We start from the raw sequence: 112954 nt of genomic DNA, 5'->3' as shown, positions 1-112954 counted from the left end.
GGAGCGTTGCCAACAGCAACTACCGAGCCCTCGAGCCGGTCGAGCCACAGCTCGAGCGCGGCGGCGCTGCGGGTGGTCCGCAGCGTCGCGGCGAGCGCGGGGACGGACGGATCGCTCAGCGTGCAGACGATCTCGTTGTCCGCGGGCAGCCGGCGCCGAGTGATGCCTGCGGCCACCATCGCGGCGTCGCAGAGCACCGGTGCGCCGTTGCGCAAGGCCTCCCGCGCCGCCTTGACGACGTTCGGGGACCAGGCCAGGTCGGCGACGAGATCGGTCATGCCGCAGGCGTGGATCATCCGGACGGCGACCTGCGCGACGTCCGCGGGCAGACCGTCGAGCGCGGCCTCGGCCCGGATCGTCGCGAACGACCGCCGGTAGATCTCCGCTCCGTCGGTCACGTACTCGTACTTGCTGCTCACCGCATCCTCATCACACTCTGCTCGGCGGTCGCGGCGGGGGAGCCGTCGACCGAGTACCCGTCGGCCACCGCGAGCACGTCCACGAAGTCTCCCGTGGGCTGCCCGCACCGCCGCTCACAACCGGACCAGTGCACCGGCCGGTGCCGGGCCGGCATCATCGCCGTCACCCGGCGGGCGTCCGCCCGCACGTCCGCCAACGCCTTGCCGCAGCCCGGCCGCCCCGCACAAGCGGTCACCCGGTTCCACGGCGACTCGGGATCCACCACCAACCCGGCCTGCGTCAGCCGGGCCTCGACCAGCGCTGCCGGTGTCTTGGCGCCGACCATCACCACCGACCGCCACGGCGTCACCCGCAACTCCTCAGCCTCCATCAGGGCCGCCGCCTGCGCCGGCGAGAGGCTGCCCAACGGCACGCCGACGACCAGCCCGTTCCCAGAAAGCCGCGTCCCCACCTGCACCGCCTTCCCGGTGGGCAAGCTGGAGGAGGGAGAAGCCGGCGAGTGCTGCAGGGCCGCCCGCAGCTGGGCGAGCACTGCGTCGGCGCCGTTCTCCAGTTCGGCGAGGCGCCAGGCGGAGGAGTGCTGGGCTTCTCGTTCGTCCAGGAAGGCCTCGGCGGCTCGCAGCATCGTGCTCGGTGCATCCGCTGGAGCAACGCGTACTCCGGTGTCGGTACCGGCGAGGACGAGGGCTGCCTGATCGGCCGCAAGCATACGGACGGCGACGTCGGCACCGCTGGTGGCGAGGTCGCCGCGGCCGTCGTCCAGGGCGAACAGGAAGCGGCCGGGAAGCTCAGCCAGACGCGGAGTCCCGCACAGCTGCTGGTCCAGGGCGACGGCCAGCGGCAGTACGTCGTACAGGCTGCTGGTGTCGAGGCCGGACAGTGGCGAGGCCAGGATGTTGCGGACGCGCTCGTGCGTGATCGAAGGCAGCAGGCCGGCGGCGTACAGGCGGTCGGAGAGCTCCTTCGGCGCCCCTGGCCGCAGCGCGCGGATCTGCAGGTTGCCGCGGGAGGTCAGTTCGAGATTGCCGTCACCGAGCTCAGCCGACGCCACCGCCAGCACCCGGAGCTGCGCAGCCGTCAGCATCCCGCCGGGCAGCCGCACCCGCGCCAGACCGCCATCGGCCGCCTGGTGAACGGCGAGCACCCCCGGACAACGGTCCGGTTGGCTCCTCTCAGCACTGCGCACAGCCGTGATGCTACGTGCCGCCCACCCCCTGTGTTCTGTGTCACGGCTGTCGGCGCCGTCCAGCACGGCGCACGGACCAGCAGCCGTGCCGGTGAGTGGTCGGCACGGCTGCTGCTGCCGGGCTGCTAGCAATACAGGTTGTTGCCGGGGGTGACGCCGAGCAGTTGGGTGAAGCGCTGGTAGGCGGCGACGCGGCTCTGGACCTGGCCGGGGTTGCCTCCGTTGCACTCCAGCGAGCCGTTGATGCTGCGGATGGTCTCGCCGAAGCCGGCGCCGTTGACCATCGCGTTGTGCGGGGTCATCGTGCCGGGGCCGGTCTGGGTGTTCCAGTACCAGAGGCCGGTCTTCCAGGCGATGGCGGAGTTCTGCTCGACCTGCCAGGGATTGCCGAGCAGGTTGAGGCCGAGCGCGTCGCCGGCGGCCTTGTAGTTGAAGTTCCAGCTCAGCTGGATCGGGCCGCGGCCGTAGTATGCCGCCTGGCCGGCCGGGCAGCCGTAGGACTGGCTCCAGTCGCAGTAGTGCGGGTAGTTCGCCTCGTTGATCTCCTTGATGTGGACCAGCCCACCGGTCTCGTGGTTCACGTTCGCCAGGAACGCGGCGGCCTCGCGCTTCCTGGTGGTGTCGTCACCGGTGGCGGCGAAGCCCGGGTAGGCGCTCAGCGCGGCGACCAGACCGGAGTAGGTGTAGAAGGAGTTCCGGTTCGGGAACATCTGGTTGAACTGCGACTCGCTCACCGGGAAGGCGCCGGGCTGCGGAGTGCCGCCGTCGCAGGTCGTCGGCTCCCAGTACCAGGTGCTGATGGTCGGGTCGTAGCCCGGGTTGTCGTGCTCGGCGACGTAGTACAGGCCGTTGTACCGGACGACGGTGCCGGCCGGGTACCAGGTGCCGGCGACCCAGTTGGCCGCCGTACAGGCCTGGGCTGCGGAGGGAGCTTGTTCGCGGGCGTTGGCGGGGGCGCTGAGCAGCATCGACAGCGCGGCTCCGAGCGCGGCCAGCACCGGCAGCGTGCGGACGAAACGGGGCATTCTCATGCTCGAACTCCTCTGTCCTCGACCGTGCCGGTGGGGGGCGGGGCACGGCCATGGGGGCGGTGGGACAAATGGTCCGGCCAGGTTAGAACGACCGCTGGGACGAGGAAAGAGCAGAGCGGGAAGTTTTCGAAAGGATCTTACTTTTTATCGGTGGTTCCGGCGCAGCAGGTAGGTGTCCATGATCCAGCCCTTGCGCTCCCGGGCCTCGGCCCGGACCTGCTCGATCTCGGCGGCCACCTCGGAGAGCTTGCCGGCGACCAGCAGCTCGTCGGGTGTGCCGAGGTAGGCGCCCCAGAAGATGTCCGCGTCCTGGTCGGTGTGCCCGCTGAACGCGGTCTGCGCGTCCAGCATCACGACGACGTCGTCGACACCGTCGGGCCAGCTCTGCGCGAGCCGCCGGCCGGTGGTGACCTGGATCGGCTTGCCGACCTGGTTCAGCCCGATGCGGTGCTTGGCCGCCAGGGCCGACACGCTGCTGATGCCGGGAACGACCTCGACCGTGAAGCGCAGGTCGGTGCGGTCCTGGAGATCGTCGAGAATCGCCAGCGTGCTGTCGTACAGCGACGGGTCGCCCCAGACCAGGAAGGCGCCGACCTGGTCCTCGCCGAGCTCGCGGCCGATCAGGTCCGCGCAGACGTCGGCCCGCCGGCGGCGCCAGTCGTCCACCGACTCCACGTACGCCGTACTGGTCCGGTCCCGGTCGGGATCCCGGCCGACGACGACCTTCGGGTCGGTCGCGTGCCGGCGCAGGATCTCCGTCCGCAGCTCGACCAGGTCCTGCTTCACCTCGCCCTTGTCGAGCACGAAGAAGACGTCGGTCCGCTCGATCGCCCGGACCGCCTGCAGCGTGAGGTGGTCCGGGTCCCCGGCGCCGATCCCGATCACCAAGATCTCCATGGCCGGGAGCCTAGTGGCCGTCGCCGGGTGCGGACGTGTCGGGCGACGGAAAGTGTCGGTGGTCCCTCCTACGCTCGGGTTCCTGGGCTTTCGGTCGTCCTGTCGGGGGACCGCTCAGGTGGAAGCTGACGGTGACCCATCCGGCTCACCTCGGGAAGGAGCGTTGTGCCGACCGCCGAAGAGATGCTCAGCACGGACTCGGTCGTTGCCTTGGGCGCCGTGCTGCGCAAGGTCGAACCGGGGCTGCGGTTTGCTGCGCTGACCGCTGTGCCGGGCAAGCTGGCAGGGACGTCCTTCAGCGAGCGAGGGTTGCTGGTCAGGGATGCCCTGCTCGCGGACCTGCCGGCCGGCTACGCGCCGGTGGAGCAGGCGATCCGTGCGGCGCTGACGCAGCCGGAGTTCACCGGCTGGATGATCTGGCCGGTCACCGAGGCGGTCGCCGTCCGCGCGACCAGCGGCACCGAGGGGCCCCAGTTCGAGGCCGGGCTGGAGTTGCTGGCGGCGCTGACGCCGCGGTTGACGGCCGAGTTCGCCGTCCGGACGTTCCTGGCGGCCGACCTGGACCGGACCCTGGCGGTCGTGACCGGCTGGACGAAAGACCCGGACGAGCACGTCCGGCGCCTGGCCAGCGAAGGGACCCGCCCGCGCCTCCCGTGGGCCAAGCAGGTCCGCGCGATCCTCGCCCGGCCCGGCGTCACCCGACCGGTCCTGGAGGCGCTGCGTCGCGACGACTCGCCGTACGTCCGTCGCTCGGTCGCGAACCACCTGAACGACGTCAGCCGGTCGGACCCGGCGCTGGCCGTCGAGATCGCGGCCGGCTGGCTCGCCGATCCGGCACCGACGACGGCACAGCTCGTGCGGCACGCGCTGCGCAGCCTGATCAAGGCCGGCGACCCGGCGGCGCTCGCGCTGCTCGGCTTCGAGCCACCCGGGCAGCTTTCGGTCGACGGCCCGACGCTGTCGGTCGCCGACGTAGCGGTGGGGGAGTCGCTGGAGTTCAGCTTCAACGCCCGCAACGACGGGGCCGGCGAGGTCCGGCTGGCGATCGACTACGTCGTGCACCACGTGAAGGCCAACGGCTCGCTCGCGCCGAAGGTCTTCAAGCTGACCACCAGGACGCTGGCGCCCGGGGAGGCGGTGACGCTCGGCAAACGCCACTCGTTCAAGCCGATCTCCACCCGTCGCTACTACCCCGGCGAGCACGCCCTGGAACTGCAGATCAACGGCCGGCCGTTCGGCCGCGCCACCTTCACCCTCACCACGGAGCGGCCACGCAAGCCGAACCTGCGCGACCTGAACCGAGGGCGGAGCAGCGGCCGGGGACCAGGGTGATCCCCGGCCGACGGGTGCTCGCTCAGTCCCACTGACCGGGCACGTAGTCCCCGGCCGGCTGCTGGATGAGCACGTTCGCCCGGTTGTAGGCGTTGATGAGGGCGATCGTCATCACTAGGGCGGTGAGCTGCTCCTCGTCGTAGTGCTTGGCAGCGTTGGCCCAGGCCTCGTCGGTGACGCCGCCGGCCGCGTCCGCGATCCGGGTGCCCTGCTCGGCGAGCTCCAGAGCAGCGCGCTCGGCCTCGGTGAACACCGTCGCCTCCCGCCAGGCGGCGACCAGGTTGAGGCGTTGCTGCGTCTCGCCGGCGGCAGCGGCGTCCTTGCTGTGCATGTCGACGCAGTAGCCGCACCCGTTGATCTGGCTGGCGCGCAGTTTCACCAGCTCCTGGGTCGCGACCGGCAGAGACGAGTTGTGCACGACCTTGCCGGCCGAGTTGATGTACTTGATGACACCGGCGCCGACCTGGTTGCCGAAGAAGTTCAAACGGGCGTCCATCGTGCTCTCCTTGCTGTGCTGGGGGTTACACAGCACTGACAAAGCGCGGCGCCCGTTCGTGACAACCAGCCGCTGTGATCCACGTCTCGCCGGATCGATGCCGCACGTCAGGGTTTGCGCTCGCGCCACTCCCGCTCGAACGGCAGGCGCCAGGCGTGCGGGGCAATCAGCTGGTGGATCGCGTTCGGCCCCCAGGTGCCCTGCTGGTACGACTTCACCGGTGGCGGGTCCTCCAGCAGCGGCGCCGACCGCTCCCAGAGCGACTCGATGCCCTCCGCGGTGGTGAACAGCGTGTGGTCGCCGCGCATCGCGTCCAGGATCAGCCGTTCGTACGCCTCCAGCACGTCCGCGGCCGACTCGGTCTCCTGGGTGGAGAACTGCATCGACAGCTTCTCCAGCCGGAACCCCGGCCCCGGCCGCTTGCCGTAGAACGACAGCGACACCCGCGACGAGTCGGCCAGGTCGAAGGTCAGGTGGTCCGGCCCCTGCGCCCCGACCCCGGAGCCGGCCGGGAACATCGTCTTCGGCGCCTCCTTGAAGGCGATCGAGATGATCCGCATCCCCTCGGCCATCCGCTTGCCGGTGCGCAGGTAGAACGGCACCCCGGCCCAGCGCCAGTTGTCGATCCCGACCTTCATCGCGATGAACGTCTCGGTGTCGGAGTCCGGCGCGACGCCGTCCTCGCTGCGGTAGCCGCCGTACTGGCCACGGACCACGTGCCGGGGCTGGATCGGCAGCATCGACCGGAAGACCTTGTTCTTCTCCTCCGAGATGGACCGCGGCTCCAGCGCCGTCGGCGGCTCCATCGCGACGAACGCCAGCACCTGCAGCACGTGCGTGACGACCATGTCCTTGAACGCGCCGGTCGGCTCGTAGAAGGTGGCCCGCTGGTCCAGGCCGAGCGACTCGGGAATGTCGATCTGCACGTGGTCGATGAAGTTGCGGTTCCAGATCGGCTCGAACAGGCCGTTGGCGAACCGGAAGGCGAGAATGTTCTGCGCCGCCTCCTTGCCGAGGAAGTGGTCGATCCGGAAGATCTGCTGCTCGTCGAACGTCTCGTGCACGAAGTCGTTCAGCGCGACCGCGCTGGCCAGGTCGTCGCCGAACGGCTTCTCCATCACCACCCGGGCGCGGTCGACGAGGTCGGCGTCGCGCAGCATCTCGATCACCGACCGGGCCGCTTTCGGCGGCACCGACAGGTAGTGCAGCCGGCAGGTGCCGGGGCCGAGCAGCACCTCGGCCTTGTGCACCGCCTCGGCCAGCCCCGCCGGACCGGCGTCGCGCGGCACGTACTCGAGCCGCTCGGCGAACTGGCTCCACTCCTCCTCGGTGATCTTGTGCGTCCCGTAGGTGTCGACGGCGACCCGGGCCCGGGCCCGGAACTCCTCGGTGCTGAGATCCTCGGTCGCCGTCCCGATCACCCGGACGTCGGGCGCGAACCGGGACTGCTGCAGGTAGGCCAGTCCGGGCAGCAACTTGCGCTTGGCCAGGTCACCGGTCGCCCCGAACAGCACGATCACATGCGGCGCCAGCGGCTCCGGCCCTCGCCGCGCAGGTCGCGAACCAGGCGCCGGATAGGCGATGGTCTGGGTACGGTCGGGCATGCGGTCCTCCCACGGACGCCGGCGAAAGCCACCACTGGGAAGTCTAGGCCTGCAAGCCCTGCGGTCCGAGCACCCCCGGGAACCGTCACCAACTCGTACGGTGGTGGTGTCCGTCGGGGCGCTCGCCGTTCGTCGGGGGAGTGGAGAGAGGAGTCGGGCATGAAGTACCTGCTGATGATTTGTGGTGACGAGAGCGCCGAGGCGCACGCGCTGGACGGGTGTGGTGGCTGGTCGGAGGAGATGCAGGCGCGCGGCGTGGTCGAGGGTGGCGCCGGGTTGCGGCCGCCGCGGGAGGCGACGACGGTGCGGGTGCGGGACGACGAGCTGCTGCTGACCGACGGGCCGTTCGCGGAGACGAAGGAGCAGATCGGCGGCTTCGTGCTGATCGACTGCGCCGACCTGGACGAGGCGATCGAGATCGCGGCCAAGCACCCGGCGGCGGCGTACGGCACGATCGAGATTCGTCCACTGCTGGCCGGTCCGCCCGAGGCTGCCGGGCTGTGAGCGCACCGGCGGGGACGCCGTGAGCGACGCGGGGGTGAGCGGCCCGGCGGTGACCGAGCAGGTGGTCGCCGAGCGGCTGGAGCAGGCGTTCCGGGAGGAACGCAGCCAGGTGCTGGCGACGCTGATCCGGGTCACCGGCGACTGGGAGGTCGCCGAGGAGTGCGTGCAGGAGGCGTTCGCGGCGGCGCTGCGGCACTGGCCCGTGGACGGCATCCCGGACCGGCCGGGTGCGTGGTTGACCACGACCGCCCGCCGCCGGGCGATCGACTGGTTACGGCGCGAGGCGGTCGGCGCTGCGAAGCTGCGGGAGGTGGCGGTGATGACGGACCGGGACGGTGGTCTCGCAGGACCGGACGGTACGCCGGCGTCGGCCGGCGACGAGCCGAGCGCCGTACAGGACGACCTGCTGCGGCTCATGTTCACCTGCTGCCACCCGGCACTCGCGCTGGAGACCCGGGTCGCACTGACCTTGCGGACGCTGGCTGGGCTGAGCACTGCGGAGATCGCGCGGGCCTTCCTGGTCGGTGAGGACGCGATGTCGAAGCGGCTCACCCGGGCCAAGCAGAAGATCAAGCACGCGGGCATCCCGTACCGAGTTCCACCGGACCATCTCCTGCCCGAGCGGACTCCCGCAGTACTGGCTGTGCTCTACCTGCTCTTCAACGAGGGGTACTCCGCGACTGCGGGCGCTGACCTGGTCCGCAGCGGGCTGGCGAACGAGGCGATCAGGCTGTCACGCCTGCTGGTGCGGCTGATGCCGGACGAGCCAGAGGCAGCCGGCCTGCTGGCGCTCATGCTGCTCCACAACGCCCGGCGGGACACCCGGACCCAGCGCGGCGAGCTGGTCACCCTGGAGGACCAGGACCGCAGCCGCTGGCGGCTGGACGAAGTCACCGAGGGCACCGAAGTACTGGAGGCCGCGCTCCGCCGCAGACGTCCTGGGCCGTACCAGATTCAGGCGGCGATCGCAGCCTGCCATGCGACTGCCCCGACCGCGGCTGAGACCGACTGGCCGCAGATCGCCGCGCTGTACGGGCAGCTGAAGCAGACGCCGGTCGTGCAGCTCAACCGGACCGTGGCGATCGGCATGGCGGACGGACCTGCAGTCGGGCTGAAGTTGCTGGACCAGCTGCAGGGCCTCGACGGCTACTACCTCGTCCCGGCGACCCGTGCCGACTTCCTGCGCAGGCTAGGCCGTACGACGGAAGCCGCGGCCGCCTACCGAGCCGCGCTGGAACTGGTGAAGACCGCGCCCGAGCAGGCCTACTTGAAGCGGCGTCTCAAGCAACTGTCCGGCTAGGTCCGTCCCGTTCCTCGGTGGGGCAAAGACCTTCGGAAGAGGAGCCCCTTGATGACCGACGTCCTGGCAGCCGTCGCGGCCGAACGCACGGAGCTGGCCGCCGTACTGCGTGAGCTGTCCGCCGACGACTGGGACCGGATGACGCTGTGCGAGGGCTGGCGGGTCCGGGAGCTGGTGGCACATATCGTGATGCCTTACCGCTATTCGACCCTGCGCGTCGTGGCCGAGCTGCTCAGGAGTCGCGGCAACTTCCAGCGGATGGCCGACCGGACGGCTCGCGCCGACGCCGCCGAGCTCACGCCCGAGCAGCTCGTCCGGACCCTCGAGGACAACATCCACCACCTCTGGAAGCCCCCGGGCAGCGGCTACGACGCGGCCCTGTCGCACGACGTCATCCACGGCCTCGACCTCACCATTGCCCTCGGCATCGACCGGCAGGTCCCCCTGGACCGCCTCGGCCTCGTCCTGGCCGGAACCACCCCGAAGCACCTCAAGTACTTCGGGGTGAACCTGGACGGCGTCCAACTGCGAGCCACCGACCTCGACTGGACCTTCGGCACCGGCCGCCCGGTCACCGGTTCCGCCCAGGACCTGCTGATGGTGATCTGCGGCCGCACCCTGCCCGCCGGACACCTGGCCGGCCCGGACGCCGAGCGCTTCACCACGGCCTGACACCGGCTGAGACGTCCGGCGGGAACAACCACCCGGCTCGGTCGGTTGTCCCAGACGTGCATGGTGAGTACAAGGTCCCGGGTGGCAAGCTCGTGGTGGCCGATCTCGAGGTTCTGGACGACACGGTTCTGCGGGCGCAGATCAGCGGGGACTTCTTCCTGGAGCCCGACGACGCGCTGGCGCGGATCAACGAGGCGCTGGCCGGTACGCCGGTGAGCGCGCCGGCGGCCCAGGTCGCCGCGCGGGTCCGGGCCGTGCTGGGGGACGGCGTCGAGATGCTCGGGTTCTCGCCCGAGGCCGTCGCGGTCGCCGTACGCCGTGCGCTGACCGGGGCGACCGGCTGGCACGACCACGCGTGGGAGTTCGTGCACGACGTACCGCGGGAGCCGGCGCTGCAGATGGCGCTCGACGAGGTGCTGACCGAGCAGGTCGGGTCGGGCGAGCGGCCGCCGACGCTGCGGGTCTGGGAGTGGGCGTCGAACGCGGTGATCATCGGCAGCTTCCAGTCGCTGCGCAACGAGGTCGACCTGGCCGGCGCCGCCGAGCACGACGTGACCGTCGTCCGGCGGATCAGTGGTGGCGGGGCGATGTTCGTCGAACCGGGCAACACGATCACGTACTCGCTCTACGTCCCGGAGTCGCTGGTCTCCGGCCTGTCGTACGTCGAGTCGTACGCGTTCCTCGACGACTGGGTGGTCGGCGCGCTGAACGAGCTCGGCATCGCGGCGACGTACCAGCCGATCAACGACATCACCTCGCCGGCCGGCAAGATCGCCGGCGCCGCGCAGAAGCGGTTCGCCGGCGGCGCGGTGCTGCACCACGTCACGATGGCCTACGACATGGACGCGACGAAGATGCTGCAGGTGCTGCGGATCGGCCGGGAAAAGCTGTCCGACAAGGGCACCAAGAGCGCCGCCAAGCGCGTCGACCCGCTGCGCAGCCAGACCGGTCTGGACCGCGCCGAGGTGATCGACCGGATGGTCGGCACGTTCCGCGCTCGCTACGGTCTGGCGCCGGGTGCCATCTCGCCGGAGACGGTCGCCGAGGCCGAGCGACGAGTCGGCGCCAAGTTCGGCACCGAGGCCTGGCTCAACCAGGTCCCTTAGGTCCCGATCGGTACTGCGGTGCCGCTCACCCGGACTCGGGTATCGCCCTCGCGGAGCTCGACCTCGATCACGCTGGGACGACCGAGGTCGTCGCCCTGGTGCAGAACGACGGTGGCCGGTGGCCGAACCAGACCCAGCTCGCGCAGGTAGGCACCGAAGGCGGCGGCCGCGGCACCGGTCGCCGGGTCCTCGACCACACCACCGACGGGGAACGGGTTGCGGACGTGCCACACGGTGTCCGACTCCCGCCAGACGAGCTGCAGGGTGGTGAGATCGCGCTCTCGCATGTACGCGAGCAGGCGGTCGAAGTCGTAGGCCAGGTCGGCCAGTCGTTGCCGTGTCGCCGCACCTAGCACGAGGTGCCGCGCGCCGGCGTAGGCGACGTACGCCGGCAGCGCCGGATCGAGCTCGTCGGCCCGCCACCCGAGCATGTCCAGGACGTCGTCGAGGTGGTGCACCGGTTCGACGTACGGCTCGACGCTGGTCAGCGTCGCCCGGAACCCGTCGGCCGTCGTCTCGACGGAGACCGGCACGTTGCCCGCGGGCGTGGCGAAGACCAGGTCACCCGCGCCGGCTCGCTCGGCCACCGCCACGGCGGTCGCGACCGTGGCATGCCCGCAGAACGGAACCTCGGCCTCGGGGGAGAAGTAGCGGATCGGGATCACGCCGTCCGCACCGGCCACCGGCCCGCCGGTCAGGAACGCGGTCTCGGAGTACCCGACCTCCGCCGCGATCGCCTGCATCGAGTCCGCGTCCATCCCCCGCGCATCCAGCACCACCCCCGCCGGATTACCCCCCGCCGGATCCGTCGAGAACGCGCTGTACCGCAGGATCGTCATGCCCCCAATTCAACAGCACCCCGGTACGAGCGACCGCGACCGCGCCCCCAGCCACCACACCCGGGGGGTGACCGCGGCGGCCGACCCCAGCCAACCCGGGGGGTCCGGGGGGCGAAGCCCCTCCGGGCGGGGCGTGGGGGTCGCACCCCCACAAAACGAAGGGCGATCCAAGCTCGCGCTCTCCGCGAGCATAGATCGCCCAGATCGACCGCGCCCCCGGCAGGATTCGAACCTGCGCACCCGCCTCCGGAGGGCGGTGCTCTATCCCCTGAGCTACGGGGGCTCAGGAACGAGCAGAACAGTAGCAGGTGATCTGCCCCGGGCTCGAATCGGCATCGGTGCAGCGGGGGTCCGGCGGGTCACCGACGGGTCGACCGGGGGTGACCCTGAACCGACCCTGGAGCGTCCGCGCGGCGGGATCTGGGCACCGGGGGGACGCGTCATAGTGATCGTAAGTCCCAGAGCTGAAAGGAAGTCAGACCTGATGGCTACCACTTTGGTCCGTCCGCGCAATCGCTGGATCGGCGGCGTATGTGCCGGTCTCGCGCGCCGCTTCGGCACCACGCCGAACACCATGCGCCTCATCTTCGTGATCAGCTGCATCCTGCCCGGTCCGCAGTTCCTGATCTACCTGGTCCTGTGGGTGATGATGCCGTCGGAGAACTGACCTTCGGCCCTGGCCCCCGGCACCCCGCGCCGGTGGGTCGTGAAACCCTGCTCTGCATGAGAGCAGGGGTGTACGCCGCCGTCCTGGCGGCCGCGCTCTCCGTGGTGAGCGGCTGCCAGGTGGGCCCGGCACCGCCGGGTCCCGCCGAGATCCGGGCCGGCGGCCCGCCGTGGGACGCGCCGCGCGACGCGGTCTCGTACATCGACAAGGCCGGGATGGAACGGCTGCCGCTCGACTTCAGCGGCCCGATGCCGTACACGGTCAAGCTGGCGGTCACCGTCGACGGGGCCGCGGTGCAGGTGCCGGCCGGGATCGGGGTCGACCGGGTCCGGGCCGAACAGGCCGCGGTGCACACCCACACCGACGACGGGCTGGTCTACGTCGAAGCGAAGACCAGGGCCGAGCGGCCGACGCTGAAGCAGTTCTTCGAGCTGTGGGGTGTCCGGTACGACGGCAAGTGTCTCGGCGACGCCTGCGGCGCGGTCAAGGTCGAGGTCAACGGCCGCCCGGCCGCCTGGGACACCAAGCTGGTCCGCGAGAGTCAGATCCGGGTCACTGCCACCCGCTGATCGGTCCATCAGATGGAACGTGCGTCACATCAAGTGGCAGGAAGCTGCCCACAAGCTGTCCGTGACCCGCTTATTACGCTTTGCTGACCTCATGCGCACCAGTAGGCCCCTCACAGTCGCGGTGAGCGTCGTCGCCCTGACCGCTTGCGGCAGTGTGAGCGAGAGCGGCTCCGCCGCCGGCAGTACGCCGGTCGGCCAGTCGGTCGGGCGCAACTCCGCCGCCATGCCGACCCGTACGCCGTCACCGTCGCCCACCGGGCCGCGCGCCAAGGACGGTTTCAACTACCGGGCCTGCAAGGACGGGACCTGCGAGGTCTACGTCCGCACCGGCTCGAAGGTGCCGGTCAAGCGCAGCGCCGCCGGGTTCAGCACGCTGGTGGTGCACCGGGTGAGCGAGACCTGCGTCGACTTCAGCGGCGGCACCGCGAGTGCCCGGGTCGGCGCGGAGCGGCAGCAGCCCGGCTTCCGCTCCCGGCTCAACGGCCTGGCCATCGTCACCGTCGCCGTGAACCAGCCGCTGGCCATCCTGCGCCTCAGCCCGGCCTGACGGAGTACCGGCACTGCCCCGCGGGTCCCGAGCTGTGGATGCGGGGGACGGGACGGGGGCGGCTGAGCATTAGGCTGGGCCGGTGACTCCGGAACAGCTCGCTGAGAAGATCCTGCAGGCCCTGACCGCGCTCGTCGACGACGGCACCATCACTGTCGACGGCGGGCTGCCGCGGGAGCTGAAGGTCGAGCGACCCAAGAACCCCGAGCACGGGGACTACGCCACCAACGTCGCCATGCAGCTGGGCAAGCGCTCCGGTCTGAACCCGCGCCGGTTCGCCGAGCTGCTGGCGGCCAAGCTGGACAGCGACGACGCGATCACCGCGGTCGAGATCGCCGGCCCCGGCTTCATCAACCTCCGGGTCGCGGCCGATGCCCAGGGCAAGATCGCGCAGGCGATCGTGGACGCCGGCCCGGCGTACGGCAGCAGTGACAGCCTCCAGGGGCAGGCGATCAACCTCGAGTTCATCTCCGCCAACCCGACCGGCCCGCTGCACCTCGGGCACACCCGCTGGGCCGCCGTCGGCGACGCGCTGGCCCGGGTGCTGGCCAAGGCGGGCGCGGTGGTCACCCGCGAGTTCTACGTGAACGACCGCGGCGCCCAGATGGACAAGTTCGGCGCCTCGCTGAAGGCGGCCGCGCAGGGTCAGCCGATCCCCGAGGACGGGTACCACGGGGCGTACATCCTCGAGCTGGCCGAGCGGATCGTCGCCGAGGTGCCCGGCATCACCGAGCTGCCCGACGCCGAGCAGACCGTCGCGTTCCGCGAGGCCGGGTACGAGCGGCAGCTCAAGGAGCAGCAGGCGCAGCTGGAGCATTTCCGGACCAAGTTCGACGTCTGGTACTCCGAGCGCAGCCTGCACGAGCAGGACGGCGTCGGCCACGCGATCGAGAAGCTGCGCGGCCAGGGTCACCTGTACGACGACGACGGCGCGCTCTGGATGCGCACCACCGATTTCACCGACGACAAGGACCGGGTGCTGATCCGGTCCAACGGCGAACCCACCTACTTCGCCTCCGACGCCGCGTACTACGTGAACAAGCGCGAGCGCGGCTTCGAGGTGGCGATCTACCTGCTCGGCGCCGACCACCACGGCTACGTGAACCGGCTGAAGGCGATCGCGGCCTGCGCCGGCGACGACCCCGAGCACAACATCGAGATCCTGATCGGCCAGCTGGTGAAGATTCTCAAGGGCGGCGAGGAGATGAAGCTGTCCAAGCGGGCCGGCACGATCGTCACGCTCGCCGAGCTGGTCGAGGAGGGCGGCGTCGACCCGCTGCGGTACACGCTGTGCCGCTACCCGGTGGACTCGCCGCTCACGCTGGACATCGAGGAGATGACCCGCCAGGTCAGCGAGAACCCGGTGTACTACGTGCAGTACGCGCACGCCCGGCTCGCCTCGATCCTGCGCAACGCCGACGACCTCGGCATCAAGCTCGACGAGTTCGACCCGGGACTGCTCAGCCACGACCGCGAGGGCGACCTGCTCCGCGCGCTGGCCGAGTTCCCACGGATCGTGGCGACGGCGGCCGAGCTGCGCGAGCCGCACCGGATCGCGCGCTACCTCGAGGACACCGCGTCGGCCTTCCACAAGTTCTACGACAGCTGCCGCGTGCTGCCGCGCGGCGACGAGGAGGTGGAGCCGGTGCACAAGGCTCGCCTGACCCTGGTCGGTGCGACCAGGACCGTGCTCGCCAACGGGCTGGACCTGCTCGGCGTCTCCGCTCCGGAGCGGATGTGAGGGCGCACGAGGCGGGCACGCTGCACGCCGACATCGGGCACAAGGCGCCGCCGTGGCTGCGGGCGCCCCGCGACGTCAACGACCTGGTCCCCGCGCTGTGGTCGAACACCGCGAAGAAGAACGCCGACGGCGCGCTGGAGATCGGCGGCGTCGAGCTGCGTGACCTGGTCGCCGAGCACGGCAGCCCGGCGTACGTGCTGGACGAGGACGACTTCCGGACCCGGGCGCGGGCCTTCAGGCGCGCCTTCAAGGACATGGACGTGTACTACGCCGGCAAGGCGTTCCTGTGCACGACGGTGGTCCGCTGGGTGATGGAGGAGGGGCTCAATCTCGACATCTGCAGCGGCGGCGAGCTGGCGGTCGCGCTGCGCGCCGGCGCGGACCCGAGCCGCCTCGGGTTCCACGGCAACAACAAGTCCGAGCAGGAGCTGGCTCGCGCCCTGGACGCCGGCGTCGGCCGGATCATCGTCGACTCGCTGTTCGAGATCGACCGGCTGGTCGCGCTGGCCGCCGAGCGCGGTGTGGTGGCGCCGGTGATGGTCCGGGTCACCGCGGGCGTCGAGGCGCACACCCACGAGTACATCGCGACCGCGCACGAGGACCAGAAGTTCGGCTTCTCGATCACCTCCGGCGCGGCCTTCGAAGCCGTTGCCAAGGTCAACCAAGCGGCCGAGCTGCGGCTGCTCGGCCTGCACTCGCACATCGGCTCGCAGATCTTCGACACCTCCGGCTTCGAGCTGGCCGCGAAGCGGCTGATCGCCTTGCACGCAAGGGTTTCCGACGAGCTCGGCGTCGACATGCCGGAGCTCGACCTGGGTGGTGGCTTCGGCATCGCCTACACCACCCAGGACGACCCGGCCGACCCCGCGCAGCTGGCCACCGAGATGGGCAAGATCGTCGAGCACGAGTGCCGGGCGTACGGCGTCGAGGTGCCGCGGGTGTCGATCGAGCCCGGGCGCGCGATCGTCGGCCCGGCCGTCTGCACGGTCTACTCGGTCGGCACGGTCAAGGAGGTCGCGCTGGACGCCGGCGCGTCGCGTACCTACGTCTCGGTGGACGGCGGCATGAGCGACAACATCCGCACCGCCCTGTACGACGCCGACTACTCCTGCACGCTGGCCAACCGGTCCTCCGACGCGACCCCGACGCTGGCCCGGGTGGTCGGCAAGCACTGCGAGTCCGGCGACATCGTGGTCAAGGACGAGTTCCTGCCCTCCGACGTGACGCCGGGCGACCTGGTCGCCGTCCCGGGCACCGGCGCGTACTGCCGGTCGATGGCGAGCAACTACAACCACGTACCGCGGCCGCCGGTGATCGCGGTGAAGGACGGGCGGACGCGGGTCGTCGTACGCCGCGAGACCGAGGACGACCTGCTGCTGCTGGACATGGGGGCCGAATGACGCCGAACGGGACCGACAAGTTGCCTCTGAAGGTCGCCCTGCTGGGCTGCGGCGTGGTCGGCACCGAGGTGGTCCGGATCCTCACCACGCGCGCCGACGACCTGGCCGCCCGGGTGGGCGCGCCGCTGGAGATCGCCGGCATCGCCGTCCGCCGGGCCGGTCGCGAGCGGGACATCGCGGTCGACCCCGCCCTGATCACCACCGACGCCCAAGCCCTGGTCAGCCGCGGCGACCTGGACCTGGTGATCGAGGTGATCGGCGGCCTGGAGCCCGCCCGCGGGCTGATCCTGACCGCGCTCGAGCACGGCGCCTCCGTCGTCACGGCGAACAAGGCGCTGCTCGCCGAGGACGGCCCGACGCTGTTCGCCGCCGCCGAGAAGTACCAGCGCGACCTGTACTTCGAGGCCGCCGTGGCCGGCGCGATCCCGATCCTGCGGCCGCTGCGCGAGTCGCTGGCCGGCGACGACGTGACCCGGGTGATGGGCATCGTCAACGGCACCACGAACTACATCCTGGACAAGATGGACTCCACCGGCGCCGGCTTCGACGAGGCGCTGGAGGAGGCGCAGGCGCTCGGGTACGCCGAGGCCGACCCGACCGCCGACATCGAGGGCTTCGACGCCGCGGCGAAGGCGGCGCTGCTGGCCAGCCTGGCCTTCCACACCCGGGTCTCGATCGCCGACGTGCACCGCGAGGGCATCACCGACGTGTCGGCCACCGACATCGCCTCGGCGCGTGCGATGGGCTGCGTGGTGAAGTCGCTGGCGATCTGCGAGCTGGACGAGGCGACCGACTCGGTCAGTGCCCGGGTCTACCCGGCGATGATCCCGCAGAGCCATCCACTGGCCTCGGTCCGGGACGCCTACAACGCGGTTTTCGTGGAATCCAAAGCGGCCGGCCAGCTGATGTTCTATGGTCGTGGTGCCGGCGGTGCCCCGACGGCCAGTGCTGTCCTCGGGGATCTGGTGTCCGCCGCGCGCAACCGGCTCAAGGAAGTGCCGGGGGTCGGCGAGTCGTCGTACACCCAGCGAGCCGTGCGGCCGATGGGCGCCGCGATGACCCGCTACCACGTGTCGCTGGACGTGGCCGACAAGGCCGGTGTGCTGGCGGCGGTGGCCCAGGCCTTCGCCGAGCACGACGTGTCGATCCAGACCGTGCGCCAGGAAGGCCGCGGCGGTGACGCGCAGCTCGTCGTGGTCACCCACACCGCCACCGACGCCGCGCTGTCGACCACCGTGGAGACCCTGCGTGACATGGACATCGTTCGGGAAGTCAGCAGTGTGATGCGGGTCGAAGGAGATTGAGCTATGGCTCACCAGTGGCGAGGCGTGATCGAGGAATACCGCGACCGGCTGCCGGTTTCGGCGGACACTCCGGTGGTCACGCTCGGCGAGGGCGGTACGCCGCTGGTGGCCGCGCAGTGGTTGTCGGAGCAGACCAACTGCGAGGTCTGGCTCAAGGTCGAGGGCAGCAACCCGACCGGCTCGTTCAAGGACCGCGGCATGACGGTGGCGATCTCGCTCGCCGCGCAGGCCGGTGACAAGGCCGTCGTCTGCGCCTCGACCGGCAACACCTCCGCCTCCGCCGCGGCGTACGCCGTCCGGGCCGGGCTGCTGCCGCTGGTGCTCATCCCGGCCGGCCGGATCGCGCAGGGCAAGCTGGCCCAGGCGATCGTGCACGGCGCCCAGCTGGTGCAGGTCGACGGCGGCTTCGACGACTGCCTGCGGATCGTCCGTGAGCTCGGCAAGAACTACCCGGTCGCGCTGGTGAACTCGGTCAACCCGGTCCGGCTGGAAGGTCAGAAGACCGCCGCGTTCGAGGTCTGCGACGCGCTCGGCGACGCTCCGGACCTGCACGTGCTGCCGGTCGGGAACGCGGGCAACATCGCGGCGTACTGGAAGGGCTACTCGGAGTACGCGAACGACAAGGTGTCCTCGCGTTGCCCGCAGATGTGGGGTTTCCAGGCCGAGGGCGCGGCGCCGATCGTGCGCGGCGCGGTGGTCGAGAAGCCGGACACCCAGGCGACCGCGATCCGGGTCGGCAACCCGGCGTCCTGGACGCTGGCCGAAGCCGCCCGGGACGAGTCCGGCGGCCGGATCGAGGCCGTCAGCGACGCGCAGATCCTGGCCGCGCAGCGGGAACTGGCCGCTCGCGAAGGCGTTTTCGTCGAGCCGGCGTCGGCCGCGGGCGTTGCCGGACTGCTGGCCACCAAGGCGGCCGGTCGGCTCGACGGCGGCCTGACCGTCGTCATCACGGTGACCGGGCACGGGCTGAAGGACATCGACACCGCGCTGTCGGCCTCCCCGCCGGCCGAGGCCACCGTGACGCCGGCCGAGACCGATGCGGTGGCGCGCGTCGCCGGGCTGGTGTGAGTTGGCGCCCGCTGCGCCTGTCCGGGTTCGGGTTCCGGCGACCAGCGCCAACCTCGGCCCGGGCTTCGACGCCTTCGGCCTGGCGCTGACCCTGTACGACGAACTGACAGTGACCCCGGGCCGTTCCGGGGTCACCGTCGAGGTGACCGGTGCCGGAGCGGGCGAGGTGGCGCTCGACGAGTCGCACCTGGTGGTCCAGGCCATCCGGGCCGGGCTGGAATCGCTCGGCGCGACCGTGCCGGGCTTCGCGCTGCGGTGCGAGAACCGGGTCCCGCACGGGCGCGGTCTCGGATCCTCCTCGGCCGCGATCGTCGGCGGCATCGCCGCGGCGTACGGTCTCACCGGTACCCCGCTCGACCGCGCTCGGGTGGTCGAGCTCGCGCACGCACTGGAAGGGCATCCGGACAACGTCGCGGCCGCCGCGCTCGGCGGATTCACCATCGCCTGGACCGAGGGTGACGCCGGCCGCGCGGTCCGTGCCGAACCGGTCGACGGGTTGCGGGTCACGGCGTACGTGCCCCAGACGCGGGTGCTGACGAAGGCCGCGCGCGGGTTGCTGCCGGATGTCGTACCGCATGGCGATGCCGCGGCGAACGCCGGCCGCGCGGCCTTGCTGGTCACGGCGATCACCGCACGGCCGGAGCTGCTGATGACGGCGACCGAGGACCGGTTGCACCAGGAGTACCGCGAGCCGGTGATGCCGGAAAGCCTGGCGCTCGTGCACAAACTGCGGGGCAGTGGACTGGCCGCGGTCGTCAGTGGGGCCGGACCCACCGTTCTCGTGCTGGGCGGCCCGGAGCAGACCAGTGGAGCCGGGGGCACAGCCGGAGGGACCGATCCGCTTTCCGGTGGCGCCGGCGACGGTTCTCCCTTGTCTGGCAGCGACTTCGGCGCCGCACCGCCGGTGGCACCGGACGGCTGGTCGCGCCACGACCTCGGCATCGATCCACTGGGCGTGCAGGTCTGGTCCGGAGCTTTTGACGGCGCAAGTTCGCCCTGGGCGGAATGATCCGGGCCGGACACGCGTTGTACCCCTCGAGTCAGCAGATGGACCCGCAGTGGTGCTAGTCTCGACTCACCCGATCCCCTCCAGGTGATCGGTGAACTCTCGCCGCTTCCGGGCTGTGTTCCCGGCACCCAGGTGTCCGTGGCGATCTCCCAGTGAATGACTTGCGCCGCCTGCGCCGGAGAATTTCGGGGGACCCGGATCCAGCGAGAACCTCTTGTGCCCACGTCGCCGTTTCGTCGGTCGTGGGTGATGATTCCGGGCGATGAGCCACCAGGGACGTCGTCCATCCGTGTGGGAAGGACCTCACGTGACAGAAACTGTTGAAGCCTCCGACGGCGCCTCGGCGCCGGCCGCTGCGGCCGCGACCACGCGTCGCCGCAAGACCGGAGGCGGCCTCGAGGGCATGCTGCTCCCCGAGCTCAAGCAGCTCGCCGGGACGCTGGGCATCAAGGGCACCGGCGCACTGCGCAAGGGCCAGCTGATCGAGGCGATCAAGGCCGCCCAGGGCGGTGGCGGTACGACCGGCGGAGGATCCCGTGCCCGGTCGAGCCAGCCGACCCTGGACGAGGCGACCACGGAGCCGGCGCCGAGCGCGAAGAGCGCCGCGCCCGAGGCTCCGGTGCGCGAGGGCAGCCGCCGGGCCCGCGCCGCCGCGGCCGGCACGGCCGTCGAGCAGAACGGCGCCGCCGCTACCGGTGCGGCGCAGACCACCCCTGAGCTGCAGACGAGCGCTCCGCAGACCAGCGGCGGACAGACCAGCGCCGGGCAGACCGCGCCGGCCGCGCAGAACGGCGGCGCCGACACCGCGCCGGCCGCGCAGAACGGTACGGCGGACCGGGCCGACGAGCGCGAGGGCCGGTCCGAGGACCGTGGCCGCGGTCGCGGCCGGGAGAACCAGGCCCGGGACGGCCAGAGCCGCGACGGCCAGGCGCGCGAGGGCCAGGCGCGTGACGGACAGACCCGTGAGGCCGGTCGCGAGAGCCAGGGCCGTGACGGTGGACGTGAGCAGGCGCGGGACGGCCGTGACGGCCAGGCGCGCGACGGTGTCCGCGACCGCGACGGGCAGAACCGTGACGGCGGTCGCGAGCAGAGCCGCGACGGTGGTCGCGAGCAGCGTGAGCAGGGCCGCGACGCTGGCCGTGAGCAGGCCCGTGACGGCCGCGACGGTGGCAACCGGGACCGCGACGGCCGGGATCGTGACGGCCGGGACCGTGACGGGCAGGCCCGTGACGGCCAGCGTGACCAGCGGGGCAACCGCGCCGACGGTCGGGCCGATGGCCGGACCGACACCCGGATCGACAGCCGGGCCGACGACCGTGGCGAGGAGGGTGACGGCCGGCGTCGTCGCCGCCGGGGCCGCGACCGGGACCGCAACCGCGACGGCCGGGACGGCCGCGACACCGGCCGGGACGCCGGTCGCAGCCGGGGCCGCGGTGAGCGGTTCGACCCGGAGCCGACGATCAGCGAGGACGACGTGCTCGTCCCCGCGGCCGGCATCCTGGACGTGCTCGACAACTACGCGTTCGTCCGGACCAGCGGCTACCTGCCCGGCCCGAACGACGTGTACGTCGCGCTGTCGATGGTGAAGCGCTCCGGCCTGCGCAAGGGCGACGCGATCACCGGCGCGGTGAAGCAGCCGTCCGACGGCGAGCGCAAGGAGAAGTTCAACCCGCTGGTCCGGATCGACACCGTGAACGGGTCGGACCCGGAGATCGCCAAGCAGCGCCAGGACTTCAACAAGCTGACCCCGCTGTACGCGACCGAGCGGCTGCGGCTCGAGACCGAGCCGAACATCCTGACCACCCGGATCGTCGACATCGTCAGCCCGATCGGCAAGGGCCAGCGCGGCCTGATCGTGTCGCCGCCGAAGGCCGGCAAGACGATGGTGCTGCAGGCGCTGGCGAACGCGATCACCACGAACAACCCCGAAGTGCACCTGATGGTCGTGCTGGTGGACGAGCGGCCCGAAGAGGTCACCGACATGCAGCGCACGGTCAAGGGTGAGGTCATCGCCTCCACCTTCGACCGGCCGGCCGACGACCACACCACGGTCGCGGAGCTGGCGATCGAGCGGGCCAAGCGCCTGGTCGAGCTGGGCCACGACGTGGTGGTGCTGCTCGACTCGATCACCCGCCTGGGCCGGGCGTACAACATCGCGGCGCCCGCCAGCGGCCGGATCCTGTCCGGTGGTGTCGACTCCTCGGCGCTCTACCCGCCGAAGCGGTTCTTCGGCGCGGCCCGCAACATCGAGGACGGCGGCTCGCTGACGATCCTGGCCACGGCCCTGATCGAGACCGGCTCCAAGATGGACGAGGTCATCTTCGAGGAGTTCAAGGGCACCGGCAACATGGAGCTGCGGCTGCGCCGCGAGTTCGCCGACCGCCGGATCTTCCCCGCCATCGACGTCGTCGCCTCCGGCACCCGGCGCGAGGAACTGCTGATGAGCAAGGACGAGACCCAGGTCGTCTGGAAGCTCCGCCGCGTCCTGTCCGCCCTCGACGGCCAGGCGGCGCTCGAGCTCCTGATCGGCAAGCTCAAGGAGAGCAAGTCGAACATCGAGTTCCTGCTCCAGGTGAACAAGACCACCCCGTCCGCCGGCGGCCGCAACACCGACGACGGTAACTAGGACGACGCACCCACGAAAGGCTGGACGGCAACGTCCAGCCTTTCGTGCTGTCCACCCACCCGCGGCCGGCGTCGCGAGGCCCGATCCACGCCGGCCCGACCGCCCCGGCCGGCCACCGCCCCCACCACCCCCATTTGGCCGTCCTCACCCCAGATGGCAGACTTGTCTGTTGGTTCCGGTTCACGTCAGCACCGTGCGGGCGACCCGGGGCGCCTGAGACCTAGGAGATTCATGAAGAGCGACATCCACCCGACGTACGTCGACACCACGGTGACCTGCACCTGTGGCGCGACGTTCCAGACGCGCTCGACCGCGGAGTCCGGCAGCATCCACGCCGACGTCTGCTCGCAGTGCCACCCCTTCTACACCGGCAAGCAGAAGATTCTGGACACCGGTGGCCGGGTGGCCCGCTTCGAGAAGCGGTACGCCAAGAAGTAGTTGTCCCACCGCGCGCCGGTCCGCGACCCTTCCACGGGTCCGCGGACCGGCGCGCGGTCTGTGTACCGGCCCCTGGAAGGAGTGACCGATGTTCGAAGCTGTACAGACGCTCAAGGCGGAGTACGCCGACCTGGAGCGGCAGATGTCCGACCCCGAGCTGCACTCCGACCAGGCCAACGCCCGCCGCGTCGGCAAGCGGTACGCCGCGCTGGCCCCGGTGGTCCGCACGTACGACGAGTGGTTGCAGACCGCCGACGACATCGAGGCGGCCAAGGAGCTCGCGGCCGAGGACCCGGCGTTCGCCGACGAGGCGGTCAAGCTGGAGGCCCGGCGCGAGGAGCTGACCGAGAAGCTGCGGCTGCTGCTGGTCCCGCGTGACGCCGGTGACGACAAGGACGCGATTCTGGAGATCAAGGCCGGTGAGGGCGGCGACGAGTCGGCGCTGTTCGCCGGCGACCTGCTGAAGATGTACCTGAAGTTCGCCGAGACCCAGAACTGGAAGACCGAGGTGCTCGACTCGGCCGAGTCCGATCTCGGCGGCTACAAGTCGATCACCGTCGCGGTGAAGGCCAAGGGCACGCCCGAGCCCGGCGAGGCGCCGTACGCGAAGCTGAAGTTCGAAGGCGGCGTGCACCGGGTCCAGCGGGTCCCGGTGACCGAGTCGCAAGGGCGGATCCACACCAGCGCGGCCGGCGTGCTGGTGCTGCCGGAGGCCGAGGACGTCGACGTCGAGATCGACCCGAACGACCTGCGCATCGACGTGTTCCGCTCCTCCGGCCCGGGCGGCCAGAGCGTCAACACGACCGACTCGGCGGTCCGGATCACCCACCTGCCGACCGGCATCGTGGTCTCGATGCAGAACGAGAAGTCCCAGCTGCAGAACCGCGAGCAGGCGATGCGGGTCCTGCGGTCCCGGCTGCTCGCCGCGGCCCAGGAGGCGGCCGACCAGGAGGCCTCGGACGCCCGCCGGTCGCAGATCCGCACGGTCGACCGGTCGGAGCGCATCCGCACCTACAACTTCCCGGAGAACCGGTTCTCCGACCACCGGGTCGGCTACAAGGCGCACAACCTCGACCAGGTCCTCGGCGGTGACCTCGCCCCGGTGATCCAGGCGCTGACCGACGCGGACATGGCCGCGCGGCTGGCCGCGGTCGACTCGCAGGGGTGACCCGGTGAACGCCCGTCCGCTGATCGCCGCGGCCACCGAGCGGCTCGCGGCGGCCGGTGTCGCGTCCCCCGAGTACGACGCCGCCGAGCTGCTCGCGTTCGTCTGCGGCGTCTCCCGGCTCCAGCTCGGCCTGGTCGACGTCACCACCGCGCAGCAGACCCAGTACGACGTACTGGTGGATCGCCGCGCGCAGCGGGAGCCGCTGCAGCACCTGACCGGGACGGCGGCGTTCCGCTACCGCGAGCTGGTCGTCGGGCCCGGGGTGTTCGTGCCGCGGCCGGAGACCGAGGTGCTGGTCGGCTGGATGCTGGACCGGTTGAAGGACGTCGAGGCACCGCTGGTGGTCGACCTGTGCAGCGGATCCGGGGCGATCGCCGGCGCGGTCGCGACCGAGCGCCCGGACAGCACCGTGCACGCGGTCGAGCTGTCACCGGAGGCGTGCGGGTGGGCCCGCCGCAACCTCGAGGGCACCGGCGCGACGTTGCACGAGGGCGACATCGACGGCTGCCTGCCCGAGCTCGACGGCCAGGTCGACGCGGTGATCGCCAACCCGCCGTACATCCCGTTGACGGCCTGGGAGTCGGTCACCGCCGAGGTGCGCGACCACGACCCGGCGCTGGCGCTGTGGTCGGGCGACGACGGCCTCGACGAGATCAAGGTGGTCGCCGCGACGGCCGGCCGGTTGCTGAAACCCGGCGGCTGGTTCGGCTGCGAGCACGCCGACGTCCAGGGCGAGTCCGCCCCGGCCGTCTTCGCCGCCACCGGCCTGTTCACCGAGGTGCGCGACCAGCTCGACCTCGCCGGCCGCCACCGCTTCGCCACCGGCCGCCGGATCTGAGCTACTCGTAGATCACCAGCTCCGGGCGGGGCTTGAGGGCGAGGACCTGGGCCGGCGTCATCAGCGCGCCGTGGCGGGTGTCCTCCTCGTAGAAGAGCTTGAAGCCGGCGTGCACGCCCGGGGCCATCGTCGGGGTGAGCTTGCGCCAGGTGGATTCCTTGTCGGCGCGGTTGCCGATGCCGTCGACGGACTTGATCGTGACGACGCCGGGCTGCTGCTTGTACGCCTTCTCGTTGCTGAGGATGCGGGTCGAGAGCTGGTGGAAGACGAAGACCTTCTCGGGCAGGTCGTGCTTTCTGACCAGCCCGGACAGGTACGTCGCGATCGCGGTCAGCTCGCTGCCGGTGGTGCGGCCGAAGACCCGGCCCGGCACCTGACTGGGGCCGACCGCCCACTCCGGGTCGAAGGCCAGGCCGACGTCGGGCTCCTTCAGCCACTTCTCCAGCCGCTTGATCTCGGTCAGGCTGTCGGCGCGGCCGGGCTGGACGTCGAGCAGCAGCAGCATCTTGTGCTTGCGGGCGGTGTCCAGGTACGGCTTGATCTTCTCGTCGCTCAGCCGGCTGCGGTACTGGCCGTCCCGGCCGGGGTGGTCGTTGGCGATCACCACGATCAGCTCCATCACCGGCAGCGGCTTGCGGCCGGCGGCGTACGACGCTGCCAGCTTCTCCAGCCGGGCGGCCTTGGCGTCGAGGTCCTTGTCGAGCGGGCCGAGCGCGGGGGAACCGGGCAGACCGACGAAGCCGACCAGTTGGTGCTGCGGGAAGATCGTCCGGCCGCCGCGCGGCAGGTCGCCTTCGGCCGGTGGAGCGCCCTGTGAGGCGCTGGGCGTCGTCGGTGCCGAGGTGGTCGCCGGGGTCGTGGACGGGGGCGTGGACGGGGCCGCACCGGCGTCGGCGGGGCCGTCGCTGCAGCCGGCGCCGAGCAGCAGCGCCGCGGTCGTGAGGAGGACGGGAAGCTTTCGCACCGGTCAAGGGAACCATGCCCGGCCGGATGAGCAACCCCGAGGCGTGTCAGCGGGCCGACTTTCGCCGACTGAGCCGCCGGAAGGTGGAACCGTGAACAAGAAACCGGGACTGTGCACCAGGTAGGACCTGGTCAAGCTCCCCGCAAGGTGTTCACGGTCCGGTCGAGCCATGGCCGGGGCTGGGGGCCCGAGGGGGTGGGGCGGTGGGTGATTGTTTGCTTGCGCTGAGTTAGTGTTGTTTGCTGATGCTCAGGATCGGTGGCGTGCTGGCCGCGGCGGCACTGGCCTTGCCCGTGTACGGCGTGCCGTCCGGGAGCAGGCCGGAGCGGGAAGTAACCGCGCCGGCGTCGATCGCGCCGACGGCAGCGCTGTCCGAGGCGGCGCTGTGCGCCGGGCTGCGCCGGGTCGAGCTGGCCGGTACCGACCAGTGCACCCGAGGCCCGGAGACGCTTCCCGGGGTGAGGCTGGAGCTGCCCGCCGCGCCGCTGAAGGCCGGCATCGCGAAGGCGGCGGTGGCGGCCAACCCGATCGTCTGCGAGGGCGACGGGCGGTCCGGCAAGCGGGTCCAGGTGATGTACGTCAGGGAGAAGCAGCAGCGGTCCCGGTTGCCCTTGTTCCTGCCGTCGTTCCGGGCCTGGTCGCACGAGATCGATGCGGCGTACAACGACAGTGCGGCGCAGACCGGTGCCGGCCGCCACGTGCGCTTCGTGACCGAGGCGGTTCCCGGCGGTTGCCGCATCCAGGTGCAGGAGGTGGTCCTGCCGACTGATGGGCTGGCCGGCTGGGAGCCGATGGTCACCGCGCTCCAGAAGCTCGGCCACCAGGACCCGAACCGCAAGTACCTGGTCTTCGCCGACGCACAGAAGACCTGCGGAGTCGCCACCGTGTACGTCGACGACCGGCCCGGCTTGGAGAACGCCAACAACCGCAACACCGGGTACGCCCGGGTGGACGCGTCCGCGGGCTGCTGGGGGTTCAACGCGGCGGCTCACGAGCTCGGGCACACCTTCGGCGCGGTCCAGTCGTCGGCACCGAACTACAACGGCCACTGCGGCGACGAGTGGGACCTGATGTGCTACGGCTCGGGCACGACGGTCGTCTGCCCGGACAAGGACAGCGACCGGCTGCTGGACTGCAACAAGGACGACTACTTCCACCCGAAGCCACCAGCCGGCAGCTACCTGGCCACGCACTGGAACATCGCCAACAGCGACTGGCTGATCAAGAGCCCGGTCCCGGACGCTCGGGCCGCGCCACGGCACGGTCAGGTCTTCGAGCTCGTACACCCGGCGTCGGGTGGTGCGCTCGGCGTACTGGACGCGTCAGTGGCCGACCTGGCGTATCTGGGCCGTCAGCAACATACCGGCGCGACCAGTCAGCGCTGGCGGTTCCTGTACGAGACCGGCTGGCAGCTGCAGAACGTCAACAGCGGCAAGTGTGCGGACAGCGCCTACAGCGGTACCACACCCGGCACCCAGGTCCTCCAGTACCGGTGCAACGGCCAGGACGGCATGCGCTGGGTGCTGCACCCGGTCGGCGGCGGACGCTACGGCATCTTGAACACCCTGACCGGTCTCGCGGTGACCGATGCCGGGAGCAACCAGCGCGCCACCCAGCAGCCCTTCACCGCCGGTCCTGGCCAGCTGTGGCAGTTGCGTGCGAAGAACCCGAGGTGACAGCCCCGGGTTCTTCGCACGCTGCGGACTCAGCCGGCGACGTAGGCGTCGATCTCGGCGAGCAGTGCGGTCTTGGTGGTGTCGTCGGCGAAGGACTCGCGGACGGCGGTCCTGGCGAGGTCGGCGGTGCCGGCCTCGTCGAGGCCCAGGAGGCGGGCGGCGACGGCGTACTCGTTGGTGAGGTCGGTGCCGAACATCGGCGGGTCGTCGGAGTTGATCGTGACGACCAGGCCCGCGTCGACCATCGCCGGCAGCGGGTGCTCGTCGTACGAGCGGACGGCCTGGGTGGCGACGTTCGAGGTGGGGCTGACCTCGAGCGGGATCCGATGCTCGGCCAGGTAGGCGACCAGCTCGGGATCCTGCATGGCCGACGTGCCGTGGCCGATCCGCTCCGCCTTCAGCACCCGGACGGCGTCCCAGATGGTCTGCGGGCCGGTGGACTCGCCCGCGTGCGGAACGCAGTGCAGCCCGGCCGCCCGGGCCGCGTCGAAGTACGGCGCGAACTGCGGCCGCGGTACGCCGATCTCCGGTCCGCCGAGACCGAAGGCGACCAGACCGTCGGGCCGGAGCTCGGTGGCGATCCGCAGCGTCTCCTCGGCGGCCGGGATGCCTGCCTCGCCGGGGATGTCGAAGATCCACCGCAGCGTCACGCCGAGCTCCTTCTCGGCCGCGGTCCGTGCGTCCTCGATCGCCTCGCAGAACGCCTCCGGGGCGATCCCGCGCAGCGCCGACGTGTACGGCGTGACGGTGAGCTCGGTGTACCGGATGTTCTGGGCGGCCATCTCGCGGGCGATCTCGTAGGTGAGCAGCCGGACGTCGTCGGGCGTGGTGATCAGGTCCACCACGGTCAGGTAGATCTCGACGAACTTCGCGAAGTCGGTGAAGACGAAGTACTCCGCGAGCGCGGCCGGGTCGGTGGGCACGGGGGAGCCGGGGTGCCGGGCGGCCAGTTCCGCCACGATTCGCGGCGACGCGGCGCCGACGTGGTGGACGTGCAGTTCGGCCTTCGGCAGGCCGGCGAGGAAGTCACGCGACACAGTCATGGCCGGGATCCTAGGGCGGGAGAACGGCCATCCGGCGGGTTTCTGACAACCCAGTGTCAAAGGCACGCTCAAGGTCTTCGGTTTTGCTGACAGCGTGCTGTCAGCAACGGCTGCGGTGGACCCAACTGGAGTGGGCCACCCCCCGAGTGGCACGATTCACTGCGTGAGCGAGCGCTTTGACTTCAGCGGTGACGAACTGGCCCCGGCCTACCGTGCGGCCGTGGACGCGATCGAGGCCGGTGACTTGGTCGTCCTGCCGACCGACACCGTGTACGGCCTGGCCGCCGACGCCTTCAAGGCGGACGCGGTGCAACGCCTGCTGGACGCGAAGGGCCGCGGCCGCGACATGCCGCCGCCGGTGCTGATCTCGGTGGTCGAGTCGCTGGACGCACTGGCCACCGACGTGCCCGAGGCCGGCCGCAAGCTGTGCGAGGAGTTCTGGCCCGGGGCACTGACGGTGATCTGCCACGCGCAGGGCTCGTTGATGTGGGACCTCGGCGACACCCACGGCACGGTCGCGCTGCGGGTCCCCGACCACGAGAACACCCGGGAACTGCTGTCCCGCACCGGCCCGCTGGCGGTCAGCTCGGCCAACCGCAGCGGTCAGCCGGCGGCGCTCGACGTGTACGACGCGGAGGAGCAGCTGGCCGACTCGGTCGCGGTCTACCTCGACGGTGGCGCGGTGAGCGGGGGAGAGCCGTCGACCATCGTCGACCTGACCGGCGACGTGCCGCACGTGGTCCGGATCGGCGCGCTGTCGATGGCGCAGATCCGCAAGGTGGTGCCCGAGGCCACCACCGACCTCGAGCCGGCCGAGAAGCCGGCCGAGGAACCCGTCGTGGATACGGTCGCGGAGGGCAAGGCCGCGGACAAGCCCGAGGACGACGCCGCGCCCACGGCGGAGGACAAGGTCGAGGGTGAGCCAACCGGAGCGACCGCCGCGGCGTCCAACGAGCAGAAGCCGGTGGACAAGAAGCCGGCCGGCGACGAGGCGACCGATGTGAGGCCTGCGGACTAGTGCGCGAGTATCTGCTCGTCCTGTTCGTGGCGATGGCCACGACCTTCCTGCTGACCGGTCTGGCCCGCAAGGTGGCGCTGCGCTACGGAGCGGTCGCCAAGGTCCGCGCCCGGGACGTGCACAAGGTTCCGATCCCGTACTTCGGTGGCGTCTCGATCCTCGGCGGCCTGATCGCGGGCTACCTGGTCGCCTCCAGCCTGCCGTTCCTCGGCGACAGCCTGCAGGTCGCCCACGACGCCCGGGCGATCCTGATCGGCGGCGTGGTGATCTGCGCGGTCGGCGTGATCGACGACCTCTACGAGCTGGACCCGGTCACCAAGCTGGCCGGCATGGTGCTCGCGGTCGGCGTGATGATCGTCCAGGGCATCCAGCTGTTCTGGCTGCCGCTGCCCGGCGGCATCCTGTCGCCACCGCCGGCGCAACTGGCCGTGGTCACCGCGGGCATCCTGCTGGTGTCCTGCAACGCGGTGAACTTCGTCGACGGCCTGGACGGCCTCGCCGCCGGCGTCACCGCGATCGGCGCCAGCGCGTTCTTCACCTACTCGTACCTGCTGAACGTCGAGCAGAACCTGGACCGCGCCACCACCTCGACGCTGATCACGGTCGCGCTGGCCGGCGCCTGCCTGGGCTTCCTGCCGCACAACTTCTTCCCGGCCAGGGTGTTCATGGGCGACTCCGGCTCGCTGCTGATCGGCCTGATGCTGGCCGCCTCCACGATCAGCCTGACCGGCCAGATGGACCCGAACGCGGTCCCGTACGAGGTGGGCGGCTCGAGCCTGCTGCCGGCGCTGCTGCCGCTGATCCTGCCGATCGCGGTGCTCGCCATTCCCGCGCTCGACCTGACGCTGGCCTACATCCGGCGGACCAAGGCCGGCCGGTCGCCGTTCGCGGCGGACAAGCTGCACCTGCACCACCGGCTGATGCAGCGCGGCCACTCCCACCGGCGCGCGGTGCTGCTGATGTACCTGTGGACGGCCCTGATCGCCTTCGGGGTGGTCGTTCTGGGCCTGTTGCTGGCCTGGTGGACCGTGCTGATCGTGCTGGCCGTCACGATCACCGCGATGGTGCTGACCACCGGCCTCCCACGCCGTACCGGCCGTCCGCTCGCGAAGGTTTGAGGAGAGCCGGAACGCGCCCGCGGCAGTCGGCCGGAGACCAGACCAGTGGGCCTCGTGGCCTACCGATAGGGTGAGGCCGTACAGCGGCAGGGACCCCGTTTTGCTGAGCGCGCAGACTTTGTGCTAGTTTTCACAAGCACAGCGAACACAGCGTGACCCCTGACCCCGCCCACCCGACGACCGAGGGCAAGAATCCCGGTCGCCAGCAGGACGGAACCACCAGATGGCTCCCCAAGAACGTCGCCCCGACACCGCCGGCCAGGCCACTCGGCACCCGGCGCTGGCCATGTTGCGTGGCGCCCTCGCCGCTGCCGTGGTCGTCGGGGTGAACGCGGCCGCGATCGCCGCCGTCGCCGCCGGGCTGAAGGGGTTGTGGGGCGCACTGCTGGGTCTGCTGACGGTGGTTGTCTTCTCCGGCGCCGGCCTGCTGCTGCTGCACCTGTCCCGGCGCGCCAGCCCGACCGCCCAGCTGGGCATCGCGATGGCCTCCTACACCGGCCGGATCGCGATCTTCGGCGGCCTGCTGGCGCTGGCCCTGAACTCCGAGGGACTCGCCGCGAACGTCGACCTGACCGCGCTGGGAATCACCGCGCTGGTGGTCGTGATGGGCTGGATGGCCGGCGAGATCTGGGCCTGGTCGCGATTGCGTATCCCGATCTACGACCTCGACCACGAGGTGACGGCATGACCACGTCCGGTAGTGCCGTGGCAAGCCGTTTCCCAACTGTGACCAGCGATGTGGCGCACCGCACGGGAGCCGATGTGACCCGGCGTGTCGCCGACTGGTACCTTTCGGGTGCCAATGAGCCAGCAAGAGAATCCGAAGCCCACGCCGGACACTTCCGGCGATGGCTGGCGGGTGCTGTCCTACCTGATCGGCGGGATCGTCGTCTACGGCGGCCTGGGGTTCGGGTTGGACCGCTGGCTCGGCACCCAGTTCCTGCTGCCGGTGGGCATCGTCCTCGGCGCGGGACTCACGATTTTGATGTTGCACTTCCGGTACGGGCGGTCCTGAGCCCTGCCGGGTCTGACGTTGTAGACCGCCATGCCCCGAGCCGCCCTGCCCTGAGCCTCACGGCGAACGACTTGAGCACGACGCGAGAGGAGACCCGGTGATTGCCGGCGTTTCGACCGAGTTCAACCCGCCCGGTCCAGAGGACTTCAACCTGCCGCCGATCTTCAGCGGCGTGGAGTGGTTCACCAAGCCCGTCCTGGTGGCCGCGCTGTCGGTGGTCGTCATCGTCTGGTTCTTCTGGGGTGCGTCCCGCAAGGCCGCGGTGGTGCCGAGCAAGCTGCAGTTCGCCGGCGAGCTGGGCTACAACTTCGTTCGCAACTCGATCGCCCGGGACGCGATCGGCAGCCAGGAGCACATGAAGTACGTGCCGTACCTGTGCGGCCTGTTCTTCTTCATCCTGCTCAACAACGTGGCCGCCTCGGTCCCGCTGATCCAGTTCCCGACGTTCAGCCACGTCGGCTGGGCCTACGTCGCGGCCGCGATGAGCTGGGTGGTGTACAACGCCGTCGGCATCAAGAAGCACGGCGTGCTGGGCTACTTCAAGCACCAGACCATGCCGGCCGGCGTGCCGGGCTGGCTGATGCCGCTGATGATCCCGATCGAGTTCATCTCCAACATCCTGGTCCGGCCGATCTCGCTCAGCCTGCGGCTGTTCGCGAACATGTTCGCCGGTCACATCCTGCTGCTGGTCTTCGTGCTCGGCGGCGAGTACATGCTGCTGCACTCGGGCAGCATCGCGCTCGGTGGCGTCGGCATCCTGACGCTGCTGATGGGCCTGGCGATCGCCGGACTGGAACTGTTCGTCCAGTGCATCCAGGCCTACATCTTTGTCGTGCTGACCGCGCAGTACATCGGCAGCGCGATCGCGGACGACCACTGATCCGCAGCTCCACCCCAGATCCGCAGTAACGGAAACCCGGATAGCCCCTATCCGTACCGAAAGGAACACACTGCAATGAACGCTCTCGAGATCTCCGGCAACATCGCCGTCCTCGGTTACGGCCTTGCCGCGATCGGCCCGGGCGTCGGTGTCGGTCTGATCTTCGCCGCGGTGATCAACGGCACGGCGCGCCAGCCGGAGGCCCAGAGCCGGCTGCAGTCGATCGCGTGGATCGGCTTCGGTGTGACCGAGGTTCTGGCGATCATCGGTATCGCCCTCGCCTTCGTCTTCCGTAGCGCCTGATTCCATCCCCTGACTGACAGGACTCAGACATGTTGACGAAACTGCTTCCGCTCAGCGAGGCGGGCGAAGGCCCCAGCCCGCTGATGCCGCACACCGCCGAGATCATCTTCGGCTTCGTCTTCCTGGTCCTGCTGGCCATCGCCTTCGCCAAGATCGTCGTCCCGAAGTTCGAGAAGGCTTACGCCGAGCGGACGCAGGCGATCGAAGGCGGGATGAACGAGGCCAAGCAGGCCCAGGCCGAGGCGAAGGCGGCGCTCGACAAGTACAACGCGCAGCTGGCCGAAGCCCGGCAGGAAGCTGCGAAGATCCGTGAGGACGCGCGTGAGCAGGGTGCGCAGATCATCGCGGAGATGCGTGAGCAGGCCGGTGTCGAGGCCGAGCGCATCGTGAGCCACGCCCGGACCCAGATCGAGGCTGAGCGGTCGCAGGCCGTCGCGTCGCTGCGCAGCGAGGTCGGCTCGATGGCCACCTCGCTCGCGGGGCGGATCGTCGGTGAGTCGCTCGAGGACGAGGCGCGTCAGCGTCGCACCGTCGAGCGGTTCCTCGCCGAGCTGGAGTCCGGCGAGGCCGCTCGACAGGCTGTCGGAACGGACGGCTGATGCGCGGCGCCTCGAAGGAGTCACTCGTCCGGGCCGAGCAGGCCCTGGCGGGTGTCGCCGTCACCGAAGGCCTCGGCGCCGAGCTGTTCTCGGTCGCCAAGGTGCTCGACACCAACGGAGCACTGCGCCGGGCGCTGACCGACCCGGCCCGGTCGGCGGACAGCCGGACCGGCCTGGTCCGGCAGCTGTTCGACGGCAAGGTCTCCGCCCAGACGCTGGAGATCCTGACCGCCGCAGTGGCCGGCCGCTGGGTCAGCAGCCGCGACCTCGGTCACGCGCTGGACCAGCTGAGCGTCCAGGCCGAGGTTGCGTACGCCGACCAGGCGGGCAAACTGGACGAGTTGGAGGACCAGCTGTTCCGGCTGGACCGCGTGGTCGCGGTCGAGCGGGAGCTGGCCGGCAAGCTGAGCGATCGGAGCATTCCGCTCGCTCCGCGGCAGGAGCTGATCCGTGGTCTGCTGCAGGGCAAGGCCGACGCCGTCACCGTGCGGCTGGCCGAGCGTGCGGTGGACGGACGGGGACGCGGCTTCGCGGCCTCGCTGCGGGCGTACCAGGTCGAGGCGGCAGCCCGGCGGCACGCCAGCATCGCGACGGTCCGGGTGGCCACCGACCTGACCGAGGCGGAGCGCGGCCGGCTGGCCGAGCTGCTCGGCCGGCAGTACGGACGGCAGATCCAGCTGAACGTCATCGTGGACCCCAGCGTCGTCGGCGGCGTCCGGGTGGACATCGGTGACGAAGTGATCGACGGGACGATCGCGGCCCGGCTCGACGAGGCGCAGCGGCGCATCGCGGGCTGACCTTTAACGACAGAGCAGGCGCTAAGGGTCGGCAAAGCCTTTAGAGCCCACAACAGGCCAGCAAGGTCAAGGAAGCAGGGAAGCAAATGGCGGAGCTCACGATCAGGCCGGAGGAGATCCGGGACGCCCTGGATCGCTTCGTCTCCAGCTACGAGCCGGAGACGGCGACCCGCGAAGAGGTCGGCACCGTTGTCGACGCCGGTGACGGCATCGCGCACGTCGAGGGTCTGCCCTCGGCGATGACCAACGAGCTGCTGGTGTTCGAGGACGGCACCCAGGGCATCGCCCTGAACCTCGACGTCCGCGACATCGGCGTCGTCGTTCTCGGCGAGTTCAGCGGCATCGAAGAGGGCCAGCAGGTCCGCCGGACCGGCCAGGTGCTGTCCGTGCCGGTCGGTGAGGGCTACCTGGGCCGGGTCGTCGACCCGATGGGCAAGCCGATCGACGGTCTGGGCGAGATCACCAACCTCGAGGGCACCCGTGCCCTGGAGCTGCAGGCGGCCGGCGTGATGGACCGCCAGGAGGTCCGCGAGCCGCTGCAGACCGGCATCAAGGCGATCGACGGCATGATCCCGATCGGCCGGGGCCAGCGGCAGCTGATCATCGGCGACCGCAAGACCGGCAAGACCGCGATCGCGGTCGACACGATCATCAACCAGAAGGCCAACTGGGAGTCCGGCGACCCGCAGAAGCAGGTCCGTTGCATCTACGTCGCGATCGGCCAGAAGGGCTCGACGATCGCCTCGGTGCGCGGCGCGCTCGAAGAGGCCGGCGCGATGGAGTACACCACCATCGTGGCCTCCCCGGCGTCCGACCCGGCCGGCTTCAAGTACGTCGCGCCGTACACCGGTTCGGCGATCGGCCAGCACTGGATGTACCAGGGCAAGCACGTCCTGATCGTGTTCGACGACCTGACCAAGCAGGCCGAGGCCTACCGCTCGATGTCGCTGCTGCTGCGTCGCCCGCCGGGCCGCGAGGCGTACCCCGGTGACGTCTTCTACCTGCACAGCCGGCTGCTCGAGCGTTGCGCGAAGCTGTCGGCGGAGCTCGGCGGCGGCTCGATGACCGGTCTGCCGATGATCGAGACCAAGGCCAACGACGTCTCGGCCTTCATTCCGACCAACGTCATCTCGATCACCGACGGCCAGATCTTCCTGCAGTCGGACCTGTTCAACGCCAACATCCGGCCTGCCATCGACGTCGGTATCTCGGTGTCCCGGGTCGGCGGCGCCGCGCAGGTCAAGGCGATGAAGAAAGTTTCCGGCTCGCTGAAGCTGGACCTGGCGCAGTTCCGCGCGATGGAGGCGTTCGCGATGTTCGCCTCCGACCTCGACGCCACCTCGCGCCGTCAGCTGGACCGTGGTCAGCGTCTGGTCGAGCTGCTCCGCCAGCCGCAGTACTCGCCGTACCCGGTCGAGGAGCAGGTCGTCTCGATCTGGGCCGGCACCACCGGCAAGTTCGACGACGTACCGGTCTCGGACGTGCTGCGGTTCGAGCGCGAGTTCCTCGACTACCTGCGCCGGGAGACCAAGGTCCTCGACGGCATCCGCGAGACCAGCCAGTTCGACGACGACGCCCAGCAGGCCGTCGTGTCCGCGCTGAGCTCGTTCAAGCCGACCTTCCAGACCGCGAGCGGCGAGCTGCTGGCCGGTCGCGAGGAGGCCCAGGCGATGGACGAAGAGGACGTCGAGCAGGAGCAGATCGTCCGGCAGAAGCGGGGCTGATCGACCGTGCCAGCCAGTCTGCGGGAGCTTCGCGAGCGCCGGGCCTCGGTCTCGACGATCAAGAAGCTCACCCGCGCGATGGAGCTCATCGCGGCGTCCCGGATCGTCAAGGCGCAGCAACGCGCCCAGGCGGCCGGTCCGTACGCGCGTGAGCTCACCCGTGCCGTGTCGGCGGTGGCGACGTTCTCGAACGTCGACCACCCGCTGACCACCGAGAAGCCCAACCCGAAGCGGGCCGCGGTCCTGCTGATCACCTCCGACCGCGGCCAGGCCGGCGCGTACTCCTCCTCGGTCATCCGGGAAGGCGAGCGCCTGCACCAGCTGCTGCGCGAGGACGGCAAGGAGATCGTGCCGTTCCTCACCGGCCGCAAGGCGATCGCCTACTACACCTTCCGGCAGCGCGAGGTCGCGCAGTCGTGGAGCGGTGAATCCGACGCGCCGACGTTCGCCCGGGCCCGGGAGGTGGCCGACGCACTGATCGAGGCCTTCCTGACCCCGACCGAGGAGGGCGGCGTGGACGAGATCCACGTCGTGTTCACCCGGTTCGTGTCGATGCTGACCCAGCGGCCGGAAGTGATCCGGCTGCTGCCGCTGGAGGTCGTCGAGGGCGCCGAGGCGCCGGCCGCGGACGACGTGCTGCCGCTGTACGAGTTCGAGCCGTCCGCCGAGGACGTGCTGGACGGGCTGCTGCCCAAGTACGTCGCCAGCCGGATCCACTACTGCATGCTGCAGGCGGCCGCGTCCGAGCTGGCCAACCGGCAGCGGGCGATGAAGTCGGCCACCGACAACGCGCAGGACCTGATCGAGCGCCTGACGCGTGAGGCCAACCAGGCGCGCCAGGCTCAAATTACCCAAGAAATCAGCGAGATCGTCGGTGGCGCTGGCGCGCTGGCCGATGCATCAGCCGGGAGCGAGTGAGAGAGATGACTGCCACGGTTACCGAGAACAACAACGAGGCGGGCGCCCGCGGCGTCGGTCGCGTCGCCCGGGTGATCGGCCCGGTCGTCGACATCGAGTTCCCCGCGGACCAGATGCCGGAGATGTACAACGCGCTCGAGGTGGACATCACCCTGGGCGACGTCACCCAGACGATCACCCTCGAGGTCGCCCTGCACGTCGGCGACAACATCATCCGGGCGATCTCGATGAAGCCCACCGACGGCCTGGTCCGCGGTACCGAGGTGCGCGACACCGGTGCGGCGATCTCCGTGCCGGTCGGCGACGTCACCAAGGGCCGGGTCTGGTCCGTGACCGGCAAGTGCCTGAACCAGGACGAGTCCGAGTTCGAGATCACCGAGCGCTGGCCGATCCACCGCAAGGCGCCGGCCTTCGACCAGCTCGAGTCCAAGACCGAGATGCTGGAGACCGGCATCAAGGTGCTGGACCTGCTCACGCCGTACGTCCAGGGCGGCAAGATCGGCCTGTTCGGCGGTGCGGGCGTCGGCAAGACCGTGATGATCCAGGAGATGATCTACCGGATCGCGCACAACTTCGGTGGCACCTCGGTGTTCGCCGGCGTCGGTGAGCGGACCCGTGAGGGCAACGACCTGATCCACGAGATGGAGGACGCCGGCGTCTTCAAGGACACCGCGCTGGTCTTCGGTCAGATGGACGAGCCGCCGGGCACCCGGCTGCGGGTCGCGCTGTCCGCGCTCACGATGGCGGAGTACTTCCGCGACGTGAAGGAGCAGGACGTGCTGCTCTTCATCGACAACATCTTCCGGTTCACCCAGGCCGGTTCCGAGGTCTCCACGCTGCTCGGCCGGATGCCGTCCGCGGTGGGTTACCAGCCGAACCTGGCCGACGAGATGGGTGTGCTGCAGGAGCGGATCACCTCGACCCGGGGTCACTCGATCACCTCGATGCAGGCGATCTACGTGCCCGCCGACGACTACACCGACCCGGCGCCGGCCACCACCTTCGCGCACCTGGACGCGACCACCGAGCTGTCGCGTGACATCGCGTCGCGTGGTCTGTACCCGGCCGTGGACCCGCTGACCTCGACGTCGCGGATCCTCGACCCGCAGTACATCGGCCAGGAGCACTACGACGTGGCCGTGCGGGTGAAGCAGATCCTGCAGAAGAACAAGGAACTGCAGGACATCATCGCCATCCTGGGTGTCGACGAGCTGTCCGAAGAGGACAAGATCACCGTCGCCCGGGCGCGCCGGATCGAGCAGTTCCTCTCGCAGAACACCTACATGGCGGAGAAGTTCACCAACACCCCGGGTTCGACGGTGCCGCTGAAGGACACCATCGAGTCGTTCAAGAAGATCACCGAGGGTGAGTGCGACCACATCGCCGAGCAGGCGTTCTTCAACGTCGGCAGCCTGGACGACGTCGAGCGGCGTTGGGCTGAGCTCCAGAAGGAACTCTGATGGCCGACGACGGTGGCAAGCACCTCGAGGTCGCGCTGGTCGCGGCCGAGCGGGTGGTCTGGGAGGGGCAGGCGAAGATCGTCATCGCCCGTACCACCGACGGCGACGTCGGTATCCTCCCGGGCCACGCCCCGCTGCTGGGTCTGCTGCAGGGTGGCACCGTGCAGGTGCGCACGGTCAACGACGAGTACTTCGTCGCGGCCGCGCCGGACGGTTTCGTCTCGGTGGCGAACGACCGGGTCTCGATCCTGGCCGAGCAGGCCGAGATGGGACACGACATCGACCTCGAGGAGGCCAAGCGTGCCCTCGAGCAGGCGCAGGCCACCGGGACCGACAGCGAGGACGAGCAGGAGCGGGTCCGGCTCGCCGAAGCCAGGGTGAGGGCCGCCGAGCAGGCGGTCTGACCCCACCTGTCATAATTCAACATCGTCACAGTCAGTACGGTTCGGGGAAGGTGCCGCTCGGTCGTCGGCATCAGGAATGAGGTCGGCATATGAGGACAGTCCTCGATGTGGTCGGGGTCTGTTTCCTTGCTGCCGTACTGCTGGTAGTCGCTTTCGCGTGCCGCCGTCGCTGGTTGTCCAGGGACGGCGGCACGTTCGATTGCAGCCTCCAGCTGGCCCAGAAGGACCACGGCCGCGGCTGGGCCCTCGGCCTGGCCCGGTACGTCGGTGACGACCTCCAGTGGTTCCGCGTCTTCAGCCTGGCCTGGTGGCCGAAGCTGGTCGTCAACCGCCGCCAGCTCCAAGGCGTCACCACCCGCCGCCCGATGGGCAACGAACCCCTGGTCACCTACGCCGGCCACGTCATCGTCGACGCCGCCCTGCGCGACCGCACGGTGCACTTCGCGATGACCGAGGAAGCCCTCACCGGCGTACTCGCCTGGATGGAATCCGCCCCACCCAGCAGCCAGACGTACCACTAGGGCGTGTCTCCCGAATCCCCGCCTACGGCGCGGAATCGGGGAACACGCCCTGGATGCTTGTCCGGCCCGTCTAGGGTCGGGGTATGACGGGCATTGTGCTGGAGCTGGATCTCACCCGGGGTGTGTTGGAGACGCCGCCGGGGTCGCCGCTGGCTGCTGTGCGGGCTCGGCATCTGCCGACCGTGCGGGAGCTGGTGGTAGGGCTGCGCAAGGCGGCCGAGGACGAGCAGGTGGTGGGGCTGGTCGCGCACGTGGGCGGGCCGGCGCTCTCGCTGGCGCAGGTGCAGGAGCTGCGGACGGCCGTCGTGGGGTTTCGGGCGGCGGGGAAGCGGGCGGTGGCGTGGAGCGAGTCGTTCGGCGAGGCCGGCGGCGGCACCGTGCCGTACTACCTGGCGACGGCGTTCGACGAGATCTGGGTGCAGCCGTCGGGGGAGCTCGGGATCACCGGGGTCTCGGTGCAGGCGACGTTCGTCCGCGGGGCGCTGGACAAGGCCGGCGTCATCCCGCAGTTCGGCAAGCGGCGGGAGTACAAGACCGCCGTGGACACCTTCACCGAGAAGGAAATGACCGGCCCAGCGCGGGAGATGGCGGCGCGGCTGGCGGAGTCGGCGTACGAGCAACTCGTCGAGGGGATTGCCGGCGAGCGGGAGCTCTCGGTCGAGCGGGTGCGCGAGCTGGTCGACAACGCGCCGCTGGCGGCCGAGGCGGGGCGTGAGGCCGGGCTGGTGGATCGGCTGGGCTACCGCTCCGACGTGTACGACGAGCTGGAGAAGCGGTTCGGGCCGACGACGGCCCTGCTGGTCGAGCGCTACCACCGGCGCGGTCCGCGCACCCTGCACGACGCCCTCGACAACCTGCCGTGGCCGCCGAAGCCCACCGTCGCGGTCATCCGGGTGAACGGCGGGATCACCGTCGGCCGCAGCTCCGGTGGTGGGCCGCTGGGCAGTCCCCGGTCCGGCTCGGACACCATCACGGCCGCGCTGCGAGCCGTTGCCGCCGACGACAAGGTCAAGGCCGTCGTACTGCGGATCGACAGCCCAGGCGGCTCGTACGTCGCCTCCGACGCGATCCGGCACGAAGTTCTGCGGCTGCGGTCGACCGGGAAGCCGGTGATCGCGTCGATGGGCAGCGTCGCCGCCTCCGGCGGGTACTTCGTGGCGATGCCGGCCGACGTGGTCGTCGCGCAGCCGGGCACGATCACCGGCTCGATCGGTGTCCTGTCGGGCAAGGGTGTCGTTCGCGACGCGCTCGGCCGGATCGGCATCACCCAGCAGGCTGTCTCCGAAGGCACGAACGCGCGGATGTACTCGGCGCAGGAGGAGTTCTCACCGCAGCAGTGGGAGCGGCTGGAGGAGACCCTGGACCGCATCTACGCCGACTTCGTCGCCAAGGCGGCCGAGGACCGCGGGCTCGGGGTGGACGAGCTCGAGGCGCTCGCCCGCGGCCGGGTGTGGACCGGCGCCGACGCCCACCGCCACCAGCTCGTCGACGAGCTCGGCGGCTTCGAGCACGCCCTCCAGCTCGCGTGCGCCCGGGCCGGCCTGGACCGCGACCACATCGCCGTCACCGCCGCTCCGCACCGCACGTTCCTGGACCGCCTCCGCCCGCCGACCTCCACCGACGACCTCGCCGCCACCACTCAGCCACTGACGGTCGACGGCCTGACGACGAGCCTGTACGCCGCTCTCGGCCTGCCCCCGACCGGCGCCCTCACCATGCCGCTCAACTGGACCATCGGCTGAGCCCTACACCCGCGGGAACAGTTCGAGCTCGAAGGTCTCACCGGACGTGAGACCGAGCGAGTCGGTGACCGGGTGAGGTGCACCGGTGTAGGTGGTCGCTTCGTCCATGTAGATGTTCACGTGAGCGAAGCGAGCCTGGTCGGTGGTGTTCGGCAGCGCCATGTGGCCGGTGTAGCCGCTGTGGAAGGTGCAGTCGCCGGCTCTCAGGGGCACGGTCACCCGAGCAGACCAGCGGAGATCGGGTGCCTGGGTGAAGAGGTCCTGCTCGTCGCTGAGGTCGTGAGGCTCCAGGCCGGTGATGGTCTGGGTGCCGGGCAGGAAGGTCATGCAGCCGCGCTCGGGCGGTACGTCGACCAGCGCGATCCACGCTGACAAGGGGAGCCGGTCGTTGGCGTGCGGCCAGTACGGGCGGTCCTGGTGGAACTGCGTCGCCGCGTTGCTGTTCGGCTCCTTGACCAGCATCTGGTCGTGCCAGAGCCGCAGCGGGAACCCGGCCAGCTGCTCGGCGATCCGCCCGAGCTCGGGGTGGAGGCTGAGCTCCCGCAGGACGGGATCGCGCTGCCAGACGTTGACCAGCTGGCTGAAGATGTTGTCGTGCTGGAGCCGGTCGGCCCGGTGCTGCTCGAGAAACTCGGCGGCGCGGGCGGCGTACCGGTCGACTTCGGCCGGGGTGAGCACACCACGGACCCGGACGAAACCGTTCTCCCGGTACGCCGTGACCAGGTGCGGCGCGAGCCGGCCGGTGTCGTCGAGGTCGGTGGGGGAGGCGGCGTCGGCGGCCGAGACATCCTGCTGGGGAAGCGAATTCATGGTGATCGGGTCTCCCTCGGGCCGGGGTCAGGTGCTTCCAGCGTGGACCCCGGGCCGCACTCGGAGACAGGTGAATCCCGGCCTGTGGTCGTACGATTCGGACATGCCGACGACGCTGCACGAAGCGCGGTTGTTCCGGGGTGGGCCGGTGTGGGGCGGGGTGCACCGGCTGGACGCGGACGTCGAGGCCCATGCTCACGACTTCTTCGAGATCGCCGTGATCGGCACCGGCGACGGGTGGCACCGGACGAGCCAAGGGGAGCGACGCGTACGCCGGGGCGAGGTGCTCGTGCTGCGGCCCGGGGCGTGGCACGCGTTCTCCCGGTGCGATGACCTCGTCGTCGCCAATTGCTGCGTGTCAGCTCGTGCGCTTCAGACCGAACTGTCCGCGCTGCACCAGGTCCCGATCCTTCGCGGCCTGCTCTGGACCACACCCATCGCCGCCGGGCTGCACGGAGTAGCCGTCACCGAGGTCGACCCCGCCGCGGCAACCGACGCGATCGCCGAGATCGCCAACCTCGCCCGGGACCTCGCAGACCGGCCAGAGCCCGGTACACCGGTGCGTCCGGCGGCCGAGAGCTCCGCAGCGGCCGGACGGCAGGGAAAACTGCTGGGACGTCTGGTGACGGTGCTGGGCGTGCTCGCCGACGGGCGAGTGGATCGAGCCGAGCCTCCGCCGGTGGTGCACCCGGCCGTGAGGGCGACGGTGGCGCGGTTCGAGGCCGATGTCGCGCAGAACTGGCGCCTCGACGATCTGGCCGCGGCGGTCAACCTCGACCCGGCGTACCTGAGCCGGCTCTTCCGGCGGCACACCGGCTTGAGCCCACTGGGATTTCTGGCGCGCCTGAGAGCCGAGCAAGCCGCGGCGTTGCTGGCCGCGTCGGACCTCCCGGCAGCGCGCGTCGGCGCAGCCGTCGGCTGGGACGACCCGACGTACTTCGCCCGCCGCTTCCGCGGCCTCGTCGGCCTCACCCCCACGCAGTACCGCGAACGCAGCCGCCGCTGACCGGCCACAGGTCCGGCGTCAGGACTCCTTGCGTTCGCCGCCGGGGACCCAGAGGACGTCGCCACCGGCGGAGAGGTTGGCGACCCGGCCGAGAATGAAGAGCAGGTCGGAGAGGCGGTTGAGGTAGGTGATGGCGAGCAGGTTGATGCTCGGGCCGTGGGCCTCGACCGCTGCCCAGCCGGCGCGTTCGGCGCGGCGGACGACGGTGCGGGCGACGTTCAGGTACGCCGCGCCCGGGGTGCCGCCGGGCAGGATGAAGCTGCGGAGCTTGGTGAGGCGGTTGTTGTAGTCGTCGCACCAGGCCTCCAGCCGGTCGACGTACTCCTGCGTGATCCGCAGCGGCGGGTACTCCGGGTCGGGCTGGATCGGGTTGCACAGGTCCGCGCCGACGTCGAACAGGTCGTTCTGGATCCTGGTCAGCAGCACGACGATCGCGCTGTTCAGGTGCCCGGCCGCGATCGCGACGCCGATGGTGGAGTTCGCCTCGTCCACCTCGCCGTACGCCGCCAGCCGCGGGTCGGTCTTCGTGGTCTTGCTCATGTCGCCCAGGCGGGTCTCGCCGGCGTCACCGGTTCGGGTGTAGATCCGCGTCAAGTTCACAGCCATGAGAAGGCACTCTACGCAAGCCCCGCCGAGGGGAGCAGCGCAAGCTCCGCCACGGGAAGCAGATACAGTCGGCGGGTGGAACGGTTTCGGATCGCGGGTGAGGCACGGCTCGACGGGTCGGTCGAGGTGGCGGGCGCGAAGAACAGCGTCTTGAAGCTGATGGCGGCGGCGTTGCTCGCCGAGGGCACGACGACGCTGCGGCAGGTGCCGGGCATTCTCGACGTCACCTTCATGGCCCAGCTGCTGGACACCCTGGGCTGCTCGGTGAAGGTCGACGGCGAGGCCGGTACGGCGACGATCGCGGTGCCGGGCGAGATCGGGCACCAGTGCGACTACGAGCTGGTTCGCAAGCTGCGCGCCTCGATCTCGGTGCTCGGGCCGCTGCTCGGCCGCTGCGGCCAGGCGGAGGTGGCGCTGCCCGGCGGCGACAACATCGGCTCCCGCGGGCTGAACATGCACGTGGCCGGTCTGGAGGCGATGGGCGCGAAGGTGCACATCGAGCACGGCTTCGTGATGGCCGAGGCGCCGCAGGGCCTGCACGGCGCCGAGGTCTGGCTGGACTTCCCCAGCGTCGGCGCGACCGAGACGATCATGATGGCCGCGGTGCTGGCCAAGGGCACCACGGTGATCGAGAACGCCGCCCGCGAGCCGGAGATCCAGGACATCGCCGCGATGCTGGTCGCGATGGGCGCGCAGATCGAGGGCGCCGGGTCGCCGCGGATCGAGGTGACCGGCGTCGAGGGACTGCTGAAGCCGGTCGACCACACCGTCGTCCCGGACCGGATCGTCAGCGGCAGCTGGGCGTTCGCGGCGGCGATCACCAAGGGCGACGTGACGATCACCAACGGCCATGCCGAGCACCTCGAGCTGCCGCTGGACAAGCTGTCCAAGGCGGGCGCGGACATCACCGTGCTGGACCAGGGGTTCCGCGTGCGGATGGCGGAGCGGCCGAAGTCGGTCGACGTCGTCACGCTGCCGTACCCGGGGTTCCCGACCGACCTGCAGGCGTTCGTGATCGCGATGAACGCGGTCAGCGACGGCGCCGCGATGGTCACCGAGAACCTGTTCGAGGGCCGGTTCACGTTCGCCCAGGAGCTGACCCGGCTCGGCGCGCACGTTCAGACCGACGGGCACCACGCGGTCATTCGCGGCGTCCCGCGGCTGTCCGGGGCGCCGGTGGTCGCCAGCGACATCCGGGCCGGTGCGGCGCTGGTGATCGCAGGGCTCGCCGCGGAGGGCGAGACGCTGGTCTCCGCCGCGCACCACGTGCACCGCGGCTACACCGACTTCGCCGGCAACCTGCGCCGCCTCGGCGCCGACGTCACGGTCGAGCCGGACGACGCCGAGCTGTACTGGAACTGAGCCCGGCGGTCCCGAGCGGTCGGCTGACCGGTGACCGCCGGGTAACTGCCTGGTCAGGTTAGGGTCAGGCGCATGACTGAGCGCCTGATCAAGCCCGTCGGCCGTGGATTCCTCTTCCTGGACTCACACCCCGCGGGGTGCGAGCGGCTGGTCGGCGAGCTGACCGGGCAGGTCGAGGCTCGGACGCCGGACAAGAACCCGGTCGCCCTGGTGATCGGTTCCAGCTCCGGCTACGGCCTGGCCGCGACGATCGCCGGGCTGGCCCGGTACGGGATCGACGGCGTCGGCATCAGCTTCGAGAAGGCCCCGACCGTACGCCGTACCGCGACCGCCGGCTGGTACCGCACGGCCGCCACCGCCGCGTACGCCGAACGGGCCGGGCGCTCGTTCCACTGCGTCAACGCCGACGCGTTCGCCGACACCACCAAGGCCGACGTGCTGGATCTGGTCGAGCGCGAGTTCGGCGGCGTCGACTACCTCGTCTACAGCGTCGCCGCCCCGCGCCGCGTCGACCCGCGCACCGGTACGACGTACCAGTCGGCGCTCAAGGCGATCGGCGAGCCGGCCCGGACCAAGAGCCTCGGGTACGACGACGGCCGGCCGGTGCTGCAGGAGGTCGGCATCGAGGTGGCGACCGACGAGGAGATCGCCGAGACCGTGCAGGTGATGGGCGGCGAGGACTGGGAGCGCTGGATCGACGCGCTGACCGACCGCAAGCTGGTGAACGACGGCTTCGCCACGGTCGCGCTGACCTACATCGGCAGCGAGCTGACCGGCCCGATCTACCGGCAGGGCTCGATCGGTGCGGCGAAGGCCCACCTGGAGCAGACCGCCCGCGACCTGACCGCCCGCGGGGTGCGCGCCTACACCTCCGTGAACGGCGCAGCGGTCACGCAGGCCAGCTCGGCCATCCCCGGCATCGGGCTGTACGTCAGCCTGCTGCACAAGGTGCTGGGCGAGGCGATGCAGACCCCGATCCAGCAGTCGGTCGCACTGTGGGACCAGCTGACCGGCGAGCGGCCGCTCGACCTGGACGACGAGGGCCGCGTCCGGCTCGACCGCTGGGAGCTCAGCGACGACGTCCAGCAGGCCGTCCGTGAACAGTGGAACGCCGTGACCCAGGACAACCTCGCGGCGGTCGCCGACACCGAGTGGTTCCACTCCGAGGTCCGCCGCCTCTACGGCTTCGATGTTGCCGGCGTCGACTACGACCAGCCCACCGAGGTCGACGTGGCGTGGCCGAAGTCCTGAGCCGTCGAAGCAGCCCACCTCCCGGGAGTTCAGCCGGCTGACGGGTGCTGCCGGGCGGCGAGGGCGGTGATGCCGGCTGCCGCTGCGGCGGCGAGTTCGGTGATCGTCGAGTCGTCGATGGTCAGGTTGATGATGTAGAGGCCGGCCGCGAGGGAGCCGAGCAGGAGCAGGTGGGCGACGGCGGGGTCGATGGCACCGGCCAGCTCGCCGCGAGCCACGGCTCGCCCGATGATGTCGGCGAGGCCGGCGTGCTCGGCGGCCAGGAACGTGTCCTGGAACCGGGCTTCCAGGTCGGGGTTGCCGGCGAGTTCGCTGATCAGGGCCGGCGCGACCTGCCTGGCCGCTTCAGTGGCCATGCGGGTGTGGGCTGCGCGGGCCAGTGCCAGCAGGTCTCCGTGCAGGGAGCCGGTGTCGGGCAACGGCGGCGGCCACTGCCCGTGCATGGTGGCGGCAAAGGCCATCTCGGCCTTCGAGGCGTACCGGCGGTAGATCGCCGCCTTGCCGACCCCGGCGCGGGCCGCGACCTGGTCAACGGTCAGTGCTGGGTAGCCGGCTTCGGCGACCAGCTCCCGGGTGCTCTCCAGGATCTTGTGATCCACCTGACTGTCCCGGGGGCGACCGCCGGGTTGCCTTCGCGTTGCCATCCCTGCATGATACGGAACAGGAGTACCGAAACTGTAGTTCCATAAGTAACTCGAACGGAGAACTCGGATGAGCCCTCGTCTCCCGGTGCCAGGCGGTGTGCCGTCATGAGGCTGGCCGGCAACGCGCACACCGATCAGCCGTGGCGCATCCACGAGATCGCGGCCGACTTCCATCTCGAAGACGTGTGGGCCCTGCCGACACCCGGCGGCCCGGACGACTTCGAGCGATTCGTACGGATGGGCGAGCGGATCGCCGGCGACGACCATCAGCCGACGGACGGCTGGGCGTGGCCGGCCCGCGCGCTGTGGAACCTGCGCTGGCAGCTCGGGGCATTGCTGGGGTGGGACAAGACCGAGCACGGCCTGGGCCACCGGGCACCGTCCCTGCGGGACCGGTTGCCCGCCGATCTGCGTGACGGGCCGGCCCCGCCGGTACCTCACGGGTCACCGTTCCGGCCGGTCTACCTCACCCACAACGAGATGTGCTGGGAGCTGTCGAACAAAACCGTGCACTGCCTGTCCCACTACGGCTGGGTGCCCGACGGCTCGGGCGGCTACCACGCCCAGGCGGCTGCCCTGGTCAAACCCAATGGCGCGTTCGGGCGGGCCTACATGGCCGGGATCCAGCCGTTGCGCTACCTGATCGTCTATCCGCAGCTGATGAAGCAGATCGACCGCAGGTGGCAGGAGACCCCGGCTGAGCCGGCGACCGGCGCCGGACCGACAGCGGCTGGCAGGGAATGCTGAGAGCGCGCGGGACGGCTCCGCGCATTGCGATCATCGTCGGTAGCACCCGCCCGGGCCGCAAGGGATCCGCGGTCGGACGCTGGGTACTCGACCACGCCAAGCCCAGAGCCGGCGGATCGTACGACGTTCTCGAGCTGGAGCGGTTCGGCCTTGCGCTGCTCGCCGAGCCGATCGCCCCGGCGGCGGCCGGCCGTGCCTACGAGAACCCGCAGACCAGCCTCTGGAGCCGGACCATCGATGCCTACGACGGCTTCGTCTGGGTGACACCGGAGTACAACTTCGGGGTGCCGGCGGCCTTCAAGAACGCGCTCGATCTGCTGTACCCCGAGTGGAACCACAAAGCCGTCGGGTTCGTGGCCTACGGGGTCGACGGCGGTGTGCGGGCCGTCGAGCAGTGGCGGTCGATCATGACCAACGTGCGGATGGTCGCCGTCCGGGCCCAGGTGTCGCTGTCGATCTTCGACGACTGGCAGCACGAGCACTTCGCTCCGCTGGAGCGGCGGGTGGCCGAGCTCGATCGCGTGCTGGACGAGCTGGAAGAGATGGCCGCCACGCTGGAACCGCTGCGCGCCGTCGCCCGGGCGCCGCGGTGAACGCCCCTGACGTCTCCTGCGACGGCTGGCTGCCGACCTGTCAGTGGCGGACTGCGCACTCGCGGCTGGTCCGGGCGGACAAGGCCACCGTGGCCGAGGCCGTGCGGGCGGTCACCCCGGCGGACATGCTCGTACTGCGCCCGTTGATGTTCGTCCGCAGCATCCCGGCTCGCTTGTCCCGCACCGAAGAGGCCCACCTAGGGCACCACCAGCCGGTCCTCACCGGGCTCCAGGAAGGCGGCGAGGCATTTGTCCTCGCCGACGAGCCCGGCGGTGACGTGGTCGTCGGGTTCGCCGGGCAACCGTGGGGGCTGCGCCAGCACTGGGTGACGCTGACGCCGGAGCAGTACCGCGATTTCGACGAGCCGCTCAGCATCAAGGGCCTGATGGCGTTCACGGTCGTCGAGGAGGCCGGCGGAACCCGGCTGCACACCGAAACCCGCGTCCACGCGACCGATGCCGCCTCGGAGCGCAAGTTCAGGAGGTACTGGCTGCTGATCGGTCCGTTCAGCGGCCTGATCCGCCACGACTGGCTGGCCGCGGCCGCGCGCCGCGCGGAGAAGCCGCCCCGGCCCGATCGAGGGGATCGCTAGCTCCGGCCGGCTGCCCGGGCGTGCTCGCCGATGGTCACCCTAGAGTGGCTTGAACGAGACGATCTCGAGGACGAGCTCGCCGGCTTCGTCGGAGGCGCCGAGGTCGACGGTGGCGGTGATGCGCCAGTCGTGGTTGCCCTCGGGGTCGTCGATGATCTGCTGCACCTCCCAGTAGCCCGGGTGTTCCTCAACCACGAACAGCGCCGGACCGCGCGCGGCCGGACCGGTACCGACGGAGTCGTGCTCCGCGTAGTACGCCGTACCGGCTTCGGCCCAGCGGCCTGCGTCCCAGCCGGACGCGGTGTCGAGCTGGCCGAGCTCGGCCCAGCGGTGCAGGGCGACCAGCTCGACGCGGCGGAACATCGCGTTACGGACCAGGACCCGGAACGCCCTGGCGTTCAAGGTGATCCGGCGCGGGCCGACCGGGACCGGCGCGGCGACGACCTCGTCGGTCGACGGGTTGGTCAGCTCCTCCCACTCGTCGAGCAGGCTGGAGTCGGTCTGCCGGACCACTTCGCCGAGCCACTCGATCAGGTCGGCGAGATCCTCGTTCACCTTGTCCGGCGGCACGGTCTGGCGCAGCGCCTTGTAGGCGTCGCTGAGGTAGCGCAGCATGATGCCCTCGGAGCGCGCCAGTCCGTAGTACTGCACGAACTCGCCGAACGTCATCGCCCGCTCGAACATGTCCCGGACCACCGACTTCGGCGACAGCCCGGCCTCGGCGATCCAGGGATGCGTCTGGCGGTAGATCGCCAGCGTTGCCTCGAGCAACTCCTCCAGCGGCTTCGGCCAGCTGATCTCGTCGAGCAGCTCCATCCGCTCCTCGTACTCGACGCCGTCGGCCTTCATCGACTGCACGGCCTCGCCCTTGGCATGGTGCAGCTGAGCCATCAGCACCGCGCGGGGGTCCTCCAGCGTCGCCTCGACCACCGACACCACGTCCAGCGCGTACGACGGACTGTCGGGGTCGAGCAGGTCGAGCGCGGCCAGCGCGAAGGTCGACAGCGGCTGGTTGAGCGAGAAGTCCTTCTGCAGGTCGACCGTCAGCCGCAGCGAGCGGCCGAACTCGTCGGGCTCGTCCAGCCGCTCGACGACACCGGCGGTGAGCAGCGTGCGGTAGATCTGGATCGCCCGCCGGATCAGCCGGACCTGCGCCTTGCTGTCTTCATGGTTGTCCTGCAGCAGCCGCCGCATGCTCGCGAACGCGTCGCCGTCGCGGGCGATCACGTTCAGCAGCATCGCGTGGTTGACCCGCATCTTCGACTGCAGCGGCTCGGGCTCGGCCGCGACCAGCCGGTCGAAGGTGTCCTCTCCCCAGGTGACGAAGCCCTCCGGCGGCTTCTTCCGCTGCACCCGGCGCTGCTTCTTCGGGTCGTCGCCGGCCTTCGCGAGCGCCTTGACGTTCTCCACCACGTGGTCCGGCGCCTGGACGACGACCGTGCCCGACGTGTCGTACCCGGCGCGGCCCGCGCGGCCGGCGATCTGGTGGAACTCGCGGGCCTTGAGGATGCGCTGCCGGCGGCCGTCGTACTTGCTCAGCGCGGTCAGCACCACGGTGCGGATCGGCACGTTGATGCCGACCCCGAGCGTGTCGGTGCCGCAGATTACCTTCAGCAGCCCGGACTGGGCCAGTTGCTCGACCAGCCGCCGGTACTTCGGCAGCATGCCCGCGTGGTGCACGCCGATGCCGTGCATGACCAGTCGCTGCAGGGTGCGGCCGAAGCCGGAGCTGAACCGGAAGTGCCCGATCAGCTCCTTGATCTTGTCCTTCTCCTCCTTGGTGCAGACGTTGATGCTGGTCAGCGCCTGTGCGCGCTCCAGTGCCGAGGCCTGGGTGAAGTGCACGACGTACACGGGCGCCTGGTGCGTGACGAGCAGCTCCTGCAGCGTCTCGTGCAGGGGCGTGGTGACGTACTTGTAGACCAGTGGCACCGGGCGCTCGGCCGACGAGACGATGGCGGTCGGCCGGCCCGTCCGCCGGCTCAGGTCGACCTTGAACCGCTCGACGTCGCCGAGCGTGGCCGACATCAGGATGAACTGCGCGTTCGGCAGCTCCAGCAACGGAACCTGCCAGGCCCAGCCGCGGTCGGGCTCGGAGTAGAAGTGGAACTCGTCCATCACCACCTGGCCGACGTCGGCGGCGGCGCCCTCGCGCAGCGCGACGTTGGCGAGCACCTCGGCGGTGCAGCAGATGATCGGGGCGCCGGCGTTGACCGAGGCGTCGCCGGTGAGCATGCCGACCTTGTCGGCGCCGAAGATGTCGCAGAGCGCGAAGAACTTCTCCGAGACCAGGGCCTTGATCGGGGCGGTGTAGAAGGTGCGCCTGCCGTTGGCGAGGGCGGCGAAGTGCGAGCCGGTGGCGACCAGGCTCTTGCCGGAGCCGGTCGGGGTGGACAGGATCACGTTCGACCCGGTCATCACCTCGATCAGCGCTTCCTCCTGCGCCGGGTACAGCGTGATGCCCTGGGTGCCCACCCAGGTGGCGAAGGCGTCGTACAGCGCGTCGGCCTCGGTGGTGCCCGGCAAGTTCTCGGTCAGCGTCATCGTCACCCATTGTCCCGCATCGACGGGACGGCTCTCACCTCGCCGCCGGTGCGGGAAGGCGAGCGCCCCGTTCAGAACAGCGCGGTCACCAGGGTCGCGGGGTCGTGAGTGGAGGGCCAATCGCTGACCTGGCCATCGCCGAGCTCGACCACGCGCCAGGTGTGATCGGTGCGGCGGACCAGGTCGACGGTGACGAAGGGCAGAGCCAGCTCGGCGACCAGGGGTTCGATCTCGACCAGGTCGAAGCCGGTGGGCAGGTCGTCAGGGGTGTCGGGGTGTGGCGTGGTCAGCACGCAGCGCCCGCCGACCCACCAGGTGCGGGCCTCGGCCCCGGTGAACTGCTCGAACCGGCGGACCACGAAACCGCCCGCGAACGCGTCGTCGCGCAGCTCCCGGAAGCGGGCCCCGACCCGCTCCACGGCCGCCTCGTCGGTGACGTCCGGCAGGTACGCCGCCTCGGACCAGTAGTGCTTCATCGACTTCACGTAGTCCCGGAGCACCGCGGGCCCGTCGCCGAGCCGCCGCGCCGCCTTCACCAGCTCGGCCAGGTCGTCGCCGTCGGTCCACACCGACTCCGGTGTCACCGGCGCCAGCGCGTCGTACCAGCCGGGCAGCTCGTGCGCCGTCCGGTACTCCGCGGCGCTGGTCCGCAGCCGGACGCCACGCGCGTGCAACGCCTGCTCGAACGCCGCGTACTGCGCGGAGGACAGCATCCATCCCCGGTAGACCGCGTCCTCGGCGGCCGGCACCCGCGCGACCGCCTCGGCGACCATGTCGTCGTCGGTTGAACGGGTCAGGGCGTCGTGGTCCACCCTGGCGACGGTGATGCCTTCGGCGCGCGCGGCAGCTGCCTGCGCGGCGAAGTGCGGATCGTCCCGACGCGGATTCAGCGGGTCCCCCGGTACCAGCAGCATGCTCCGCATTCTCCCCAAGGAGACGCCGCTTCGCCTCCTGTTTCCGCGCGTTCGCCCTAGTTGGGTGACTGGTCGGTCCGGACCGTGTCGAAGTTGATCGTCCAGGTCTTGGCCCCGGTGTCACCGATCTGGACCCGGCCGACCGGCGTCGTCCCGGTGTTGCTCTGCCACGGCGTACCGCGCTGGGTGCCGTCGAGGGACAACGTCCACGAGCCGGTGGTGCCGACCGTGCCGCACAGCTCGACGGTGTGCCAGGTGTTCAGCGCCACCGCGACGCCGGACGATCGCTGGGTGCCGGCCACGTCGGAACGAATCCAGAGCACCCGGTTCGCGTCGACGTAGACCCGGACCACGCCCGTGTCCATTGCCGTGCGCAACCTGAACAGGTCGGTGCTGCCGCTCAGGGAGGTCACCTTGACCTGCTGGCTGTGGCACAGGCTCGGGTAGGTCCCGCCGAGCGTTCGAGCTGCGAACGCGCGGGCCGCGACGGGGTTGCCGCGGGCGCTCGGCGCCGACGGTGAGCCCTGGGTCGCGTCCACGGTCAGTCCGGTATTCGTCGTCCAGCCGGTGAAGCCGGCCGAGAAGTCGGACTCGAAGATCGCCGACGACGCCTGCTGCACGGTGATCGGCGCGGACGGGCCGGCCACCGGACCGATGTTGCCCGCGGCATCGATCGCACGAACGGAGTACGTATGGGTCGAGTCCGCGGCGAGCCCGGACCGGGGGTAGGTCACCGTCGGACTCGAACTCGTGAGCTCCGCGACCGGCGTGGTCGCCGAGTCCTCGAAGACCTGGTAGCGCAACGACGTACTGACGTCGTCGGTCGCAGCCGCCCAGCTCAGCGTGATCGTCGAGCTGGAGTTGCTCTGGCCCGTCGGGACTCCCGGCGCGCTCGGCGGGGTGGTGTCCGGTTCGCTCACCTCGGCCGGCACCAGCGCGAGCGTGTGGTCACGACCGGCCGAGACCTCGGCGGCTCCGGCGATCCCGGCCACCGTGACGGCGTTGGGCCGGTCGGTCGAAGTGCCGTCGCCCAGCTGGCCGGCCGCGTTCGATCCCCAGGCCCGCAGGGCTCCACCCGAGACGACAGCGACGCTGTGCTGCCGGCCCGTCGCGATGGCGGTCGCCCCGGACACGCCGGGCACCGCGACCGACTGGGTCCGGCGCGTCGTCGTACCGTCGCCGAGCTGGCCGTTGGAGTTCTGGCCCCAGGACCGCAGCGTTCCGCCGGTCAGCCGGGCGATCGAGTGGTAGGCGCCGGCGGCAACTTCCACCGCGCCGGTGACGCCGGGCACCTGGACCGGGGCGAGCCGGTTGGTCAGGCTGCCGTCGCCGACCTGGCCCTGGGTGTTGTCGCCCCAGGCCCAGACCGTGCCGTCGGAACGGACGGCGAGCCCGTGGTCGCGGCCACCGGAGATCGCGGTGATGCCGGCCAGGCTGCCGACCCGGACGGGCCGGGTCCGCATCGTCGTGGTGCCGTCGCCCAGCTGGCCGGTCGTGTTCAGGCCCCAGCCCCAGACGGTGCCGTCGGAGCGCACCGCGTAGCTCATGTCCCGGCCGCCCGCGATCGCCAACACGCCGGACAACGGGGTCACCGCCACCGGGGTCCGCTGCGCGCTGGTGGTCGCTCCGTTGCCGAGCTGGCCGAACGAGTTGTAGCCCCAGGCCCGGACCGTGCCGTCCGCCAGCAGCGCGAGGCTGTGGTAGTGCCCACCGGCGATGTCGACGACTCCGCTGAGTCCGCCGACCTGGACGGGCGCCGGCCGGTTCGTGGCCGTGCCGTCGCCCAGCTGGCCCATCTCGTTGAAACCCCAGGTCCACACCGTGCCGTCGGACCGCAGGGCGATTGAGTGCTCGCGCCCCGCTTCCACCTCGGTGACGTTGGTCAGCGACGTGACCGGCGCCGCGGTGCCGCGGCCGGTCGTCGTCCCGTTGCCCAGCTGTCCGGTGCCGTTCCCGCCCCAGGCCCAGGCCGAGCCCGGTTCCACCGCCGCGGCCTCGGACTGGTGCAGGCCGGTCGCGAGCAGGCAGCCCACAGCAACAAGTCCCCAGCGCATCATCTGCGCCCCCTCCCCCTTGTGGAGTCCGTTGTACTCGCGCCCCGGTGATCCGTCCAGCGCGCAGAGGCCGTGCGGGCAGGGCAGTTCTCGCGGGCTGCGAGGTGGTCAGCGGATGGTCGGGGACGGGGGAGTGGGACGTTCGTCGGTCCAGCCGGACTCGAGTACGACGCTGGCGCCGGCCTTGAGGCCGAAGGTCTCCGAGCTCAGCAGCCGGCCGGTGGTGGGATCGACGACGTACCGGGTGAGAGTGTCCTTCGACGCCGTACTGCGGGTGGTCGGACGGCCCAGGACGCTCCAGTCGAAGGAGATCTCGGTGCCGGGACGGCCGATCGGATCCTTGACGTGCTCCTTGAAGCGGGCACCTGGCAGCTTCGACAGCACCCGCAACGCCGCACCGCGCAGCTTCGGCGGCGACGGCATCTCGAAGAGCAACCGGCCGGCGGCGCAGAAGACCGTGTAGTCGATCTCCTCCCGCGTCGCCCCCGGCTGGACGCCCCGGGCGAGCACTGCGCGCAGGACTGCCGGATCCGTCGGCAACGCCTGGATCTGCCGTGCGGTCACCGGCTTCTCTCCGCTGAGGTAGTACCCGGGCGGCACCTCGTCGAAGGTCATCTTGCGCACGGTCGTCGCACCGGGCGCCATCGTCACCGGGTCCTCCTCGTGGGCCAGCTGCCACGACCGTGGCGAGCCCTGGGCCTTCCACCGCGCGGTGTCGGCCGCAGTGGCCGGCCGAGCGCCGAGATCGAGCCACCCGAGCCAGGACTCGACCCCCGGCTTCATCGGCATCCAGCTCTCGGTGAGGCTGCGCCGCTCGATCCGGTACTTCTGACCTGGCCGACCGACCTCGGCGGTGGCGCGCAGTTGCAGGCTGCGGACCCGGAAGTACGCGCCGGAGACCTTCTCGTCCTGTTCCTGCTTGACCGCGAGGTCCAGCAGCACCTGGCTGGCCGTCACCAGCCGCGGGGTGGGCGTCACTGTGCTCGGCACGGGCGCGGCGTCGGGACCGCTGCCCGGGGTCATCAGCAGCGGTACGCCGAGCGCGGCCACCGCGACGGTCGCGGCCGTCGCCGTCAGCGCGATCCCGATCCGGCCCGACCGCGCCGCGGCGTACCAGCGGTGCCGCCGGTCCGCGGCGACAGTCGCGCTCCAGCTGCGCGCGGCCAGAGGTCGCTGCCGGTCCGGCGCCGGCTGGGCCTGGCTGATCAGTTGCTGGAGCTCCCGGCGGGCTTTGGCGGCCGCTTCCGGGCTCGGCGCGGGCGGCTCGGGGAAGGCCGAGCGGATGCGGTCGAGGTCGTCCATCTCAGTCCTCCTCCAGGCGGGTCGGGTCGGTGTCGCCGAGGTGTTCCCGGACGACTCTGCGGGCGCGGGACAGCCGCGAGCAGACCGTGCCGTACGCGATCCCGAGCGCGGCCGCGACCTCGTCGTAGCTGAGCCCGCCGAGCGCGACCAGCATCAGCACCTCGCGGTCCCGGCCGGCCACCTTCGCGAGCGCGGCGGCGAGCTGCGGACTCGCGCCCTCGGCGGTGACCTGCGCGGCGACCCGGTCCTCGTGCCCGCCCGCCGGCAGCGGCACGGGCAGCTTCGCGGTCGCGCGCCAGGCCCGCAGCTCGTCGCGCCGATGGCGCCGGATCAGGTTGGTCGCGATGCCGTACAGCCAGGCCCGGACCACGCCGCTGCGGCGGTCGAACCGGTCCCGCTGCCGGAAGGCGATCAGGAACGTCTCCGCCGCCAGGTCGTCGGCCAGGTCGGTGCCGAGCCGGCGGGCGACGTACGCGTGCACCTGCGGGAAGTACCGGTCGAAGATCAGCGCGAACCGGTCCGGCTGCCGCACCGACGACTCCAGGACCAGACCGTCCTCGTCGGCGCCGGTCACCTCGTGGCCTGCCGAGGTGGAGCGCCCGACCGGGCTGGAGCGCCCGGCCCGGGCGGAGCCGCCGGGCAGGGCGACGGTCGCCAGGGCGAGGTCGGGCGTCATCGGGCTCCTCACAGGACCGGCCGAGGCAGGTCCGGCGGCGGGACCCGGGGCAGCGGCGCTGCCGGTCGGCTCACCCTGTACTTGTCCGATGTCCCCAGACCCCTTCTCGTACCCCGTCGGTTGCCGAGACGGAGACGCCCGAGCAAGGCCCGGGGAGGACAGCGGAGTTGAACTCGGCGAAAACTGACCGGCTCAGGAGGCGTCGAGGAACCCGCGGGCCGCCGCTTCGTCGGCCGGCCAGACGTAGACCGACCAGCCCTCCTTGGTCCGGGCCGCGGTCGCCTTGATGCCCAGGTCCTTCAGCATCGACACGCTGACCCGGGCCTCGTTGTACGTCGAGGTGGTCCGGACGTCGACCAGCAGCCCGAACGTGGTCTTGTCGGCCGGCGAGTAGTCGGTCCGCCGGACCAGCGAGCCGCCCTTGGGCCGGGAGAAGGCCCAGCGGCACAGCAGCACCATCCCGGCGGTCAGCGCGATGGCCACCACCGGGAACAGGAAGTACTGGTCGGCGAACACGCACACCATTGTCGCGCGAAAAGGAAGATCGTGAGGTCTTGGCAACCTTCCGGGTCGCCGTGGAGTCTTTACCAACACACGCTGCAGTGCGGCCAACTCGGGGGCTGCCGGAAGAGCGGAGGGCACGGACATGCTCGCACCGACCCCACACGCAGGGACCAACGCCGACCCAGTCACCGACAACGTGGTCCGCCTGGCCGGACTGCTCGACGTCCGCTCGGTGGGCGCGGCCCGCCAGCTGCTGTACGACGTGATCGACCGCACCGACGGCGACGTCGTGGTCGATCTGGAGGCGGTCGACGCGATCGACGCCGCCGGTCTCGGCCTGCTCGTCGCCACCCACCGCCGGACCCAGCTGCTCGGGCGCCGGCTCGTGCTGCGGCACCCGGTCCCCTCGGTGGTGCGGATCCTCGCGGTCACCCGGCTGCACCGGATCCTGAGCGTCGAGCGGACCCCACTACCGATCTCTGCCTAGTCCCGGAGCCTGTGATCTAGGCCGCTGGTGACTCCGGTCACGAGCTGCGGACTCACAAGCACACACAGTCCTACTCTCGGGTACATGACCGAGACGGACCGACCCTGGGTGATGCGGACGTACGCCGGCCACTCCTCGGCCGCGGAGTCGAACGCGCTGTTCCGGCGCAATCTGGCCAAGGGCCAGACCGGACTGTCGGTCGCGTTCGACCTGCCGACCCAGACCGGGTACGACGCCGACCACCGGCTGGCCAAGGGCGAGGTCGGCAAGGTCGGCGTACCGGTGGCGCACCTGGGCGACGTCCGGGCGCTGTTCGACCGGATCCCGCTGGCGCAGATGAACACGTCGATGACGATCAACGCCACCGCGATGTGGCTGCTCGCGCTGTACCAGGTCGCCGCGCAGGAGCAGGGCGCGACGCCGGACGAGCTGACCGGCACGACGCAGAACGACATCGTCAAGGAGTACCTGTCCCGCGGCACCTACGCGTTCCCGCCGGACGCCTCGCTGCGGCTGACCACCGACCTGATCGCCTACACGGTCACCAACGTGCCGAGGTGGAACCCGATCAACATCTGCAGCTACCACCTGCAGGAGGCCGGGGCGACGCCGGTGCAGGAGCTGGCCTTCGCGCTGTCGACCGCGATCGCCGTGCTCGACCGGGTCCGTGCCGGCGGCCAGGTCCCGCCGGACCGGTTCGGCGACGTCGTGCAGCGGATCTCGTTCTTCGTGAACGCCGGCGTGCGGTTCATCGAGGAGACGTGCAAGATGCGCGCGTTCGTGCGGCTGTGGGACGACATCTGCGTCAACCGGTACGGCGTGACCGACCCGAAGGCCCGGCGCCTGCGGTACGGCGTCCAGGTGAACTCGCTCGGTCTGACCGAGGCGCAGCCCGAGAACAACGTGCAGCGGATCGTGCTGGAGATGCTCGGCGTCACGCTGTCGAAGAACGCCCGCGCCCGGGCGGTCCAGCTGCCGGCCTGGAACGAGGCGCTCGGGCTGCCCCGCCCGTGGGACCAGCAGTGGTCGCTGCGCATGCAGCAGGTGCTCGCCTACGAGTCGGACCTGCTGGAGTACGACGACATCTTCGACGGGTCGCACGTGATCGAGGCGAAGGTCGCCGAGCTGGTCGAGGGCGCGCGCGAGGAGATCGACCGGGTCCAGGCGATGGGCGGTGCGGTCGCCGCGGTGGAGAGCGGCTACCTGAAGCAGGCGCTGGTCGCGTCGCACGCCGAGCGGCGGCAGCGGATCGAGTCCGGCGAGCAGATCGTCGTCGGCGTCAACAAGTTCGAGAACACCGAGCCGTCGCCGCTCACCGCGGACCTGGACACGGCGATCCAGACCGTCGACCCGGCGGCCGAAGCCGCTGCGCTGACGTCGCTCGAGCAGTGGCGTGCCCAGCGCGACCCGAAGGCGGTCGAGGAGGCGCTGGCGTCGCTGCGCGAGGCGGCCAAGGGCACCGGCAACCTGATGCCGGCGACGCTGACCTGTGCCCGGGCCGGGGTGACGACGGGCGAGTGGGCCGGCGTACTGCGGGAGATGTTCGGGGAGTACCGTGCGCCGACCGGGGTGTCCGGCTCGGTCGGGACCTCCGGAGGCGGAGCCGAGATCGCCGCCGTGCGGGCGAAGGTGGCCGCCACGGCCGAGCAGCTCGGTGGGCGGTTGCGGCTGCTGGTCGGCAAGCCCGGCTTGGACGGTCACTCCAACGGCGCCGAGCAGGTCGCCGTCCGGGCCCGCGACGTCGGCTTCGAGGTGATCTACCAGGGCATCCGGCTGACGCCCGAGCAGATCGTCGCCGCCGCGGTCGCCGAGGACGTGCACTGCGTCGGCCTGTCGATCCTGTCCGGCTCCCACATGGAGCTCGTGCCGCAAGTGGTCGACGGCCTGCGCGCGGCCGGCCTGACCGACGTCCCGGTCGTCGTCGGCGGCATCGTGCCCGACGCGGACGCCCGCGCCCTGAAGGCCGCCGGCGTCGCCGCCGTCTACACCCCGAAGGACTACGACCTGACCGGCATGATGGCCGACGTCGTCGACGTCATCCGCCACGCGAGCCCCTAGCCACCCTGCTTCTCGGCGATCAGGTCGGCGACCGACTTCGGCAGCGTGGTCTCGAAGTCGAGCAGCTTGACCCAGTCGGGGGTGACAGTGATCCGGACCATCTGGTCGTACAGGGCCTCGACGCCGGCCTTCCAGGCGTCGAACTCGTCGGCGGGCACCAGCTTGCCGGAGGCGAGGTAGTCGGCCGGAACGCCGTCCTCCAGCCGCAGCTCGGTGGTGCCGCGGATCAGCAGGACCTTCGGCGGGAAGCCCTCGGTGTCGATGGTGATCGCGACCCGCGGGTTCTTGCGCAGCGCGTTCACCTTGGCGGCCTTCGGCACGGTGAACAGCTGCAGGCGCTCGCCGTCGAAGTGGAAGCCGAGCGGCACGACCCGCGGGTCGCCGTCGAGACCGACGTAGGCGAAGCGGGCCGGAATCCTGCCGTTGAGCAGCTGCTGGGAGTACGGCTTGGCCAGGATTTCGGCGATCTCGTGCTGGTTCATCGTGCTGTTCCTCTCGATCGGGTGGGTGCCTTTCACCAGGGGGACGAAGCTGCTGCGTGGTGCTCGACATCGCTAGGTTGGGACAATGCCGGAAACTTTCGCGGTCGGGGCCGGGCGGGCCGAGGTGACGGACGACGGGGCGGTCGCGGCGGTGCTGCACCCGTCGCGCGGGCACTCGATGCTGCTCGCGGACGGCGCCTGGCACGACCCGGCGCACTACTGGGGCAAGGGGTTCGTGGTCACCTCCCGCGGCAGCCACCGGTTCGACGCACCGGCCTTCACTCGCTGGCGGCAGACCGGCATCGACCTGCTGTACCGCTTCGGTGAGTTGGAGCTGCGTGTCGGCCGGCGCTTCGGCGACCGCTGGACCGAGACGTACGAGCTGCGCAACACCGGCGACGCCCCGGTGGAGATCGGCTCGCTGGGCATCAGTACGCCGTGGCGCGACCTCTACAGCTCGAGCCGGGAGAGTCTGCGCAGTGCGGTGCACGCCCACGTGTGGACCGGCGGCGCCGACTCCTGGGTCTGGGCAGTGCCGATGGATGGCAGCGGTCCCGGACTAGGCCTCCGGATGGTGGAGGGCGAGCTCTGGGCGTACTCCGTGGAGTCGCGCGACAGTGTGACCAGCAGCAACAGCCGTGGCCACCTCTACCTGCACGTCACCGACCATGCGCGAGCGCCGCACGCCATGGGCGGCCAAGCTCCCCTGATGCTCGCACCTGGTGAGTCGCACCGGTGGACCTGGCAGCTCGAGTGGTTCGACACCTTGGCCGACTTCCGGGCGAGCTGGCAGCCGCTCATCGACGCACCTGGGCTGGCCGCCGAGGTGGGGGAGTCGCTGACGCTGGAGCTGGCCGAGGGCGCCAGCGGCCCGTCCGCGGTGAGTTCGGCGACGGCCGGCATCCAGTACATCGAGGCGACCGACGGCAAGGCGCGCGCCCGGATCAGCGTGCTGTTCCACGAGCCGCTGCGGGACATCGTCGAGCGGCGGATCCGGTTCGTGCTGGATCGCCAGCGACCGGTGGAGCTGAGCGACAGCCGCCGATTCTCGTTCGTCCCGTACGACGCCCAGACCGGCCTGCGGGTGCTCTCGGGCGGCTGGCGCGACTGGTCCGACGCGCGCGAGCGGATCGGTACAGCTCTGCTCCTCCAGGCAGCCCGGGACCGCGGCTGGGGAGACCGGGTCGAGCTGGACGAAGCACTGGCCGGCTATCAGGAGTTCGTCCTCGAGCATCTGGTCGCCGTGGACGGCACAGTCGCAGACGACAGCCTGCACGAGAGCCGGGTGCGGCTCTACAACTTCCCCTGGTTCGCTCGCTTCCTGCTCGGCCAGGGCGACACCGCCGGCGCGGTCCGCATCCTCGACCAGTACTACGCCCTGGGCGGCGACCACTTCCTCGCCTTCGACCTCGGCCCACTCCTTCGCGAACTGGCGACGCTGACCGACCCGGACACTGCCGCCCGCCTGCGCGAGCACCTCGCCCGGCACGCCCGAGCCTTCCTGGACTACGGCGACGACCTGCCGCCGCACGAGGTCAACTACGAGCAGTCGATGGTCGCGCCGCTGCTGGAACTGCTGATCGCGGCGTACCAGGAGGCGCCCGGCACGATCGCCCCGGACGAGCTCACCCGTCGCCTGCCCTGGCTGACCGCGTTCGCCGCGGACCAGCCCGACGTACGGCTGCGGCACGTACCGATCCGGCACTGGGACGGCTACTGGTTCGGTCTGCTCCGGCTGTGGGGCGACGTGTTCCCGCACTACTGGTCCGTCCTGAGCGCGGCCGTCTACCTGACCTGGCCGGAGGAGCTGCTGCCTTCCGACCAGCTCCGTGCCGCGGGCGAAGCGATCCTGCGCGCCAACCTGGTCAACTTCCACGCCGACGGCTCAGCCACCTGCGCTTTCGTCTACCCCAGCGCCGTCAACAACCTCCCGGCCCATGTCGCCGACCCCCTCGCCAACGACCAGGACTGGGCGCTGGTCTACCTGCTCCGCCTCAACCCATCCTTCGCGGGCGCAGGACCGAACCCCTCGCCATGATCACGCGTCGCTCGCTCGTCCGGCTCGTCCTGGGCACCGCCGCCTTGGGCGGGTGCGATGACGAGCCGCTCGAACGGCCTGCGGTGGAGGTGAGGTACGGCGACGACCCGTCTCAGGTGGCGGAGCTCCACCTTCCGTCCGGCGACCGCCAGGTACCCGCCGTCGTGGTGATCCACGGCGGCTTCTGGATGAGCGCCTACGGCAAGGGCCTGGCGACGCCGTTGGCCGCGGACCTGGCGAAGCACGGTGTCGCCGGGTACGCGATCGAGTACCGGCGCGTCGGCAACGGCGGCGGCTGGCCGGCCACCTGCGAGGACGTGGCCGCGGCGATCGACGCGCTCGGGGACCAGCCGCGGATCGATCCGGCGCAGGTGGTCGCCCTCGGCCACTCGGCCGGTGGGCAGCTGGCGGTCTGGGCCGCAGGGCGGCCGGCCTTCGCCGCTGGTACGCCGGGAGCCCGGCCCCGGGTCGTCCTGAAGGGCGCGGTGGCGCAGGCCGGCGTCCTTGATCTGGTGAAGGCGTACGACGAGCGGGTCGGTGGTGATGCGGTGCAGCGGTTGATGGGATCCGGACCGGCCGACAGCAGAGTCTCGTACGCCGCCGCGTCGCCGTACGAGCAGGTGCCGTTGCCGGTGCCGGTCGCGCTGGTGCACGGGACGGACGACCGCCAGGTGCCGATCGAGCAGAGCCGCCGGTACAGCGACGCCGTGCGGCGGGCCGGCGGGCAGGTGCGGCTGACCGAGCTGCCGCGGGTCGGGCACTTCGAGCTCATCGACCCGGAGCACGACGCCTGGGTAGCCTGCCGGGACGAGACCCTGCGACTACTCGGCTGAGCCCACTGGAGGCCCGAATGACCGACCACGCTGCCCTGGCCCGACAGCTGATCGACGACAACCTTTACCTCGCTCTCGGCACGGCGGACGCCGACGGGAAGCCCTGGGTCAGCCCGGTGTACTTCGTGCCGCAGGACTACCGCCACTTCTACTGGGTCTCCTCCCCGGACACCCGGCACTCCGGGAACATCGCCGCCCGGCCGGAGGTGAGTCTGGCGATCTTCGACTCGCGGGTCGCGGTCGGCAAGGCGCAGGCGCTGTACGTCGAGGCGACCGCCGCCCGGATCTCCGACGACGAGCTGGAGCAGGCGATGGCGATCTACAACAGCCGGCTCGACCCCGAACGCCACTTCACGCTGCCGGAGCTGCAGGGCGAGGGGTTGTTCCGGCTCTACCGGGCCACGGCGGTCGAGCACTCGGTCCTGATCCGCGGCGGCGACCCGGAGTACGGCACGGGCGCCGATTCCCGGCGGGTGGTCGCGCTCGACTGACCTGCCCGCCGGTTTATCCGCCGTGCTGAGGGGTACGGCGGAAGTCCGCCGCCGCAGCGGTGGCGGACAGCGGCAGGAGGTGGCTGAGTGCGAGCGATGGTGTACCGCGGCCCGTACCGCGTCCGGGTCGAGCAGAAGGACCGGCCGGCGATCGAGCATCCGAACGACGCGATCGTCCGGGTCACCCGGGCCGCGATCTGCGGCTCGGACCTGCACCTGTACCACGGCATGATGCCGGACACCCGGGTCGGCATGACGTTCGGCCACGAGTTCGTCGGCATCGTCGACGAGGTCGGCCCGTCGGTGGCCACGCTGCAGCCCGGCGACCGGGTGATGGTGCCGTTCAACATCTTCTGCGGAACCTGCTTCTTCTGCGCCCGCGGCCTGTACTCGAACTGCCACAACGTCAATCCGAACGCCACCGCGGTCGGCGGCATCTACGGCTACTCGCACACCTGCGGCGGTTACGACGGCGGCCAGGCGGAGTACGTCCGGGTCCCGTTCGCCGACGTCGGCCCGAGCCCGATCCCGGCCTGGATGGACGACGACGACGCGGTGCTGCTCACCGACGCGCTGGCCACCGGGTACTTCGGCGCCCAGCTCGGCGACATCGTCGAGGGCGACGTCGTGGTGGTCTTCGGGGCGGGCCCGGTCGGCCTGTTCGCGGCGAAGTCGGCCTGGCTGATGGGCGCCGGCCGGGTGATCGTGATCGACCACCTGGAGTACCGGCTGGAGAAGGCCCGCACGTTCGCCCACGCCGAGACGCACAACTTCACCGAGTACGCCGACATCGTGGTGCAGCTGAAGAAGCTCACCGACGGCCTGGGCGCCGACGTGGCGATCGACGCGGTCGGCGCCGAGGCCGACGGCAACCTGCTGCAGCACGTCACCGCGGCGAAGCTGAAGCTGCAGGGCGGGTCGCCGATCGCGCTGAACTGGGCGATCGACGGGGTCCGCAAGGGCGGCACCGTCTCGGTGATGGGGGCCTACGGCCCCTTGTTCAGCGCGGTGAAATTCGGGGACGCGCTGAACAAGGGGTTGACGCTGCGGATGAACCAGGCGCCGGTCAAACGGCAGTGGCCGCGGCTGTTCGAGCACATCCGCAACGGCTACCTGAAGCCGAGCGACATCGTCACGCACCGCATCCCGCTCGAGCACATCGCCGAGGGCTACCACCTGTTCTCGGCCAAGCTCGACGGCTGCATCAAGCCCCTCATCGTGCCCGACGCCGCCTGAACCGGGAGATCGCATGCCCTACACCGCCGACAAGCCGAAGCCGTCCGAGACCAGCGAGCAACTGCGCGCCCGTATCCCCGGCTGGGGCGCGGACCTCGATCCCGCCGACCGTCCGTCGGTGCCGCGCGAGGTGTTCGACCCACACCCGTTCGGCGCGACCTGGGACTTCCCGGAGCGCCAGCAGGAGAAGTGGCCGCGGGAGCGGTCGATCGAGCACGAGATGCTCACCCCGGTCTTCGGCACCTCGTGCCCGCCGCGGGGCGTGTCCGGAGCGATCCGCAAGCTGGCCTACCGGCGCTACAGCGAGGGCCGGGCCGCGCACTGGTTGCTGCTGATCGCCGCCGACCGGGTGGACGCGGTCGGCAGCACCGCCCGGTCCTTCGTCTCCCGGCACCCGGACAACCTGATCGCGGAGACCGGCGTACTGAGCGAGTTCAAGTACCACGGCATCGCCTCGCGGCGCGGCCAGAAGCGCGCGGACCTGGTGCACCAGCCGCTCGACCCAATCATCGTCGCGGGCCCGTGGATCCTCACCGCCGTGGTCGGCTATCGCGTCGTCCGCCGGCTCACCCGACGAAGCCACGACTGATCGGCCGACACCATGACCTGGATCAAGCTGTTCGGCCCGGACCATCGCAAGCCGCGAGCGGTCGACGGTCTGCCGGTGCTGTCCGTCGGCAGCCACCGCACCGCCGACCACGGCGCCTGCTTCATGGAGTACGCGTCGTACCTGGCGGGTGCGCCGTGGTCCGACCACCCGGACTGCACGCATCCACTGCTCGCCCTGGTGGCGCGGGAGGTGAACGACGAGACGTCGGCGGCGGGCCGACCTCTGCTCGCGCCGCTGATCCCGTCGGTGATCGGGACCGCCGCCACGGACCTGCGGATCGCGCCGGCCCTGGTCGCCCGGTGCCTGCCGCTCGTGGCGCCGCACGTCTCGGCGCAGTACGCGCGCATCCTCGTCGCCGCGGTCGAGCAGGCCGATCGGACGCTGGCCGCTCTGCGCGACGACGAGGCGGCCGGTGTCACGGGGGACGGGACGGGAGTTGCGGCGTACGAGACGACTGCGGCACTCGCGCTGGCTGGTTCGGTGCGTGCGGTGACCGACTTCCGTCACCCGCACCCCGACCCGCTGCTGCGTCGCCTGCTCGTCGAGGCCATCGCGGTGTGCCGCAGTTTCCCATCCGTCCCGGCCGGCGACCGACCGACGGCCGCCGAGGTCAGCCGGGCGGCTTCAGCGTGCTGAGGTAGTCACGAAAACCTGCCATCACCACCTTGTGCAGGCTGGTGCCGTACGAGATGCGGGTGGCGCCTTCTGCCGCGAGCTCGTCCGGGGTCGGGCCGTCCGGAGCGGCGTGCGCGTTGAGCGGGCCGCCGATGCCCGACTTCAGTTCGGCGATCACGTCCAGCGGCGCCAAGATCGGGTAGACGCAGTCCGCGCCGGCCCGGCGGTAGGCCCGGCCGCGCTCGATCGCGTCGGCCACCGTGCCGCCGGACAAGAAGGTGTCGATGCGGGCGTTGACGACCAGATCGGCACCGGCGGCGGCGCGGACATCGGCGAGGTAGTCGGCCTGGCGGGTGAGATCGGTCAGGCCGGAGCCGGTCGAGTCCTCCAGGTTGCAGCCGACCGCGCCGGTGTCGAGCAGCCGGTCCACCAGTTCCTGCGGGGCCAGGCCGTAGCCCGCCTCCAGGTCGGCGGTGACCGGGACGTCGACCGCCCGGACGATCCGCGCGATCGCGGCGAACATCTCGGCCGGCGGGGTCAGCTCGCCGTCGTCGTACCCGAGTACCCGGGCGGTCGCGCCACTGCTGGTCGCGACCGCCGCGAAGCCGGCCTCGGCGACGATCCGCGCGCTGACCGGGTCCCAGGCGTTGGGCAGCACCAGCGGGGTGCCGCCGTGGTGCAGGGCACGGAAGGTTTCGGCTCGACTCACCGGGACTCAGCTCGGCGAGTAGTGGCCGGGCTCGAGCCGGCCGGTGACGCCGATCCGGGTCCAGGCGTTGATGGTGACGATCAGGCCGATCAGCTGGGCCAGTTCCTTGTCGTCGAACTGCTCGGCCGCGGCGTCGTACACCTCGTCCGGCACGTGGTCGACGCTGACCAGCGTGATCGACTCGGTGAGGGCGAGCGCGGCCCGCTCCTTCGGGGTGAAGAACTTGCCCGCCTCGCGCCAGGTGGCGAGCAGGTGCAGGCGCTGCTCGGACTCGCCCAGGTGCCGGGCGTCGAGGGTGTGCATGTCGAGGCAGTACGCGCAGCCGTTCAGCTGCGAGGCGCGGATCCGGACCAGGTGGGCGAGCAGGGGATCCAGGCCGAGCGCGGACTGGGCGTCCAGCGCGATCATCGCCTGGTAGAACTCCGGGGCCAGCGAGGCCACCTTGACCCTGCGTCGTGTCGTTGTGCTCATGTCCACCACGGTAGGTGGGAACAGGCCCAGGTGTATGGTCCACTTTCATGACGGATCGACGGGCCAATTCGCAGCCTCCGGACGGGTCACGCGCGGGCGCGGACCTGCACCTGGATCTGAGCGGGAGTCGCGGGCGGGCCGACCTGGTGGCGGCGCTGCACGCCTCGATCCGGAGCGGACGGCTGGTGCCCGGGACGCGGCTGCCGTCGTCCAGGACGCTCGCCCAAGACCTCGGCATCGCCCGGAACACCGTGGCCGACGCGTACGGGCAGCTGGTGGCCGAGGGATGGCTGACCGCTCGGCAGGGATCTGGCACGGTGGTGGCGGGGCGTCCCGGCGTTGTCTTGGCGGCGTCCCCACCGGCGCCGATCCACCAGCGGCGGTTCCGCTACGACCTCACACCGGGCTCACCCGACCTCGCTACCTTCCCGCGTGCGGAGTGGCTCGCCGCCGCCCGCAAGGCGCTGACTTCGGCACCCAACGACGCCTTCGGGTACGGCGATCCACGCGGACGGCCGGAGCTGCGGCGGATGCTGGCGGACTACCTGGCCCGGGCCCGCGGCGTCCACGCGGACCCGGAACGCATCCTGATCTGCTCGGGCTACGTCCAGGCCCTCAGCCTGCTCAGCGAGGTACTGCAGCGGCAGGGCGCGACCACGCTGTCGGTCGAGGAGTTCGGCTACAGGCTGCACTGGGACGTGATCAGGTCCCGCGGGTTGACCCCGGTACCGGTCACTGTGGACGAGCACGGCGTCCGCACCGGCCAGCTCACCGGTGAGGCCGCGCTGCTGACTCCGGCGCACCAGATGCCGACCGGTGTCCCGCTCGCGCCGGAGCGGCGGACGGCGGCGATCGAGTGGGCGCGGGAGACCGGTGCGGTGCTGATCGAGGACGACTACGACGGCGAGTTCCGCTACGACCGGCAGACGGTCGGCGCGCTGCAGACCCTCGACCCCGAACGCGTCGTCTACACCGGTACGGCGAGCAAGAGCCTCGCGCCCGGCCTGCGTCTGGCCTGGATGGTGGTGCCCCAGCACCTGATGGAGCCCCTGCTCGCCGCGAAGCGCACAGCGGATCTGCAGACTGCGACGCTCGACCAGTTGGTACTGGCCGAGTACATCGCCTCCGGGCACTACGACCGCCACGTCCGGCGGTCCCGGCTGCACTACCGGCGCCGCCGCGACCGGCTGGTGGAACTGCTCGCCACCCGGGCTCCCGGCGTACGGGTGGCAGGCATCTCCGCCGGTCTGCACGTGCTGCTCGACGTACCGGGTGATGCGCAGGACATGGTGGACCGAGGTGTGCGCCAGGGCCTGCGGCTCATCGCGCTGCACCGCTACCACTTCACTGAGGACTCCGGCCGCCAGGCCCTCGTCGTCGGCTACGGCACTCCACCGGACCACGCCTACTCCGGAGCGCTGGACCTGCTCTGCCAGATCCTCGACGTGTGATCAGGCCGCGTTCTTGACCAGGGCCAGAACCTCGTCGGCACAGCCCCAGCTGAGTGTGACACCGGAACCGCCGTGGCCATAGCAGTGAACGACGGTCTGGTCGCCGACATGCACGCTTTGACACCGCACCGCCGGCCGCGCCGGGCGCAGGCCGACGCGGTGCTTGAGTACCTTGGCGTTGCGCAGGCCGGGAACGAGCGCCGCGGCCCGGTCGAGCATCGCCTGGGCGGTGTCGGCGTCGACGGCCAGGTCCCAGCTGTCCGGCCGGCTCGTGCCGCCGATGACGACGTCGTGCGACCGCGGTACGACGTACGTCAGGTCGTGCGGGTTCTGGTCCGCGAGCAGCCACTCGGTCAGGCCGAACTGCTCGACGGTCAGCACCTGGCCGCGGACCGGCGTCACGGTGGGATCGCCGGCGGTCAGCCGGGCGCCGAGGCCGGCGCAGTTCACCACCACTTCGGCCGAGTTCGGCAGGGCGGACAGCGCGGCTCGGGTCAGCGAGCCACCCGCTGCCTCCAGCCGCTGCACGAGGTACTGCAGGTAGAGCGGCATCTCGACCACCGGCGTGCTGAACGACCAGCCGTCCTGGAAGCCCGCGGGCGGCGCCGCGATTCGCTCGAAGTCAGCAGGTACGTCCGCCCAGAACGGATCCGGCCGCGGGGTGGTCAGGAACTCCCGCCCGCGCCGCATCCGCACCGCCGGCTGGCTCTGCGCCAGCTCGGCGAACTCGGCGTACGACGTGCGCGCCCAGTCGGCGACCCGGTCCTCGGGCGCGGCCAGGTACGGGTACCAGATCGCGGCCGACACCGCCGACGTGGTCTCCAGCGGCAGATCCCGCGCGAACAGCCCGACGTCGTACCCCGCCTCGGCCAGCCGGACGGCACACGTCAGCCCGATCACGCCGGCACCCACCACGATCACGCGCATCCACAGATTGTCACCTGCCCACCACGTTCCCGCCACCTCGCCGCCGGCGTCCGAAGAACCCGGCGCCACCACGCAGGGTGCTTCGGACGTCCAGGTCAGACGCGGACGGCGAGCGAGTACAGCCGAGTGGTCTGGGCGGCGCCGGCGTTGTCGTCGGAGAGCAGGTAGAGCTGGCGGCGGCCGCCGGGCAGCGGGTTGCCGAGGGCAAGTGCCTCCACGTTGTCCAGCAGCGGGTTCGGCTGCGGCTGCTTGGCGACGGCGCCGGACGGCGGGCAGTTCACCAGGTCGAAGAGCAGCTTCTTCTGCAGGAAGACGTGGGCGGGTGCGTCGGCGAGCGACTCGCGGGCGGTGACGTCGGTGGCGTGCCGCAGCGAGACAGTGAACACGCGGATCGTGTTGCCGACGCCCGCGACGAACGTGCGCTCCATCGCAAGCAGCTGGTCGCGGTCGACGACGGCCAGCTCGACCAGCGACAGGCCGGGATCGGTCTTGTAGGCGAGCTGCTCGACCGGACGGTACGCGTGGCCCGACAGACCGGCGTACCGGATGATGCGGTTGCGGCCGCTGCCGGCGGAGTCGGTGCCGTCCGGGGCCAGCGGGCCCTCCATGCCGGCGAACAGCGAGCGCCCGTCCCGGCTGACGGCCAGCGACTCGAAGGTCGCGTTGGCCGACGCCTGCCCGGCCGGTGCCACCTGGAAGCGGGCGGGCACCGGCAGCGACGCGGTCTGCCGGCCGTCGGACAACCGGAACCGGCGGATCGACGGCTCGCGCTCCGACGCGGCCAGGATGGTCCGGTCGCCCTTCTCGACGACCAGGCCCTCACCGTCGAAGTCGGCGCCCGTGTACGGCGTACCGTCGGTGCGGCGCAGGACCGTCATGCCGGCGACGGAAACCGTCGGCTTGCTGGTGATGCGCAGGTCGAAGACCCGGGCCGGACTCGTCTCGACGTTGTCGACGAGCGCGACGGCGTGGCCAGGGCGGGTCACGTCGAGCGCGGACAGGCCGGCCACCTTCTGACCGGCGTACGTGGTCTTGTCCAGGCTGTCGCTGAAGCCGAGGAACTGGGCGTTCGGCGAGCAGTTCCCGCCTGGTCCGCCGCCGTGGCCGGCAGGTACGGCCGCGGCAGCGGACGGGACGGCGGTCAGCGAAGTGGTCAGCGCGGCGACGGTGAGGGTCGCCGCGAGTGGTCCCTGCCAGCGCATGGGTGTCCTTCCGGTTCGAGGTCGACCCATCGAAACCTACGCCACCCAACAGCAGGTGAACCGCCGACGGCCGGCCCTACTCGACGGTGACCGACTTCGCCAGGTTGCGCGGCTTGTCGACGTCGTGGCCGAGGGCGACCGAGGCGTGGTACGCGAGCAGCTGCAGCGGGATCGTGAGCAGGATCGGGTCCAGCTCCGGCTCGTTCTTCGGGACCTCGATCACCGCGGCCACGCCGTCAGGGATCTCGACGCCCGGGTGCGTGACGACGTACAGCGGGCCGGACCGGGCGGCGATCTCGTGCAGCGCGCCGATGTTGCGGTCCAGCAACTCGTCGTCGGGCACGATCGCCACCGTCGGCACGTCCGGCGAGATCAGCGCCAGCGGGCCGTGCTTGAGCTCGGAGGTCTGGTACGCCTCGGCGTGCCGGTAGGAGATCTCCTTGAGCTTCTGCGCGCCTTCCCGGGCCACCGGGTAGCCGCGGGTCCGGCCGACGAAGAACAGGCTCTCGTGCCGGGACAGCCGGCCGGCGATCTCGGCCAGCTCCTGCTCGGTGTCGACGATCGCCTGGATCTGTGCCGGGATCTTCTTCAGGCCCTCGATCAGCCGGCGGCCGTCGGCGGGCGAGACGTCGCGGATCCGGCCCAGGTGGATGCCGAGCATCGCGAACCCGACGGCCATGTTGGTCAGCGCCTTGGTCGAGGCGACCGAGACCTCCGGGCCGGCGTGCAGGTAGACGCCGCCGTCCACCTCCCGGGCGATGCTGGAGCCGACGGCGTTCACCAGGCCGATCACCCGGCCGCCCTTGCGCTTCAGCTCCTGGACGGCCACCAGCGTGTCCAGGGTCTCGCCGGACTGGCTGACCGCGACGTACAGGGTGTCGCGCTCGACCACCGGGTTGCGGTACCGGAACTCCGACGCGGGCTCGGCGTCGGCGGGGATCCGGGCCACCTCCTCGATGAACTGGGCGCCGAGCTGGCCGGCGTAGTACGCCGAACCGCAGCCGAGGATCTTCACCCGCTTGATCTCGCGGGCCTCCCGGGCGTCCATGTTCAGGCCGCCCAGGTGAACGGCGTGGAAGCGCTCGTCGAGCCGGCCGCGAATCACCCGCTGGACGGCCTCCGGCTGCTCGTGGATCTCCTTGACCATGAAGTGCTCGTGGGCGCCGCGCTCGAACTCCTCGGCGTCCCACTCGACCGTCTTCTCGGTCTTGGTGGTGGTTCGGGAGTCCTGGGTGAAGGTGCGGTAGCCGTCGGCGCGCACGGTGGCCAGCTCGCCGTCGTCGAGGTAGACGACCTGACGGGTGTAGCGGATCAGCGCGGCCGCGTCGGAGGCGACGTGCATCTCGCCGTCGCCGACGCCGAGGATCAGCGGGCTGCCGTTGCGGGCGACCACGATCCGGTCGGGGAAGTCCAGGTCGATCACGGCGATGCCGTAGGTGCCCTCGATCCGGCGCAGCGCGGCCAGCACCTTGTCCTCGAGCGTGTCGCCCTCGGCCTGCTCGATCAGGTGCGCGAGCACCTCGGTGTCGGTGTCGGAGCGCAGCTTGACGCCGGCGTCCTCCAGCTGGGCGCGCAGCACGCCGGCGTTGTCGAAGATGCCGTTGTGCACGACCGCGATCCGCTGGTCGGCGCTCACGTGCGGGTGTGCGTTGTCCTTGCTCGGGCCGCCGTGGGTGGCCCACCGGGTGTGCCCGATGCCGAGCTTGCCGCCGAACCGCTTCGGCAGCGAGGCCTCCAGCTCACGGACCCGGCCGGCGTCCTTGTGCACCTTCAGCTCGCTGGAGCCGACCACCGCGACGCCGGCGGAGTCGTAGCCGCGGTACTCCAGCCGGGCCAGGCCGTCCACCAGGATGGGGGCGGCCGGCTTGGTGCCGACGTACCCGACGATTCCGCACATGGGGTTGGTTCCTCTCGCTTGGTCAGCCGTAGACGATGCGCCGCAGCTGACGGGCAGACAGTTCGGGGGAGCGGACCGGCCAGTGCCGCAGCTCGGCGCTCAGCCGGGCGAAGATCTCCTCGTTGCGCGCGCCGTAGGTCTGCAGCTCGCGGTGGCGGCGCCGGACGTACTGCTCGGTGGTCTCGGTGAAGTACGCGAGCACGTCGGCGACCACCCGCCGGGCGTCCTCGGTGGTCAGGCCGGTGGTCCGGCTGACCTGGTCGACCAGCTCGTCGCTGGGCCCCGTCACCTCACTCATCACCCGACAACTCTGCCGGGTGAGGCGGCGCAACACCAAGAATCTGCCTGAAATCGGGCAGATTCAGCTGTTAGTTCAGATTTTCACTGCCGAAGCAGGTCAGAAGAGTCGGAGAACGTCCGACTCCATGCCGCGCAGGGCGTCGTAGTCGACGGTGACGCACTCCAGGCCGCGGTCGGCGGCCAGGAACTGGGCCTGCGGCTTGATCAGCTGCGCAGCGAAAACCCCGCGGACCGGGGCGAGCAGCGGGTCGCGGTTCAGCAGTTCGACGTAGCGGGTCAGCTGCTCGACGCCGTCGATCTCGCCGCGGCGCTTGATCTCGACCGCGACGTGCTTGCCGTCGGCGTCGCGGCAGAGCAGGTCGACCGGCCCGATCGCGGTCGGGTACTCCCGGCGGACCAGGGTCCAGCCCTCGCCGAAGGTGGTGACGTGCTCGGCCAGCAGTTCCTGCAGGTGCGCCTCGACGCCGTCCTTGATCAGCCCGGGGTCCAGGCCCAGCTCGTACGACGTGTCGCTGACGACTTCCTCGAAGGTGATCCGCAGTTCCTCACCGGCCTTGTTGGTGACGCTCCAGACGCCCTCTTCCTCGGTCAGCTTGCACGGCGGCGACATCCAGTTCAGCGGCTTGTACGACCCGCCGTCGGCGTGGATCAGCACCGACCCGTCCGCCTTCACCATCAGCAGCCGCGGCGCCATCGGGAGATGGGCGGTCAGCCGGCCGGAGTAGTCCACTGAGCAACGAGCAATCACCAGGCGCACGAGGAGACACCGTAGTCCAGATTCCTGGTGGGTGCATGGAGGGTGCGCTCGGGATTCCGGTTGGGTTCATGGTGGCGGCGGGTGCGTGATGGGAGCCTGAAGGCACGACGACTGAGGGGGAGTGCCCGATGAATCTGATGTGTCCCGCGCGGCTGGTGCTGTTGCCGCTGGGTGGAGCGACCTGGGCTGACCAACTGACCGGTGAGCGGGTCTCCGTCGTGTACGCCGGGGCCGAGGTCGGCGGAGCGGCGGAGCTGGCGGAGCGGCTCGGGGCGATGCTGAGCGTGCTGCCGGACGCCGTCCGGGACCTGCAGGCGATCGCCGATCTGCACCGCGGGGAGACCGTGGTCGTCGTCGGGCCGGAGGTGGGTGTCGACTTGCCTGCGGTCGTCGAGCACACCGGCGACGACTGGAGCGTCGTCTCCTCGCTCGACGCGAACACGGTGACCCTGGCTGCCTACGAGCAACGCGCCGAGTCTTTCGCGTCCACGATCCCGCGTGCTCCGAACGAGAACCTGATCCGCCTGGTCGACGAGGCGCTGCCCGCGGGCGGTGACGTGCTGGAGCTGGGGAGCGGGACCGGCCGCGACGCCGCCGAGCTGGAACGCCGCGGCCACCGGGTACGGCGTACCGACGCCACGCTCGCTTTCCTGGAGATGATGCGCGCCGACGGGTTCTCGGCCGACCGGCTCAACGCGCTCACCGACGACTACGGCGGCCCGTACGACGTGGTTTTCGCCGACGCGGTCTTCCTGCACTTCACCCCCGACCAGCTGTCGACGGTGCTCACCAAGTGCGCCAAGGCCGCTCCATTGCTCGCCTTCAGCACCCGCGAGGGGGACGGCGTCGAGTGGTCCGACCGCTCCCTCGAGCTGCCACGCCACTTCAGGTGCTGGCAGGAGGAACCCCTGCGCGTCTTGCTGGCGCAGACCGGCTGGCAGGTGCTGCAGGTGCGCCGAGGTCAGACCCGCTCCGGTGGCTGGCTCCATGTCCTCGCCGAGGTGGTCGACGCGTGACCGGCGCAGTCGCTCGGCCGCCAGTTGCCGGTGTGCGGCGGATCTCGGGGGGCGCGGGTGTGAGGTTGCCCTCGGTGGTGACTCACCTCATGGGCAGACCACCTGGTGACTGGCACACTTCGAGCCATGGCGCGTGAACTGACAACGGTGGGTGTGGTCGGGCTCGGCACGATGGGGGCCGGCATCGCGGAGGTGTTCGCCCGGCACGGGCTGACCGTGGTCGGGGTGGAGCGGGACGAGCAGGCGGTCGAGCGCGGCCGCGGGCACATCCAGCACTCGACCGACCGGGCGGTGAAGCGAGGCAAGCTGTCCGTGGAGGACCAGCAGGCCCTGTTCGACCGGGTCACGTTCGCCACCGAGCTGGAAGCGCTGGCCGGCTGCGACCTGGTCATCGAGGCGGTGATCGAGCGGCTCGAGCTGAAGCGCGAGATCTTCTCCGCGCTGGACAAGGTGGTCCGCGAGGACGCGATCCTGGCGACCAACACCTCGTCGCTGTCGGTCACCGAGATCTCGGTCGCCACCGAGCGCCCGCGCCGCGTCGTCGGTATGCACTTCTTCAACCCGGCGCCGGTGCAGGAGTTCGTCGAGGTGATCAAGACCGTCGTCACCGAGCCGGACGTGGTCGAGGACGTGCTCGCGCTGGCGCGCCGGCTCGACAAGGTCCCGGTGGTGGCCGCCGACCGGGCCGGGTTCATCGCCAACGCGCTGCTGTTCGGCTACCTGAACCACGCCGTCTCGATGGTCGAGTCGCGGTACGCCACCCGCGAGGACGTGGACGCGGCGATGCGGCTGGGCTGCGGCTACCCGATGGGCCCGCTGGCGCTGCTCGACCTGATCGGCCTCGACACGGCGTACGAGATTCTCGACACGATGTACAAGCAGGGCCGCAACCGGCTGCACGCGCCGGCGCCGATCCTCAAGCAGATGGTCACCGCCGGGCTGCTCGGCCGGAAGACCGGGCGCGGCTTCTACACCTACGAGGCGCCCGACTCCCCGGTCGTGGTCGACGACGACCTGACCCCGAAGCCCGCCGACGACCAGGCCCCGGTGCGGCCGGTCAAGCAGGTCGGCGTGGTCGGCTCCGGCACGATGGCCGTCGGCATCATCGAGGTCTGCGCCAAGGCCGGCTACGACGTGCTGTACGTCGCCCGCGGCACCGAGAAGGTCGACCGGGTCCGGGCGGCGCTCGAGCGGTCGCTGGAGAAGGGGGTCCAGCGCGGCAAGCTGTCGTCGGAGGAGCGCGACGCGGCGCTCGCCCGGATCATCGGCACCGCCAAGCTCGACGACCTGGCGACCGCCGACCTGGTGGTCGAGGCCGTGGTCGAGGAGCTGAGCGTCAAGCAGGCGCTGTTCGAGACCTTCGACGAGATCTGCAAGCCGGGCGCGATCCTGGCCACCACGACCTCCAGCCTGCCGGTGATCGACCTGGCGATGGCGACCAAGCGGCCGGCCGACGTGGTCGGGCTGCACTTCTTCAACCCGGCCCCGGTGATGAAGCTGGTCGAGGTGGTCAGCACGGTCAGCACCGCGCCGGAGGTCGCCGACGCCGTCGCCGCCCTGGCCGTTGCCGCCGGCAAGCACCCGGTGCGCTGCGGCGACCGGGCCGGCTTCATCGTCAACGCGCTGCTCTTCCCGTACCTGAACGACGCGGTCCGGATGCTCGAGGCGCACTACGCCGGCGTCGACGACATCGACGCCGCGATGAAGCTCGGCTGCCGACTGCCGATGGGACCGTTCGAGCTGCTCGACGTGGTCGGCCTGGACGTCTCGCTCGCCATCCAGCGCACCCTCTACCTGGAGTTCCGCGAGCCCGGCTTCGCCCCGGCACCGCTGCTGGAGCATCTCGTCACCGCGGGCTACCTCGGCCGCAAGACCGGCCGCGGCTTCCGCGACTACACCTCCTGACCCCCTCGGGCGACAACCACCCGTTCGACCGAGGCGGCCGCTCCGACTGACAGCCTCGTCGCCGGCCTACCAACGACAGCCGCCACAGCAAGGGCCCCAGGGACCGCCGTGGGCGGAGCCGCCATACCAGGGGCGCCGCAGGGGGAGCCGCCGTACCAGGGGCGGCCGAGGGGTAGCTGCCGTACCAGGGGCGGCCGAGGGGTAGCTGCCGTACCAGGGGCGGCCGAGGGGTAGCTGCCGTACCAGGGGCGGCCGAGGGGTAGCTGCCGTACCAGGGACCGCCTAGGGGGAGCCGCCGTATCAGGGGCCGTAGCCCGACTAGCCGGAACTGCCGCCGTCACCGGCCTCGGTGACGGCGGGGCATCGTGCCGGTGGACGGTGCGTCGCTGTCACCCGAGCAACGCCTGGAGCTGCGGAAGTCGGGCGAAGAGGTCGGGCAGGCCGCGCAGGCCGCCGCGGACGGACGCGTGCGACAGCGCGAGGTCGGGGCCGGTGGTCGCCTCGACCTCGGCGAGGCAGCGGAGAATGTTCCACCGCGTGAATCCCAGCCAGCCGCCGATCATGAACACGAACCAGCTCGGCCCCGGCGGTGGCAGCACTCCGCCTCCTGCGACATAGCCGTCAAGGACCGCGCGGAAGACGGCAGGCTCGATGGCGTCGAAGCCAGGTCCTTTCGCGAGGCTCAGGGCGGTCGAGCCGAGCTCACCCGCCAGGTCGAGCATGCCCGAGAGCTCCCAGTCGAGCACCACCGGGCGGCCGCCTCGAGCGAGCAGATTCCACGGTTGGATGTCCCGATGGGTCAGCACGACCGGCCCCGGCCGTTCGCAGGTGTCGACGAAGTGGGTGATCGCGAGCAACGTCTCGACGTGGGCGCCCAGTTCGCCGGCCCACGGCTGTCCGGTCGCCGCCGCCCGCTCGGCGAGTTCGGGCCAGTCCCTTGGCGCCGGGTCCTCGATCAACCCGTGCTTCCACTCGACATCGAGCGCGTGGAGGCGCGCGAGGATCTCCCCGACCTCGAACGCGTACGCCGCCGGCACCGGCTCTTCGGGCACCTTCTCGCCCTCGACCCACCGGTGAACGAGCAACTGCCGGCTGGCCCAGATCGGCTCCGGCATCGGTAGGCCCGCAGCAAAGGCCGCCCGCTCGAACCGGAACACGTCCTCGACAGGGTAGGTCCCGCGACGGTCGACGAGGTTCAACTCCTTCACCGCGAACGACCCCTGGTCCGTGTCGAGCCGGTACAACCGGTTGGCGAACCCGCCGTGCACCCGAACCATCGGCCCGGCCGGCACACCAAGCTGCGCCAGTTCGGAGAGAACGTCCTCGTTCGCGATCACCCCACGAATCTAGAGCCGGCAGTTCGCCCGACGCACCGGCATTTCTTGCACCACCAAGGCCGTCGAGCTCACCACCGCCGAGATCCCGAACGGCGGGTACGGTTGTCAGCCGGGACGCCTGCCCTGCCGGCGCACACGAACTCAAAGCCGGTGCCTGCGCCTCGTGCTGATAGCAGGCCCGGCCGCTGCTGCGGGTAATGGAGGTGCGGAGCTTCCGGGCGGCGCCTACTCTCCGCGGTGTGGAAGGACGAATGCCGCCGACGCCCCGGTCGCTGGAGAAGGACGCTGAGGGTCAGTGGGTTCGCCGCTGGTCCGGCGCGGACTGGTTCGCGGCCGTCGACGTCTGGGTGCGGACGGAGCTGGCCGGGGCGGCAATCGCCGTCACCGGTGGTCCGGTGCCGTACAAGGTCCGCTTCTGGGCGACGGTGTGGTGCTACCCCACCGATCACGGGTTGTTCTGGTTCAAGGAGAACAACCCGGGTCAGGCGTTCGAGGCCGCGCTGGTGGGGGTGATGGCGCGGGAACTCCCGCAGCACGTGATCGCCCCGCTCGCTGTCGAGCCGGTCCGCGGCTGGATGCTGACTGCCGACCAAGGGCTGACGCTCGACGAGCAGCTCGCCGGCGCCGACGTGGACCCGTTGCCGTTGTGGCGCAGGCTCGTCACCGAGTACGCCGAACTGCAGCGCGACACGATCCCGGCCGGGCCGGCGTTGCTGGCGAGCGGGCTGACCGCGGCTGAGCCGGAAGGGCTGGGGGAGACGGTGCACGGCATCGCCGACTGGTTCGATGCGCTCGCCGCCGACCACCCGCTGGCGGTCGGATCGCTCGACGACGTACGGCGGGCGGCGGACAACCTGTCGAGCTGGACCGCCAAGCTGTCCGGGGCGATTCCGCTGGCGCTCGATCAGAACGACCTGCACGCCCGCAACGTCTTCAGTGCGAGCCCGTCCGCGCCGTTCCGCTTCTTCGACTTCGGTGACGCGCTGTGGGGCCATCCGTTCGTCACGTTGTCCTGTGTGCAGTCCGCACTGGTCGACCCGGACGACCCGGGCTCGTGGACCGAGGACGATGCACGCCTGCAGGAGGTCAAGGACGCCTACCTCACGCAGTGGACAGACCTGGCGCCACTCGACCTACTCCGTGCCGAGCTCGATGTCGCCCAGCCGCTGCACGTCGTCCACCGACTGATCTCCTGGCACCGACTCCTCGTCCACGCCGACGAGACCGAGGCCGCCGCCTGGTCCCTCTCACCACACCACTGGCTCGCCGAAGTCGCCCGCCTCTTCGCCCCCACCTGACCCCAGGTGTCCGGACGGCAACGGGCTGACCTGATCTGCGTGTCAGACTCCGGGGCGTGTCCAGTCAGTCGCTGCGGTCGGAAGTCGGGCGGGGCCTGGCGGCGGTCTTCTTCCCGCTCATCCTCGTGGTGACCGGGCTCGGGTTGATCCTGATGCCGGAGGTTGTCGGCGCGGACTGGCCGGGGTGGTCCTCGGCCATGGTGCTGGTTGTCCTGCTGGCGTTGCCGGCGGCCTTCGTCCTGGCCGGAGTCTCGGCGGGATCCAGCAAACTCGCCCGGTGGGCAGCCGTCATCGCGATCTGCGCCTGTGCGGCCCGGACGGTGTGGAGTCTGTACGACGCGGGGGAGCGGGCCGTGTTCGCGGCCATCGCGCTGACGCCGTTGCTGGTCCTGCTGGTGCTCGCTGTGCTGTGGGTGGGGTATTCGTGGCCGAGAGCAATCACCGTTGAGCTGGCTGAAGTCGCTCGGATCAACGGCTGGCAGATCTCCCGCGAGCTGCCGCGGGACTTGCTGCGGCTGCCCCCGGCCGGCTCCGCCCGTGCCGAGCTGCCGAGTGGGTTCCGGTCGGATGGCCGGCCACTGCCACAGTCTTCGGCGGGATGGCTGCCGGGACACCCCCTGCCATTGCCGGTGGGGCGGAACTGGGTCGTGCGGAACGTCGTACGGGCCGATGCGGGGCTTGCGTTCGAGGTGCGGTGGTTGGAGTGGCATGGGGTGGTCTGCCGGCGTCGGCGGCTCGCGGTGTTCGTCGGGCGGCAGCTGGAGCGGGAGTTGCCGGCGTTGGAGGTACGACCGGGCAGTGGGCTGACGCGGTCGGATCTGCTGCTGGAGAGTGCTGAGTTCAACCGGTCGTTCGACGTGTTCGCCGAGGACGCGCGGTACGTGACGGCGATGCTGCAGCCGCGCGTCATGCAGGCGTTGCTGGACGGGCGCCCGATCGGGCTCGCGGTCGATCGTGACGCGCTCGTCGCTTATCAGTACGGACCCCTGGACGCAGAGACGCTGGCCCGCGGGCTGGCGACGATCGGCCGCCTCAACGAGCTGGTCCCGAGGCACGTCTACGACCAGTGGGGAACGAGACCCGCGCCTGCGCCCGCCACGCAACTCCGGTTCGCCGGCCCGGGCTGGAGCTACTCGATGGGCAGCTGGATGCTGCGACTGGTCGCTTTGTCGACCGGCCTGCTCGGCTTGACGCTCGCCACCTGCCTGGCCGGCGCGGCCGCCGAGGCCCACGCGAACGGCACAGCCTTCACCCCATCCAGATCACTCGGCTCGCTGCTGATCGCCGTCGCCGTGCTGGCCGCCACCGCCACCCTCTGCGCCCTCACCTCCAAACCCAACCCCACCCACCCCTGACGCCGAAAACCACCGCTGGCTTGATCGGTCACCACTGAGCCCGCACACCGCGTCAGCCGTGACCTCAAGCGCTATCGGCGCCGGCCGCCGCCCAGCCCCAGTCCGCTCAGGGCTCCGCCGTGGCGTAGTCGCCGCAGGGGCCGCCGCCGACAGCCGCCGGAATGGACGTCGTTCGCCGGTCCGGCCGGACCAGCGGGTCGTAGAAGGCGGCGATCTCGGTGCTTGCTTCCGGCACGTAGTGGAAGATCAGCGAACGCCGGAAGCGGTTCACGGAGGTGTTCGGGCGCGAGCCGTGCACCACGCTGCCGTGGAAGAACAGGACGTCACCGGCCGACATTCGGGTCTGCACCTTCTGCATCCCGGCCGGAACCGGCACCTCGACCGCGGTGAACGACTCGCTCAGATCGGCCGGCTCGGGGCAGACCAGCTCGGTCCGATGGGAACCCGGCACGACCGCCAGCCCGCCGTTCTCCGCGTCCACGTCGTCGACCGCGATCCAGGCAGCCAAGCAGGTCTCCGGATCAGCCCGCAGGAACGTGTTGTCCTGGTGCAGCGCCTGCCCGCGGGCACCCGGCGGCTTGAAGTAGAACATCGACTGGGCGCCCAGCGCCGGTCCGATCAACGCGGAGACGACATCGAGGATCCGGCTGTCGAACATCAGCTCCAGCGACAGTCGTCCGGCCTCTACGTCGGTCCGGCGATGCGGGTGCACGAACCGCGGATAGCGGGCCAGCGGGTCGTCGGACGGCACGCCGTCGTCGATCGCCAGCGAGTGGTCCACCGCCACCTGCGCCATGAAAGCGGACGTGATCTGCTCGATCTCCGCGGGGCTGATCAGTCCCGGCACCTGCACGATGCCGTCCCGCTGGTAGATCTCGGCCAATGTGCTCGTCATGCTTCGAGTGTGACCGCCGACGCCGCCGGAGTGGATAGCCTATTGAGCTGTGAACCTTCGAGATTCTGCTAGAGAAGAAGCGATCACCCCGGAGGTACGCCGGTTGCAGGCCGGCGAGCTCGACGAGGGACCCGGCTACACGACGTACCGAGCGCGTGGCACCACGGATTGGTTGCTGTTCCTCACCCTCGGCGGCCGCGGCCGCTTCGGCACTTTCGCCGGAGACGTGTACGCCGGGCCCAGCACGGCCACTCTGGTCCGACCGGGGACGCTGCAGGACTACGGCGTCGAGGCTGAACTGCTGCGCTGGCACTTCCGCTACGCCCACTTCCACCCCAAGCCCGACTGGCTGCCGCTGCTCGACTGGCCCGAGGCTGCGCCGGGCATCCTGCAGCTTCACCTCAGCGAGGACGCCGCCCAGCGCATCGCCGACAACTTGGCCGCGGCAGTCCGCCACCAGTCCAGCGTGCTGTCCCAGGGCGAGCTGCTCAGTCTGAACGCCCTGGAAGCCGCCCTGCTCTGGGCCGATACCCAGAACCCCAAGGCCACTCCGATCGACGACCGCCTGCTGCGCGTGATCGAGCTGATCGACCGCGACCTGAAGGCCGACCTCGACGTCGCCCGGCTGGCTCGCGCGGCCAACCTGTCGCCGTCGCGGTTCGCGCACCTGTTCCGCGAGCAGCTCGGCGTCACGCCTCAGCAGTTCGTCGAGCGTCGCCGGATCGAGGCCGCCCGCCGGCTGCTCGAGCTGACCACCCGCCCGATCAGCTCCGTCGCCGCCGAGGCCGGTTTCCCCGACCCGCTCTACTTCTCCACCCGCTTCCGCCGCCACACCGGCATCAGCCCCACGGCGTACCGGCGGGACGAAAAGGCGAGACCTGGCGACTGATGTCCGTGCCGGGCTCTACGCTGCTGCCATGAATCCTCGTACTGCCGTGGCGGTGCTGGCCACGATCGTCGCTGTCGGTCTGAGCGCGTGCGCGCCGGAGGACGAGCCCACCGGGTCCTCCACCCCGTCCGGACCCGATGCCTGCAGCAAGGAGAAGCTGGCGCTCAAGGTGCCGGGCACGTTCACGGTCGGCACCGACAAGCCGGCGTACGCGCCCTGGTTCGTCGACGACGACCCGAGCAACGGCAAGGGTTACGAGTCGGCGGTCACCTACGCGGTCGCCGAGCACCTCGGCTTCGCCGCGAGCGAGGTGAAGTGGCAGACGGTGCAGTTCAACGCCGCGTTCGCGCCGGGGCCGAAGAAGTTCGACCTCGACGTGAACCAGATCTCGATCTCGGAGGACCGGCGCAAGGCGGTCGACTTCTCCTCCGGGTACTACGACGTGCGGCAGACGGTGATCACCACGGCCGGCAGCAAGATCGCGAACGCCAAGAAGGTCGCCGAGCTGGCCGACGCCAAGCTCGGCGCCCAGGTCGGCACGACCAGCTACACGATGCTGCGCGACCAGATCAAGCCGAAGCAGACCCCGGCCGTGTTCGACACCAACGACCTCGCGGTGCAGGCGCTGAAGAACAAGCAGATCGACGGCATCGTGGTCGACCTGCCGACCGGGTTCTACATGACCGCGGCGCAGCTCGACAACGGCAAGATCGTCGGGCAGCTGCCGGCCGGCGGGCAGGCCGAGCAGTTCGGGTTCGTGCTGGAGAAGGGGTCGCCGCTGACCCCGTGCGTCTCGCAGGCCGTCGACGCGCTGAAGGCCGACGGCACGCTGGCGAAGCTGCAGCAGCAGTACCTGACCGCGGAAGGCGCCCCGGAGCTGTCGTGAGCACCTGTTCTGTGCCGCCCGACGCCACGGCGTGTCCCGGGTCCGGCGTGACGGGCGCCTCGTGAGCGACTGGCAGCCGTCGGCCCTGCAGCAGGAACGGCTGGCGTACCGGCGCCGGCGGACGGTGCGCTCCGGCGTGATCGCCGGCGTCAGCACGCTCGTCCTGGTCGCGCTGCTCGTGGTCGGGATCGGCTCGACGCCGGGCTGGCCGCGGGTCCGGGAGACGTTCTTCAACGTCGATCGCGGCTGGGAGGCGCTGCCGGTCGTCGCCCAAGGGCTCTGGCTCAACATCCGGGTGATGCTGGTGTGCGCGGTGCTGATCGTGGTGCTCGGGCTGACGCTGGCGATCCTGCGCACGCTGCGTGGCCCGATCTTCTTCCCGCTGCGGATCTTCGCCGCGGCGTACACGGACGTCTTTCGCGGACTGCCGCTGCTGCTGGTGATCTTCCTGCTCGGCTTCGGCGTCCCGGCGCTGCAGCTGCGCGGCCTGCCGAACCAGGCGGTGATCTGGGGTGGCGTGGCGCTCGTGCTCACCTACTCGTCGTACGTCGCCGAGGTGTTCCGCGCCGGGATCGAGTCCATCCACCCGTCGCAGCGCGCGGCGGCGCGATCGCTCGGGCTGTCGCACCGGCAGACGCTGCGCTTCGTCGTCCTGCCGCAGGCGGTCCGGCGCGTGCTGCCCCCGCTGCTGAACGACTTCGTCTCGCTGCAGAAGGACTCCGGCCTGATCGCCGTGCTCGGCGTGATCGACGCGATCCGCGCCGCGCAGCTGGAGACGGCCGAGGACTTCAACTTCACCCCGTACGTCGTGGCGGGAATGCTGTTCGTCGCGCTGACCATCCCGCTGACGCGGTTGACCGACTGGGTCGCCCGCCGGCAGGGCTGGTACGGCGGAGGAGGTGGTCCGGTGTGAGCCTGTTGTCGATCCGCGGCGTGCGCAAGGCGTACGGCGCGAACGTGGTGCTCGACGGCTTCGACCTGGACGTCGAGGCCGGCGAGTGTGTCGTGCTGATCGGCGCGTCCGGCTCGGGCAAGTCGACGCTGCTGCGTTGCGTGAACCTGCTGGAGACCGTGGACGACGGCGTGATCGAGCTCGACGGCGCCGACATCACCGACCCCCGGGTGAACGCCGACCGGATCCGGTCCGGCATCGGCATCGTGTTCCAGTCGTACAACCTGTTCCCGCACCTGTCCGTGCTCGACAACGTGACGCTGGCGCCGATCCGGGTGCACGGCGTCCGCCGGGACGTCGCGCGGGCGCGGGGACTGGAGATGCTCGACCGCGTCGGCCTGGCCGACAAGGCGAAGGCGCGGCCGGACGAGCTGTCGGGCGGTCAGCAGCAGCGGGCGGCGATCGCCCGCGCGTTGGTGAACTCGCCGAAGCTGATGCTGCTCGACGAGGTCACCTCGGCGCTCGACCCCGAGCTCGTCGGCGAGGTGCTGGACCTGCTGCGCGCGCTGAAGTCCGAGGGCATCACGATGCTGATCTGCACCCACGAGATGAGCTTCGCCCGCGACGTCGCCGACCAGGTCTGCTTCCTGGACGCCGGCCGCCCGCTCGAGATCGGCCCACCGTCCCAGGTCCTCGGCGAACCCCGCGAACCCCGCACCCAGGAGTTCCTCCGCCGGATCATCAGCGCCGGCCGCCTCTGAGCTCAGCCGCTGTGCCACCAGCCGGACGCGAACTTCTGCCCCGGGGCGGCTTCCAGGAAGCTGACGTCCTCGTGCCGTAGCGGAGGCGCAGTGGGGTGGCGCAGTGCGTGCAGGCGTTGAAGGGCCATCACCTTGCCGTCCCCGCGGCGGTAGGGGCCACTGTGCTGGGTCATTTGCGCGGCGTGCTGGCGGTAGAGCCAGAGCACCGAAGGGTCGTTGTAGCCGGCGCAGTACTCGGAGAGTGCGACGAACAAGGTGTTGTCCTCGTGGCCGGGGCCGGTGCCCCAGCCGCCGACTGCGCGCAGTGCTTGGGTACGGACCATCAGGCCGGCGAACTGGATCGGCCACACCCCGCCGTGCTCGACCGCCCAGTCGTTGACGACACCTGGTTCGAGGACCCCGGCGGGCAACGCCGACTCGTACGCTCGCCGGCTGCCGTCGGGCAGCAGGTCGTCGGCCTGTCCCGCGGCCCAAACGATCCGCGGGACGTCGAAATGGCCGATCAGCTGGGCCAGGGCCCCCGGCAGCAGGACGTCGTCCTGATCGAGCACGCCGGTCAGCTCACCGGTGGCCCGCGTCAGTGCGATGTTCCTGGTCAGCGCGGGACCGTACTGCCCGTTGTTCGCCTCGAAGCTGACCGCCGGTACGCCGTCGAAGTGACGCCGCAGTCTCGGATCGGTGCCGTCCTCCTGCACGAGCCACTCCACCGACCAGTCGGCCGGCAACTTCTGCTCGGTGACCTGCGCGATGGTTTCGGCCAGGAAATCGGCGCCCAGCGGATGGACTGCGGTGATCAAGCTCAGGGTCGGCACGGCCGCCCAGTCTCTCCATCGAAAGGTTCACCCGCGAGCTGCAGCGGCGACGACGGACGTAGTACGTCGCGCTGTGCTCAGCCCAGGGGGTTGAGCTCCTGGAAGTCGGCCTCGTCCATCACGCGCCGGACGCCGATCGGCTGCTGCGAAGGGACACCACCGGGGCCGGGGACCGCGGAGACGAGGGCGGCGATCTCGATGGCGCGTTCCTCCGACTCCACGTCGATCACCTGGAAGCCGGCCAGCAGCTCCTTCGACTCCAGGAACGGCCCGTCCGTGACGACCGGCGCGGAGATCCCGTCCGACGTCACCGACTTCGCCAGCTCAGGCCCGGTCAGCGACTCGCCGCCGACCAGCTCCCCGGACTGCCGCAGCTCGTCGTTGAGCCGGATGTAGTAGTCCATGTGCGCCTTCACGTCCTCCGGCGACCACTCGTCCATCGGGGTCTCGATCACGCCACTGTTGTAATCCACGATCAGCAGGAACTTCGTCATCACAGTCTCCATCCGTTCGAAACACCCGAAGTGTTGCTCTCACCCGGGAGACGAGGCCGGCGGGACGTCCTCGACATCCACCGCCGAACTTTTTTCAGCGGGACGACAGGTAGGTGAGCACGGCCATCACTCGGCGGTTGTCGTCCTCGGAGGGTGGCAGGTCGAGCTTGGCGAAGATGTTGTTGGTGTGCTTGCTGACCGCCTTCTCGGTGACGAAGAGGGCGGCGGCGATGGCGGCGTTGGATCGGCCTTCGGCCATCAGACCGAGCACCTCGGCCTCGCGGGGAGTCAGGCGGCTGATGGGGGAGTCGCGGGTGCTGCGGGCGAGCAGTTGGGTGATCACGTCGGGGTCCATCGCGGTGCCGCCGGCGGCGACGCGGCGGACCGAGTCGAGGAAGTCGGCGACGTTCGAGACCCGGTCCTTGAGCAGGTAGCCGAGCGCGCCCCCACCACCGGTGAGCAGTTCCCGGGCGTACAGCTGCTCGACGTACTGGGAGAGCACCAGGATCGGCAGGCCGGGGACCTGGCGGCGGGCCTCGATCGCGGCCTTCAGGCCCTCGTCGGTGAAGGTCGGGGGCAGCCGGACGTCGACGACGGCCACGTCCGGCCGGTGCTCGACGAGCGCCGGGACCAGCCGGGGACCGTTGTCGACGGCTTCCACCACCTGGAAGTCGTGGGCTTCCAGCAGCCGGATCAGGCCGTCCCGGAGGAGGGCGTGATCTTCAGCGATGACGACTCGCAAGGCAACTCCATGATCACGGTGGTCGGCCCGCCGGTCGGGCTGACCACGGTCAACGTACCGTCGAAGGCGGCCAGTCGCCGCTGGATCCCGTACAGACCGCCGCCGGGTGTCACGGTCGCGCCGCCGACCCCGTCGTCGCCGACCAGGAGGTGCAGCCGCTCCTGCTCGTGGGTGACCTGGATCCAGGCGGTCGTCGCGGCCGAGTACTTGACCGCGTTGGCCAGCGCCTCGGCGACCGCGAAGTACGCGGCCGACTCGACCGGCGCCGGCGGCCGCCCCGGTACGTCGTACGTGACGTCGACCTTGAACGGCAGGGTCAGTGCGAGCGCGTTGATCGCTCCGTCCAGTCCCCGGTCGGCCAGCACCGGCGGGTGGATGCCGCGGACCAGGTCACGCAGTTCCGACAGCGCCGTACTGGCGGACAGCCGGGCCTCGGTGAGCAGCGCGGCGGCCTGCTCGGGGTCACGGGCCACCATCTCCTCGGCCATCCCGAGGCTCATGCTGAGCGCGGCCAGCCGGGCCTGCGCCCCGTCGTGCAGGTCCCGCTCGATCCGGCGCAGCTCGGCCGCCTGGGTGTCGACGGTCTCGGCGCGGGACTCGGCAAGCTCCCGCACCCGGATGGCCAGTTTCGCGCTCTCGGTCGGGCCGAGCAGCGACTTCGCCAGCGTCGCGTTCGCCCGCAGCAGCCGCTCACCGGACGCCGACCAGATCAGGAACGCGACCAGCCCCAGCGGCACCATCGCGAACGCGGTGAGCGGGTTCAGCTGGAACAGCCCGCCGAACGGCCGGTCGAACACGCCGTCCGGGGTCACCCACACCAGGAACGGGTAGATCAGGTAGAAGACCGACGCGAGGAACAGGACCGCCGACACCAGGTTCAGCGTGAAGCCGAGCACGGCGTTCACCAGCAGCCAGGCGATGTCGCGCCAGGTGGCAGGGTCGGCCAGCGTGGTCCGCAGCCACATCAGCACGCCGGGCATCGGCGGCTTGCGGTACGGCCGCTGGATCGGCGTTCCGAGGAACGCCGACAGCATCGTGCGGTGGCAGTTCGCGAACCAGCGCACGCAGGGCACGAAGACCAGCAGCAGCGGGATGCCGACCCAGACCGCGATCAGCGGGACGGCGACCACGTTCAGCACGAAGAACGCGATCCCGATCTCGGCGAGAACGGCCAGCCCGAGCGCGACGAAGGGCTGCGCGAGCCGCGGGAACCGCAGCGGCGGCGCCTGGCCGGTGGTCTGGACGGTCGTCATCGTGTGTCTCCCGGGTGGTGCGGCCGGTCCGTGGCGGTCCGGTCCGTGCGCGGCCGACGGCCTCGCAATCACCATGATGACCGAGCGCCGGGTCCGACTCAGTGGTGCTAGGCCCACCTCCGGCCGGGTGCTGGGTCCCACTCGATCCAGGGGTTATCACTCATGCGTCCGGGCACCGGAGCCAACAGAGTTGATGACATACGCTGGCCGTGGCTGTTCGCCTAGGCCTCCCCCCACACGAGATGAGGTCCAAATGGCTCAGCCCGTTGCGCTTGCCCCCACTCCGCGGACGAAACGCGGCAGCGACTTCGCCCCGCTGCTCCGGCAGGTCAAGCAGGCCGGCCTGCTGGAACGCCGGACCGCGTCGTACGTGATCGCGATCGGCGTGAACATCGCCCTGATCGCCGCGACCTGGGCGGGCATCGTGCTGCTGGGCAACTCGTGGCTGCAACTGCTGCTCGCGGTGCCGCTGGCCGTGCTGACCACTCGCGCGGCGTTTTTCGGGCACGACGCGGGTCACCAGCAGATCGGCAGCTCGCGCAAGGTGCACGACCTGATCGGGCTGCTGCACGGCAACCTGCTCTGCGGCATGAGCTACGGCTGGTGGAACGACAAGCACAACCGGCACCACGCGAACCCGAACCACACCGACAAGGACCCGGACGTCGGCGAGGGCGTCCTGGTCTGGACGCTGGAGCAGGCCGAGGGCCGGACCGGCCTGTACGGCTGGCTGAGCCGGCACCAGGCGAAGATCTTCTTCCCGCTGCTCACCCTCGAGGGCATCAACCTGAAGGTGTCGAGCGCACTGTTCCTGGTCGGCCGTCGCCGCCGGCACGACGCCCGCGTCGAGCTGCTGCTGATGGCCGCGCACCTGGCGCTGTACTTCACCGCGCTGTTCCTGATCATGTCGCCGGGCAAGGCGATCGCCTTCGCCGCGCTGCATCACGCGCTGTTCGGGCTGCACCTGGGCAGCGTGTTCGCGCCCAACCACAAGGGCATGGAGATGCCCGACGACGACAGCGACTGGGGTCACCTGGAGAAGCAGGTGCTGACCTCGCGCAACGTCAACGGCAGCCTGGTCACCGACTGGATGATGGGCGGCCTGAACTACCAGATCGAGCACCACCTGTTCCCGAGCATGCCGCGGGCCAACCTGCGCTTCGCCCAGCCGATGGTGCAGGCCTACTGCGCCCAGATCGGGATGCCGTACCTGAGCACCGGGCTGGTCGAGTCGTACCGGATGGGACTGGGGCACCTGCACGAGGTCGGCAGCGAGCTGCGCGCCGACCAGGCGAAGGAGAAAAATTCCGCGAGCTGAGGCGGTTCAGGGCGAATTCGGTTACGGTCCTGCTCTCGGGGCTGATCTGTGAGGAGAACCTGCATGACCGAATCGTCCGGTTTGAGCCGTCGCGGCCTACTCGGAGCCGTCGCCGGCGTGACCGCCGCCACCGCCCTGCCCGCTCTACCCGCCTGGGCGGCGGACGACCAGCGTCCGGGCGCGATCCGCCCGCCGGCGCTGGACAAGTACGACCGTCAGATCGTGAAGGGCATCTCCTCGGAGCGGGCCCTGGAGCACCTCCGGGTGCTGTCGGAGAAGATCGGCCCGCGGATCGGCGGCACGGTCAGCGAGAAGCGCGCGGCCGACTACCTCGCCGGGCAGCTGGACCGGTTCGGCTACCGGACCCGGCTCGAGCCGTTCCCGGTCGCCGACAAGTTCACCGCCGAGATCGGCGACGTGCGCAACCTGCTGCCGAACGACATCTGCTGGCAGGCCGGCGCCGCTCCGGGCGGCAAGCTCAACGTGACCGTGCAGGGCCCGGTCCGCGACGTCGGCCCGGCGACCGCGCCGGTCTGGCCGGCCGACGTGGCCGGCGCTGTCGTGCTGGCCGACGACACCGCGGCCGCCCGGCCCGCGTTCGTCGCCGAGGCGGCGGCGCGCGGTGCGGTCGCGGTCATCCTGCTGCCGGCCGACCTGGTCTTCCCGCGGCGGGCGTCCGCGTTCTCGCCGAGCGGGCTCACCGACGCGCCGATCCCGGTGATCGGGGTCGCGCAGGTGCAGAAGCGGCTGCTGCGCGAGGCGCTGGCGGTGACCACCTCGCTGCCGCTGTCGATCACCACGACCGCGCACCGCGGCCTGATCTCGAACAACGTGATCGGCGAACGCCGCGGCCGGGGCAGCAACTCGCCGATCGTGATGGTGAGCGGCCACTACGACACCGTGATCGGCGCGCCCGGGGCGAACGACGACGGCTCCGGCACGGTGCTGACGCTGGAGCTGGCCCGGGTGCTGGCGAAGCTGCCGACCGAGGCGACGCTGCGGTTCGCGTTGTGGGGTTCGGAGGAGCAGGGCCTGATCGGGTCGCGCTACCACGTGGCGCAGCTCGCGCAGGACCAGCGCGACCGGTACCGGGCCGTGTTCCAGAACGACATGGTCGCGACCAGCTGGGACCCGGCGATCGTCTACTGGCTGCTGTCGTTCACCGGACTGGCGAACACCGCGACGGACGCCGTGCGGGCGTCCGGGCAGCGACTGGGCTACGAGCCGCAGATGGTCGGGCCGGTGACCCGCGGGGCCAGCGACCACCAGTCGTTCCAGGAGGTCGGCATCGCCGCCGCGAACTTCTCCTGGCGCGGCGAGGCGTCGCCGGCGCTGCTCGAGCCGCCGTACCACTCGCCGGAGGACACGATCGACAAGAACATCAGCCTGGAGCGTCTCCAGGTGTCGATGGAACTGATCGGCACCGCCGCGTACTCCGTGGCCCGGCGCGCCTGATCCCCGCGCTCACGACGCCCTGGCGGGCCGGCTCGGACCGGCCGCCAGGGCGTCGGCGTTGCGGCGTGCCCCGCCGGATAGGCTCGGGGGGACATGTCACCTCGGCGGCGCAAGCCCTCCAAGCACCAACGGCCGGTCAGCGACCGGCCGTTGCTCGGTGGTACCCAGGAGCGGCAGAGCCGGCTGGACGGCGACTGGATCGTCCGGCGGATCAGCGGCAGCGCGTCGGCCAAGGCCTACCGGTGCCCCGGCTGCGACCAGCAGATCCTGCCGAGCACCCCGCACGTGGTGGTCTGGCCGGAGAGCCCGAGCCTGCTGGCGGCGATCGGCGGCGCCCAGTCGCTGGACGAGCGCCGGCACTGGCACACCGCCTGCTGGCAGCGCCGACGCTGACATGGCCCGATCTGCCGAGGTGGTCGCGAAGACCGCACCCATCGCGAAGACCCCACCCATTTGCGAAGGAAGGTGTCGCATGAAGCTGCCCGTCACGTCGTACGGCGAGAGCGGTACGCCGGTCGTGGTGATGCACGGCCTGTTCGGTTCCGGCCGGAACTGGATGACAGCCGCTCGCCGGCTGGCCTCGGCGCACCGCGTGTTCGCGTTCGACCTGCGCAACCACGGCACCTCGCCGCACGTGCCGACGATGAGCTACCCGGAGCTGGCCGACGACGTCCGGGAGACGGTCGAGGGCCTCGGCGTCGGTCCGGTCGCGCTGGTCGGGCACTCGATGGGCGGCAAGGCCGCGATGCTGACCGCGCTCACCCATCCCGAGGTGGTCGAGCGGCTGGTCGTCGTGGACGCGGCGCCGGTTTCGTACCCGCCGCAGTTCGAGAAGTACGCCCGGGCGATGCGCACCGCCGACCTGTCGGCCGTCCAGCGCCGGGCGCAGGTGGACGAGCAGTTGGTCGACGCCGTGCCGTCGCCGGGAACGCGGGCGTTCCTGCTCCAGAACCTGGTCCTGGACGAGGCCGGCGCTCGCTGGCGGCCCAACCTCGACGTCATCGAGGCGGCGATCCCGCAGCTGTCGGCCTGGCCGGAGGACGTCACCGGCTCGTACGCCGGACCGACGCTGTTCGTGTACGGCGGCAAGTCGGACTACGTGCAGCAGGACCACCAGGCCCTGATCCAGGGCTACTTCCCGCAGGTCCGGTACGAGGTGGTCGCCGAGGCCGGGCACTGGGTGCACGCCGAGCGGCTGGACGACTTCCTCGCCGTGGTCACGCCGTTCCTGGCCTGACCGCTGGACTGTGACTGATTGACCTGCTGTGTACTGGTTAGGTAAATTTCTACCCAGACGCACGGGAGGTGCCGGTGAACAGATCCGTCCTGGCCGTCGGCGGCCACATCGGGGACATGGACCTGGCGGCCGGTCCGACGCTGGCCAAGCTCGTCGGAGAAGGCGCGAACGCCACGATCGTCGCGCTGACGCCGGGGGAGCGCGGGCACCCGCGGCTGTCGCCGGCGGAGTACGAGCGGCAGAAGGTCGCCGAGGGTGAGGCGTTCGCGAGCGCGATCGGTGCCGACTTCATGGTGCTCGGGCACAGCGAGGGCTTCCTGCCGGACACCGACGAGGTGGCGCTCGAACTGGCCACGATCATCCGCGAGAAGCAGCCGGACCTGGTGATCACGCACTGGCGGCACAGCAGCCAGCGCGACCACGAGCACGCCGCGCGGCTCACCGAGCGGGCGCGCTACCTGGCCGACCTGCCGATGGAGCACGAACTGCCGCGGCACGCCGTCCGGACCCTGCTGCACGCCGAGCACGCCGAGGACCTGCGCGACTTCGTGCCCACGGCGTACGTGCCGATCCCGGACGAGGCGTTCTACCGCTGGGTGGGCGCGATCCGGCACCAGGCCTTCGCCCGCGGCGAGACCGACGGGTTCCGGCACATCGACTACTACACCGCGCTGATGACGATGCGCGGCTGCCAGGCCGGCTACCCCCGGGCCTGCGCGGTCACCGATCTCAGCGGTCCGGAGATCACCAAACTCTCCGGGCCGTGACGGCGTCGCCGCCGGCCGGCCGCCGTCAGGAGGCGTCGGCCTTGCGGACCCAGACCTCGCGCACGATCAGCAGGATCGCGGCCGCGGTCGGGATCGCCAGCAGCGCGCCGACGACGCCGAGCAGCGCACCGCCGAGCAGCGCCGCGATCACCGTGACCGCACCGGGGATGTCGACCGCCCGGCGCATGATTCGCGGTGCGACCACGTAGTTCTCGACCTGCTGGTAGATCACGCCGTACGCCAGGCAGGCGATACCGACCCAGAGCCCGTCGGTGAAGCCGATCGCGGCGACCAGCACGACGCCGATCAGGCCACCGACCATCGGGATGAACGCGGTGAACATGACCACGATCGCCAGCGCCACGGCGTAGTCGCGCAGGCCGACGATCTGCAGGAACACGAACATGACGACCCCGGCGCACAGGGCCACCAGGAACTGGCCGCTGACGTAGCCGCCGACCCGGCCGAGCACCTCGTCGCCGAGGATCGAGACCCGGGTCCGCCGACTGGCCGGCACCAGGCTGTACGCCGCGCGCTTCACCGACGGCAGCGAGGCCAGGAAGTACAGGGTCAGGATCAGGATGGTGAAGCCGGAGAACAGCGCGTTCGCGACCACCTTGCCGACACCGAGAATGCCGCCGAACGCCCGCTGCGCCAGGGCCGGGTCCTGGACGTAGTCCTGGGCCTTCTGGATGAACTGGTAGCGCTCGTTCAGCTCGTTCAGCGTCCTGGACTTGGTCAGCAGGTCGAGCCATTCCGGGGCGTTCCTGATCAGGCCGTTGATCTGGTCGGTCACCACCGGCACGATCGCGAAGCCGACGCCGGCGACCGCGAGGATCATCAGCAGGAACACCACGCCGACCGACAGGCCGCGGTTGAGCCCGCGGCGCATGAACCACTCGACCAGCGGGTTCAGGCCGACCGCGATGAACAACGAGACGACCAGCAGGATGAGCACCGACCGGGCCTGGCCGAGCGCGTTCCACAGCCCCCAGGCGACCAGTACGCCGAGCGCGGCGAAGAAGCCGAACACGAACGGGTTCGACCGGCGGATCGGCGGACCGGGCCGGCCCATGCCGTCGTCGGGGTGGCGCTCGTCCATCAGGAGCTGGCCGGCGACGTTGTCGTCGCGGTCCGACCGGTCGGCGGCCACTTCTGCCTGCACCGCCGACGACCTGGCGCGACTCGCCGAGGCGACCGCCCGACTGGCGGAGACCAGTGCCTGGTCGGCCGCGGTCTCCGCGTTGCCGGCCGAGCTGTTCGCCTCGTGGGCGGCGACTTCGGCCTCGTCCGCCGACTCGTCAGCCTTCACCGAGGACCCTTCCGCCTCCGCGGCCGCGGCCTCGGCCTCCTCAGCCGCCCCCTTCGCCTCCCGAGCCGCAGCCTCCACCGCCGCCAGCCGCGCCCGGTCGTCCCCGGCCACCTCGCCGCCCGCACCTGGTACGGACGCTTCGCCCGCAGCACGTGCGTCTCCGGCGTGCGCCGTCCCGGCGTCCGCCGTTGCGCCGGTGTCCGGCCGCGCGTCAGTGCTGTCGGGCCGTGAGTCAGCCTGCGGCTCGGGGTCGGGTCGGTCTGTGGAGTTGTTGTCGCCGGCTGGCGTCACTTCTGGTCCTTCGGGGATCGGTCGCTCTCGCCGTCCTTCGCCGAGGAGGCGAACGGGCGCTCGTTGACCTCGGTCCGCTGGTTCGCCAGGTCCTCGAGCCGGAACTCGTCGACCTGGGTCACGTCCTTCGGGTGGTCTGCGTCGGCGTGCTGTTCACCGGTGGCGTGGTCGAGCTGGTTCCGGTCCGCCGGCAGAGCCGTGTCGATCCGGGTGTCGTCGGCTCGGGGCGCACCCGCGTCGTCGCCCGCGAACGGGCTGCGGCCGGTGAACACTCCGGACGCCCCGTCGCCCGCCGACCCGGTCGCCGCCGTAGCGCCGGTCTGCGCCGGGGTGCCGGTCTGCGCCGGGGCCGCACCGGTCGGCGCGGTAGCTCCAGTGTGCGCCGGTGCCGCCGTCGCTCCGGCCGGCGCGTCGTACGCCGGGAAGGCCTGCGTCTGCTCCGCCGTGCCGCCGGCGGCCATCGCCGGAGCGGCGTACGCGCCAGGCGGCTGGTAGCCGCGCGGCGCGTCGGTCCCGGCCGCGAACGGGTTCGCCTCGGCCGGCCGCGCGAACGGGCTGTACGCCGGCGCCGCGGTCTCCGAGTCGAGCTCGGCGGCCTGCCGGGCGATGTTGCTGGCGATGTCGTTCAGCCCGGCGATCTGGGCCAGGATGCCGTCGCGGCGCTTGGCCAGCCGCTCGGTCTCCCGGGCGATCAGCGTGCGCGACCGCTCGGCCTCGTCGGCGGAGCTGGCCAGCTCGGCCTCGGCGCGGGTCCGTGCGGCCGACAGCACCTGCTCGGCCTCGCGCCGGGCCCGGGTCAGGGTCCGCTCGGCCGACTCCTCGGCCTCGGCCCGGATCTTGCGCGCCTGCTCGGTCGCCTCGGCGACCCGCCGCTCGGACGCCTCCGCGGCCTCCTGCATCTGGGTGGTCAGGTTCTCGGTGTCGGCGGCGATCTGGGCGTGCTTGTCGGCCAGCTCCTTCGCCTGCTGCTCCCGCTCGTCGGCCAGCCGGGCGCGCAGCGCGGCCGACTCGCGCTGGATCGCGGTGCGGATCTTCTCCGCCTCGTGCAGCGCGCCGTTCTTCAGGGTGCTCGACTGGGACTCCGCGGTCAGCTGCAGCTGCTCGGCCTTGCGCCGCGCGGCCGCCAGCACCTCGGCGGCCTCGGTCTCCGCCGTCCGGCGGATCTCGGCCGCGTCGCCCTCGGCGGTGCGCCGCAGGCTGTCCGACTCGTTCAGCGCGACGGTGCGGATGTCCTCCGCCTCCCGCTCGCCGGCCGCCCGGGCCGCGGCGGCTTCCTTCGCCGCGGTCACCCGCAGCTCCTCGGCCTCCCGGCGGGCCTCCTCGAGCGCCTCCTGCGCCTGGTCCTGGGCGAGCCGCAGGATTTGCGCGGCCCGGTCACCCAGCCCGGCGTACGAGGGGTTCGCGCTGGCCTCGAGCTGCCGCTTGGCCTCGTCCAGCTGCCGCTGCAACGGTGCCGCGCCGGTCTGCAGCTCCTCCACCTTGCTCCGCGACTCGGCGAGCTGCGCCTCCAGCGCGCGGACGTAGTCGTCCACGGCGTGTTTGTCGTACCCCCGGCGCGCGACGGGGAAGCCCCCGGCAGCGGTCGCCGTACGGTCGAAGAACGGCAGGCTCGACTCGTCAGCCATCCCTGAGTGTCCCTTCTGGCGGCTCGGATGAATCTCCCAGCGTAAGCCTGTCAGAGAGGGGGCCTGGGCACCTAATGGGGTGCTGGAGACGACGACCCCCGGGCCGATCCGTGCCGAAGGCACCGACCAGCCCGAGGCAGGCCGGCCTACCGGTCGCGGAACCGGTTGATCCGGTCCAGGTGCTTCGCGCGCAGCTCCTCGTCCCGCACGCCCAGTCCTTCGGCCGGCGCCAGCGTCAGCACCCCGACCTTGCCCTGGTGCAGGTTGCGGTGCACGTCGTACGCCGCCTGGCCGGTCTCCTCCAGCGGGTACACCCGGCTCACCGTCGGGTGCACCATGCCCTTCGCGATCAGCCGGTTGGCCTCCCACGCCTCGCGGTAGTTGGCGAAGTGCGACCCGACGATCCGCTTGAGGTTCATCCACAGGTACCGGTTGTCGTACTCGTGCAGGAAGCCCGACGTCGACGCGCAGGTGACGATCGTGCCGCCGCGGCGGGCGACGTAGACCGACGCCCCGAAGGTCTCCCGGCCGGGGTGCTCGAACACGATGTCGGGGTCGTCGCCGCCGGTCAGTTCGCGGATCTTCGCGCCGAGCCGCTTCCACTCCGTGGGGTCCTGGGTCTGCTCGTCGCGCCAGAACCGGTAGTCCTCCGCCGAGCGGTCGATGATCAGCTCGGCGCCCATCGCGCGGCAGATCTCGGCCTTCTCCGGCGACGAGACCACGCAGACCGGCACCGCGCCGCCGTTGAGCGCGAACTGGGTCGCGTACGAGCCGAGGCCCCCCGACGCGCCCCAGATCAGCACCACGTCACCCTGCTTCAGGTTGGCGCCGTTGGCCGAGACGAGCTGCCGGTACGCCGTACTGTTCACCAGCCCGGGACTCGCGGCCTCTTCCCAGGTCAGGTGGGCCGGCTTCGGCATCAGCTGGTTGGACTTGACCAGAGCGAGCTCGGCCAGGCCGCCGAAGTTGGTCTCGAAGCCCCAGATGCGCTGCTCGGAGTCGAGCATCGTGTCGTTGTGGCCGTCGGGAGACTCCAGCTCGACCGACAGACAGTGCGCGACGACCTCGTCGCCGGGCTTCCACGCGTTCACACCGGGGCCGGTGCGCAGCACGACACCGGCCAGGTCGGAGCCGACCACGTGGTACGGCAGGTCGTGCCGGGCGGTCAGCGGGGAAAGCTTGCCGTACCGCTTGAGGAAGGAGAACGTCGAGACCGGCTCGAAGATCGAGGTCCAGACGGTGTTGTAGTTGATCGCACTGGCCATCACCGCCACCAGCGCCTCGCCCGGGCCGAGCTCCGGCGTCGGGACGTCGTCCAGGTGCAGGCTCTTGCGCGGGTCCTTCTCCTTGGTCTCGAGCCCCTCGAACATCGCGGTCTCGTCGGCGTGCACGGTGATGCCGCGGTAGTGGTCGGGAACGTCGAGCCCCCCGAGGGTGGCGTTGTCACCGGCGAGGATCGCGTCGAGGATCTGCTTCACGTCATACCTCCAGAGCGGCGGTCGGGTGAGCGGAACTTACCGCCGAGTATGCCCGGGTCGCTGTGCGGTGAGACACAGTTCGCGGCCGGTGAGACCACCGTCACTTTTTCAGTCCAGCGCTGGCAGTGGTCTTATCGGCGGCTGGCCGCCGACGTCACCGCAGCCGGGTGTGCAGGCGGACCTGGGTGCCGGTGTCACCGGACCGGATCTGCACCAGGTCGCAGAGCTGGTGGGCCAGCCAGACACCCCGGCCGCCGAGGCCGTCCGCCGGCGGCAGTACCCGGCCGACCAGCAGGTCGTCGATCCGGCCACCGTCGGCGACGTCGCAGACCAGGTTGCCGTCAGCGGTCCACCACGACAGCCTGCCTTGGCCTCCGCCGAAGCGGACGCTGTTCGTGCAGATCTCGTGCAGCGCCAGCTCGATGTCCTCGATCCGCCCGGCCGGCATGCCCAGCTCCTTGGCCGCCGTGTTGACCTCGTACCGGACCTCGGTGAGGTCGTCTCGCCCGAACTCCCGCTGCCGCGCCTGCGCCGGTACTGCGGCCAGCGGCGTGCGGAAGACGCGCTCGGCGGCCGTGCGAGCCGGGCCGGCGGCGGAGACATGCACCTCGGCGGGACGGATCGGCAGCGAAGCGGAGTACGGGCAGCGGAGGTGGAAGGGGCTCGTGTGCTCGAACGCCACGTCCAGCAGCAGTTCGTGCAGCGCCGCCTCGGCGAGCTCGGACGGCGTACGGCCTGGGTAGGCGGGTTCGCCGAGACCGCGCAGCGGGATGTCGGGAGCCTGGTCGAGCAGGGTTCGCCACAGCGGGATGATGCGCGCCGGGTTGCGACCGAGCTGGGTCATGTCCAGGAAGACCACCTGGTCGGCGACGCCGTCCAGCTCCTTGCGCAGCAGGCTGTTGCGGACCTCGGGCAGCACCGCGACCACGGTCTCGCCGGCCGCCAGGCCGTCGTGCACGTACGTGACCGCCTGCCGGACGAAGTCGTCGTCATCGGTGTAGACGAAGGCGTCGTGCCGGAACCCCGCGGGTGCGAGGTGCGGAGACTCGGAAGCGCTGCCGGTCGGCACGCGCCCAGACTAGCTCTGTACTCACCGGTTGTAACCGTCCGACGGTCAAGTGGTGGACAACTTCACGGCGCGTGAGCGGACGTGCACCACCCATCAACCATCGGCGTCGGCGGGTGGGCAGGCGTGGACCGCGCGGGCGGTCGGCGCGGAGCCGGGCTCGCAGAGTGGTGCAGGTTCAGCGTGCGGGTTCGACGAGTTCCACCAGCACACCGCCGGCCGACTTCGGGTGGATGAAGTTGATCCGGGACCCGGCGGTGCCGCGGCGGGGCTCGTCGTACAGCAGTTGGGCGCCGCGCTCGCGCAGCGTCGCGGACACCGCGTCGAGATCGCGGACCCGGTAGGCGAGCTGCTGGATGCCGGGACCGTTGCGATCCAGGAACTTGGCGATCGGCGAGCTGTCCGACAGGGGAGCGAGCAGCTGGATCGACGACCCGGAGTCGCCGATCGACAGCATCGCCTCGCGAACGCCCTGCTCCTCGTTGACTTCCTCGTGGGCCACGGTCATGCCGAACGTCTCGGCGTAGAACCGGACGGCCTCGTCGAAGTCCGCGACCGCGACACCGACGTGGTCGATCGCCTCGAACAGGGTCTGGGTGGCGGTGAGGTGCTCCATCTGGCCAGAGTGGCCCAGCGAGCGGCCGGAAAGCCAACGAGTGTGGCCGAAACGACACCGGCGGCCGACTCGGTGTGACCGGATCGACAGCGGCGTACCAGTGCCGCCGCAGGTATCGTGAACGCATGTCTGACTCCACCCGCAGCTCGCAGCTCGAAACCGTCATCGTCGCCGGCGCGCGGACCCCGATCGGGCGGCTGCTCGGTGGCCTCAAGGGCTTCACCGGCGCCGACCTCGGCGGCTTCGCGATCAAGGGCGCGCTGGACAAGGCCGGCGTCGCGCCGGAGCAGGTCGAGTACGTGATCATGGGCCAGGTGCTGCAGGCCGGGGCCGGCCAGATCGCCGCCCGGCAGGCCGCGGTGAAGGCCGGCATCCCGATGGACGTGCCCGCGATCACCATCAACAAGGTCTGCCTGTCCGGCCTGAACGCGATCGCGCTCGCCTCCCAGCTGATCCGGGCCGGCGAGTACGACGTGGTGGTGGCCGGCGGCATGGAGTCGATGACGAACGCGCCGCACCTGCTGCCGAAGTCGCGCGAGGGCTTCAAGTACGGCGACACCACGCTGGTCGACTCGATGGCCTACGACGGCCTCTGGGACGCCTTCACCGACCAGGCGATGGGCTCGCTCACCGAGCAGCACAACACCGAGAACCTCGAGCTCACCCGCGAGGAGCAGGACCAGTTCAGCGCGCGGTCGCACCAGCTCGCCGCGGAGAGCTGGAAGAACGGTGTGTTCACCGACGAGGTGGTTCCGGTCGAGGTGCCGCAGCGCAAGGGCGACCCGCTGGTCGTGGACACCGACGAAGGCGTGCGTGGCGACACCACGGTGGAGTCGCTGGCCAAGCTGCGGCCGGCGTTCGGCAAGGACGGCACGATCACCGCGGGCTCGGCGTCGCAGATCTCCGACGGCGGCTGCGCGGTCGTCGTGATGAGCAAGGCGAAGGCCGAGGAGCTCGGGCTCAGCTGGATCGCCGAGATCGGCGCGCACGGCTCGGTGGCCGGGCCGGACTCGTCCCTGCAGAGTCAGCCGGCGAAGGCGATCGTCAAGGCCTGCTCGAAGGAGGGTGTCGACCCGGCCGCGCTCGACCTGATCGAGATCAACGAGGCGTTCGCCGCGGTCGGTATCGCCAGCGCCCGTGAGTTGAACCTCGACCTCGACAAGGTCAACGTGAACGGCGGCGCGATCGCGCTCGGCCACCCGATCGGTATGTCCGGCGCCCGGCTCGTGCTGCACCTGGCGCTCGAGCTGCAGCGCCGCGGCGGTGGCACCGGTGTGGCCGCGCTCTGCGGTGGCGGCGGTCAGGGCGACGCGCTGATCCTCCGGGTTCCGGTCAGGAGCTGACGGCCGAGCCGATACTGACCTGATGTCACGACGTACCGCACCGGTCGCCGAACTCGTCGAACGGGCCCGGGAAGGCGACTCCCGGTCCGTCGCCCGGCTGATCTCGCTGGTCGAGGACGAGTCGCCGCTGCTGCGAGAGGTGATGGCCGCGCTCGCGCCGCACGCGGGCCAGGCGCACATCGTCGGCATCACCGGATCGCCCGGGGTGGGCAAGTCGACGTCCACCTCGGCGCTGGTCTCGGCGTACCGGGCGACCGGCAAGCGGGTCGGCGTCCTGGCGGTGGATCCGTCCTCGCCGTTCTCCGGCGGCGCGTTGCTGGGCGACCGGGTGCGGATGCAGGACCACGCGACCGACGCCGGGGTGTTCATCCGGTCGATGGCGTCGCGCGGGCACCTCGGCGGACTGGCCTGGACGACACCGCAGGCCCTGCGGGTGCTCGACGCGGCCGGCTTCGACGTCGTGCTGGTGGAGACCGTCGGGGTCGGGCAGTCCGAGGTGGAGATCGCCGGGATGGCCGACACCACGCTGGTGCTGCTGGCGCCGGGCATGGGGGACGGGATCCAGGCGGCCAAGGCGGGCATTCTCGAGGTCGGCGACATCTACGTGGTGAACAAGGCCGATCGCGACGGCGCCCAGAACGTCACCCGCGACCTGCGGGCGATGCTCGCACTGGCCGAGCGTGAGCCGGACGACTGGCGGCCGCCGATCCTCAAAACCGTTGCCAGCCGCAACGAAGGGGTGGACGAGGTGGTCGCGGCGATCGAGGACCGGCTGGTCTGGATGCGCGGCTCGGGTGTGCTGGCGGACCGGCGCCGGAGCCGGGCCCGGGACGAGATCGAGGCGATCGCGATGACCGCGCTGCGGTCCCGGTTCGCGCACCTGCACGGCGACGCGCGGCTGGACGTGCTGGCGGCCAAGGTGGCGACCGGTGCGACCGACCCGTACGCCGCGGCCGACGAGCTGATCGCGGCGCTCTGACGGGTGCCGCCTCGGGGCTCCGGCCGGCGGTTCGGGCTCGAGGCGGTCGGTGGTGGTCGCGCTGTGCGCTGGATCGAGCGTTTGCCTGCGACAGATGAACACGCTGTGTCACATCCATGGTTGAATAGGTCCGAAGACGGGCAGATCACCCGGCGAAGCCGTCCGCGAGCGACGTGCGTCTCATGGCGGCGCGCCGGTGGCTGCCATGCCCCCCGATCCGTTACAGAATGGATCTTGTCGCGATGGGCATTGGCGATGGACTGTGTTCAGGCAGTGACAGATGGTAACTATCCGTGATAGAAACGCAGTCGACCGAGTTGGTTGCGAACGAGGAGTGGTGACATGCCGAAGAAGCTGCTGATCTGGCTGGTCATCGCCTTTGCGGCGTTCTACCTGTTCACCCAGCCGGTGGGTGCTGCGGACGCCGTAGGAGGTGCGTTCTCGGCCGTCGGTGATGCGTTCGGGAGCGTGATCACGTTCCTGTCCGCCCTGTTCAACTGATCTTGGCGTCGAGTGTCCCGTCACGAGCGATCGTGCGGGACACTTGACCTGTAGAGATCGTGGCCGAACGGCCGACAGCGGGGTGGACAGGGGAGTGAGTGGATGGCCGGAATAGGCCTGTTCCGGATCTTCGACCCGAAGGTCCGGCGCCATCTCATCTCGGACGAAGGCGAAGTCGTCATCGACGAGGTGCGGCACCACTGGGTGGTGTTCGCGTTGCCGATGCTCGAGGTGGCCCTGGCGACGGGTTTGCTGATCACGATGCTGTGGATGCCGATGACCGGCGCCGGGGTGGTGCTGGTGATCGTGCTGGTGCTGCTCGGGCACGCTTTCTGGCGGTTCCTCAGCGAGCACCGGGACCGGTTCGTGGTCACCAACATGCGGGTGATGCGGATCCGGGGCGTGTTCTCCCAGACCGTCGCGACCACGCCGATCGCCCGAATCCTCGACATCACCCTGCAGAAGCCGATCGTCGGCCGGTTCTTCGGTTACGGGCACTTCGTCTTCGAGTCCGCCGCGCAGGACCAGGGTTTCCGTGAGATCAGGTTCGTCAGCCGGCCCGACGACCGTGACCTGACCATCCAGCGCGTCATCCAGCGCACCGGCCTGCGCGCCTCCGCCAGCGTCGACGTCGTGCAAGGCGACGACGACGACACCGACGACGACGGCACCGGCCCGATCGGGATGGACAGCTCCCAGGACGTCACCACCACGGTCCCCCGGCAGGTCCCCGCCGCCACCCGGGTGGCGAGCAGCAGCTCCAAGTCCATCTTCAACAGCGAACGCGCCAACTGGACCGACCAGGACCGCGAGGACTGAGTCCGCCCTACGGCACCCAGATCTCGCGTCCCACCGCGCCGGCGCGGGCGGTGTGCAGATGGTCGAGGAACGCCGCCAAGCCGGGGTGGGGGTTGTCCTCGCGCCAGATGATCGAGTGGGGGTAGACCGGGGTCGGGTCGACGACCTGGAGGCGGCGGAGGTCGTACGCCTCGGGCCAGAGGTAGCGCGTGCCCTCGCCGACGAAGGTGGCGCGGTCGGCGGAGGTGGCGAGTTCGTCGAGCAGGACCTCGACGCCGAAGCTCGGGCCGGCGGTGTCGATGGCGAGGGAGAACGCCGCCGCGAGCTGGTCGTAGTACGTGCCCCACTCGGTGTCGGAACGCAGGCCGGGCATCCAGATCCGGTACGGCGCGAGGTCGGCGAGCGTGAGCTGATCGGCTGAAGCCAGCGGGTGCCGGGGGCCGACGAGCAACTGGTGCGGATCGTCGATCACGCGCGCCGCGCGTACCGGCGGGACGATCTGGCGCCGGTCCCAAACCGCCCGGAAGGTGGCGTCGATCGTGCCGTTGGCCACGGCTGCCACGGCGGTGCCGGCGGACGCGTCGGGCAAGGTGACCACGTCGAGCTCGACGCCGGGATGCGACTGGTGGAAGGCGTGCAGGGCCGTCGCCGGTGCGGTCCGGCGGTTCAGGACGTCGATCCGCAGCGGGCGCCGGCCGGCCAGGACCGACGCTTCCGCGCGTTCGGCGGCGCGCAGCAGTTCACGCGCGGGCGGCAGGAACGCCTGCCCGTCGATGCTCAACTGGGCGCCGCGCGGCGATCGCGCGAACAGCAGAACGCCGAGCTGGCGCTCCAACGCCGCAATGCGCTTCGAGACGGCCTGCTGGGTCACCCCGAGCTCGTCGGCCGCGGCCTGGAACTGGCCTGCTTCGGCTGCCGCCACGAACGTCCGCACGGCCTCGAGCTCCACGGGCAGAACTGTAGGTGAACAACCAGACGTTGTGGCGCGCTGCCGGCCCGGTTGTTTGCGCCGCCGATCGCCCGATTGATTGGCTGCGGAGATGACCACCCTGACAGTGCCGCCGGACTTCCGGGAGCGCGTCGCGCGCGCGATCCGGCTGACCGAGCAGCTCAACACCCTTCCGTACGACGACCAGCCCGCGATCCGGGCGACATGGAGCGAGCTCATCGGCCGCCCGGTCGACGAGACCTTCCGCCTGATTCCGCCCGTCTACTCCGACTACGGCATCAACGTCCGGGTCGGCCGCGATGTGTTCGTCAACCAGGGCTGCCGGTTCAACGATTTCGGCGGCATCGAGATCGGCGACCAGGTGATGCTGGGGCCGAACGTCAGCCTGATCAGTTCCGGCCACCCGGTCGCGCCCGCGCAGCGGCGTTCGGGCATCACCGCGGCACCGATCCGGGTCGAGCGCAACGTCTGGATCGGCGCCTCGGCGATCATCCTGCAGGGGGTGACGGTCGGCGCGGACGCCGTCGTGGGTGCCGGCGCGGTGGTCACCCGCGACGTACCGCCGGGAGCGCTGGTGGCCGGTTCACCGGCGCGCGTCGTTCGTGACCTCTACTAGGGCGTGGTGATCACGCCCTGCCGGTCGGTCAGGTGGTGCACTCCGCCACCCGGGCGCGGAAGGCCGTGACCACCGCGTCGTCGCCCGCGGTCTGCACCAGCTGCTGGTCCAGGCGGCCCCAGAGCCACAGGAAGATCTCGGTGGGCTCGCCGAAGACCTCGGCGTCGGCGGGGCCGTCGGTGCCGGAGGTGACCGTGGCGCTGGTGGCGTTGGCGTCGACCGTCCAGGACCGGCCCGCGGTGGTGATGCGGACGGTGGCGTCGACCGGGTGCTCGGTGTCGCCCTCCGCCCACCACGGACCGCCGAGCATCAGGACGAGCAGCTCGTCGATACCGTCCACGGCCAGCTCCTGGTCGACCGGCGTGGCGATGTCGTGGGCCAGCTCGGCGTCGATGCGGTGCACGGCGGTCTCCAGCGCCATCCGGCGGAACCAGAAGCCGGAGGTGTGGTCGTCGGGGGAGAAGGTCCAGGTCTCCAGCGACGTGCCGGCCTGCTCGAGCGCCTCGACGATGCCGGCCCGCGCCTCGTCGTACAGGGCGAAGGTGTCGTGGGCGGTCAGGTCCGGCGGCCACGGGTCGGGCCGACGGCCCAGGCGGAGGATCTCGATCTTGTGCAGGTAGACGGTCGCGGTGTGCCGCAGGACCGTGTCGACGGTCCAGCCGGGACAGCTCGGCACGGTGGCGGCCAGGCCGATCCGGCCGACCTCGGCGAGGCGGGACGAGTCGGCTCGCAGGCAGTCGAGGTAGAAGGATGCGCGTTCGGGCGGTAGCGACATGGCCCGAGCATGGCACCTTCGACCGACAGTTCGGCAGAGCCCGGTCGCGCCGGGTCGTCAGGTCAGCCGTGCGGGCGGTCGCGGCGGTTAACCTTCCGGCATGGCGAGGAAGAGACCGTTGCCGTTCGACCCGATCGACGAGGCATCGCGGCAGTGGGCGCGGCGCTGGGGCGCGGTCGAGCAGATGCGCGCCGTCACCTCCCTGATGCGGGCCCAGCAGATCGTGATCGGAGAACTGGACGACATCCTGCGCAAGCACAACCTGAGCTTCGCCCGGTTCGAGGCGCTGGTCCTGCTGACCTTCTCCCGGCGCGGCTCGCTCCCGCTGGGCAAGATGGGGGAGCGGCTCCAGGTCCACCCGACGTCGGTCACCTCGATCGTCCGCCGGCTGGAAGCCGCCGGCCTCGTCACCCGGACCCCGCACCCGGACGACGGCCGAGCGGTGCTCTGCGCGATCACTCCTGAGGGTCGCGAACTGGTCGAGCGCGCGACCGCCGACCTGGTCGCCGCCGACTTCGCCCTGCGCGGTCTCACCGACGAGCAGCTGAAGGTCCTCTGGTCGGTGCTGGAACCCCTCCGCCACAACGCCGGCGACTTCTAGCCGCGCCCCGGTCCCGTTCCCGTCCGCCGACCCGCCGGACCCGACCTTGAGCACCACCCAGCCACCCCCACCCGCCGAAAACGGCTGCCCCGCGCTCAAAGTCGCCGCAACCTCCACGGCAGCCCGACTTTGAGCACCGGGCAGTCGTCGCGCGCCGAGGCAGACGGCTGGGCCGTGCTCGAGGTGGACGGCTGGGGCGGAGGGCGACTTTGAGCACCGGGCAGTTGTCGCGCGCCGAGGCAGACGGCTGGGCCGTGCTCAAGGTGGACGGCTGGGGCGGAGGGCGACTTTGAGCACCGGGCAGTCGTCGCGCGCCGAGGCAGACGGCTGGGGCGTGCTCAAGGTGGACGGCTGGGGGCGGAGGGCGACTTTGAGCACCGGGCAGTCGTCTGCGGTCGCCGGGAGTGGCTGGGGCGTGCTCAAGGTCGCCGGGGGGATCGGGGAGTTCGGCGTGCGAGGGGGCGCGGAGGGGATCAGGCGGGCGGCGTGCGGGGGGGGAAGGGGGATCAGGACTAGGAAATAGTTGGACGTCCTAGTACTTTGGGGGCAGTTTCCTAGGAGGGCTGATCGATGGACGCCGAGCAGATCGCGGCCGGCCAGCGCCGGTGGCAGCAGCGGTACGACGCCTCGCGCCGGCGGGAGGCGGACTTCACCACCCTGTCGGGCACCGAGGTGGCACCGGTCTACGGTCCGCCGGAGGGGGTCGACGACCCCCGGATGGAGCGGATCGGCTGGCCGGGCGAGTTCCCGTTCACCCGCGGGCTCTACCCGACCGGGTACCGCGGCCGGACCTGGACGATCCGCCAGTTCGCCGGCTTCGGCAACGCCGAGGACACCAACGCGCGGTACAAGATGATCCTGAACGGTGGGGGCGGCGGCTTGTCGGTCGCCTTCGACATGCCGACCCTGATGGGCCGCGACTCCGACGATCCCAAGGCGCTCGGCGAGGTCGGGCACTGCGGCGTGGCGATCGACTCCGCGGCCGACATGGACCGGCTGTTCAAGGACATCCCGCTGCAGGACGTCACCACCTCGATGACGATCTCCGGGCCCGCGGTGCCGGCCTTCGTGATGTACCTGGTGGCCGCCGAGCGGCAGGGCGCGGACATCACCAAGCTCAACGGCACCCTGCAGACCGACATCTTCAAGGAGTACATCGCTCAGAAGGAGTGGCTGTTCCCGCCGGAACCGCACCTGCGGCTGATCGGCGACCTGATGGAGTACTGCGCGGCGAACATCCCGGCGTACAAGCCGCTGAGCGTCTCCGGCTACCACATCCGTGAAGCCGGGTCGACGGCCGCGCAGGAGCTCGCCTTCACGCTGGCCGACGGCTTCGGGTACGTCGAGCTGGGGCTGAGCCGCGGGCTGGACGTCGACGTGTTCGCGCCCGGGCTGTCGTTCTTCTTCGACAGCCACCTGGACTTCTTCGAGGAGATCGCCAAGTTCCGCGCCGCCCGCCGGATCTGGGCCCGCTGGCTGCGGGACGTGTACGGCGCGAAGACCGACAAGGCGCAGTGGCTGCGGTTCCACACCCAGACCGCCGGGGTCTCGCTGACCGCGCAGCAGCCGGTGAACAACGTGGTCCGGACCGCGGTCGAGGCGCTGGCCGCGGTGCTCGGCGGCACCAACTCGCTGCACACCAACGCGCTCGACGAGACGCTCGCGCTGCCGACCGACGAGTCCGCCGAGATCGCGCTGCGGACCCAGTCGGTGCTGATGGAGGAGATCGGCGTCACCAACGTCGCGGACCCGCTCGGCGGTTCCTGGTACGTCGAGGCGCTGACCGACCAGCTGGAGCAGCAGGCCGAGGAAATCTTCACCCGGATCCGCGAGATGAGCCCGGACGGCACGATGACCGGCGGCATCCTGCGCGGCATCGAGGACGGCTGGTTCATGGCCGAGATCGCCGACGCCGCGTTCGAGTACCAGCAGAAGCTGGAGAAGGGCGAGAAGAAGATCGTCGGCGTGAACACGCTGACCGACACCGTCGCCGGCGAGCTGGAGATCCTCCGGGTCAGCCACGAGGTCGAGATCGAGCAGTGCCGGGCTCTCGCGGCGCGCAAGGCGCAACGCGACGAGGCCCAGGTGCGTCGTACGCTAACCGCGCTGGTCGAGGCGGCCAGGGGGACCGGCAGCTTGATCGAGCCCATGCTGGAGGCGGCGCGTGCGGAGGCGACCATGGGTGAAATCTGTGACGTTCTTCGGGACGAGTGGGGCGAGTACCGAGAGCCCGCCCGCTTCTGAGGCCGTTCCCGAGGTCCCGGCGTCGTCCACCGGCAGGCGCCGGGGCCGTGGTGCGCAGGCGGAGCGGCAGGCCACCCCGACTCCGGACAGCCGGGGCGTGGTCGTCTGCGGCTCCGACCGCACCATGCTGCGGGTGGTCACCGAGCTGGTGAGCTCCGGCGAGGAGGTCACCGCGATCGTCAACCCGGCGTCGCGGCACATCGAGCGGATCGCCGAGCTCGGCGCTCAGGTGATGGGCGTGCGGGTGGTCCGGGAGTCGGTACTGCGCCGGGCCGGCATCGACACCGACGGCAAGAAGCCGTCGACCGCGCGGGCCCTGGTGCTGCTGGACGCGGACGACGTGCACAACGTGCACACCGCGCTGACCGCCCGCGACATGGACGAGAACCTGCGCATCGTCGTGCAGATGGTCAACCCGCGCATCGGCGCCCAGCTGCACCAGTTGCTCGGCGACTGCGTGGTGATCTCCGGGCCGTCGCTGGCCGCGCCCGCGTTCGTGGCGGACGCGCTGGAGGACGACGAGCTGACCTGGCTGGAGCTGGGCGGGCGCCGGATGGTGGCCGGACCGGCCGAGCTGATCCGCGAGAAGGTGACGGTGCTGGCCGACACCACCTCGTCGGCGACGCCGGAGTTGCTGCCGCTGTCCAGTGCGGACCCGGCCGGGGACATCGTGCTCGGCACCGGCGTACGGCATCTGCGGCGGAAGCGGGACGTCCGGCGTACCGGCTGGGTGATGGCGACCCGGGACGTGCTGGACCGCCGGGTCCGGGTGATCGCCGCGGTGATGGCGCTGCTCGTCGTCATCGGGACGGCGCTGACGCACTGGATCGCCGGGGTGGAGTGGCTGCGCGCGCTGTACCTGGTGATGGGCGCGGTCACCTCGGCCGGGATCGAGGACGACGTCTTCGCGAACGCACAGCCGTGGGCGAAGGTCGCGGCGGTGGTGGTCCAGCTGACCGGGATCGTGCTGGTCGCGCTGCTGACCGCGGTGATCGTCGACTCGCTGATCGGGGCACGGCTGTCCCGGGTGATCGGCGGCGTCCGGGGCCGGCCGCGCAACCATGTCATCGTCTGCGGGCTCGGCACGGTCGGTGCGCGGGTGCTGGAGATCCTGGCCGAGCGCGGTGTCGCCGTGGTCGGGGTCGAGCACGACGAGGAGGCGCCCGGCGTGCAGACCGCGCACCGGCTGCGGATCCCGCTCGTGATGGGCGACAGCAGCCAGGAGGAGACGCTGCGGCTGGCCGGCGCGCCACGGGCCCAGGCAGTGCTCGCGATCACCAACGGCGACATCACCAACCTGGAGACCGCGATGGTGGTCCGGGACCTGAACCCCGACGCCCGGATCACGATGCGGATGTTCGACCACGACCTGGCGCACAAGGTCGAGCGCATGCTCGGACTCGGCCACAGCCGGTCGGTGTCGATGCTGGTCGCGCCCGCGATCGCGGCGGCGGTGGCGAACCGGCGCACCCAGGCCACCGTGCCGGCCGGTCGGCGCGTGCTGCTGCTGACCGAGGTCACCGTCGAGCGGGACTCCGTCGCCGTCGGCCGCCGGCTCGGCGAGCTGGACGAAGCCGGCGGTCTGCGGGTGCTGGCCTGCCAGACCGGCACCGGCTGGGACTGGTCGCCGCCGTTCCAGCAGACCCTGGTCGCGGGCACCAAGATCGCGGTGGCGGGCACCCGGAGCGGGCTCGCCAGGCTGCTGCTGGCGACCCGCGCGCCACACCGGCCGGGGCGGTCGGAGAGGATAGGACCATGAACCGAGATGTAGTGACCGGAGGGCAGCGGTGAGCCAGCCGAACTTCTCCCGACCTGGAGCGATCGACCTTTCGTCCCTGCGGCAGCCGCCCGCGCGTCCTGGCGGCCCGGGTGGGCCCGGTGCACCCGCCCGCCCCGGCGGTCCGGGCGGTCCCGGCGCCGGCGGACCGGGTGGCGGACCTGGTGGTCCGGGTGGCGGTGGTGTCACCGGCCCGTACGTGCTGACCGTGTCCGAGCAGAGCTTCCAGACCGACGTCATCGAGCGGTCCGTCCAGCACCCGGTGGTCGTCGAGTTCTGGTCGCCGCGGTCGGAGGCCTCGGTGGCGCTCGGCCCGGTGCTGGCCCGGCTGACGACGGAGTACGGCGGCAAGTTCCTGCTGGCCCGGATCGACGTCGACGCGAACCCGCAGCTGGCCCAGGCGGTCGGCGTGCAGAGCATCCCGCTGGTCATCGCCGTCCTGCGCGGCCAAGTGGTCCCGCTGTTCCAGGGCGCGCTCGGTGAGCCCGAGGCCCGGCAGTACCTCGACCAGCTGCTCACGGTTGCGGTGGCCAACGGCATCACCGGCCGCGCCGAGCCGGTCGGCCCGGCCGCTCCCGCCGAGCAGGCCGAGCCCGCGCTCGACCCGCGGTACGAGGCGGCCGAGAACGCGGTGGCCGCCGGTGACCTGGACGGCGCGATCACGGCGTACGAGACGTTGCTCAAGGAGACCCCGAACGATGCCGAGGCCAAGGCCGGACTGGCCCGGGTCCAGCTGGTGAAGCGGACCCGGGACGTGCCGGCCGAGGTGCGGACCCGCGCGGCCGACAACCCGACCGACATCGAGGCACAGCTGCTGGTCGCCGACGTCGACCTGATGGGTGGTCACGTCGAGGACGCGTTCGCACGGCTGATCCGGACCATCCAGTCCACCGCCGGCGACGAGCGCAACACGGTGCGCCTGCACCTGCTGGAGCTGTTCGAGGTCGTCGGCGGCGACGACGAGCGGGTGATCAAGGCCCGCCGGCAGCTGATGACCGCGCTCTTCTAGTGCACCTGGAACTCCCAGAGCGAGTAGCCGTACTGTGTGGCGCGCTGGATACCGCGTAGCCGGACATAGCGGGTGGTGGCGGGGCTGAAGTCAACGGCCTCGACACCACCCGTCCCGTTGTTCGTGGAGTGCACCTCGCGCCAGGTCACGCCGTCGTCGGAGAGCTGAAGGGCATAGGCCCGGGCATACGCCGCCTCCCAGAGCATTGTGACGCCGCTGACCGGGGTCGGCGTGCCGAGATCGACCTGGAACCACTGATCGTCGCTGCGGTCAGAACCCCAGCGGGTGGAGACGTCGCCGTCGACGGCGAGTGGGGCGATCGCCTGGCCGCTGGACGCGGTCGCGGCCTTGCCGAGCGCGAGATTCGGGCGGGGCTGCGGTTCGGGATCCTGCTGGGGCGCGATCGAGACGTTGTGGTAGTTCGCGCGGTCGAGGATGTTCATCGCGGTCAGGGTGGTGGCCGGGGAGGTGGCGCCGGGCATCGTGACCCGGTCGAACCGCACGTTGCTGAAGTTCGCCGACGGGTCAAGACCCTTGAGCACCGCGAACGTGGTGCCCTTGTCCCGCACGGTGACGTTGCTGACGGTCACGTTGCGCACCGGGCCGGCGCCGAGACCCGGGTTCTCGATGATGAAGCGTAGCCAGGTCCGGTCCTCGACCAGCTTGACGCCGATCCGCTCGACGTCGATCGAGTCGAAGGTGACGTTGCTGACCGCCGCCGACCCGTACCGGTGGTGGATGCCGATACCGATCGCCGCGTCGTACACGACGCCGTTGCGGAAGGTCACGTTGCTCTGCGGCTGCAGCGTGCCCTGCCCGATCTTGAAGCCGTAGCAGCGGGTCCAGGAGATCAGGTCGTCGAACAGCACGTTCTCCACCGGTTGCGGACTGCCCGGCCAGGGCAGCGCGATGTCGGTGTCCTCGCGCCAGGCCTTGGTCGTCCACGGGTCGTCGAGGCTGATGCCGATGCCGTGCCGGACCACGACGTTCTGCGACTCGTTCACGTCGATGCCGTCGTTCTCGCCCATGTCGAGGCGGTTGAAGATCTTGACGTTGGTGAAGGTGAGGTTCTGCGAGCGGGCGGTGACGATCGCCCAGGCGCCGGACTCGCGCACGATCAGGCCGTCGAAGCGGAAGTTGCTGGTGCCGATCGGGACCAGGATGTTGGCGGCGAAGTTGAACCGGCTGATCGCCTCGGCGCCGTTGCTGTCCAGCGTGCCGCGGCCGAAGACACGGATGTTGCTGGATCCGAACTCGGTCGAGATCCACCAGGTGATGTCGCGATTCTGCGAGTCCTTGTGCCAGTGCTTGGTGTAGTCGGCGGGGTTGCCGGTGAAGCGGAACACGGTACCCGGTGCGAGGTACAAGGAGACGTTGCTCTTGAGCAGCACGTTGCCGACCAGGTAGACGCCGGCCGGGACGTACACGGTGCCGCCGCCGGCGGCGTTGGCAGCGTTCACCGCGTTCTGCACGGCGCTGGTGGACAGCGCCCGGCCGGTCGCGTCCGCGCCGTACGTGACCACGTTGTGGATCCGTGGCCCGGACGACGCCGGACGGTCGGTCTCGGCCGGGTCCGCCGCGATCACCAGGTCGGGACGGCCGTCGAGCTTGACGATCAGGTACTCGTCGTTCGGGATCGTGAACGTCAGGGTCGGACCGCTCACCGTGCCGCGCAGGCCGAGCTTGCGGGGCGAGATCGTGTACGCGCCGATCGCGGTGTTGTTCAGCTTGCGGACCGAGATGGTCGCCTCACCGGCAGCCATCGAGAAGTGCGCGTAGTCGTAGCCGGGGTAGTCGACGACGTCGATCCGCTGGCCGTTGACGATCAGCTCGTAGTCGGGCGAGCGGGGATAGATGGCGGGTTGGGGATAGCTGTCGATCCGGGCCGGTGCCGCGTGTGCCGGAGCACTCGGGGCCACCACGCCGAAGCCGAGCAGGGCCAGCAGGAGGGCAGCACGAACTAAGCCTTGCAACATGGCAGATCCTTCCAGGGCGGTGGAAAACGGGTGAGAGCGTGTTGATCGGCACGCCCTAGCGAATGCCTTCTGCGCGGAGCTTGGTGGCGAGCAGCTGCACCTGCTCGCGGATGATCGCGGCGACCCGCTCCACCTCCGCGTCGGTGCACTGGTCGATCGGGATGGAGCAGCTGATCGCGTCGGTGGCGGGGATGCGGTACGGAACGGGGACGCCGATGCAGCCCAGGCCGAGCGTGTTCTGCTCGCGCTCCAGCGAATAGCCGCGCTGCCGGGTCTGCTCCAGCTCGATCGCCAGCTCCACCTGGTTGGGCACCGTGTGCGGCGTGAGGCCGGGCAGCGGGTCGGCCGGCACCGCGAGCGACACCTCGGTCAAGGTCAGCTCGGCCAGCAGCGCCTTGCCCAGCGACGTCGCGTACGCCGGGAGCTGGCGTCCGACCCGGCTGGTCGCACGGTGCGGGGACAGCGACTCCCGGGTGGCCAGGTAGATCACGCTGCCGCCGTCGAGCCTCGCGTAGTGACTGGTGTAGCCGGTTTCCTCACGGATCTTCTCCAGTGTGCGGATCCCGAACGGC

Annotated in this window: 110 protein-coding genes and 1 tRNA gene (2 of these 111 running past the window's edge); 69 read left to right on the top strand and 42 right to left on the bottom strand. The window is 70.7% G+C overall.

Going from position 1 to position 112954, the window contains the following annotated elements:
- From KFLA_RS25200 to cobF, 4 genes are all read right to left on the bottom strand, one after another.
- A protein-coding gene (locus KFLA_RS25200) for a precorrin-8X methylmutase (protein ID WP_012922653.1) crosses the window boundary here: on the bottom strand, positions 1-419 show its 5' portion. It extends 217 nt beyond the left edge of the window; 419 of the gene's 636 nt are visible here — the first part of the coding sequence; it begins with the start codon at positions 417-419; its stop codon lies off the left edge, out of view.
- Entirely contained in the window at positions 416-1606 is a 1191-nt protein-coding gene (cobG, locus tag KFLA_RS25195; RefSeq protein WP_012922652.1) for a precorrin-3B synthase, read from the bottom strand. Before cobG ends, KFLA_RS25200 begins: the two co-directional genes overlap by 4 nt.
- Positions 1607-1731: 125 nt before the next feature.
- Positions 1732-2637, bottom strand: coding sequence for a glycoside hydrolase family 19 protein (locus tag KFLA_RS25190; RefSeq protein ID WP_012922651.1), 906 nt, complete (start codon positions 2635-2637; stop codon positions 1732-1734).
- 144 nt (positions 2638-2781) lie between these two features.
- Positions 2782-3534 carry a precorrin-6A synthase (deacetylating) gene (gene cobF, locus KFLA_RS25185; protein WP_012922650.1) on the bottom strand — a complete coding sequence of 251 codons (753 nt, stop codon included), beginning with the start codon at positions 3532-3534 and terminating at the stop codon, positions 2782-2784.
- A 165-nt stretch (positions 3535-3699) separates the two neighbouring features.
- Between cobF and KFLA_RS25180 the strand changes: the two genes are divergently transcribed.
- A complete protein-coding gene (locus tag KFLA_RS25180) occupies positions 3700-4866 on the top strand; it encodes a DNA alkylation repair protein (protein WP_012922649.1) in 1167 nt (388 codons plus the stop codon).
- Positions 4867-4888: 22 nt separating this feature from the next.
- On the opposite strand, the gene KFLA_RS25175 is transcribed toward KFLA_RS25180, so the two are convergent.
- On the bottom strand, positions 4889-5362 hold the full coding sequence (locus KFLA_RS25175) for a carboxymuconolactone decarboxylase family protein (RefSeq protein WP_012922648.1): 474 nt from the start codon (positions 5360-5362) through the stop codon (positions 4889-4891).
- A gap of 107 nt (positions 5363-5469) precedes the next feature.
- The gene (zwf, locus tag KFLA_RS25170) at positions 5470-6966 is read right to left on the bottom strand and encodes a glucose-6-phosphate dehydrogenase (RefSeq protein WP_012922647.1); all 1497 of its coding nucleotides are present in this window, start codon (positions 6964-6966) and stop codon (positions 5470-5472) included.
- Positions 6967-7125: 159 nt separating this feature from the next.
- On the opposite strand from zwf, the gene KFLA_RS25165 reads away from it, so the two are divergent.
- From KFLA_RS25165 to KFLA_RS25150, 4 genes are read left to right on the top strand one after another with little or no spacing between them, the layout of a single operon-like run.
- Positions 7126-7470 (top strand): YciI family protein, encoded by a 345-nt coding sequence (locus KFLA_RS25165; RefSeq protein WP_012922646.1) that lies wholly within the window; start codon positions 7126-7128, stop codon positions 7468-7470.
- 19 nt (positions 7471-7489) lie between these two features.
- Complete coding sequence (locus KFLA_RS25160; protein WP_237706588.1) at positions 7490-8770, top strand: RNA polymerase sigma factor; 1281 nt, start codon at positions 7490-7492, stop codon at positions 8768-8770.
- A 51-nt stretch (positions 8771-8821) separates the two neighbouring features.
- Positions 8822-9442, top strand: coding sequence for a maleylpyruvate isomerase family mycothiol-dependent enzyme (locus KFLA_RS25155; RefSeq protein WP_012922644.1), 621 nt, complete (start codon positions 8822-8824; stop codon positions 9440-9442).
- A gap of 56 nt (positions 9443-9498) precedes the next feature.
- Positions 9499-10548 (top strand): lipoate-protein ligase LplAB, encoded by a 1050-nt coding sequence (locus KFLA_RS25150; RefSeq protein WP_012922643.1) that lies wholly within the window; start codon positions 9499-9501, stop codon positions 10546-10548.
- On the opposite strand, the gene KFLA_RS25145 is transcribed toward KFLA_RS25150, so the two are convergent.
- Both KFLA_RS25145 and KFLA_RS25140 read right to left on the bottom strand, forming a co-directional pair.
- The gene (locus tag KFLA_RS25145; protein WP_012922642.1) at positions 10545-11387 is read right to left on the bottom strand and encodes a PhzF family phenazine biosynthesis protein; all 843 of its coding nucleotides are present in this window, start codon (positions 11385-11387) and stop codon (positions 10545-10547) included. The genes KFLA_RS25150 and KFLA_RS25145 overlap by 4 nt on opposite strands.
- 211 nt (positions 11388-11598) lie before the next feature.
- Positions 11599-11670: transfer RNA gene (locus KFLA_RS25140), tRNA-Arg, on the bottom strand.
- 201 nt (positions 11671-11871) lie between these two features.
- On the opposite strand from KFLA_RS25140, the gene KFLA_RS25135 reads away from it, so the two are divergent.
- The 12 genes from KFLA_RS25135 to prmC all read left to right on the top strand — a co-directional run bounded on the left by KFLA_RS25135 (position 11872) and on the right by prmC (position 24762).
- Positions 11872-12054, top strand: a complete 183-nt coding sequence (locus KFLA_RS25135) for a PspC domain-containing protein (protein WP_012922641.1) — start codon at positions 11872-11874, stop codon at positions 12052-12054.
- Between the two features lie 56 nt (positions 12055-12110).
- On the top strand, positions 12111-12623 hold the full coding sequence (locus KFLA_RS25130) for a hypothetical protein (RefSeq protein WP_012922640.1): 513 nt from the start codon (positions 12111-12113) through the stop codon (positions 12621-12623).
- 91 nt (positions 12624-12714) lie between these two features.
- Positions 12715-13170 (top strand): hypothetical protein, encoded by a 456-nt coding sequence (locus KFLA_RS25125; RefSeq protein ID WP_148256732.1) that lies wholly within the window; start codon positions 12715-12717, stop codon positions 13168-13170.
- Positions 13171-13252: 82 nt separating this feature from the next.
- Complete coding sequence (gene argS / locus KFLA_RS25120) at positions 13253-14911, top strand: arginine--tRNA ligase (protein WP_012922638.1); 1659 nt, start codon at positions 13253-13255, stop codon at positions 14909-14911.
- Positions 14908-16311 (top strand): diaminopimelate decarboxylase, encoded by a 1404-nt coding sequence (gene lysA, locus KFLA_RS25115; protein ID WP_012922637.1) that lies wholly within the window; start codon positions 14908-14910, stop codon positions 16309-16311. The genes argS and lysA overlap by 4 nt, the downstream gene beginning before the upstream one ends.
- Positions 16308-17615 carry a homoserine dehydrogenase gene (locus KFLA_RS25110; protein ID WP_012922636.1) on the top strand — a complete coding sequence of 436 codons (1308 nt, stop codon included), beginning with the start codon at positions 16308-16310 and terminating at the stop codon, positions 17613-17615. Before lysA ends, KFLA_RS25110 begins: the two co-directional genes overlap by 4 nt.
- A 3-nt stretch (positions 17616-17618) precedes the next feature.
- Positions 17619-18683, top strand: a complete 1065-nt coding sequence (gene thrC / locus KFLA_RS25105; RefSeq protein ID WP_012922635.1) for a threonine synthase — start codon at positions 17619-17621, stop codon at positions 18681-18683.
- A 1-nt stretch (position 18684) separates the two neighbouring features.
- Positions 18685-19692: a homoserine kinase gene (gene thrB / locus KFLA_RS25100; protein WP_237706587.1), complete on the top strand. Its 1008-nt coding sequence runs from the start codon at positions 18685-18687 to the stop codon at positions 19690-19692.
- Positions 19693-19999: 307 nt separating this feature from the next.
- Entirely contained in the window at positions 20000-22318 is a 2319-nt protein-coding gene (gene rho, locus KFLA_RS25095; protein ID WP_012922633.1) for a transcription termination factor Rho, read from the top strand.
- A gap of 231 nt (positions 22319-22549) precedes the next feature.
- On the top strand, positions 22550-22756 hold the full coding sequence (gene rpmE, locus KFLA_RS25090) for a 50S ribosomal protein L31 (protein WP_012922632.1): 207 nt from the start codon (positions 22550-22552) through the stop codon (positions 22754-22756).
- A gap of 88 nt (positions 22757-22844) precedes the next feature.
- Positions 22845-23924, top strand: a complete 1080-nt coding sequence (gene prfA / locus KFLA_RS25085) for a peptide chain release factor 1 (RefSeq protein WP_012922631.1) — start codon at positions 22845-22847, stop codon at positions 23922-23924.
- A 4-nt stretch (positions 23925-23928) separates the two neighbouring features.
- Positions 23929-24762 (top strand): peptide chain release factor N(5)-glutamine methyltransferase, encoded by an 834-nt coding sequence (gene prmC / locus KFLA_RS25080; protein ID WP_012922630.1) that lies wholly within the window; start codon positions 23929-23931, stop codon positions 24760-24762.
- Between the two features lies 1 nt (position 24763).
- Here the strand turns inward: prmC and KFLA_RS25075 are convergent, their stop codons facing one another.
- The gene (locus KFLA_RS25075) at positions 24764-25726 is read right to left on the bottom strand and encodes a hypothetical protein (protein WP_012922629.1); all 963 of its coding nucleotides are present in this window, start codon (positions 25724-25726) and stop codon (positions 24764-24766) included.
- A 245-nt stretch (positions 25727-25971) separates the two neighbouring features.
- Here KFLA_RS25075 and KFLA_RS35940 point away from each other — a divergent pair, with 245 nt between their 5' ends.
- A complete protein-coding gene (locus tag KFLA_RS35940) occupies positions 25972-27402 on the top strand; it encodes an RICIN domain-containing protein (protein ID WP_012922628.1) in 1431 nt (476 codons plus the stop codon).
- Between the two features lie 29 nt (positions 27403-27431).
- On the opposite strand, the gene KFLA_RS25065 is transcribed toward KFLA_RS35940, so the two are convergent.
- Positions 27432-28445: an adenosine deaminase gene (locus KFLA_RS25065; RefSeq protein ID WP_012922627.1), complete on the bottom strand. Its 1014-nt coding sequence runs from the start codon at positions 28443-28445 to the stop codon at positions 27432-27434.
- Between the two features lie 163 nt (positions 28446-28608).
- Between KFLA_RS25065 and KFLA_RS25060 the strand changes: the two genes are divergently transcribed.
- The 14 genes from KFLA_RS25060 to sppA all read left to right on the top strand — a co-directional run bounded on the left by KFLA_RS25060 (position 28609) and on the right by sppA (position 40944).
- A complete protein-coding gene (locus tag KFLA_RS25060) occupies positions 28609-29463 on the top strand; it encodes an L-threonylcarbamoyladenylate synthase (protein ID WP_237706586.1) in 855 nt (284 codons plus the stop codon).
- Positions 29463-30581 carry a glycosyltransferase family 4 protein gene (locus KFLA_RS25055; protein ID WP_012922625.1) on the top strand — a complete coding sequence of 373 codons (1119 nt, stop codon included), beginning with the start codon at positions 29463-29465 and terminating at the stop codon, positions 30579-30581. Before KFLA_RS25060 ends, KFLA_RS25055 begins: the two co-directional genes overlap by 1 nt.
- Before the next feature lie 223 nt (positions 30582-30804).
- Complete coding sequence (locus KFLA_RS25050; RefSeq protein ID WP_012922624.1) at positions 30805-31269, top strand: Cg1360 family ATP-synthase-associated protein; 465 nt, start codon at positions 30805-30807, stop codon at positions 31267-31269.
- A gap of 114 nt (positions 31270-31383) precedes the next feature.
- Complete coding sequence (locus tag KFLA_RS25045) at positions 31384-31596, top strand: AtpZ/AtpI family protein (RefSeq protein WP_012922623.1); 213 nt, start codon at positions 31384-31386, stop codon at positions 31594-31596.
- A 97-nt stretch (positions 31597-31693) separates the two neighbouring features.
- The gene (atpB, locus tag KFLA_RS25040) at positions 31694-32476 is read left to right on the top strand and encodes a F0F1 ATP synthase subunit A (protein ID WP_012922622.1); all 783 of its coding nucleotides are present in this window, start codon (positions 31694-31696) and stop codon (positions 32474-32476) included.
- A gap of 75 nt (positions 32477-32551) precedes the next feature.
- The gene (gene atpE, locus KFLA_RS25035; RefSeq protein WP_012922621.1) at positions 32552-32779 is read left to right on the top strand and encodes an ATP synthase F0 subunit C; all 228 of its coding nucleotides are present in this window, start codon (positions 32552-32554) and stop codon (positions 32777-32779) included.
- Between the two features lie 29 nt (positions 32780-32808).
- On the top strand, positions 32809-33378 hold the full coding sequence (locus KFLA_RS25030; RefSeq protein ID WP_012922620.1) for a F0F1 ATP synthase subunit B: 570 nt from the start codon (positions 32809-32811) through the stop codon (positions 33376-33378).
- Positions 33378-34175, top strand: a complete 798-nt coding sequence (locus tag KFLA_RS25025; RefSeq protein WP_012922619.1) for a F0F1 ATP synthase subunit delta — start codon at positions 33378-33380, stop codon at positions 34173-34175. Before KFLA_RS25030 ends, KFLA_RS25025 begins: the two co-directional genes overlap by 1 nt.
- Positions 34176-34261: 86 nt before the next feature.
- Positions 34262-35899, top strand: a complete 1638-nt coding sequence (gene atpA / locus KFLA_RS25020; protein ID WP_012922618.1) for a F0F1 ATP synthase subunit alpha — start codon at positions 34262-34264, stop codon at positions 35897-35899.
- A 6-nt stretch (positions 35900-35905) separates the two neighbouring features.
- Positions 35906-36817, top strand: a complete 912-nt coding sequence (locus KFLA_RS25015; RefSeq protein ID WP_012922617.1) for a F0F1 ATP synthase subunit gamma — start codon at positions 35906-35908, stop codon at positions 36815-36817.
- Positions 36818-36822: 5 nt separating this feature from the next.
- Complete coding sequence (gene atpD, locus KFLA_RS25010) at positions 36823-38277, top strand: F0F1 ATP synthase subunit beta (RefSeq protein ID WP_012922616.1); 1455 nt, start codon at positions 36823-36825, stop codon at positions 38275-38277.
- Entirely contained in the window at positions 38277-38681 is a 405-nt protein-coding gene (locus tag KFLA_RS25005) for a F0F1 ATP synthase subunit epsilon (protein WP_012922615.1), read from the top strand. The genes atpD and KFLA_RS25005 overlap by 1 nt, the downstream gene beginning before the upstream one ends.
- 89 nt (positions 38682-38770) lie before the next feature.
- Positions 38771-39202: a DUF2550 domain-containing protein gene (locus tag KFLA_RS25000; RefSeq protein WP_012922614.1), complete on the top strand. Its 432-nt coding sequence runs from the start codon at positions 38771-38773 to the stop codon at positions 39200-39202.
- Positions 39203-39285: 83 nt separating this feature from the next.
- Positions 39286-40944 carry a signal peptide peptidase SppA gene (sppA, locus tag KFLA_RS24995; protein ID WP_012922613.1) on the top strand — a complete coding sequence of 553 codons (1659 nt, stop codon included), beginning with the start codon at positions 39286-39288 and terminating at the stop codon, positions 40942-40944.
- Positions 40945-40947: 3 nt separating this feature from the next.
- On the opposite strand, the gene KFLA_RS24990 is transcribed toward sppA, so the two are convergent.
- Positions 40948-41754, bottom strand: a complete 807-nt coding sequence (locus KFLA_RS24990) for a phytanoyl-CoA dioxygenase family protein (RefSeq protein WP_012922612.1) — start codon at positions 41752-41754, stop codon at positions 40948-40950.
- A 103-nt stretch (positions 41755-41857) separates the two neighbouring features.
- Here KFLA_RS24990 and KFLA_RS24985 point away from each other — a divergent pair, with 103 nt between their 5' ends.
- A complete protein-coding gene (locus tag KFLA_RS24985) occupies positions 41858-42760 on the top strand; it encodes a helix-turn-helix domain-containing protein (RefSeq protein ID WP_041290483.1) in 903 nt (300 codons plus the stop codon).
- Positions 42761-42778: 18 nt separating this feature from the next.
- Here the strand turns inward: KFLA_RS24985 and KFLA_RS24980 are convergent, their stop codons facing one another.
- Complete coding sequence (locus tag KFLA_RS24980; RefSeq protein ID WP_012922610.1) at positions 42779-43366, bottom strand: cob(I)yrinic acid a,c-diamide adenosyltransferase; 588 nt, start codon at positions 43364-43366, stop codon at positions 42779-42781.
- 75 nt (positions 43367-43441) lie between these two features.
- On the opposite strand from KFLA_RS24980, the gene murA reads away from it, so the two are divergent.
- Entirely contained in the window at positions 43442-44728 is a 1287-nt protein-coding gene (murA, locus tag KFLA_RS24975) for a UDP-N-acetylglucosamine 1-carboxyvinyltransferase (RefSeq protein ID WP_012922609.1), read from the top strand.
- A gap of 72 nt (positions 44729-44800) precedes the next feature.
- Positions 44801-45979 carry a trans-2-enoyl-CoA reductase family protein gene (locus tag KFLA_RS24970; protein ID WP_012922608.1) on the top strand — a complete coding sequence of 393 codons (1179 nt, stop codon included), beginning with the start codon at positions 44801-44803 and terminating at the stop codon, positions 45977-45979.
- A gap of 29 nt (positions 45980-46008) precedes the next feature.
- Here KFLA_RS24970 and KFLA_RS24965 read toward each other — a convergent pair whose 3' ends face one another.
- On the bottom strand, positions 46009-46578 hold the full coding sequence (locus KFLA_RS24965) for a TetR/AcrR family transcriptional regulator (protein WP_148256731.1): 570 nt from the start codon (positions 46576-46578) through the stop codon (positions 46009-46011).
- Between the two features lie 150 nt (positions 46579-46728).
- On the opposite strand from KFLA_RS24965, the gene KFLA_RS24960 reads away from it, so the two are divergent.
- The 3 genes from KFLA_RS24960 to KFLA_RS35935 are packed head-to-tail and all read left to right on the top strand — an operon-like array spanning position 46729 to position 48556.
- Entirely contained in the window at positions 46729-47370 is a 642-nt protein-coding gene (locus tag KFLA_RS24960; RefSeq protein WP_012922606.1) for a DUF2867 domain-containing protein, read from the top strand.
- Positions 47364-47963: an NADPH-dependent FMN reductase gene (locus tag KFLA_RS24955; protein ID WP_012922605.1), complete on the top strand. Its 600-nt coding sequence runs from the start codon at positions 47364-47366 to the stop codon at positions 47961-47963. The genes KFLA_RS24960 and KFLA_RS24955 overlap by 7 nt, the downstream gene beginning before the upstream one ends.
- Positions 47960-48556 carry a hypothetical protein gene (locus KFLA_RS35935; protein ID WP_012922604.1) on the top strand — a complete coding sequence of 199 codons (597 nt, stop codon included), beginning with the start codon at positions 47960-47962 and terminating at the stop codon, positions 48554-48556. Before KFLA_RS24955 ends, KFLA_RS35935 begins: the two co-directional genes overlap by 4 nt.
- Positions 48557-48595: 39 nt before the next feature.
- Here the strand turns inward: KFLA_RS35935 and KFLA_RS24945 are convergent, their stop codons facing one another.
- From KFLA_RS24945 to KFLA_RS24920, 6 genes are all read right to left on the bottom strand, one after another.
- Positions 48596-51100 (bottom strand): DEAD/DEAH box helicase, encoded by a 2505-nt coding sequence (locus KFLA_RS24945; RefSeq protein ID WP_012922603.1) that lies wholly within the window; start codon positions 51098-51100, stop codon positions 48596-48598.
- 71 nt (positions 51101-51171) lie between these two features.
- Positions 51172-52014 (bottom strand): ATP-grasp domain-containing protein, encoded by an 843-nt coding sequence (locus KFLA_RS24940; protein ID WP_012922602.1) that lies wholly within the window; start codon positions 52012-52014, stop codon positions 51172-51174.
- 56 nt (positions 52015-52070) lie between these two features.
- Positions 52071-54071, bottom strand: a complete 2001-nt coding sequence (locus tag KFLA_RS35930; protein WP_012922601.1) for an RCC1 domain-containing protein — start codon at positions 54069-54071, stop codon at positions 52071-52073.
- A 105-nt stretch (positions 54072-54176) separates the two neighbouring features.
- A complete protein-coding gene (locus KFLA_RS24930) occupies positions 54177-55370 on the bottom strand; it encodes a CU044_5270 family protein (protein WP_012922600.1) in 1194 nt (397 codons plus the stop codon).
- 1 nt (position 55371) lies between these two features.
- Positions 55372-56046, bottom strand: coding sequence for an RNA polymerase sigma factor (locus tag KFLA_RS24925; protein WP_012922599.1), 675 nt, complete (start codon positions 56044-56046; stop codon positions 55372-55374).
- A gap of 192 nt (positions 56047-56238) precedes the next feature.
- On the bottom strand, positions 56239-56571 hold the full coding sequence (locus tag KFLA_RS24920) for a hypothetical protein (protein WP_012922598.1): 333 nt from the start codon (positions 56569-56571) through the stop codon (positions 56239-56241).
- Positions 56572-56692: 121 nt separating this feature from the next.
- On the opposite strand from KFLA_RS24920, the gene KFLA_RS24915 reads away from it, so the two are divergent.
- Together KFLA_RS24915 and KFLA_RS24910 are read left to right on the top strand one after the other, a co-directional pair.
- A complete protein-coding gene (locus KFLA_RS24915; RefSeq protein ID WP_012922597.1) occupies positions 56693-57037 on the top strand; it encodes an STAS domain-containing protein in 345 nt (114 codons plus the stop codon).
- 84 nt (positions 57038-57121) lie between these two features.
- Positions 57122-59095 (top strand): protein meaA, encoded by a 1974-nt coding sequence (locus KFLA_RS24910; protein WP_012922596.1) that lies wholly within the window; start codon positions 57122-57124, stop codon positions 59093-59095.
- Here the strand turns inward: KFLA_RS24910 and KFLA_RS24905 are convergent.
- A complete protein-coding gene (locus KFLA_RS24905; RefSeq protein ID WP_012922595.1) occupies positions 59092-59577 on the bottom strand; it encodes a pyridoxamine 5'-phosphate oxidase family protein in 486 nt (161 codons plus the stop codon). The two genes, KFLA_RS24910 and KFLA_RS24905, sit on opposite strands and share 4 nt — an antisense overlap.
- Before the next feature lie 85 nt (positions 59578-59662).
- Between KFLA_RS24905 and KFLA_RS24900 the strand changes: the two genes are divergently transcribed.
- The 6 genes from KFLA_RS24900 (at position 59663) to KFLA_RS35925 (ending at position 65421) form a co-directional block, all read left to right on the top strand.
- The gene (locus tag KFLA_RS24900; protein WP_012922594.1) at positions 59663-61615 is read left to right on the top strand and encodes a hypothetical protein; all 1953 of its coding nucleotides are present in this window, start codon (positions 59663-59665) and stop codon (positions 61613-61615) included.
- Entirely contained in the window at positions 61612-62448 is an 837-nt protein-coding gene (locus KFLA_RS24895) for an alpha/beta hydrolase family protein (RefSeq protein WP_012922593.1), read from the top strand. Before KFLA_RS24900 ends, KFLA_RS24895 begins: the two co-directional genes overlap by 4 nt.
- Positions 62449-62465: 17 nt before the next feature.
- Positions 62466-62939: a pyridoxamine 5'-phosphate oxidase family protein gene (locus KFLA_RS24890; protein WP_012922592.1), complete on the top strand. Its 474-nt coding sequence runs from the start codon at positions 62466-62468 to the stop codon at positions 62937-62939.
- Positions 62940-63035: 96 nt separating this feature from the next.
- A complete protein-coding gene (locus KFLA_RS24885) occupies positions 63036-64175 on the top strand; it encodes a zinc-dependent alcohol dehydrogenase (protein ID WP_202797277.1) in 1140 nt (379 codons plus the stop codon).
- A 13-nt stretch (positions 64176-64188) separates the two neighbouring features.
- Positions 64189-64764: a hypothetical protein gene (locus tag KFLA_RS24880; protein WP_012922590.1), complete on the top strand. Its 576-nt coding sequence runs from the start codon at positions 64189-64191 to the stop codon at positions 64762-64764.
- A 12-nt stretch (positions 64765-64776) separates the two neighbouring features.
- Complete coding sequence (locus tag KFLA_RS35925) at positions 64777-65421, top strand: hypothetical protein (protein ID WP_012922589.1); 645 nt, start codon at positions 64777-64779, stop codon at positions 65419-65421.
- Here KFLA_RS35925 and KFLA_RS24870 read toward each other — a convergent pair.
- Together KFLA_RS24870 and KFLA_RS24865 are read right to left on the bottom strand one after the other, a co-directional pair.
- The gene (locus KFLA_RS24870) at positions 65396-66109 is read right to left on the bottom strand and encodes an isocitrate lyase/PEP mutase family protein (protein ID WP_012922588.1); all 714 of its coding nucleotides are present in this window, start codon (positions 66107-66109) and stop codon (positions 65396-65398) included. The genes KFLA_RS35925 and KFLA_RS24870 overlap by 26 nt on opposite strands.
- Positions 66110-66115: 6 nt before the next feature.
- Positions 66116-66580, bottom strand: a complete 465-nt coding sequence (locus KFLA_RS24865) for a carboxymuconolactone decarboxylase family protein (RefSeq protein WP_012922587.1) — start codon at positions 66578-66580, stop codon at positions 66116-66118.
- A gap of 47 nt (positions 66581-66627) precedes the next feature.
- Here KFLA_RS24865 and pdxR point away from each other — a divergent pair, with 47 nt between their 5' ends.
- Entirely contained in the window at positions 66628-68031 is a 1404-nt protein-coding gene (gene pdxR, locus KFLA_RS24860) for a MocR-like pyridoxine biosynthesis transcription factor PdxR (RefSeq protein WP_012922586.1), read from the top strand.
- Here pdxR and KFLA_RS24855 read toward each other — a convergent pair whose 3' ends face one another.
- The 5 genes from KFLA_RS24855 to nucS all read right to left on the bottom strand — a co-directional run bounded on the left by KFLA_RS24855 (position 68032) and on the right by nucS (position 73114).
- Positions 68032-68958: an FAD-dependent oxidoreductase gene (locus KFLA_RS24855; RefSeq protein WP_012922585.1), complete on the bottom strand. Its 927-nt coding sequence runs from the start codon at positions 68956-68958 to the stop codon at positions 68032-68034.
- Between the two features lie 95 nt (positions 68959-69053).
- A complete protein-coding gene (locus KFLA_RS24850) occupies positions 69054-70160 on the bottom strand; it encodes an esterase-like activity of phytase family protein (RefSeq protein ID WP_012922584.1) in 1107 nt (368 codons plus the stop codon).
- Positions 70161-70236: 76 nt separating this feature from the next.
- Complete coding sequence (glmS, locus tag KFLA_RS24845) at positions 70237-72057, bottom strand: glutamine--fructose-6-phosphate transaminase (isomerizing) (RefSeq protein WP_012922583.1); 1821 nt, start codon at positions 72055-72057, stop codon at positions 70237-70239.
- Positions 72058-72079: 22 nt separating this feature from the next.
- Positions 72080-72355: a hypothetical protein gene (locus tag KFLA_RS24840; protein ID WP_012922582.1), complete on the bottom strand. Its 276-nt coding sequence runs from the start codon at positions 72353-72355 to the stop codon at positions 72080-72082.
- Between the two features lie 99 nt (positions 72356-72454).
- Positions 72455-73114: an endonuclease NucS gene (nucS, locus tag KFLA_RS24835; protein ID WP_012922581.1), complete on the bottom strand. Its 660-nt coding sequence runs from the start codon at positions 73112-73114 to the stop codon at positions 72455-72457.
- 128 nt (positions 73115-73242) lie between these two features.
- On the opposite strand from nucS, the gene KFLA_RS24830 reads away from it, so the two are divergent.
- On the top strand, positions 73243-74130 hold the full coding sequence (locus KFLA_RS24830; protein WP_012922580.1) for a class I SAM-dependent methyltransferase: 888 nt from the start codon (positions 73243-73245) through the stop codon (positions 74128-74130).
- Positions 74131-74256: 126 nt separating this feature from the next.
- A complete protein-coding gene (locus KFLA_RS24825) occupies positions 74257-76035 on the top strand; it encodes a 3-hydroxyacyl-CoA dehydrogenase family protein (RefSeq protein WP_012922579.1) in 1779 nt (592 codons plus the stop codon).
- A 389-nt stretch (positions 76036-76424) separates the two neighbouring features.
- Here the strand turns inward: KFLA_RS24825 and KFLA_RS24820 are convergent, their stop codons facing one another.
- On the bottom strand, positions 76425-77372 hold the full coding sequence (locus tag KFLA_RS24820; protein WP_012922578.1) for a phosphotransferase: 948 nt from the start codon (positions 77370-77372) through the stop codon (positions 76425-76427).
- Positions 77373-77611: 239 nt separating this feature from the next.
- Here KFLA_RS24820 and KFLA_RS35920 point away from each other — a divergent pair, with 239 nt between their 5' ends.
- Positions 77612-78670, top strand: coding sequence for an aminoglycoside phosphotransferase/kinase family protein (locus tag KFLA_RS35920; RefSeq protein WP_148256730.1), 1059 nt, complete (start codon positions 77612-77614; stop codon positions 78668-78670).
- Positions 78671-78726: 56 nt separating this feature from the next.
- Positions 78727-80025: a hypothetical protein gene (locus KFLA_RS24810; protein ID WP_012922576.1), complete on the top strand. Its 1299-nt coding sequence runs from the start codon at positions 78727-78729 to the stop codon at positions 80023-80025.
- 106 nt (positions 80026-80131) lie between these two features.
- Here KFLA_RS24810 and KFLA_RS24805 read toward each other — a convergent pair whose 3' ends face one another.
- The gene (locus tag KFLA_RS24805; protein WP_012922575.1) at positions 80132-80920 is read right to left on the bottom strand and encodes a phytanoyl-CoA dioxygenase family protein; all 789 of its coding nucleotides are present in this window, start codon (positions 80918-80920) and stop codon (positions 80132-80134) included.
- Between the two features lie 103 nt (positions 80921-81023).
- On the opposite strand from KFLA_RS24805, the gene KFLA_RS24800 reads away from it, so the two are divergent.
- The 4 genes from KFLA_RS24800 (at position 81024) to KFLA_RS24785 (ending at position 84348) form a co-directional block, all read left to right on the top strand.
- Positions 81024-81809: a helix-turn-helix domain-containing protein gene (locus KFLA_RS24800; RefSeq protein WP_012922574.1), complete on the top strand. Its 786-nt coding sequence runs from the start codon at positions 81024-81026 to the stop codon at positions 81807-81809.
- Positions 81810-81837: 28 nt separating this feature from the next.
- A complete protein-coding gene (locus KFLA_RS24795) occupies positions 81838-82695 on the top strand; it encodes an ABC transporter substrate-binding protein (RefSeq protein WP_012922573.1) in 858 nt (285 codons plus the stop codon).
- 61 nt (positions 82696-82756) lie between these two features.
- On the top strand, positions 82757-83608 hold the full coding sequence (locus KFLA_RS24790; RefSeq protein WP_041289469.1) for an amino acid ABC transporter permease: 852 nt from the start codon (positions 82757-82759) through the stop codon (positions 83606-83608).
- Positions 83605-84348, top strand: coding sequence for an amino acid ABC transporter ATP-binding protein (locus tag KFLA_RS24785; RefSeq protein ID WP_012922571.1), 744 nt, complete (start codon positions 83605-83607; stop codon positions 84346-84348). The genes KFLA_RS24790 and KFLA_RS24785 overlap by 4 nt, the downstream gene beginning before the upstream one ends.
- Before the next feature lie 2 nt (positions 84349-84350).
- Here KFLA_RS24785 and KFLA_RS24780 read toward each other — a convergent pair whose 3' ends face one another.
- From KFLA_RS24780 to KFLA_RS24765, 4 genes are all read right to left on the bottom strand, one after another.
- Positions 84351-85160: a glycosyltransferase family 2 protein gene (locus KFLA_RS24780; RefSeq protein ID WP_012922570.1), complete on the bottom strand. Its 810-nt coding sequence runs from the start codon at positions 85158-85160 to the stop codon at positions 84351-84353.
- Positions 85161-85237: 77 nt separating this feature from the next.
- A complete protein-coding gene (locus KFLA_RS24775; RefSeq protein ID WP_012922569.1) occupies positions 85238-85654 on the bottom strand; it encodes a YciI family protein in 417 nt (138 codons plus the stop codon).
- A 94-nt stretch (positions 85655-85748) separates the two neighbouring features.
- Entirely contained in the window at positions 85749-86396 is a 648-nt protein-coding gene (locus KFLA_RS24770) for a response regulator (RefSeq protein WP_012922568.1), read from the bottom strand.
- Complete coding sequence (locus tag KFLA_RS24765; protein ID WP_012922567.1) at positions 86348-87649, bottom strand: sensor histidine kinase; 1302 nt, start codon at positions 87647-87649, stop codon at positions 86348-86350. The genes KFLA_RS24770 and KFLA_RS24765 overlap by 49 nt, the downstream gene beginning before the upstream one ends.
- 253 nt (positions 87650-87902) lie before the next feature.
- Between KFLA_RS24765 and KFLA_RS24760 the strand changes: the two genes are divergently transcribed.
- From KFLA_RS24760 to KFLA_RS24740, 5 genes are all read left to right on the top strand, one after another.
- Positions 87903-88967, top strand: coding sequence for a fatty acid desaturase family protein (locus tag KFLA_RS24760; protein ID WP_012922566.1), 1065 nt, complete (start codon positions 87903-87905; stop codon positions 88965-88967).
- 63 nt (positions 88968-89030) lie between these two features.
- Positions 89031-90422, top strand: a complete 1392-nt coding sequence (locus tag KFLA_RS24755; protein WP_012922565.1) for a M28 family peptidase — start codon at positions 89031-89033, stop codon at positions 90420-90422.
- A gap of 93 nt (positions 90423-90515) precedes the next feature.
- A complete protein-coding gene (locus KFLA_RS24750) occupies positions 90516-90815 on the top strand; it encodes a hypothetical protein (RefSeq protein WP_012922564.1) in 300 nt (99 codons plus the stop codon).
- Between the two features lie 79 nt (positions 90816-90894).
- Complete coding sequence (locus KFLA_RS24745) at positions 90895-91659, top strand: alpha/beta fold hydrolase (RefSeq protein ID WP_012922563.1); 765 nt, start codon at positions 90895-90897, stop codon at positions 91657-91659.
- A gap of 74 nt (positions 91660-91733) precedes the next feature.
- Positions 91734-92426: a PIG-L deacetylase family protein gene (locus tag KFLA_RS24740; RefSeq protein ID WP_012922562.1), complete on the top strand. Its 693-nt coding sequence runs from the start codon at positions 91734-91736 to the stop codon at positions 92424-92426.
- A 25-nt stretch (positions 92427-92451) separates the two neighbouring features.
- Here KFLA_RS24740 and KFLA_RS24735 read toward each other — a convergent pair whose 3' ends face one another.
- From KFLA_RS24735 to mce, 5 genes are all read right to left on the bottom strand, one after another.
- Positions 92452-93849 (bottom strand): AI-2E family transporter, encoded by a 1398-nt coding sequence (locus tag KFLA_RS24735; RefSeq protein ID WP_148256728.1) that lies wholly within the window; start codon positions 93847-93849, stop codon positions 92452-92454.
- A 176-nt stretch (positions 93850-94025) separates the two neighbouring features.
- Positions 94026-95654, bottom strand: coding sequence for a hypothetical protein (locus tag KFLA_RS24730; protein WP_012922560.1), 1629 nt, complete (start codon positions 95652-95654; stop codon positions 94026-94028).
- A 146-nt stretch (positions 95655-95800) separates the two neighbouring features.
- The gene (gene ccrA, locus KFLA_RS24725; protein ID WP_012922559.1) at positions 95801-97132 is read right to left on the bottom strand and encodes a crotonyl-CoA carboxylase/reductase; all 1332 of its coding nucleotides are present in this window, start codon (positions 97130-97132) and stop codon (positions 95801-95803) included.
- Between the two features lie 154 nt (positions 97133-97286).
- Positions 97287-98201: a sensor histidine kinase gene (locus KFLA_RS24720; RefSeq protein WP_012922558.1), complete on the bottom strand. Its 915-nt coding sequence runs from the start codon at positions 98199-98201 to the stop codon at positions 97287-97289.
- A 175-nt stretch (positions 98202-98376) separates the two neighbouring features.
- Positions 98377-98814: a methylmalonyl-CoA epimerase gene (mce, locus tag KFLA_RS24715; RefSeq protein WP_012922557.1), complete on the bottom strand. Its 438-nt coding sequence runs from the start codon at positions 98812-98814 to the stop codon at positions 98377-98379.
- A gap of 125 nt (positions 98815-98939) precedes the next feature.
- On the opposite strand from mce, the gene KFLA_RS24710 reads away from it, so the two are divergent.
- The 4 genes from KFLA_RS24710 (at position 98940) to KFLA_RS24700 (ending at position 102456) form a co-directional block, all read left to right on the top strand.
- The gene (locus KFLA_RS24710) at positions 98940-100157 is read left to right on the top strand and encodes an acetyl-CoA C-acetyltransferase (RefSeq protein WP_012922556.1); all 1218 of its coding nucleotides are present in this window, start codon (positions 98940-98942) and stop codon (positions 100155-100157) included.
- A 22-nt stretch (positions 100158-100179) separates the two neighbouring features.
- Positions 100180-101136: a methylmalonyl Co-A mutase-associated GTPase MeaB gene (gene meaB, locus KFLA_RS24705; RefSeq protein WP_012922555.1), complete on the top strand. Its 957-nt coding sequence runs from the start codon at positions 100180-100182 to the stop codon at positions 101134-101136.
- 342 nt (positions 101137-101478) lie between these two features.
- Positions 101479-101637 (top strand): hypothetical protein, encoded by a 159-nt coding sequence (locus tag KFLA_RS38450; protein ID WP_012922554.1) that lies wholly within the window; start codon positions 101479-101481, stop codon positions 101635-101637.
- Positions 101638-101739: 102 nt separating this feature from the next.
- Positions 101740-102456, top strand: coding sequence for a PH domain-containing protein (locus KFLA_RS24700; RefSeq protein ID WP_012922553.1), 717 nt, complete (start codon positions 101740-101742; stop codon positions 102454-102456).
- Positions 102457-102463: 7 nt separating this feature from the next.
- Here KFLA_RS24700 and KFLA_RS24695 read toward each other — a convergent pair whose 3' ends face one another.
- The gene (locus tag KFLA_RS24695) at positions 102464-103384 is read right to left on the bottom strand and encodes a LysR family transcriptional regulator (RefSeq protein ID WP_041289468.1); all 921 of its coding nucleotides are present in this window, start codon (positions 103382-103384) and stop codon (positions 102464-102466) included.
- Between the two features lie 91 nt (positions 103385-103475).
- On the opposite strand from KFLA_RS24695, the gene KFLA_RS24690 reads away from it, so the two are divergent.
- On the top strand, positions 103476-104000 hold the full coding sequence (locus tag KFLA_RS24690; RefSeq protein WP_012922551.1) for a sugar O-acetyltransferase: 525 nt from the start codon (positions 103476-103478) through the stop codon (positions 103998-104000).
- A 28-nt stretch (positions 104001-104028) separates the two neighbouring features.
- On the opposite strand, the gene KFLA_RS24685 is transcribed toward KFLA_RS24690, so the two are convergent.
- On the bottom strand, positions 104029-104775 hold the full coding sequence (locus tag KFLA_RS24685) for a maleylpyruvate isomerase family mycothiol-dependent enzyme (RefSeq protein WP_012922550.1): 747 nt from the start codon (positions 104773-104775) through the stop codon (positions 104029-104031).
- A gap of 100 nt (positions 104776-104875) precedes the next feature.
- On the opposite strand from KFLA_RS24685, the gene KFLA_RS24680 reads away from it, so the two are divergent.
- The 4 genes from KFLA_RS24680 to KFLA_RS24660 all read left to right on the top strand — a co-directional run bounded on the left by KFLA_RS24680 (position 104876) and on the right by KFLA_RS24660 (position 110406).
- Positions 104876-105376 (top strand): MarR family winged helix-turn-helix transcriptional regulator, encoded by a 501-nt coding sequence (locus KFLA_RS24680; protein WP_012922549.1) that lies wholly within the window; start codon positions 104876-104878, stop codon positions 105374-105376.
- Positions 105377-105946: 570 nt separating this feature from the next.
- On the top strand, positions 105947-107620 hold the full coding sequence (locus tag KFLA_RS24670; RefSeq protein WP_012922547.1) for a coenzyme B12-dependent isobutyryl-CoA mutase large subunit: 1674 nt from the start codon (positions 105947-105949) through the stop codon (positions 107618-107620).
- On the top strand, positions 107568-109379 hold the full coding sequence (locus tag KFLA_RS24665; RefSeq protein ID WP_012922546.1) for an NAD-binding protein: 1812 nt from the start codon (positions 107568-107570) through the stop codon (positions 109377-109379). The genes KFLA_RS24670 and KFLA_RS24665 overlap by 53 nt, the downstream gene beginning before the upstream one ends.
- Positions 109380-109407: 28 nt before the next feature.
- On the top strand, positions 109408-110406 hold the full coding sequence (locus KFLA_RS24660) for a tetratricopeptide repeat protein (RefSeq protein ID WP_012922545.1): 999 nt from the start codon (positions 109408-109410) through the stop codon (positions 110404-110406).
- Here the strand turns inward: KFLA_RS24660 and KFLA_RS24655 are convergent.
- Together KFLA_RS24655 and KFLA_RS24650 are read right to left on the bottom strand one after the other, a co-directional pair.
- Entirely contained in the window at positions 110403-112382 is a 1980-nt protein-coding gene (locus tag KFLA_RS24655) for a discoidin domain-containing protein (RefSeq protein ID WP_012922544.1), read from the bottom strand. The genes KFLA_RS24660 and KFLA_RS24655 overlap by 4 nt on opposite strands.
- Positions 112383-112437: 55 nt before the next feature.
- Positions 112438-112954, bottom strand: the 3' portion of a protein-coding gene (locus KFLA_RS24650; RefSeq protein WP_012922543.1) for an IclR family transcriptional regulator. It continues 260 nt past the right edge of the window; the window shows 517 of its 777 coding nt (coding positions 261-777); the start codon falls outside the window, past its right edge — the gene reads right to left on this strand; the stop codon is at positions 112438-112440.

Source organism: Kribbella flavida DSM 17836 (genome assembly GCF_000024345.1).
Taxonomy (GTDB): Bacteria; Actinomycetota; Actinomycetes; order Propionibacteriales; family Kribbellaceae; genus Kribbella; species Kribbella flavida.
This window is presented reverse-complemented; position numbering and strand designations above follow the sequence as displayed.

Excerpts from the sequence above, each read along its gene's own strand:
- KFLA_RS25190 (WP_012922651.1), bottom strand. The coding sequence starts at position 2,637 with ATGAGAATGCCCCGTTTCGTCCGCACGCTGCCGGTGCTGGCCGCGCTC.
- cobF (WP_012922650.1), bottom strand. The coding sequence starts at position 3,534 with ATGGAGATCTTGGTGATCGGGATCGGCGCCGGGGACCCGGACCACCTC.
- KFLA_RS25175 (WP_012922648.1), bottom strand. The coding sequence starts at position 5,362 with ATGGACGCCCGTTTGAACTTCTTCGGCAACCAGGTCGGCGCCGGTGTC.
- zwf (WP_012922647.1), bottom strand. The coding sequence starts at position 6,966 with ATGCCCGACCGTACCCAGACCATCGCCTATCCGGCGCCTGGTTCGCGA.
- KFLA_RS25165 (WP_012922646.1), top strand. The coding sequence starts at position 7,126 with ATGAAGTACCTGCTGATGATTTGTGGTGACGAGAGCGCCGAGGCGCAC.
- KFLA_RS25155 (WP_012922644.1), top strand. The coding sequence starts at position 8,822 with ATGACCGACGTCCTGGCAGCCGTCGCGGCCGAACGCACGGAGCTGGCC.
- KFLA_RS25145 (WP_012922642.1), bottom strand. The coding sequence starts at position 11,387 with ATGACGATCCTGCGGTACAGCGCGTTCTCGACGGATCCGGCGGGGGGT.
- KFLA_RS25135 (WP_012922641.1), top strand. The coding sequence starts at position 11,872 with ATGGCTACCACTTTGGTCCGTCCGCGCAATCGCTGGATCGGCGGCGTA.
- KFLA_RS25130 (WP_012922640.1), top strand. The coding sequence starts at position 12,111 with ATGAGAGCAGGGGTGTACGCCGCCGTCCTGGCGGCCGCGCTCTCCGTG.
- KFLA_RS25125 (WP_148256732.1), top strand. The coding sequence starts at position 12,715 with ATGCGCACCAGTAGGCCCCTCACAGTCGCGGTGAGCGTCGTCGCCCTG.
- KFLA_RS25110 (WP_012922636.1), top strand. The coding sequence starts at position 16,308 with ATGACGCCGAACGGGACCGACAAGTTGCCTCTGAAGGTCGCCCTGCTG.
- thrC (WP_012922635.1), top strand. The coding sequence starts at position 17,619 with ATGGCTCACCAGTGGCGAGGCGTGATCGAGGAATACCGCGACCGGCTG.
- rpmE (WP_012922632.1), top strand. The coding sequence starts at position 22,550 with ATGAAGAGCGACATCCACCCGACGTACGTCGACACCACGGTGACCTGC.
- prfA (WP_012922631.1), top strand. The coding sequence starts at position 22,845 with ATGTTCGAAGCTGTACAGACGCTCAAGGCGGAGTACGCCGACCTGGAG.
- KFLA_RS35940 (WP_012922628.1), top strand. The coding sequence starts at position 25,972 with ATGCTCAGGATCGGTGGCGTGCTGGCCGCGGCGGCACTGGCCTTGCCC.
- KFLA_RS25065 (WP_012922627.1), bottom strand. The coding sequence starts at position 28,445 with ATGACTGTGTCGCGTGACTTCCTCGCCGGCCTGCCGAAGGCCGAACTG.
- KFLA_RS25050 (WP_012922624.1), top strand. The coding sequence starts at position 30,805 with ATGGCTCCCCAAGAACGTCGCCCCGACACCGCCGGCCAGGCCACTCGG.
- KFLA_RS25045 (WP_012922623.1), top strand. The coding sequence starts at position 31,384 with ATGAGCCAGCAAGAGAATCCGAAGCCCACGCCGGACACTTCCGGCGAT.
- atpE (WP_012922621.1), top strand. The coding sequence starts at position 32,552 with ATGAACGCTCTCGAGATCTCCGGCAACATCGCCGTCCTCGGTTACGGC.
- KFLA_RS25030 (WP_012922620.1), top strand. The coding sequence starts at position 32,809 with ATGTTGACGAAACTGCTTCCGCTCAGCGAGGCGGGCGAAGGCCCCAGC.
- KFLA_RS25025 (WP_012922619.1), top strand. The coding sequence starts at position 33,378 with ATGCGCGGCGCCTCGAAGGAGTCACTCGTCCGGGCCGAGCAGGCCCTG.
- atpA (WP_012922618.1), top strand. The coding sequence starts at position 34,262 with ATGGCGGAGCTCACGATCAGGCCGGAGGAGATCCGGGACGCCCTGGAT.
- atpD (WP_012922616.1), top strand. The coding sequence starts at position 36,823 with ATGACTGCCACGGTTACCGAGAACAACAACGAGGCGGGCGCCCGCGGC.
- KFLA_RS25005 (WP_012922615.1), top strand. The coding sequence starts at position 38,277 with ATGGCCGACGACGGTGGCAAGCACCTCGAGGTCGCGCTGGTCGCGGCC.
- KFLA_RS25000 (WP_012922614.1), top strand. The coding sequence starts at position 38,771 with ATGAGGACAGTCCTCGATGTGGTCGGGGTCTGTTTCCTTGCTGCCGTA.
- sppA (WP_012922613.1), top strand. The coding sequence starts at position 39,286 with ATGACGGGCATTGTGCTGGAGCTGGATCTCACCCGGGGTGTGTTGGAG.
- KFLA_RS24990 (WP_012922612.1), bottom strand. The coding sequence starts at position 41,754 with ATGAATTCGCTTCCCCAGCAGGATGTCTCGGCCGCCGACGCCGCCTCC.
- KFLA_RS24985 (WP_041290483.1), top strand. The coding sequence starts at position 41,858 with ATGCCGACGACGCTGCACGAAGCGCGGTTGTTCCGGGGTGGGCCGGTG.
- KFLA_RS24980 (WP_012922610.1), bottom strand. The coding sequence starts at position 43,366 with ATGGCTGTGAACTTGACGCGGATCTACACCCGAACCGGTGACGCCGGC.
- KFLA_RS24970 (WP_012922608.1), top strand. The coding sequence starts at position 44,801 with ATGACTGAGCGCCTGATCAAGCCCGTCGGCCGTGGATTCCTCTTCCTG.
- KFLA_RS24960 (WP_012922606.1), top strand. The coding sequence starts at position 46,729 with ATGAGGCTGGCCGGCAACGCGCACACCGATCAGCCGTGGCGCATCCAC.
- KFLA_RS24955 (WP_012922605.1), top strand. The coding sequence starts at position 47,364 with ATGCTGAGAGCGCGCGGGACGGCTCCGCGCATTGCGATCATCGTCGGT.
- KFLA_RS24945 (WP_012922603.1), bottom strand. The coding sequence starts at position 51,100 with ATGACGCTGACCGAGAACTTGCCGGGCACCACCGAGGCCGACGCGCTG.
- KFLA_RS24940 (WP_012922602.1), bottom strand. The coding sequence starts at position 52,014 with ATGCTGCTGGTACCGGGGGACCCGCTGAATCCGCGTCGGGACGATCCG.
- KFLA_RS35930 (WP_012922601.1), bottom strand. The coding sequence starts at position 54,071 with ATGATGCGCTGGGGACTTGTTGCTGTGGGCTGCCTGCTCGCGACCGGC.
- KFLA_RS24930 (WP_012922600.1), bottom strand. The coding sequence starts at position 55,370 with ATGGACGACCTCGACCGCATCCGCTCGGCCTTCCCCGAGCCGCCCGCG.
- KFLA_RS24925 (WP_012922599.1), bottom strand. The coding sequence starts at position 56,046 with ATGACGCCCGACCTCGCCCTGGCGACCGTCGCCCTGCCCGGCGGCTCC.
- KFLA_RS24920 (WP_012922598.1), bottom strand. The coding sequence starts at position 56,571 with ATGGTGTGCGTGTTCGCCGACCAGTACTTCCTGTTCCCGGTGGTGGCC.
- KFLA_RS24915 (WP_012922597.1), top strand. The coding sequence starts at position 56,693 with ATGCTCGCACCGACCCCACACGCAGGGACCAACGCCGACCCAGTCACC.
- KFLA_RS24910 (WP_012922596.1), top strand. The coding sequence starts at position 57,122 with ATGACCGAGACGGACCGACCCTGGGTGATGCGGACGTACGCCGGCCAC.
- KFLA_RS24905 (WP_012922595.1), bottom strand. The coding sequence starts at position 59,577 with ATGAACCAGCACGAGATCGCCGAAATCCTGGCCAAGCCGTACTCCCAG.
- KFLA_RS24900 (WP_012922594.1), top strand. The coding sequence starts at position 59,663 with ATGCCGGAAACTTTCGCGGTCGGGGCCGGGCGGGCCGAGGTGACGGAC.
- KFLA_RS24895 (WP_012922593.1), top strand. The coding sequence starts at position 61,612 with ATGATCACGCGTCGCTCGCTCGTCCGGCTCGTCCTGGGCACCGCCGCC.
- KFLA_RS24890 (WP_012922592.1), top strand. The coding sequence starts at position 62,466 with ATGACCGACCACGCTGCCCTGGCCCGACAGCTGATCGACGACAACCTT.
- KFLA_RS24885 (WP_202797277.1), top strand. The coding sequence starts at position 63,036 with ATGGTGTACCGCGGCCCGTACCGCGTCCGGGTCGAGCAGAAGGACCGG.
- KFLA_RS24880 (WP_012922590.1), top strand. The coding sequence starts at position 64,189 with ATGCCCTACACCGCCGACAAGCCGAAGCCGTCCGAGACCAGCGAGCAA.
- KFLA_RS35925 (WP_012922589.1), top strand. The coding sequence starts at position 64,777 with ATGACCTGGATCAAGCTGTTCGGCCCGGACCATCGCAAGCCGCGAGCG.
- KFLA_RS24865 (WP_012922587.1), bottom strand. The coding sequence starts at position 66,580 with ATGAGCACAACGACACGACGCAGGGTCAAGGTGGCCTCGCTGGCCCCG.
- pdxR (WP_012922586.1), top strand. The coding sequence starts at position 66,628 with ATGACGGATCGACGGGCCAATTCGCAGCCTCCGGACGGGTCACGCGCG.
- KFLA_RS24855 (WP_012922585.1), bottom strand. The coding sequence starts at position 68,958 with ATGCGCGTGATCGTGGTGGGTGCCGGCGTGATCGGGCTGACGTGTGCC.
- KFLA_RS24850 (WP_012922584.1), bottom strand. The coding sequence starts at position 70,160 with ATGCGCTGGCAGGGACCACTCGCGGCGACCCTCACCGTCGCCGCGCTG.
- glmS (WP_012922583.1), bottom strand. The coding sequence starts at position 72,057 with ATGTGCGGAATCGTCGGGTACGTCGGCACCAAGCCGGCCGCCCCCATC.
- KFLA_RS24840 (WP_012922582.1), bottom strand. The coding sequence starts at position 72,355 with ATGAGTGAGGTGACGGGGCCCAGCGACGAGCTGGTCGACCAGGTCAGC.
- KFLA_RS24830 (WP_012922580.1), top strand. The coding sequence starts at position 73,243 with ATGAATCTGATGTGTCCCGCGCGGCTGGTGCTGTTGCCGCTGGGTGGA.
- KFLA_RS24825 (WP_012922579.1), top strand. The coding sequence starts at position 74,257 with ATGGCGCGTGAACTGACAACGGTGGGTGTGGTCGGGCTCGGCACGATG.
- KFLA_RS24805 (WP_012922575.1), bottom strand. The coding sequence starts at position 80,920 with ATGACGAGCACATTGGCCGAGATCTACCAGCGGGACGGCATCGTGCAG.
- KFLA_RS24795 (WP_012922573.1), top strand. The coding sequence starts at position 81,838 with ATGAATCCTCGTACTGCCGTGGCGGTGCTGGCCACGATCGTCGCTGTC.
- KFLA_RS24775 (WP_012922569.1), bottom strand. The coding sequence starts at position 85,654 with ATGACGAAGTTCCTGCTGATCGTGGATTACAACAGTGGCGTGATCGAG.
- KFLA_RS24765 (WP_012922567.1), bottom strand. The coding sequence starts at position 87,649 with ATGACGACCGTCCAGACCACCGGCCAGGCGCCGCCGCTGCGGTTCCCG.
- KFLA_RS24760 (WP_012922566.1), top strand. The coding sequence starts at position 87,903 with ATGGCTCAGCCCGTTGCGCTTGCCCCCACTCCGCGGACGAAACGCGGC.
- KFLA_RS24755 (WP_012922565.1), top strand. The coding sequence starts at position 89,031 with ATGACCGAATCGTCCGGTTTGAGCCGTCGCGGCCTACTCGGAGCCGTC.
- KFLA_RS24750 (WP_012922564.1), top strand. The coding sequence starts at position 90,516 with ATGTCACCTCGGCGGCGCAAGCCCTCCAAGCACCAACGGCCGGTCAGC.
- KFLA_RS24745 (WP_012922563.1), top strand. The coding sequence starts at position 90,895 with ATGAAGCTGCCCGTCACGTCGTACGGCGAGAGCGGTACGCCGGTCGTG.
- KFLA_RS24730 (WP_012922560.1), bottom strand. The coding sequence starts at position 95,654 with ATGGCTGACGAGTCGAGCCTGCCGTTCTTCGACCGTACGGCGACCGCT.
- mce (WP_012922557.1), bottom strand. The coding sequence starts at position 98,814 with ATGGAGCACCTCACCGCCACCCAGACCCTGTTCGAGGCGATCGACCAC.
- KFLA_RS24710 (WP_012922556.1), top strand. The coding sequence starts at position 98,940 with ATGTCTGACTCCACCCGCAGCTCGCAGCTCGAAACCGTCATCGTCGCC.
- meaB (WP_012922555.1), top strand. The coding sequence starts at position 100,180 with ATGTCACGACGTACCGCACCGGTCGCCGAACTCGTCGAACGGGCCCGG.
- KFLA_RS38450 (WP_012922554.1), top strand. The coding sequence starts at position 101,479 with ATGCCGAAGAAGCTGCTGATCTGGCTGGTCATCGCCTTTGCGGCGTTC.
- KFLA_RS24700 (WP_012922553.1), top strand. The coding sequence starts at position 101,740 with ATGGCCGGAATAGGCCTGTTCCGGATCTTCGACCCGAAGGTCCGGCGC.
- KFLA_RS24690 (WP_012922551.1), top strand. The coding sequence starts at position 103,476 with ATGACCACCCTGACAGTGCCGCCGGACTTCCGGGAGCGCGTCGCGCGC.
- KFLA_RS24685 (WP_012922550.1), bottom strand. The coding sequence starts at position 104,775 with ATGTCGCTACCGCCCGAACGCGCATCCTTCTACCTCGACTGCCTGCGA.
- KFLA_RS24680 (WP_012922549.1), top strand. The coding sequence starts at position 104,876 with ATGGCGAGGAAGAGACCGTTGCCGTTCGACCCGATCGACGAGGCATCG.
- KFLA_RS24670 (WP_012922547.1), top strand. The coding sequence starts at position 105,947 with ATGGACGCCGAGCAGATCGCGGCCGGCCAGCGCCGGTGGCAGCAGCGG.
- KFLA_RS24655 (WP_012922544.1), bottom strand. The coding sequence starts at position 112,382 with ATGTTGCAAGGCTTAGTTCGTGCTGCCCTCCTGCTGGCCCTGCTCGGC.